This window comes from Streptomyces sp. NPDC033180 (assembly GCF_055577645.1).
The window spans coordinates 134018-249360 of record NZ_JBVIPU010000003.1; the positions used below are offsets into that span (position 1 = coordinate 134018).

Below are 115343 nucleotides of genomic sequence, written 5' to 3' on the forward strand. Positions count from 1 at the left end.
GCTACGAGTGCTTGATTTTCCTTTTGTTTGCCTTCGCTCCCCGGCCTTTCGGCCCGCTCGCGGCGACAGGAAGAACATTACATGACCGCCGCCGCCATGTGAAATCCGTTTGCCACACCGCTTGCGACCTGCGGAAACGCGCTTCACGGCGGTGAAACGCCGAAGCCCCGGTCCAGTGGACCGGGGCTTCGGGATCTTGCAGCGGAGGCGGAGGGATTTGAACCCTCGATGGGATGTAAGTCCCAAACCGCATTAGCAGTGCGGCGCCATAGACCGGACTAGGCGACGCCTCCAGCTTGCACTCCATGCGCGAGCGCGAGGGGTGCGTGCAGATGATGACACAGCCGGGCGGCGTGTCACCAATCGCGGCTTCCACGGTACTAGTCGGGCGGCCCGCAGAGCAAAGCGTCTTTCCACGCCCGCAACGTCACGGCGTCAACGGCGTTAGACGCGGTAGAGCCCGTACGTGTCTCGCGTACCCGGCCGGATCCCGCACCCAGTGGAGCCCGTCATGCTGCGCCGCCTCGTCCTCACCGCCGCCGCGTCCGTCGCCGCGCTGTCCGTCGCGCCCGTCGTCGCCCACGCCGACACGGGTCCCCTTCCCCTGCCGACGCCGCTGACCGAGTCGACCTCCGACCGGCTCACGGTGGAGGTCACCGGCGCCGGGGAAGGCCGGGACGGAACGTTCGAGCTGGAATGTCACCCTGCGGGCGGCACGCACCCGCAGGCAGAAGAAGCGTGTTCGAAGCTCGACCAGGGCACCTGGGGCCGGGACACCTTCGCGCCCACGCTGGCCGACGCGAACTGCACCATGCAGTACGGCGGACCCGCCACCGCGCGCATCACAGGAACCTGGCACGGCCGGCCCGTCGACGCGACGTACAACCGCAGCAACGGCTGCGAGATCTCCCGGTGGAACAAGCTCGTGCCGGTGCTGCCCGAGGCCAGTGCCTGACTCCGGACGATCCGTTCCGGCCACTTCCGAGTGGGTTACCGGCCACGGTCGAAACCGTCCGGCCGCCACCTCCTCGTGACCAGGCGGTACGGAAGCCTCACATCTTCTGCGTGCGACCTCCCTCTCATCCGGCGTCGCGCGCACAACCTCTCCCCGTAGACTCCCTCCCGTGACACGCCGCGGGCCGCGGGGCAAGATGGCCTGGGCGAGTCGGCAAGCAGCAGTAACCAGGGAGGAAGCGTCGTCGTGAGCAGCAGGCCATCCCGAGGCGCTGCTCGCCTCGCAGCCATACTCGACGCGCTCCCGGACGCGCTGGTCCTCGTGAACGCGAACGGGACCGTCGTGAACGCGAACGCGATCGCGCTCGAGGCGTTCGAGACACCGGGCACCGCCCTCGTGGGCCGCGGGCTCCTCGATCTGTTGCCGGAGTTCGACTCCCGGCTCATTCCCGGATCGATGCGCAGGCCCGATTCCATCGACGAGCGCGGGCGGACCAAGCCGACGCGGATGACCGCGCGCCGCACGGACGGCAGCGAGTTCCCCGTCGAGGTCACCAGCTCGAACCTCGAGGACATCCGGGACGCGTACGACAATTACGGTTACACCGGTGACGAGTTGCTCATGCTCGTCGTACGCGACCTTTCGGGCGCGGTGGACACCGAGGCCGAACTCGCGCGCTCCCAGCGGCAGACCGAGATGATCCTGCGTGCCGCGGCCGAGGGCGTCGTCGGGACGGACACCGAGGGGCGGGTCGTCCTCGTCAATCCGGCCGCCGCGCAGATACTGGGCTTCAGGGCCAGCGATCTGGGCGGGCAGGAACTGCACCACCTGGTGCTCCACTCGCGTGCCGACGGCGAGCCCTTCCCCTACGAGGAGTCCCCGCTCGCGGACACGCTCCGGTCCGGGCGCAAGCACCGGGTGCGCGGGCAGGTCCTGTGGTCCAAGAGCGGTGACCGGGTCGCGGTCGACCTGACGACGGCGCCGGTACGGGACGGGGACCAGCTCGTCGGCGCGGTCATGACGTTCACCGACCGGCGGCCCTACGACGCGCTGGCCGAGGAGCACGAAGCCGCGATCGCGGCCCACGCGGAGGAGATGAAGGCCGCGACGGAGCGGCGCACGGAGGAGCTGCGGGCGGCCACCGAGCGGCACGCGGCGGAACTCGCCGCCGCGGCCGAGCAGCGCGCCGAGGAGGTCGCCGCCGAGCAGGAGCGGTACGCGGCGCTCGCCGAGCGCGAGAAGGACCGGTTCGAGGAGCTCACCGAGCGCGAGAAGGAGCGGTACGACGCTCTGGCCGCGCGGCATGAGCAGCTCCTCGCCGTCCTCGGTTCGTCGTTGCGGGGTCCGCTCGACGAGCTGAAGCGTGAGCTGTCGGCTCTCGCGGCGGACGACGCGGGGCAGTTGTGGCCCGAGGCGAATCAGGTCCTTCATCACCTTTCCGCCGGGTACGCGCGGATCACCACGCTCGTCGACAACGTGCTGGGCTTCCAGCTCCTCGACTCGGGTGAGCATCAGCTGTCGTGCGTGAAGGTCATGCTCGATGCCGTCGTCGCGAGCGGTGTCGAGGGTGCGGTCGAGCTGATCGGGCCCGGACGCGCGCAGTTCGCGGTGCACGCGCCGCCGATCGAGGTCGAGGTGGACCCGGGGCGGCTCGCCACGGCGCTCGCCCACCTGGTCGCCGACGTGGCGGGGATCGACGCCACGGGCAACGCGCGTGCCGGTACGGGCCCTTCGGCCATGACCGCCGGTGGGTACGTCGACTCGACCGTGGTCGTGGCCGCGGCGCAGCGCGGCGGGGTCGTCCGTATCGAGGTGCGGGGGCCGTACGCCGGGGGAGACCCGGTGCACGAACCGATCGTCCGGGGCATCGTGCGGGCGCACGGCGGCGTCCTGCAGACGCATGAGGTGCCGGGGATGAGCGGCAGTGCGTACGTTCTTGAAGTGCCGATCGGTGCGGGGGGCGGGGCGGTTTCGCCGGCCCCCGAAACGCCGGCCGGCTCTGTCGGCTCTTCGGTCGTGGTGCCCGCCCAGGCTTCGCCCGCCACGGCCGGCGGCCGGCGGCGGGCCCGGCGTGCTGCCGGGCCTTCGGTGGACTCGTTCCTGGAGAGTGCGGTTCCTGAAGGTGGCCCCTCGTCAGGCGCCGCGCCTGAGGGCGCCGACTCCGCGGGCGGGGCTTCGCCGAGCGGGACCGGGCGACGGCGTGGACGGCGTGCGGCCGAGGCCGACGCGGCGCAGGCCGCGGCGGCTCAGGTTGCCGAGGCCGCGGCATCGGTCGCGTCGGTTGCTCCGGAGGCGGCCGCGCGGGGCGAGGGTGCTTCACAGTCACAGACGTCCGGCGGTACGGGACGACGGCGTGGGCGGCCCAGCGCCGCGGAGAGTTCCGCGGGCGCTGGGGGCTCCGTGGGCTCCGTGGGCTCCGTGGGCTCCGTGGTGACGGCTGCCGAGTATGCGGCCGGGTCCGCGGCTCTGGGGGAGACGGTGCCGCCGCAGGGCGTGCCGGTTCCCGCGGGGGCGGTGGCCCCTGCCGCTTCCGGGCAGCGGGCTCGACGGAACGACGAGCAGTTGGCGTTGCCGCCCGCTCTGCCTTCGGGCGGCGGTGGGCAGGAGGGTGCTGCCGCCGGGGGCTCCGGGGGCAGTGATTCCGGGGGCAGTGGCTCCGGGGTCGGGATGGCTGTGGCTGTCGCCGGTTCGGGTGTCTCCGCCGGTGACGCGGGCGAGGCCTCGCCCCGTCCGACGGGGCGGCGTCGCCGTGCGTTGGCCGCCGCCAAGGAGCGGGCCGCTGCCGAGGAGGCTCCCAGCGGGCGCGTCTTCGCGTTGCCGCCCGCCTCCGCCGACCAGGACGACACGGGGCAGCACGAAGCGGCCCTGCACCACCCGGCCGACGACCACACCCCGCCGCAGCCTCACCCGGCGGAGGCGCCTACGGGCCGCCGCCGTTCGCGTCCGGCGCAGGGGCAGGGCCAGGCGTCGGGTCAGGGGCAGGCATCCGGGCAGGGTCAGGCATCCGGGCAGGGTCAGGGGCAGGTCCCGGGGCAGGCTCCCGCGGCGCCCGCAGCGCCGGGGGCGCCGACCGTTCCCGCTGCTCCCGCCGCTTCTGCTGCTCCCGCTGCTTCTGCGGCATCCGCGGCGCCCGCAGCCGCCGGTCCGGCGGGGGGAGCGCAGGGCACCCCGCCCGCAGGTGTTCCCTCGCAGCCCACCACGTACGCCGAAGGCACTCCCGCGCGGGGCGTCCACACACCCGGCAGGGGCGTCGCCCTCCCGCCCGAGCGCGGGGCCCAGGGGCGGGCCGCGCAGCCGCTGCCCGCCGAGGCCGCGCCCGGTGACCCCAACTCGACGCAGGGGCGCGCGATCAGCGTGCGCACGCTCGGGCAGGGCGTGCCGTTCGGCCGGCAGATCGCCGAGCAGCAGCAGCGTCGGCTCGGGCTGCAGCAAGGCCAGGGCCCGGGGGCCACTCCGGCGCCCCCGGCGTCCTCGGCCACCCCGGCAACGGCACCGCAGCCGCCGCAGAATCCGCAGATCCCGCAGGCCCCGCAGCCTCCGTTGCCCCCGCAGTCTCCCGCGGCCCAGCAGTCTCCCCAGGCTGCTGAGCCACAACACGCCCAGCAGCCCCCGCAGCCCCAGCAGGCATCCGAGGCGGCGGGCCCGGCGCCCGTACCGACTCAGTCCCAGCCCTCCGCGCCCGCCCCGACCCCGGGCGCCCCGCAGCGGCCAACCGCAGGACCGCTGCCTGAGCAGGCACCGGCGCAGCCCGCGGCTCCGGGGCAGTCGCAGTCCCACACCCTCGGAGGCGGCTCCCTCGGCGGTTCCGTCGGCGGCTCGGGGCGTCGCCGCCGGCTGTCCACTCCCCCCGACCCCGCGGGCGACGACCGCCCCGAGGCCGCGGCACGCCCGCACCCTCAGGCGCAGGGTCACCCGCAGTCCCGCATCGGCTCCTCCACGGAGGGCACCGGCCGCTCGTACGCGATAGGCGCACCGGACGAGGACGCCGACGAGGGCCCGGAGCCGCTGGACGGTCCCGGCGGCGCCGTCGAGGTCGCCAACCGGCCCCAGCCGCAGCCCATGGACGACGAACTGCCGCCCGAGCCGCTGGACAATCCGCGCCGCCTCCTGGTCTGGCCCGCGCCCGACGTCACCACGCAGCAGGCGCTGAGCGACCGCGGCTACCGTCCTGTCATCGTGAACTCCCGCGAGGAGGTCGACGCCCAGATCGCCGCGTTCCCGGCCGCGCTCTTCGTGGACCCGCTGACCGGACCGATCACGCGTACGGCCCTGCAGTCGCTGCGCACGGCCGCCGTGGCCGCCGAGGTCCCCGTGCTCGTGACGGCGGGACTCGGCCAGGCGACGCGCGAAGCGGCGTACGGCGCCGACCCCGCCGTACTCCTGAAGGCTCTCGCGCCCCGCGACAGCGAGCAGCACCCGCCGCGCGTCCTGCTCATCGAGGAGCACGAGGAGATCGCGCTCGCCCTGACCGCGACGCTCGAACGGCGCGGCATGCAGGTGGCGCGGGCCGAGAGCGACGCGGACGCGGTGACGCTCGCGGCGCAGATGCGACCGAACCTGGTGGTGATGGACCTGATGCAGGTGCGCCGCCGCCGGGCCGGGATCATCGACTGGCTGCGCGCGAACGGCCAGTTGAACCGCACCCCGCTCGTCGTCTACACCGCCGCCGTCGACCAGACGGAGCTGCCGCGCCTCGCGGCGGGGGAGACGGTGCTGTTCCTCGCGGAGCGGTCGACGAGCAGCGAGGTGCAGGGCCGCATCGTGGATCTGCTGGCGAAGATCGGTACGAACTAGCCTCCAGGGCTCGCAGCGCATTGCGCCGCTCCCACGGGGGAGCGGCGCAACGTAGGCCGCAACGTACGTGCCGTCAGAGCTTCGTGACGTCCAGCTCCCCGTCCGCGTACTGCCTGCGCAGCACCTTCTTGTCGAACTTGCCGACGCTCGTCTTGGGCACGGCCGGCACGATCGCCCAGCGCTCGGGCAGCTGCCACTTGGCGATGGTGCCCGTGAGGAAGTCGCGCAGGGCGGCGTAGTCGAGGTTCGCGCCCTCCTTCAACACGACGGTGGCGAGCGGGCGTTCGCCCCACTTGTCGTCGGGGACGGCGACGACCGCCGCCTCCGCGACGTCCGGGTGGGCCATGATCGCGTTCTCCAGCTCGACGCTGGAGATCCACTCGCCGCCCGACTTGATGACGTCCTTCGCGCGGTCGGTGAGCGTCAGGAAGCCGTCGGAGCTGATCACGCCGACGTCGCCGGTCTTCAGCCAGCCGTCCGCGCTGAACTTGTCCTCGGGCTTGAGTTCCTCGCCGCCCGCGCCCCCGTAGTACGCGCCCGCGATCCACGGCCCGCGCACCTCCAGCTCGCCCGCGGACTCGCCGTCCCACGGCAGGTACTCGCCACCGGGGCCGACCAGGCGGGCCTCGACGCCGGTGGGGAAGCGGCCCTGGGTGAGGCGGTAGGCGAACTCGTCGTCGGTGCCGAGGGACTTGGCCGGCGGACGGGCGACCGTGCCGAGCGGGGAGGTCTCCGTCATGCCCCAGGCGTGGCAGACGCGCATACCCAGCTTGTCGAACGCCTCCATCAGCGAGGGCGGGCAGGCCGAGCCGCCGATGGTGACCTGGCCGAGCGAGCTGACATCACGCGGCTTCGCGGAGAGTTCGGCGAGCAGGCCCTGCCAGATGGTGGGGACGGCGGCCGCGTGCGTGGGCCGCTCCGTCTCGATCATCTCGGCGAGCGGGGCGGGCTGCAGGAAACGGTCCGGCATCAGCATGTTCACGCCCGCCATCAGGGTCGCGTGCGGCAGACCCCAGGCGTTGACGTGGAACTGCGGGACGACGACGAGGGTGGTGTCCGCGTCCGTCAGGCCCATGGACTCGCTCATGTTGACCTGCATGGAGTGCAGGTAGATGGAGCGGTGGGAGTAGACGACGCCCTTGGGGTCGCCGGTGGTGCCGGAGGTGTAGCACATGGCGGCGGCTGTGCGCTCGTCGAGCTCGGGCCATTCGTACGTCGTGGGTTTGGCGGCGATCAGGTCCTCGTACTCGTGCACCCGCGCCTGGATTCCGGCCAGCGGCGAACGGTCGCCGGGGCCCGAGACCACCAGATGCTCGACGGTCGGCAGCTGCGGCAGCAGGGGCGCGAGCAGGGGGATGAGGGAGCCGTTGACGATGATGACGCGGTCGGCCGCATGGTTCACGATCCAGGTCAACTGGTCGGCGGGCAGCCGGAGATTGAGGGTGTGCAGGACGGCGCCCATACAGGGGACCGCGAAGTAGGCCTCGACGTGTTCTGCGTTGTTCCACATGAAGGTGGCAATACGCTCGTCGCCGTCGACCCCGAGGTCCTCGCGCAGCGCGTGCGCCAGCTGGGCCGAGCGTTCACCGATCTCGCGGAAGCTGCGGCGCTGCGGGGCGGCCTCACCGGTCCATGTGGTGACCTGCGACGACCCGTGCACGGTCGTCCCGTGCCGGAGGATGCGGGTGACGGTCAGTGGTACGTCCTGCATCGTGCTCAGCACGGCGTCCTCCCGGTGGGCGCGCGGCATTCATCCGGGGCGGCTCCCGAATGACCTACCTGGCAGTAGGGCTCGCCAGATTCTTGCCGCATACCGCACGGTATGTCACTAGTGCGGGAGAAGAAAGGTCCGGCGGAGGCACGGCAGCGGTCCCCCGAAGTTCCGGCAGAGGCACGGCAACGGTCCCCCGAAGTTCCGGCAGAGCTGCGCCGATCACCAGGTCGTCCGGGCCGTCACCGGACCGGTGTGAGCTCCGGGTCCTCGCGCAGCTTGCCGAGCGCACGCGACACCGCGCTCTTGACGGTGCCGATGGACACCCCGAGCACCTCGGCCGTCTGGGCCTCGCTGAGATCCTCGTAGTACCGCAGGACGACCATCGCTCGCTGCCGCGCGGGCAGCTTCATGATCGCGCGCCACATCGCGTCCCTGAGCACCTGCTGCTCGGCCGGGTCCGCGACCGGCGTCACCTCGGGCTCGGGCAGCTCGTCACACGCGAACTCGTCGACCTTGCGCTTGCGCCACTGCGAGGTCCGGGTGTTCAGCAGGGCCCGGCGCACATAGCCGTCGAGCGCCCGATGGTCCTCGATCCGGTCCCACGCGACATAGGTTTTGGTGAGGGCGGTCTGCAGCAGATCCTCGGCATCGCTGGGATTCGCGGTCAGCGAGCGCGCGGTGCGCAGCAACACGGGCTGGCGTGCCCGGACGTACGACGCGAACGACGGATACGCCGAAGGACTCGCTGTCCGCGTCGCGGCCTTCGATGCGCTGGTGCACATGGGCACCATGGATACGGTCATGGCTCCACGCTAGAAGCGCCCCCTACTTCAGCGGATCGGCCGCAGGTCCCGAAGCAGTGTCCGCCTCAGGTTGTACGCGGGGTGGTAGCCCCACCTCCTGAAGGTGGAGGAGGCGGAGCACACCCCTGAGGGTTCATCCCTGAGAGCACGGCGAGAGCACCGCGCTCCCGGGCTAGCTGATACTGGCCACGGGCGCGTGCACGAGGTTGCGGTCGATCTTGAGCGTGCGCCCGCCGTGCCGCTCCTTCACGTTCCCCGCGTACTGGTGAATGCGCCGCTCGGGGCGCCACGCGTCGCGCCGCAACACCGGCTCGTTGTACAGGTTCGGCTGCTTGTGCCAGCGCGCGAACCACATCACCGACGGCAGATCCCGCGCCCCCGCCCGCCGCGCCGTCTCCATGTGCCGTACGCCGTAGTTCGCACTGCTGTAGAACCCCGGGATGTAACCGAACCTGCGCACCTCACGGTTCCAGGCCCGCACGAAGGCCAGGGTGCCGTGCGCGCACGCCTTCTGCCGGTAGGTGTACGCCTCCATGTCCAGATAGAGCGGGCTGAGGCGCCGCATCCCGAGCGCCTTGGCCTTCCTTACCGCGTCACGTCCCTCCTGTGTTCCCTGCCGCACGGGGTAGCGCCCCATGCGGACGTGCTTCTTGTGCTTCGCGATGACGCAGGGCGACTGCGACCCGACGTACACCGGCAGCACCTTCCACCCCTGGCCCCGCACCGCGCGCATCCACCCGCGGGTCAGCTGCGGCTGGCGCTTGCACGCCCGGCCGCGGCCCGCGTAGTAGATGCCCACGGCTCCGTAGTTGGAGGACTTCCAGCGGCGCATCGTGTCGGCGGACGGAGCGAGGCAGGTGTCGAAGGCCCGGCCGCGGAAGGTCGACACCCCGGCCGGCCACCCGGCCGCACCGCCCTCCGCCCCGGCGGCACGGCCCCCGGCCTCGGCTCTGCTCACGGCGCCCGTCGGCGGGGCGCCCACGGCCAGGGTGGCGAGGGCGACTGCGAGGACAAGTCCCATCATCAGCTTTTGACAGCGCATACGCCGAGTGAAGGGCCCAGGGCCTGATCCGCAGCCGTGACACGCGCCGCGTTCAGCCGTCCGCCGCCAGAATCAACCCTGATGTGGGGACACCGGTGCCCGCGGTGACCAGCGTGCGTGCCGCGTCGGGTATCTGGTTCACGGATGTGCCGCGCACCTGTCGGACCGCCTCCGCTATGCCGTTCATCCCGTGCAGGTACGCCTCCCCGAGCTGCCCTCCGTGCGTGTTCAGCGGCAACATCTCCCCGGCCACGAAGTCCGCCGCCTCACCCGGTCCGCAGAAGCCGAACTCCTCCAGCTGCATCAGCACGAACGGCGTGAAGTGGTCGTAGAGAATGCCCACGTCGATGTCGCCGGGCGCGAGACCGGAGCTGCGCCAGAGCTGCCGGGCCACCACACTCATTTCCGGCAGCCCGCTCAGGTCGTCGCGGTAGAAGCTGGTCATCTGCTCCTGCGCCCGGCCCGACCCCTGGGCCGCCGCCGTGATCACGGCCGGTGGCTTCGGCAGATCCCGGGCCCGCTCCACGCTCGTCACGACGATCGCCTGACCGCCGTCGGTCTCCTGGCAGCAGTCCAGGAGCCGCAGTGGCTCGACGATCCAGCGCGAGGCGGCGTGCTCGGCGAGCGTGATCGGCTTCCCGTGGAAATAGGCCGCCGGGTTGGTCGCCGCGTACTTCCGGTCGGTGACCGCCACATGGCCGAAGGCATCGGGGGTGAGGCGGTAGGTGTGCAGATAGCGCTGGGCCGCCATCGCCACCCAGGAGGCGGGGGTCAGCAACCCGAACGGCAGGGCCCAGCCGAGCGCCGCGCCCTCCGCCGACGGCTCCCGGTGCTGCACGCCCGAACCGAACCGGCGCCCCGAACGCTCGTTGAACGCGCGGTAGCAGACGACGACTTCGGCCACTCCGCTCGCCACCGCGAGCGCCGCCTGCTGGACCGTCGCACAGGCCGCACCTCCCCCGTAGTGAACGCGCGAGAAGAACGACAGCTCCCCGATCCCGGCCGCCTGGGCGACGGTGATCTCCGGGTTCGTGTCCATGGTGAACGTGACCATGCCGTCGACGTCCGCGGGGCTCAACCCGGCGTCATCGAGCGCGAGCCCCACCGCCTCCACGGCGAGTCTGAGCTCACTGCGCCCCGATTCCTTGGAGAACTCGGTGGCCCCGATCCCGACAACAGCGGCCTTCCCGCCGAGGCGGTCGCGTGTGCGTACGCTCATGCCGCGCCCCCTGCCGGAGCCCCGCCGGGGTCCCCTCCGCCCGGGACTCCGCCGCCCGGGACAGTCACCGTGACCGTGCCGGTGACGTGCTTGCCGATGCCGTTGGCCCCCACGACCCTGACCGTGGCCGTATCGCCGTCGACCTGCTCCACGGAACCCGTCAACACCATCGTGTCCCCGGGGTAATTGGGTGCCCCGAGCCGTATCGCCACCTTGCGAAGGGTCGCCCCGGAACCGAAGTGGTCCGTGATGTAGCGACCGACCAGGCCGTTCGTGGTCAGGATGTTCATGAAGATGTCGGGGGAGCCCTTCTCCTTGGCCGCCGCCGTGTCGTGGTGCACGTCCTGGTAGTCCCGCGACGCGATGGCGCCGGAGACGATCAGCGTCCGGGTGACCGGGATGGTGAGCTCCGGCAGCTCGTCACCGACCCTCACACCGTCTCCTCCTGCGCCATACCGTCTCCCCGTCACGCCGTCTCCTCCTACGACGCCCTGTCCCCTCTTCATGCCGCCCCCTCCTGCGTGCTTCGGGCGATCAAGTCGCCCATCTCCTCCAGGGCTTCGCTCCCGCACCCCAGGTACGCGTCCAGCTGCCGTCCCCACAGGAAGTGCCGGTGCACGGGATGGTCGAGGTCGGCACCCATGCCGCCGTGCAGATGCTGGCCCGCGTGCACGACGCGCTTTCCGCCCTCCGATGCCCACCATGCGGCGGTCAGCGCATGCGTGCCGTACGGCAGGCCGGCGTCGCGCCGCCAGGCCGCCTCGTACGCCGTGACCCGTATCGCCTCGGTGTCCATATGGGCGTCGGCTGCCCGGAGTTGGACTCCCTGCTTGGCCGCGAGCGGCCGCCCGAACTGCTCCCGCTCGTTCGTGTGCGCCACCGCGCGGGCCAACGACCCCGCGCATACCCCGGCCTGCAGGCCGGCGAAGGCGGTCCGCGCGCTCGCCAGGACGTCCTCGTACGCCCTCTCCCCTCCGATCCGCTCCCCCGGAGCCCCGTCCAGGACCAAACGCCCCGCCGACCAGGGCGCGGTCAGCTCCACGGGCTCGGTTGCCGCGTCGGCCGCCCGTACTCTCCACAGGCTGTGGCCGCCCCGCGGCCCCGGGTCGCGCACCGCCACCAGGACCTCCGTGGCATCCCGCAGCCACGGCACCCATGGCACGACCCCGGTCAGCTTCGCGGCGAGCGCGCCGCCCGGCGCCCCCTCCACGGAGGCCACCACGCCGCCCCGCGCCGGGAAGGCCCCCGTCGCGATCGCCGTACCGTCCCGCAGCCCCGGCAGCAGCCGTCCCCGCTGCTCCTCCGTGCCGTGCGCCGCCACCGCGAGCAGACCGTAGACACAGCTCGCCGCGAACGGCACCTGCGCCGTCGCCCTCCCCTGCTCCTCCAGCAGCAGCACGAGACCGAGCAACCCGACATCCTCCACCGCACCCGGCAGCCCCGCCGCGCACATCGCCTTCCACAGCTCGGCGTCCGGCCCTGCTCCCGCCGCCGAGAGCCGCTCGGGCGTGGCCAGGTCCCCGAAGATCTCTCCGGCAAGGTCCCGTGCGGCGGCCTGCTCCTCCGTGGGTGTGAAGTCCATGTCAGACCCCGCCCCCCGCCATGCTCTCGACGGCTCGGAAGACCGGGAGCTCCAACTCCGCGTCCACCTGCTGGAATTCGAGCCGCACCGGCTGCCCGATCCGCACCTTGTCGCTGGGCACGCCCACCACATTGCTGACCATGCGCACGCCCTCCGCCAGATCGATGAGCCCGACGGCGTACGGGGGATCGAAGGCGGGGAAGGGCGGGTGGTGCATGACGACATACGAGTACACCGTGCCCTCGCCGCTCGCTTCGACCGTGTCCCATGCGAGCGATCCGCAGGCATTGCAGCCGGGCAGCCAGGGGAAGCGCAGTGCGTGGCACCCGCCGCAGCGCTGGATCAGGAGCTGGTGCCGGGCCACTCCTTCCCAGAACCCTGCGTTGTCCCGATTGACCACCGGTCGGGGCCGCTTGCCCCGGGGTCTGTGCTGCGCGGGTGCGTACTTGAGGATCCGGAAGCGGTGGGTGCCTGCCGGCTCGCCGTCCGCTCTGACGTCCATCCGGGTCGTGACGAAATGGCCCGTGCCCAGCTTGGTCGTCTTGCGCTGCGACACCGCCTCGATGACCGCGTCGAAGGTGATTTCGTCCCCCGGCCGCAGGGCACGCACATACTCCTGCTCGCAGTCCGTGGCCACGACCGAGGTGTACCCCGCGCCGTCCAGGAGCGCGAACAGCTCGTCGTACGCCGCCGAACGTCCTTGGTGTCCGGAGAGCCCGCCCATCGTCCACGCCTGGAGCATGGTCGGCGGCGCGATCGGATCCGCCCCCGCATAGGCCGAGTTCGTGTCACCGATGGCCTCGCACCAGTGCCGGATCATCGGTTCGTTGACCGGGTCCTTGCCCACGCCCGACGTGGCGGCCGCCCGCCCCTCGAATGCCTTCAACGTCTCGTACGAAAGACCGGTCACCGCCGTCCCCTCCGCATCCCGAGGCGCATCGTCGCCACGATCTCCCGCTGCACCTCGCTCACCCCGCCCCCGAACGTATTGATCTGTGCCGCCCTGTTCATCCGCTCCAACTCCCCCTCACCGGCCGTGCCGAGCGTCAGGGACCCGGGTGAACCGGCCCGGACCAGACCCGCATCGCCCGCGACTTCCTGACATATTCGGTACACCTCCACCGCCGATTCGGTTCCCACGAACTTCACGCCGCTCGCGTCTCCCGGCGCCAGCGCGCCCGCCCCGACATCCCCCACCAAACGCCAGTTGAGCAGGCGCGTTGCCGCCAGCCGCGCCTGTGCTTCGGCCAGCCTGGATCGGACCCACGGGGCGTCAATCCGACGTTCGCCCGTCACCGGATCGGGTGTACGGGCGAAGGCGAGGGCCGCGGCGTAGAAATCCTCGGCCTGCATGCCGATCGCGGCGAGTGCCACCCGCTCGTGGTTGAGCTGGTTGGTGATGAGCCCCCAGCCGCCGTTCTCCTCGCCGACAAGGTTCGTGGCGGGCACGCGGATTCCGTCGTAATACGTCGCCGTCGTCGTCAGACCGCCCACCGTCCTGATCGGCGTCCACGAGAACCCGGGCGCGTCGGTCGGCACGAGGATGATCGAGATGCCTTGGTGCTTGGGGGCCTCGGGGTCGGTGCGGCAGGCCAGCCAGATCCAGTCGGCGTTCTGGGCGTTCGACGTGAAGATCTTCTGCCCGTCGATGACCCACGTGCCCTCGGACCCCGCCCGCTCCCCGGTCTCCGCAGGCTCCCCGGTCTCCGCAGGCTGCTCCCCGGTCTCCGCAGGCTCCTCGGACTTCGCAGGCTCCTCGTACCCCTCGTACCCCTCGTACCCCTCGTGCCCCTCCGGCCCCGCAGTCCCACGCACCGCCCGCGTCCGCAGCGAGGCCAGATCCGTCCCTGCCGACGGCTCGCTGTAGCCGATCGCGAAGACCAGGTCACCGCTGAGGATGCGCGGCAGGAAGGCGGCCTTCTGCTCCTCGGTGCCGTACTTCATGAGGGTCGGCCCGACGGTGTTCAGGGTGACCATCGATACGGGTGCGCCCGCGCGGTAGGCCTCGTCGAAGAAGACGAACTGCTCGTCCGGCCCCCGCCCCTGCCCGCCGTATTCGACCGGCCAGCCGAGGCCGAGCATGCCGTCCGCCCCGATACGCCGCAGCAGTCGGCGCTGCGCCTCCAGGTCGTCCCCTCCGGGCGGCCCTCCCGGCATCAGATCGCGGAAGTAGGCGCGCAGTTCGGCGCGTAGCTGCTGTTGGCGTTCGGTGGGGGCGAGGTGCACGGCGGCGGCCTCTCCTTCGCGTAAGGGCGTCGCACCGACAGTGGTTTCTGACTGTCCGTCAGAAACTGTCGCGGTGTCAAGAGATCGCCCCGGATGCGGGTTCCGGTCGCGCCAGCAGCCCCGAACACGCCTGCGCGGCGGTGCAGATGCACCGCCGCGCAGAACGCCACACACCCCATCGAGCAGGCCCCGGGGGAGTGTCCCGGAGGGCCGTCACCTCACCAGAGGTGGGTGAAGTTGACGGCGATGTTCTCGTTCGACTGGTCGATCGCCGTGAACGCCGAGCCGTTCACCTGGGCGGTGTTGTTCTGGTTCGAGGCGCCCGAGCCGACGGCCTGCTGCTGCGACGTGGACGAGTTGCCGCTGTTGTTGCCGCCGACGCCACTGCCGTTGACAGTCGCCACGCCCGCGTTCGATCCGTCGTTCGCGAAGGCGCCGTTGTCAGCCGTCGCGACACCCGAGAAGAGTGCGGCAGCCAGGGGCAGGGCCGCGGCTGCAGCGATGACGCGGGCGGTACGGATGCTTGCCATGTCAATTCCTCCGTTACGGGGATACGCATCGGCGATGTGCCGGGCGTACCTGAAGTTCCGCTTGTTACAAGGTGGTTGGCCGACCGCCTTGTGGGTTCTGCACGACGTCGCGAGTCCAGAGTTGCCCACCGAATCCCCGGCGAACCACCCCGGAAGCCCCGATTCCCCCGCAAGCGTGAGTACAAGTCGATAAACATGCCTCGTCCCCCTTGAGCCCCAGTTCAGCCCCTGTGAACCGCCTCAAACCCAGGCGCCGCACGCGCTGAAGCGTTCCGCCACTTCATGAAGATCGGCGGGCGCACCCGCGTTTCGCCCGCGCGCCGCACCCACCCCCCTTCCCTTCTTCGAACGCTTGTACGAACATGGAGGCATGGCCACCATCGACCGCCATGCCTCCGCACTCGTACTCGCCCACGCCCTGTCCGCCGCCGAGCGCGGCCTCGCCGTCATCCCGCTCTCCCGCACCAAGCTGCCGGCGCTCCGCTCCCCCCATCACGAGCAGCCAGAACCGACCCCCTGCCACGGCGACTGCGGCCGTCCCGGACACGGCGTGTACGACGCGTCGACCGATCCGTGGCGCATCCGCGAGCTCTTCGCCGCCGCCCCCTGGGCCACCGGCTACGGCATCGCGTGCGGGCTGCCGCCGCACCAACTGATCGGCGTCGACCTCGACACCAAGTCCGGTACGGACGCTCCGGCGGCCCTTCGGGAACTGGCGCTGCGCCACCTCTTCACCATCCCGGCCACGGTCGTCGTGGCGACCCCGAGCGGTGGCCGCCACATCTGGCTCGCGGGACCGCCCGACGTCGTCGTCCCCAACTCCGCGGGACGCCTGGCCCCCGGCATCGACATCAGGGGCGCCGGCGGCTACCTCGTCGGCCCCGGCTCGCGCACCGAGCACGGCGTCTACAGCGCCGTGGCCGGCACCGCCCATCTCCCACCGGCGAGCTGCCCGCCCGCTCTCCTGCACCTGCTCACGCCCCCGCCCCGCGCCCACCACCCGACGCTCCCGCAGATGCCCGTTCCGGCCCAACGAGGTCAGGGCCTGGTGCAGTTCGTGCTCGCCGCGCACGAGGGCCAGCGCAACACCCGTCTGTTCTGGGCCGCCTGCCGCGCCTACGAGAACGGCATCGGCGAATCCCTGGCCGATGAACTCGCCGCTGCCGCGCTCCGGCTCGGCCTCACGGAACACGAGGCCCGCTCGACCATCGCCTCGGCGGCGCGGCTGACGGGGCACGCGTGACGGAAAGCCGAAGAGCGCGCGGTAAGGGGCGTCCGCCTAGGGCGGACGCCCCTTACCGCTAACCGTGACGGGCTACCCGAGCATCGAACGGATGGCCGCACGGTCGATGTTCGTCAGGGCGCGGACCAGCTTCGGGGTGAGGAAGACGATGGCGAGGCCGACCAGAGACGCCCCCGCGATCTGCACCGGCGACTCCAGGTAGAACTCGTGGCGCTCCCCGCCGGAGGTGTAGTCGAACACCCGGTAACCGGGCCAGTCGAGGTAGCGCGGGAACACCCAGGAGTACGCCGGAAGGAGCACGACCACCCAGCCGGTGATCAGGAACGTCACGCTGAGGACGAAGGACGCGACCCGCGACGGGAACATCACGACGTGGAAGAGCAGCGCCTTCCAGCCGGCACCGTCCGAGAGGCGTGCCCGCATACTCGCCCAGGCACCCGCTTCCCCCGGCCTCTTCACGGCAGCGGGCCCGGTGACCTCGAGTCCCAGCAGCGCCCGAGCCCGCCCGCGCTCGGCGGCACCGAGCCCCCGCGCCCCGGCCAACGCGGCCGCGAGGACCGGCAGTCCGAGCACGGTGACAAACAGCCCCATGCCGAGCGAGAACATCGTCACGGCGAAGGTGAATCCCACGATGGCGATGGGCAGCGACGCCACCGTGTAGCCGATCTCCCGGTACGTGGAGGCGGCGAACGGCGCACGCCAGAAGCCCGGGGAACCCGCGGAGCGCGCACCCGGCGCACCCGCGGGGCGCTCGGAGGAGGAAGCGGTGGGAGCGGCTGCGTACGACAGTTCGCTGGTGCTCATGAAGGGCCTCGAATCTTCGCGGTGGGGACGTGCTGGGGACGTGCCGTGCTGACGTCCTCCACGTTCGCGAATCCGAGCGGCCCGGGACATACGGTGGCCCGCCCTCTCCGAGGTGTTGCTGGCACCACCCCGGCCGAGCAGTGAGACAGCCCCCACGAGAAAGGGGTGCCTCTCAGCGAGAGGCACCCCTTCGATCCGCGGACTCAGCCGTCGAGGCCGAAGCCGTGGAGGGCGGTTCCGTCCCGGTGCCCGCCGTCCGCCTGGCCGTAGTAGGTGATCCCGTAGGGGCCGCCCATGTTGCCGGCGACCTGGCCCGCGTAGCGGCCCTCGCTGTGCGTGGTGCTGGGGTCGTCGGCGACGGCGGTGCCGGCAGCCAGGAACCCGGCCACGGTGGCCACGGCGAGAGCAGATGCGATGCGCTTCAACACGAGTTTCTCCTTGGAGACGAATCCAGTGATCTTGTAGAACAACACCGCACTCGCCCCGCACCTCCGCCTAGGCTCGCCGGACAGCGTCCACGTGGAGTATCGGGTTCATCCATGGCGCGGCCCAGTCGGGCGCCGCGCCCCTCGCCTGCCGGACGGCCGGGGAACCACGGGCGGCCGAGGGCGGCTCCCGGACCTGAAAACGCGAGAGCCCCCGACCAATCGCGCTGGTCGGAGGCTCTCAATCACTGCGGTGGGTGTGGGATTTGAACCCACGGTGACTCGCGCCACGACGGTTTTCAAGACCGTTCCCTTAGGCCGCTCGGGCAACCCACCCCGCGCCGCCGTTCAGGGCGGTGCGGGGACAAGAGTAGCGGGTCAGCTCTCGCCCTTGCGCTCGCCCAGGACCACGTCGACCGTGTGCTCCTTGCCGTCGCGCTTGTACGTGATCTCGACGGTGTCGCCCGGCTTGTGGGTCCAGATCTGGCCGATCAGGGTCGGACCGCTGTCGATCACCGTGTCGTCCAGCTTCGTGATGACGTCGCCGGGCTTGAGACCCGCCTTGTCCGCCGGGCCGTTCGGGGTGACCGCCTGCGAACCGCTCGCGCCCTCCCGGGAGATCGTGGCGCCGCCCGCCTTCTCCTGCAGGGCGACCGAGGCGCCGATCACGGGGTAGACCGCCTGGCCGTTCTTGATCAGCTGCTGGGCGACGTACTTGGTCTGGTTGACCGGAATCGCGAAGCCCAGGCCGATGGAGCCGGACTGGCCGCCTCCGCCGAGGCCGCCGCCGCTCTCAGCGGGCTTGATCGCCGAGTTGATGCCGATGACCGCGCCGCGCGCGTCGAGCAGGGGGCCGCCGGAGTTGCCGGGGTTGATGGAGGCGTCGGTCTGCAGGGCGCTCATGTACGAGCTCTTGCTGCTCGCGCCGTCGCTGGAGGTCACCGGGCGGTCCTTGGCGCTGACGATGCCGGTGGTGACCGTGTTCGAGAGGCCGAAGGGCGCACCGATGGCGATCGTCGAGTCGCCGACGGCCACCTTGTCGGAGTTGCCGAGGGGGAGCGGCTTCAGGTTCGAGGGCGGGTTCTTGAGCTTGAGGACCGCGACGTCATAGCCCTCGGCGCGGCCGACCACCTCGGCGTCGTACTTCTTGCCGTCGGAGAACGTCGCCGCCAGCTTCCCTCCCTCGGCCGCGGAGGCCACGACGTGGTTGTTCGTGAGGATGTGGCCCTGCGTGTCGTAGACGAACCCGGTGCCCGTGCCGCCCTCGCCGTTGCCACCCTGGGCTTCGATGGTGACGACGCTGGGCAGCGCCTTGTTCGCGATGTCGGCGACCGTGCCGGGGTCGCGCTTGAGGTCGGCCGGGGTGTCCGACGCGGACACGGTCGTCGAGCCCGTGCTGTTGTCGTTCCGGTCGGCCGCCCAGAAGCCGATGCCGCCGCCGACACCGCCCGCGACCAGCGCGGCCACGAGCACCGCGGCGATGAGGCCCCCGCGGCGACCCGCGGGCTTGGGCCCCTCCGGGTGCTGCGCCGCGTATGACGCGCCCCATCCGGAGCCGGAGCCTTGGGCGTACGAGGGAACGGCGGGCGCCGGAGGAGGCGGCCAGGCGCCGGCACCGGCGCCGGCGCCGGAGGCGTGCGGAGCGGCGTGCTGGGGCGTGCCCGCGGTGGCTCCGGCGTGTGCGGGAGCGGCGTGCGCCGCCGGTTCCTGGGCGGCCGGCGCGGAGGACGGCGCCGCGGGATCGGGCGCGGCGGAGGGGGTTGACGGGTCGGTGGAAGCAGCGGGAGATTCCACCGGCACAGGGGGTGCTGACGGGGCCGGGGGTACCTCGTTGCCCTCGTTCTCGGTGTTCACAGCTCTTCTCCTCGGTCCACGCTGTCGTTCTCGGTCACGGCCTGGCTGTGCCCAACTGTGCATGTGTCTGCAGTCAGCTTTTCCCATGGGCTGTCAGGGCACCATAAGCCGATCCTGTGTATCCGGCCTTGTGTGCGACACCTTGGGCAAGCCTTCGAGTACCCCGTGATGGCACCATGACGCGGTGACCCTCGCACGACAGCAACAGATCCAGGTCGTCGCCCACCGCGGAGCCTCCGAAGACGCCCCCGAGCACACGCTGGCCGCGTACAAGAAGGCGGTCGAGGACGGTGCCGACGCTCTCGAATGTGATGTGCGGCTCACGGCGGACGGGCACCTCGTCTGTGTCCACGACCGTCGCGTGAACCGGACGTCGAACGGCCGGGGAGCCGTGTCGGCCCTGGAACTCGCCGATCTCGCCACCCTCGACTTCGGCTCCTGGAAGAACAACCACGGTGAGGCCGACGAGGGCCCCGACTGGGCGGAGACCTCCGTCCTCACCCTGGAGCGGCTCCTCGAGCTGGTCGCCGACAGCAACGCTTCGGGGCGCGACGTCCAGCTGGCCATCGAGACCAAGCACCCCACCCGCTGGGCGGGCCAGGTCGAGGAGAGGCTGCTTCTTCTACTGAAGCGGTTCGGTTTGGATTCCCCACCCGCCGACGGCCCCTCTCCCGTACGCGTCATGAGCTTCTCGGCGCGCTCCCTGCACCGCGTGCGGACCGCGTCACCGACCCTGCCGACGGTCTATCTGATGCAGTTCGTCTCGCCCCGCCACCGCGACGGCCGCCTTCCCGAAGGCGTTCGGATCGCAGGACCCGGCATGCGGATCATCCGCAACCACCCCGCGTACGTCGCCAAACTCAAACGCGCGGGTCACCAGGTGCACGTGTGGACCGTGAACGAACCCGAGGACGTCGAGCTCTGCGCCGAACTCGGCGTCGACGCCATCATCACCAATCGCCCCAAGCAGGTGCTGTCCCAGTTGGGCCGTCGCTAACCCCCATCCCGTCGGTTACGGGGTGTACACCGGCGCGTTCGGTCCGTATTTGATCGTTACGAGTGCGTCACCGCACAAGGGTTGGCCGGTTTCCGGTCCAGTCCATTGGGGCATTCACACCGTGGCGTGGGGCGAAGGAGGTCTCGGGGGTGGCGTTGGTGGTGGCACGGGAGGTGCCCGCGTCGTCGAGTATGGCCGTACCCCATGGCCCGGCGGGCGTGGGAGAAGCAAGGCACCGGATGCGCGATCAACTGCGCGGGAACGGGGTGCCGGAATCGGTCGTCGACGATGCCGTACTGATCCTTTCGGAATTGCTCAGCAATGCCTGCCGGCACGGCAGGCCGCTGGGCCAGGGAATGGTCGGCGACGGTGATGTCCGGGCCGCCTGGCGCGTGGACGCGACAGGCAGGCTGACGGTCGAGGTGACGGACGGCGGTGGCCCGACCCGCCCCGTTCCGGCCACGCCCTCGGTCACCGCGCACGGCGGACGCGGGCTCAACATCATCACGGCCCTCGCCGAGACATGGGGTGTGCGCGACGACACCCACGGCGAGGTCACGGTGTGGGTCGTCGTACACGCCGGGCAGTGCCACGAGGACTTCGCTACGCGCGTCGCGGCCCCCGCGGGCTCCGCGATACCGGACCTCGCGTACGCGGACCCCTTCGACGACCGCGACTGAGACACCGCGACGGAGACGACCACGGCGGGGACGACGGTGCCGGGGACAACGGCGCCGGGGACAACGGCGACTGGCGAGTTCCGCCGACTCAGGCCGAATCCCGACGCCCTCCGGGTGAGCGGCTAGGCTCGCGCCCGTACGCCCAAGACGTACGAAGAGCCACGCTGTAAAGCCGCATCCGGGAGACACCCAAGATGGCCAAGAAGCGCCCTCAGACCAAGGGCAAGCAGCCGCAGCTGACGGACGGGCAGGTCCCTGTCGTCGGTGCCCGCGAACCCTGCCCCTGCGGTTCGGGCCGCCGTTACAAGGCCTGTCACGGCCGGGCCGCCGCGCACGCGGTGACCGAGCTCGTGCAGCGCCCCTTCGAAGGCCTGCCCGGCGAGGGCGACTGGGTTGCCCTGCGCGAGCTCGTCCCGGCGGCGACCGTCGAACTGCCCCTCAAGGACGGGCTGCCCGACGGCGTGCCCTCCGTCTCCCTGGCGACCGTCCTGCCGATGGCCTGGCCCGCCCTGCGCCGCGACGACGGCTCGGTCCTGCTCGGCCTGCAGAACGACACCGCGTCCGGCGACATCAGCCGCGACCTCGCCGACACCCTCCAGCGCGCCCTGACCGCCGAGCCCGGCTCCCCGGTCCAGGCCCGCCGCGCCCCGGCCGACGGGCCGCGGCTGCAGGATCTCCTCGACCCCGACGGCGCATTCGAGCCGATCGTGCACGCTGGTTTCGAGTTCTGGGTTCCGGACTCGGAGAACGCGTCCACGGAGGTCTCCGCGTCCCTGGAGCGGGCGAACGCCGCCGCCATCCCGACCGTGCGGCTCTCCGGCGTCGACTGCGCTTACTGGTGTGAGACCCCGGAGAAGAACCACCTGCGCTGGGTCATGCCGCACCCCGAGGAGCAGCTCCTCGACGCGCTCGCCCGGCTGCACGCGGCCGGCACGTCGAGCCTCGGCGATGGCACCCGTCTGGTCGGCTCCTTCCGTGCGCACGGTCTGACGGTCCCGGTGTGGGACCTGCCGAGCAACATGGGCGCCGAGGACATCGAGAAGCCCGCCGCTGAGTTCGCCGACCGGCTCGCGAAGGTGCTGGGCAGCGATGCCCCGCTCACACCGGAGGAGCGCCGGGCACGCGGCGGTCTCACCAACCGCCAGGTGACTCTTAGCTGACCCACCAGTCAGTCGGACGGAAGGGGTGACTCCCGTCACAACTCCCCGTCGTCGCAGGTAAATCCCTGTCCGGATATCCGAGATCGAATTTGCCCAGAGCAGATCTCTTGTTACCGTTCAGGTAGCCCGGTTGCTGGTGCATCCCCCGTCGCCAGCAACCGGGCGCTTTCATGCCCGGCCCACCGCCCGGCCTGACCTGCTGACTCAACTGGCCTTCGGCCGCGCGGAGTTACTCCCGGAGCGCAGGAGCAGCGGCCCGCCACTCCCGTCCGCGAACTCCGCCACCGCCGCGTACGCGTCGGCATCTCCCGCAGTACGCTCCCGAGGCGTCTCGCACGCCCCCGGTTCGTCCGCCGCGCCGACCTCGCAATGCATCTGGACGCTGCGTCCGCCCGGCCCCATAACGGTCAGTACGGCGCTCAGCTCATCGCCGGTCGTGTTGCGGTAGTACGTGCGCCCCCAGGTGTCGTGCCCCTGGCTCAGGACGCACGTCTGGGCCTCGATGCCCTTGGGGGAGGTGAGTTCGGGTCCGCACTGTGCGGCGCTGTCGAGGCCGAGGGCTGTGAGGAGCGAGGGGTCGTCCGACGCCCGGTTGCCCGAAGAGGCGCCCTCCGTAGAGGGCCGTTTCGAAGTCGGCTTCTCCGTGGAGGGCTGTTTCGCGTCGGAATCCGGCGCCACCGCCGGTGCCGCGTCCGCCGGCCGCTCCGGCGGCCTGGCTTCGGCGTCACCGTCGCCCACAGGCCCCGCGGACGCGCCGGCGAGCGGCAGGAGAACCGTGATGGCCACGACGCCCATGAGCGCGATCAGGCGGGGGTTCATGAGGCCTGACACTAACGAGGTTTGATGGGCGCCCGGCTCGCCGCGCGCCCATTTCCCCTACAACTCGGGGGCGCTCACACCCGTACGAGTGAGCGCGTCGACCACCGCGTCCACCACGGCCTCGACATCGGGTACCCACGGCGCCGCCGAGCCGGGCAGCGGAGCCCGCTCCCAGCGCACCGGTCCCTGTCCCGTCCCGGAGGGCGGCAGCGCGAGATATCCGCCCTCCCCGTGGAAGCGCAGGGAGCCCGGTACGTAGTCCTTGGCGTACAGCAGTTCGCCCAACTGCTCCATGGAGTACGGCGCGACGAGCAGGAAGAGGCGGGCGGGGGTCGCCACGACCGGGCCCAGCCTGATGCCCATCTCGTCGAGCGCGGCCAGGGCGCGCGCTCCCGCGATCGCGGGCAGGCTGACGGCGCACGGAGCGCTGGCGCCGGTGGCGAGCACGATGGGCGCGTCCGGGCGGTTGGTCCACCACCAGCGCACCATGCGCTCATCGGTCGTCGCGGTCAGCAGACCGGGGTCGAGGGGGTGAGCTCCTGGCACCGTGCAGTCGGGGTCGGGGCAGGCGCAGCGGGTGCCGTCTCGCCGGTCGAGTCCGACACCCGGCACCACGGACCACTTCCATGCCGTGGCAAAGGTCAGGGCCGCGCCGATCAGACCAGGACTCTGGTCAGACTTCCTGCCGATGAGCCTGGACAGGAGCCTGCTTCGCCTTCCGAGGATCTCGCGCATGAGCGCTCGTTCCTTTCCGTTTACACGCCGAGGAACACGGCGGGCCACATCACACCATGTGTGGATCACTTCGCTGTGCGTAGAACTGGCGCATCACACCCCAGCCTGCGGCATGGGGAACCCCTAAGGGCCGAGCGTTAGCGTGGCGTGGGGTGGCGGTGCCTGGCGTTTGCTGTCCCGCGTACTTCTTCGCCGCCTCCCCCACGGGAGGATGGGGCACGGTCGTCGTGAGTTAAGACGCCCGGGTCCGTCGCCAGGTTCCGGGCGGATCTCAACTGCCCCTGGTCATCACCGAGTACGTACCCATCACGGCCGCTGTGACGCGCCTCCCGTGCCTGAGGGCCAGGGAGTGCCCCTTGTTGAACAATCCCAGTCGATCGCAATAGGCCGTCGCCTCGGGCACTTTTGAGCCAAGTTACCAAGATCGCGATACGCCACAGAATTCCCACGGACACCAGGAATCCCAGCTGGACAATGCTGGACATCCCCTAACCAGTGCGTGTAGATGTGGAGAACATTGCTAGCGGCGCAGAATGACATGGGGGTTTGCGATGCTATTGAGCAATACGCACCGGCCGGAAAGCCGTCAGCCATGAACGCTCCGCACCTCCCGAAAGTGGCCGGAATCGATTCAACTGTTCCGCCACAAGACCACACTGTCACGCCCACCCCACAGGCCCAGGGCGCACCGACCCTCATGATCCAGGACCGACTCGCGGGCTGGATCTCCGATCTGACCACCCTGCAGGAGCTCACCGAGCGCCTCGCCCGCACGGCCGTCCTCGACGAGGCCCTGCACGAACTGCTGCGCGCCGGAGCCGCCCTCGTCGGCGCGCGCCGCGGCCTGCTCGTCCTGGAGCCCGCCGACGGGCTCGGCCCCGACACCACCGTCGGCCTCGGCCTCACCCGCGCCGACCTCGGCCACATCGAGACGGTCCCCCGCGCCGCCACCGCCTTCGGGCGGCTCCTCGACGCACCGCCCACGCCCCCGGGCGCCGAGACCGAGATCGTCAACGCCGATCTGCTCGCCGACAGCACCCTGGACCCCCGGCACCGCGAGGTGGCCACCCGGCTCGGCTACGCCGCGAGCTATGCCCTGCCCCTGTCCACCGAGACAGCGGGCCGGATCGGCGCCGCCGTCTGGCTGTACGACGAGCCGGCGGAGCCCGGCGAGCGCCAGCGCCACCTCGTCCGTCTCTACGCACGCCAGGCCGCCGAGCACCTGGCGCGGCTGATCGAACTGGACCGTGCCCGCACGACGGAGGCCACCCTGCGCGAAGAGCTGCTGCCCTCACGCCTGCCGCGGGTCGCCGGGGTGCGGCTCGCCGCGCGGCACCGCACCTCCGCGCCGGGAGGCGGCGACTGGTTCGACGCGCTGCCGCTGCCCGATGCCGCGCTCGGCCTCGCCGTCGGGTCCGTCACCGGGTCCGGGCCGAGCGCCGTCGCCGCGATGGGGCGCCTGCGGGCCTCCTTGCGGGCGTACGCGGTGATGGAGGGCGAGGACCCCGTCGCCGTACTGTCCGATCTGGAGCTGCTGCTGCGGCTCACCGAGCCCGCGCGGTCGGCCACGGCCCTCTTCGCCTACTGCGAACCGGCGCTGCGCAAGATCGTCCTGGCGGGAGCGGGACACAGCCCGCCTCTGGTGATCGGGGAGCGGCGCACGGAGTTCGTGGAGACCTCGCTCTCGGCACCGCTGGGGATGCTCGCCTGCTGGGAGGCGCCGAGCGTGGAGTTCCAGACGCAGCCCGGAGAAACGGTGCTTCTCTATACGGACGGCCTGCTGCACCGCACCGGGGACGCCATGGACCGCGCCTTCGCGCGGCTGCACGCTGCGGCGGCGAGCGTGCCGAAGTCGGTGCGCGACGACCCGGACGCGCTCGTCGACCACATCCTGCGGACGGTGCTGCCCGACGGGCTCGACTCCGTCGACAACGACGAGGACGTGGTGCTCCTTGCGGCCCGTTTCGAGTGACCCCCGCTCTTTCGCGTGACCTCCGCAATACGGCATGTAATGGGCCTTCCGGCTCTGGGCCCCCTTCCGTACGCCCGTACGATGGAGGGGCCCAGTGTCGTACATAGGAGGCAGAATCGTGTCGGAGGAGCTCAATCCGGATACCCGGGAGACCCCGGAAGACCTGGAGATCGAGTCCGAGGAAGAGCCGATCAAGCAGCGCAAGAACGGCCTGTACCCGGGAGTCTCCGACGAGCTCGCCGAGAACATGAAGTCCGGTTGGGCCGACACCGAGCTGCACGACCTGCAGCCGATCGCCCAGGCCGCGCACACCGCCGCCCGCCGTGCCGCGCTCTCCGCGCGCTTCCCGGGCGAGCGCCTCGTGATCCCCGCGGGCAATCTCAAGACCCGCTCGAACGACACGGAGTACGCCTTCCGCGCCTCCGTCGAGTACGCGTACCTGAGCGGAAACCAGACCGAGGACGGCGTCCTCGTCCTGGAACCGACGGACTTCGCGGACGGCACGAGCGGCCACGAGGCCACCATCTACCTGCTGCCGCGTTCCAACCGCGAGAACGGCGAGTTCTGGCTCGACGGCCAGGGCGAGCTGTGGGTCGGCCGTCGGCACTCCCTCACCGAGGCCGAGACGCTGTACGGCATCACGGCGTCCGACGTGCGCGAGCTGCCCGCGCAGCTGCGCGAGGCGACCGGCTCCGTCCGGGTCGTCCGCGGCTACGACGCGGGCATCGAGGCCGCGCTGACCGACAAGGTCACCGCCGAGCGCGACGAGGAACTGCGCGTCTTCCTCTCCGAGGCCCGTCTGGTCAAGGACGAGTTCGAGGTCGGCGAACTGCAGAAGGCGTGCGACTCGACCGCCCGCGGCTTCGAGGACGTCGTGCGCGTCCTGGACAAGGCCGAGGCGACCAGCGAGCGCTACATCGAGGGCACGTTCTTCCTGCGCGCCCGTGTCGACGGCAACGACATCGGCTACGGCTCGATCTGCGCCGCGGGCCCGCACGCCACGACGCTGCACTGGGTGCGCAACGACGGCGCCGTGCGCGCCGGGGAGCTGCTGCTGCTCGACGCGGGCGTGGAGACGCACACGTACTACACCGCCGACGTGACGCGGACGCTGCCGATCAACGGCCGCTTCGACGAGCTGCAGCGGAAGATCTACGACGCCGTGTACGAGGCCCAGGAGGCCGGCATCGCGGCGGTCAGGCCGGGTGCCAAGTACCGCGACTTCCACGACGCCGCGCAGCGCGTGCTCGCCGAGAAGCTCGTGGAGTGGGGCCTCGTCGAGGGGCCGGTCGAGCGAGTCCTGGAGCTGGGTCTCCAGCGTCGCTGGACCCTGCACGGCACCGGCCACATGCTCGGCATGGACGTCCACGACTGCGCGGCCGCGCGCCGTGAGACGTACGCCGACGGTGTCCTGGAGCCCGGCATGTGCCTGACCGTCGAGCCCGGCCTGTACTTCCAGGCGGACGACCTGACGGTGCCGAAGGAGTACCGCGGCATCGGCGTGCGGATCGAGGACGACATCCTCGTGACGGCCGACGGCAACAAGAACCTGTCGGCTGCGCTGCCGCGGCGTGCCGGTGACGTCGAGGCGTGGATGGCTGAGCTCAAGGGCTGAGAGCCTTCTCGGGAACCGGGCCTCTTCTTTAAGAAGGTGCCCGGTTTCGCGTTCCCGGGGCCTGCCACTCGTAAGACCTGAGGCTCATGCCTGGCGCTCGTCCTCGCCCGCCACCTTGGCGGTGCTCAGGGCTATGCGGTTCCAGGTGTTGATGGTGAAGATCAAGGCCAGGACGTGGCCCAGTTCCGTCTCGTCGAAGTGCGCCGCCGCGCGGGCGTAGACGTCGTCGGGGACTCCGCCCCGGTCGACGAGCGTGACGGCCTCGGTCAGGTCGAGGGCCGCCTGCTCCTTCTCCGTGAAGAAGTTCCTGGCCTCGCGCCAGACGCCGACCATGTGGAGCCGCGCCTCGTCCTCGCCCGCCTTGCGCGCGTCGGAGGTGTGCATGTGGAGGCAGTACGCGCAGCCGTTGAGCAGCGAGGCACGGATCTGGATCAGCTCGACCAGGGCCGGGTCCAGCCCGTCGCGGGCGGCGGCGTCGAGTCCGATCACGGCCTTGAAGGCCTTGGGGGCGGCCTTGGCGAAGTTGAGGCGGGGAGTGGGGGCGAGGGTCTGCGTGGGGGGCAGGGCGGCGGTCGTGGTGTTCTGCACGGCGGTCTGCGTGGCGTTCTCGTTGTTCGTCATGACCATGAATCTACGGGTGGAATAGACCTCGGATAGGGTGCATTCCCATGGTGGAATCATGGGTCAATCTGGCCGAGCGCATCGGGAGTGACCTGCACCTGGAGCTCTCCGGGGCGGGTGGCCGCCGAGCCGTCCTCATTCGTGCGCTGCGTGACGCCGTGCGCGAGGGGCGGCTCGCTCCGGGAACACGGCTTCCGCCCTACCGCTCGCTCGCCGCCGATCTGGGCATCGCCCGCAACACGGTCGCCGACGCCTACGCCGAGCTGGTCGCCGAGGGCTGGCTGACCGCACGGCAGGGGTCCGGCACCCGGGTGGCAGACCGGGCGGCTCCTCCCGCCCGCTCCCGCGTCCCCAAGCGGGCGCCCACCCGGCCCGCGACGCCCGCCCCGCCCGCGTACGACCTGCGCCAGGGCCAGCCGGACGCGGCCTCCTTCCCGCGCACCGCCTGGCTCGCCGCGGCCCGGCGTGCCCTCAACTCCGCGCCCAACGACGCCTTCGGGCCCGGGGGCCCGCAGGGACGCATAGAGCTGCGCCGGGCGCTCGCCGGCTACCTGGGGCGTGCCCGCGGGGTGCGCGCCGACCCCGAGCGGATCGTGGTGTGCTCCGGGTTCGCCCACGCCCTGCGGCTGCTGTTCGGCAGCGGGGGAGGCGGGGCGCTGCGAGGGCCTTCCCCGAGCTCTCGGCTTCGCTCGAGCAGGGGGTACCCCATCGCCGTGGAGTCGTACGGCCTCGGGTTCCATCGGTCGATCCTCGCGACCGCGGGCGTACGCACTGTCCCGCTCGGCCTCGACGAAAAGGGCGCCCTCATCGAGGAGTTGACGGAAAGTCAGCGAATCCGGGGTGTACTGCTCACGCCCGCACACCAGTTCCCGACCGGCGGCCCCCTGCACCCGACCCGGCGCGCGGCGGTGATCGACTGGGCGCGCGCCCACGGCGGCCTCGTCCTGGAGGACGACTACGACGGCGAGTTCCGCTACGACCGTGAGCCCGTGGGCGCCGTACAGGGTTTGGATTCCGAACGCGTCATCTACATGGGCTCGGTCAGCAAGAGCCTCTCTCCGGGTGTGCGCCTTGGGTGGCTTGTTCTGCCCGAACACCTCATCGACGGGGTGCTCGCGGCCAAGGGCGAACGAGAAGCATGGGCGAGCGTCATCGACCAGCTCACGCTGGCCGATCTGATCGAGTCGGGCCAATACGACCGGCATATCCGCCGTATGCGTCAGCGCTACCGACACCGCCGTGACCAGCTCGTCGCCGCCCTCGCCACGCACGCTCCGCACATCAGCCCGACCGGAGTCGCCGCGGGCCTGCACGCCGTCCTGCGGCTGCCGCCCGGCACCGAGCAGTCCGCGGTCAAGGCGGCCGCCTGGCAGGGCCTCGCAGTGGAGGGGCTCGCCGCTTTCCGCCACCCGGAGGCCACGATGCCCTCGCCCGACGGCTTGGTCGTCGGCTACTCCACTCCGCCCGAGCACGCCTACAAAGCGGCGCTCGAGGCCCTGTGCCGGGCGCTGCCGCCCGACTGAACCTCAGGGGCTCCAGTCGGTCACGGGCACCTTCAGGCCGTCACGAGCGGCGCGTCCTCGCGCCACTTGAGGATCTTGTCGAAGCTGATCACCGCGCCGCCCCTGCCACCCGGGCGCTGCCCGAAATGCACATGGTCGGCGAGCTCCTGGATGAGATACAGCCCGCGTCCGTGCTCGGCCGAGTCGGACGCGGGTGTCGCGGCAGGGACGAATCCCGGGCCGGAATCGGCCACTTCGATGCGGCACTTCTCGCCGTCCAGGTACGCCGTCACCCGATAGGCCCCGGCCGCCCCTTCGGGGGGCACGGCCGCGCCGCCGTGTTCCACCGCGTTGGCACAGGCCTCGCTGAGAGCCACCGACAGGTCGTACGAGACGTCAGGATCCACCCCCGCGGTCTCCATCGTGCCCATCAGCAACCGGCGGGCCAGCGGGACGCTCGCAGCTTCGCGCCGCAAATGGAGTGACCACCACATGCTCATGCTCCAGCCTCCTGGCCGCGGCTCGACATACCGATACGTATTGCCGCAAGCGCCCGTGTATAAGCGCGCAGTTGACGTGATGCCGCCCATACGGCGGACGCGCGGACGGCTCGGGACGGTGTAGACATGCCGCTCACAAGCCACTTTCACGCCTCCCGAAAGGCACCCATTCGGTGCCGATGGGCATCGAACGGCACCCATCGGCATCCATGGGAGCTTGCGGACCTGCCGTATGCGGCGGGTAAGCCCAGTGCAATGATGTTCCGGCCATGACTGCCCCCCACCAGCGCGTAGCGCGCGCCGGAGTCGACCTCCGGCTGCTGAGAGCCGCGGTGTTCGCCGTGCTCTGCGTCGTGCTGTCCGCCGGGGGCCATGTGCTCGCTTCCTGCGCCACCGTCCCGCTGTGGACGCTCGGCGTCGGGTTCCTCGCCGTTTTCGCCGTCGCGGCGCCGCTCGCCGGGCGCGAGCGCTCGCTGCCGGGCATCACAGCCGCGCTCGCTGCCGGGCAGGTGGGCCTGCATGCGCTCTTCGGAGTCGGCCAGCACGGCGGCACATCGGTGGCGTCCGCCGCCCCCTCCCTGGTGGAGCGGGCCGCGCGCCTGGTGTGCGGGGCCGGCGCCGCCAACCTCAGCCCGGCCCAGGCCCACCGGATCCTGACCACGGCCGGCGTGGAGCCGGGCGGCGGGGCCACGAGCCACGCCGTGCACCACAGCGCCCCGGCCACGGCGGCGGACACGGCGATGGACTCGATGTCGCTGCTCCCGTCGCTCCCGATGCTCCTGGGGCACGTTCTCGCCGCCGTCGCCGCCGGATGGCTGCTGCGCCGCGGTGACATCGCGCTGCTCCGACTTGTGCGGCTCTCGGCGCACGGGGCGTATGGAGTCGCCGAGGGGGCGCTCGTCCGTTCTCTGCGCGGCGCGCTCGCTCTCGTACGCGCCCTCCGCGCCGGACTGCCCGGGGCGCCCGGCGTGCGCATGCGCGCACCCCGTACGGCGTTCTTCGGTCCGCCGAAGCCGTACACCACCGCGCTCCAGCACTCGGTGATCAGGCGCGGTCCGCCGGCCGCCGCCGCACTCGCACTCGCTGCCTGACGCGACGCACTCCTACCGCAGCACTACGGAGAGGTGCCTCACGGCCGGCGGCGTCCACGCGCGCGTGCCCGCTCGGTTCGTCGCCGCGCGCCCTCTCCCCTGATCACCGCTGCCGACCCTGTTCGGCACTGCTGATCACCACCGCTGAAAGTGGAGTGTTCCGCCATGTCTGTTCTGTCTGCGTCCGTTCGGTCTGCGCTGTCCACCGTGAAGGCCTCCCGCGTCTCCGTCGTCGGTGGCGTCGCCGCCTCCGCCGTCCTGCTGCTCTCCGTCCCCGCCTTCGCGCACGTCAGCGTCACGGCCGAGGGTGAGGCCGCCAAGGGCGGCTACGCCACGGTCAACTTCAAGGTGCCGAACGAGATGGACGACGCCGCGACCAACAAGCTCGAGGTGTCCTTCCCCGAGGACCACCCGCTCGCCTCGGTCATGACGCAGCCCGTCCCCGGCTGGACCGCCAAGGTCACCAAGACGAAGCTCGACAAGCCGCTCGAGATGCACGGCGAGAAGATCGACGAGGCCGTCTCCAAGGTCACCTGGACCGCTGACGGCAAGGGTGTCCAGCCGGGCTCCTTCCAGAAGTTCCCGCTCTCCGTCGGCGCACTGCCCGAGGACGCCGACGAGCTCGTCTTCAAGGCCGTCCAGACGTACGACAACAAGGAAGTCGTCCGCTGGATCGAGCCGCAGCAGAAGGGCCAGGAGGAGCCGGAGCACCCGGCGCCCGCCCTCGCGCTGACCGCCGCGTCCGAGGACGGCCATGGCGCCGCCGCCTCGCACGACGACGCCAAGGAAGACGCGAAGTCGGGCGACAAGAGCGAGTCCGCCGCCGCCTCCGACAGCAGCGACTCCACCGCCCGCGTCCTCGGCATCGTCGGCATCGTCGTCGGCGCCGCGGGCGTGGCGTTCGGCGTGCTCGCCGGACGTCGACGCGTCAACAGCTGAGCCACCCTTCGGGCCGCACCGGCGGGCGTTTCACCCGCCCCCGGTGCGCCCGGGCCCCCTCACATCTGGGACATTTTCGTATGCGCAAGAAGAAGCTGCTCGCCGCCGCCATGCTGGCCGCGGCCGCCCTCACGCTGTCCGCCTGCGGCGGCGGTGACGAGGGCAAGAAGCCCGTCGCGGACGTCTCCGTGGAGTCCAACGGCGACAAGGCCGCGACCATCCTCGACAAGCCTTTCGAGAAGCCGGACCTCGTCCTCACGGACACGCACGGCAAGAAGTACGACCTGCGCGCGCGGACCAAGGGCAAGCCGACGCTCATCTACTTCGGCTACACCAACTGCCCGGACGTCTGCCCCCTGACGATGAGCAACATCGCCGTCGCCAAGAAGCAGCTGCCCAAGGCCGAACAGGACAAGCTCCAGGTCGTCTTCGTCACCACCGACCCCGAGCGCGACACCCCCGAAGCCCTCGGCAAGTGGCTCAAGGCCCAGGACACCGACTTCATCGGTCTGACCGGTGACTTCGACACCATCCAGGGCAGCGCACGCACCCTCGGCATCAGCATCGAGCCCTCCAAGAAGGAGAAGGGCAAGGTCGTCTCGATGCACGGCACGCAGGTCATCGCGTTCTCGCCGAAGAACGACGAGGGGTACGTCCTGTACGGCGAGGACGCCACCGTGGACGACTACACCAAGGACCTCCCCAAGATCGTCAAGGGAGCGACCCCGTGAACCACCGCATTCTCGTAGCCGGCGCCCTGGCCCTGACCGCAGGGCTCACCCTCGCGGGCTGCTCGGAGGCGTCCGCGGACAAAGCCGGCAAGGCCGCCGACAAGCCCGAACTCAAGGTCGCGGGCGCCTTCATGCCCGAGCCGACCATGGACACCATGGCCTCCGGGTTCTTCACCGTCACGAACAAGGGCGGCGCCGACAAGCTCACCTCGGTGACCAGCTCCCTCGCCAGAAAGGTGACGTTGCACAGCACCAAGGGCAACGCCATGAAGGAGCAGAAGTCGTTCGACGTGCCCGCGAACGGCGAGCTCGACTTCGCACGGGGCGGCAACCACCTCATGTTCGAGGAGCTCAAGCACAAGCCGAAGCAGGGCGACAGGGTCGCGGTGACGCTGCACTTCGAGAAGTCGGACCCCGTCGACATTGAGGTTCCGGTGAAGGCCGCCACGTACAACCCCAAGCCCGGCAAGCACGCGTCGCACTGAGGGACTGATCGCTGATGCAGACCATCGCTCCCCGCTGTGGAGCTCGCTCCGGGGCCGCCGGCCGCTTCGGGATAACCCCCGGCGTCGGACGGCTCCTGCTCGTCGTCGCCGTCTTCCTCGGCGCTCTGCTGGCCACGGCGGCCCCCGCCTCCGCCCATGCCGCGCTGACGGGCAGCGACCCCAAGCAGGGGGCGGTGGTCGACCAGGCGCCCACCAGCGTGTCGCTGACCTTCTCCGAGAAGGTCGCCATGTCCGACGGCTCCGTACGGGTGCTCGATCCGGCCGGCAAGCGCGTCGACACCGGCAAGACCAGTGACCTCGGGTCGAACACGTACGGCGTGAAGCTCCACAAGGGGCTGCCCGACGGCACCTTCACCGTCGCCTACCAAGTCGTCTCCGCCGACAGCCACCCCATCTCCGGGGCCTACACCTTCTCCGTGGGAGCGCCGTCCGACACGAAGGTCGCGCTGCCGGACCAGGATGTGGGCGGCGGATTCGTCGGCGGGCTCTACGGCTTCGCGCGCTACCTCTCGTACGCCGGATTCATCCTCGTCGTCGGCGGGGCGGCCTTCGTGCTCGGCTGCTGGCCGCGTGGCGCCGGCGTACGCCCCGTGCAGCGCCTCGTGGTGTCCGGCTGGGTCACGCTCACCGCGTCCACCCTCGTGATGCTGCTGTTCCGCGCGCCCTACACCGGGTCCGGGAAGATCGCCGACGCCTTCGACATGGCCAAGCTCGGCGACGTGCTCCAGACGAAGACGGGAGCCGCGCTGGTCTCACGGCTGCTGCTGCTCGCCGCCGCCGCGCTCTTCATCGCGGTGCTCTTCGGTGCGTACGAAAAGCGAACCGACCCCAAGGAACGCAAGGACCTCACCTTCGGGCTCGCGATCGGCGGAGGCGTCGTCGCCGTCGGTCTCGGCGCGACCTGGGCCATGGCCGAGCACGCGTCGACCGGTATCCAGGCCGGGCTCGCGATGCCCGTGGACGTCGTGCACCTGCTCGCCGTAGCCGCCTGGCTCGGCGGGCTCGCGGCGCTCGTCGTCGCCCTCTACTTCGCGCCGTCGGTGGAGGCCGGGGCGGTGCGGCGCTTCTCGCGCGTGGCGTTCTGCAGCGTCGTCGCCCTGGCCGCGACCGGGCTCTACCAGACGTGGCGGCAGGTCGGCTCATGGTCGGCGCTCACCGGTACGTGGTACGGACAGCTGCTCCTCATCAAGGTCGGCCTGGTGGCCGTCCTCGTCGGCATCGCCTGGATCTCCCGGCGCTGGACGGCTCGGATCACGGGCCAGGCGGGTGACATGGCTCCGGAGGCCGCGGCGGCTGCCGTCGTCGAGAAGCGTGCGGAGAAGCACGCGGAGAAGCACGCGGCGGCCAAGCGTGTGGAGAAGAAGCCGGTGACGGTACCCGCCGGTGGCACGGGAGACGACTCCAAACGCTCTGCCCAAATCGCCCGCCAGCAGGCCGCCATGACCACCGCCCGCGAGAAGCGGATCCGCGACGCCGACCCGAACCGGTCCGGTCTGCGGCGCTCCGTGCTCGCCGAGGCGGGCGTCGCCGTCGTCCTGCTCGCCGTCACCACGGTCCTCACCTCCACCGAGCCCGGACGCACGGAGGAGGAAGCGGCGGCTTCGCAGACGGCAGCCGCCGCACAGCGGTCAGGACCGCTCACCCTCAAGATCCCCTTCGACACGGGTTCCGACGACGGCAAGGGCACCCTGCAGCTCGACCTGGACCCGGGCCGCACCGGCAGCAACGAGATGCACATCTTCGTGAAGCGTCCGAACGGCAGCGCGTTCGACATCCCCGAGGTGAAGGTCTCCTTCACCCTCAAGTCGAAGGACCTCGGCCCGCTGCCCGTCGCCCCCGACCACATCGCCACCGGACACTGGAGCTCGAACGGGGTCCAGATTCCGATGGCGGGCAAGTGGAAGATCGCGGTGACCGTGCGGACGTCCGACATCGACCAAGTGACCGTGAACAAGAACGTGCAGATCGGCTGAACGGAACCACCATGGCGGACAACGGGATTTCGAGGCGGCGGCTGCTGGGCACCGCAGGCGCCACCGGTCTCGCGCTCGGCGCGGCGGGTGGTGCGGCCGGATATGCCGCGGCGCCCTCGGACACTCCCGAGAAGGCGGCCTCGCTGGCTTCCCTTGGCGCGGACACGGTCATGTTTCACGGGAAACATCAGCCGGGCATCACCACGCCCGTCCAGTCCCGCGGCCATCTGGTCGCCTTCGACCTCGCGGCGGGCGCGAGCCGCAAGGGAGCGGCCGCCCTGCTGCGCCGCTGGTCGGCGACGGCAGAGCGGCTGATGGCGGGCGAGGCCCCGGCGGGCGAGGACACGGATGTCGCCAGGGACGCGGGCCCGTCGTCCCTGACCGTCACCTTCGGCTTCGGCCACAGCTTCTTCGGGCGCACCGGCCTGGAGAAGCAGCGCCCGTCGGCGCTCGACCCGCTGCCGGACTTCTCCTCCGACCACCTCGACAAGGCACGCAGCGACGGCGACCTGTGGGTGCAGATCGGCGCGAACGACCCGCTCGTCGCCTTCCACGCGCTGCGCGCGCTCCAGAAGGAGGCGGGCGACGCGGCACGGGTGCGCTGGCAGATGAACGGCTTCAACCGCTCGCCCGGCGCGACCGCGCAGCCCATGACGACCCGCAATCTGATGGGCCAGATCGACGGCTCGAACAACCCGAAGCCGTCGGAGGAGGACTTCGACCGACGGATCTACGTGCCCGCCACGGGGGACCCGTCGTGGATGGCAGGCGGTTCGTATGTCGTCGTACGCCGCATCCGGATGCTTCTCGACGACTGGGAGAAGCTCGGCGTCAAGGACCAGGAGGCGGTCATCGGCCGCCACAAGGCGGACGGCTCACCACTGACCGGCGGCACGGAGACCACCGAGCCGAAGCTGGAGAAGGCGGGCGCGGACGGCGAGTACGTCATCGCCCTCAACGCCCATGCCCGCATCACCCGGCCCGACCAGAACGGCGGCTCCGCGATGCTGCGCCGCCCGTTCTCGTACCACGACGGCTTCGACAAGGGCGGGGAGCCGGACGCCGGACTGCTCTTCGTGTGCTGGCAGGCGGACCCGCTGCGCGGCTTCGTGCCGGTGCAGCGCAAGCTCGACCGGGGGGACGCACTGTCGGAGTTCATCCGGCACGAGGCGAGCGGACTCTTCGCGGTACCGGGCGGGGCCGCGAAGGGCGAGTACGTGGGGCAGAGGCTGCTGGAGGGGTAGGCCTGGCCTCGGTCTCGTACGTAGGTGGGGGTGCGCCGCTCGTACGTGGGTGGGGCGGGCGCCGCTCGTACGTGGGTGGGGCGGGCGCCACTCGTACGCATGTGGGGCGGGCGCCGCTCGTACGCACGTGGGGCGGGCGCCGCTCGTACGCACGTGGGGCGGGCGCCCCTTGTACGCACGTGGGGCGGACGCCGCTTCGTGAGATGCGTGAGCCGGGTCGCGGACAGGCCATTAGGGTGACGGTATGTCGGCGATGCGCTACACCTATCTCGGCCCCGAGGGCACCTTCACCGAGGCCGCCCTCCGCACGCTCCCGGAAGCGGCCACCAGGGAGCTCGTCCCGATGGTGTCCGTGCCGGCCGCGCTGGACGCGGTCCGTAACGGCGACGCGGCGGCCGCGCTGGTGCCGATCGAGAACTCCGTCGAGGGCGGCGTCACGACCACCGTCGACGAGCTCGCCAAGGGCGAGCCCCTGATGATCTACCGCGAGGTCGTCCTGCCGATCGCCTTCGCGCTGCTCGTGCGGCCCGGCACGCAGCTCACGGACATCAAGACGGTGACCGGCCACCCGGTGGCCCAGCCCCAGGTCCGCAACTGGCTCGCAGCGAACCTGCCGGACGTCCTGTGGGAATCGGCGGCCTCGAACGCGGACGGTGCGCGCCTCGTCCAGGAGGGCCGGTTCGACGCGGCCTTCGCGGGCGAGTTCGCGGCGGCGACGTACGGCCTCGAGCCGCTGGTGAGCGAGATCCACGACGCGGCGACCGCCGAGACCCGCTTCGTGCTGGTCGGCCGCCCCGCCCGGCCCGCGGCGCCGACCGGCGCGGACAAGACCTCGGTGGTCATCTGGCTCGGCGACGACCACCCCGGCGCCCTGCTGGAACTGCTCCAGGAGTTCGCCGTGCGCGGGGTCAACCTGATGCGGATCGAATCGCGGCCCACCGGTCAGCGCATCGGCAACTACTGCTTCTCCGTGGACGCCGAGGGCCACATCACGGACCGCCGCGTGGGCGAGGCCCTGATGGGCCTGAAGCGGATCTCCCCTCAGGTGCGCTTTCTCGGGTCGTACCCGCGGGCGGGAGTGGCGCCCGCTGACGTCCGGCCGCCGCGGCCCGGGACGACCGATGGCGAGTTCCTGGCGGCGTCGGACTGGCTGACCCAGTGCCAGGACGGCCGGTTCTGATCCGGGCGCCTGGTCGGGCGAGCAGCAGGCCGCCGGGTCGGCCGAGCGGTCTTACCTGCTGATTTACGTTGTCCACAAAGTTATCCACAGGGGCCGTTCTCGACCTGGGGACAAGTCGACAACGAAGCGCGACATGGTCGACAAATCGGCCTACACCACACAAGTCCGTCCACAGTCGCGCACGTCACCCCTCGTCCACCCTTTTCCATTGATCAACTCTTTGGAGCGAACCATTTCCACTCGAAAGTGGGTGTGAGGGCGGTTTGGGACGGGAATCCTTCGTCACGCATGCGGCTTTCGGGACGATCCCTTCCGACATCCACAGATCTTTCGCACAGCCTGTGGATAACTTTTCGGCAGGGGGTATTCCTGTGGACAACCGGCTCCAAGTCCCGCTCCCCGCAAGGGGATCGAGTCAAGCGGAAGGGCACCCTCTGCCCCATTTCGGGGAATGGCGCCCTTTTCATTGACCCGGCAGCCGACAGTCCGGAGCGAGGAATTCCCATTCCGGCAAATCGGGCATAACGCTCCAGAGTGGAATATCGAGTCGTGAGCCGGAACCGCTCGACGGTAGCCTGGTGGGGTGATTGACCTTCGCCTGCTCCGTGAGGACCCCGACCGTGTTCGCGCCTCCCAGCGCGCCCGTGGAGAGGACGTCGCGCTCGTCGACGCCCTGCTCTCCGCCGACGAGCGGCGCAGGTCGTCCGGGCTCCGCTTCGACGAGCTCCGTTCCGAGCAGAAGGCGCTCGGCAAGCTCATCCCCAAGGCCTCGGGTGACGAGAAGGCCGAGCTCCTGAAGAAGGCCGGCGAGCTCTCCGCCGCGGTCAAGGCGGCCAACGCCGCGCAGGACGAGGCCGACGAGGAGACCAAGCGCCTCCTTGGCCAGCTGGGCAACCTCGTGCACCCTGACGTCCCGGTCGGCGGCGAGGAGGACTTCGTCGTCCTCGACACGATCGGCACGCCGCGTGACTTCGCGGCCGAGGGTTTCGAGCCCAAGGACCACCTGGAGCTCGGCGAGATGCTGGGCGCCATCGACGTCGAGCGCGGCGCGAAGGTCTCGGGATCGCGCTTCTACTACCTCACGGGTGTCGGCGCGCTGCTCGAACTGGCCCTGGTGAACGCGGCGATCGCGCAGGCGACGGAGGCCGGCTTCATCCCGATGCTGACGCCCGCTCTGGTGCGCCCGCGCGCCATGGAGGGCACGGGCTTCCTCGGCCAGGCCGCCGAGAACGTCTACCACCTGGAGAAGGACGACTACTACCTGGTCGGCACCTCCGAGGTCGCGCTCGCCGGTTACCACATGGACGAGATCATCGACGCCGACAAGCTGCCCCTGCGGTACGCGGGCTTCTCGCCCTGCTTCCGCCGCGAGGCAGGCACGTACGGCAAGGACACCCGCGGCATCTTCCGCGTGCACCAGTTCGACAAGGTCGAGATGTTCTCGTACGTCGACCCGGCGGACGCCGAGAACGAGCACAAACGGCTCCTGGAGTGGGAGAAGCAGTGGCTGACCGGCCTCGGCCTGCCCTTCCAGGTGATCGACGTGGCGACGGGTGACCTGGGCTCCTCGGCGTCGCGGAAGTTCGACTGCGAGGCGTGGATCCCGACGCAGGGCAAGTACCGCGAGCTGACCTCCGCTTCGAACTGCGACACCTTCCAGTCGCGCCGCCTGTCGATCCGGATGCGCGACGAGAGCGACGGCAAGAAGGTGACGCAGCCGCTCGCGACGCTGAACGGCACGCTCTGCGCCGTCCCGCGCACGATCGTCGCCCTCCTGGAGAACCACCAGCAGGCCGACGGCTCCGTGTGGGTGCCCGAGGTGCTGCGTCCGTACCTGGGGGGACGAGAGATCTTGGAGCCCATCAACAAGTGAGCCACCCTGCTCCCGCAACGCCGTCCTTCCCGTACAAGCTCGTCGCCACCGACCTCGACGGAACGCTGCTGCGCTCCGACGACACGGTCTCGGCGCGTACGCGCGACGCGCTCACCGCGGCCACCGCGGCGGGCGCCGCGCACATCATCGTCACCGGCCGTGCCGTGCCCTGGACCCGGCACATCCTCGACGATCTGGGCTATGACGGCCTTGCGGTGTGCGGGCAGGGCGCGCAGGTCTACCACGCGGGCGAGCACCGGCTGCTCACGTCGGTCACGCTCGACCGGCAGCTGGCCGGCATCGCCCTCGCCAAGATAGAGGCGGAGATCGGCCCGCTGGCGCTGGCCGCGAGCCGTGACGGCCTGGACGGCGAGGTCATCGTCGGCCCTGGGTACGTGGTGCAGGACGGCCCGCTGCCCGCCGTCCCGTTCACGGATGTCGCCGAGCTGTGGGCGGCTCCGCTGAACAAGGTGTACGTCCAGCACCCGGGCCTGAGCGACGACGCGCTGGCCGCGGTGGCGCGTGAGGTGGCCGGCGGCCTGGTCGGCGTGACGATGGCCGGCGAAGGCATCGTCGAGCTGCTCCCCCTCGGCCTCTCCAAGGCGACGGGGCTGTCCCTCGCGGCCCGCCGCCTGGGCGCGAAGGCCGCGGACACGATCGCCTTCGGCGACATGCCCAACGACATCCCGATGTTCGGCTGGGCGGCACACGGCGTGGCGATGGCCAACGCCCACGAGGAACTCAAGTCGGTGGCCGACGAGGTGACGACGTCGAACGAGGACGACGGCATCGCGGTGGTGTTGGAAAGGCTTCTCGGCTGACCGTTGTAGGCAGGCCTTCCGCAGGGCGGTTGGGGTCTCCCCTGGCCAACGCACTGATGCCGGGCACCGAAGGATTCGGCCCCGGCCCAGTGCAACGGGTGAGCGGCCCGCGCAGCGAAGTGCGCGCTCGAAGCGGCCGCCCCGGGCAACTCCCCCGCGGGCGGGGCTCTACGGAGTGAGTACCTACTCCGAAGCCTGCCGCGGGCTGCCCTGCTGGGAACTCGACGGACTACTGATGGACACGTCGGCTCCTCTCCCAGTAAGCGGGCGCCAGGGTCGTGGCGCGGTGACATAACTACTGTGCCCGCGCCCCGACTTGGCCGCCACTGAATTAATCACTCCTCGCCGGCCAGCGTCAGCGTCCGCAGCTTCTGCCCGGCATACCAGGTGGCGAGGACGGTGACGGCGACAAGAAGCACCGTGGCGACCGGCAGTCCGACGTCCGAGGTGACCAGGTCGCCGCCCGCGGTCTTCTGGGCGACGGCGAGCGACCACTGCTGGACGCTGAGCGTGCGCGCCCCGGAGACCAGCGAGCCGAAGAGGGCCTCCCACACGAGGGCGTAGACGAGTCCGAAGACCACCGCGTGCCGGGTGATGGTGCCGAGCAGCAGGAAGAGCGCGGCGTACGCGATGGAGGCGACCAGCGCGGCGATCGTGTACGCCACGGCGATCTGCTGGCCGTTGCCGTTCAGGATCATGCCCGCGATGAAGGTCGGGATCGCGGAGAAGGCCATGGTCACGGCGATGGCGACGGTGAGCTTGGTGATGATGATCGTGGGCCGCTTGACCGGCTTGGAGAGGAGATAGACGACGGAGCCGTCGTCGATCTCCGGGCCGATGGCTCCGGTGCCGGCGATGACGCCGATGATCGGCACCATCGTGGCGAGCGCGAAGCCGCCGAGGAGGTCGGAGGCGACCTGGTCGTCGGCGCCGCTGAATCCGCGGACCGCGGCGGAGATGACGATCAGCAGGACGGGTAGGGCGAAGAGGATCAGCGCCCGGCGACGGCCGAGCAGGGCCCGGTAGGTGAGCCGGGCGACAGTGGGGTCGTACACGATGGCTCCCTTCAGGCCGCGACGAGATAGGAGAAGACCGACTCGAGGGACTCGTCCGAGGGCGAGACCGTGAGAAGCCGAATGTCGTGATCGCGGGCGATGCGTGGCAACAGGGCGGTGAAGCGCCCGAAGTCGATGGCTTGGATGCGCAGGGCGCCTTCCTTGAGGTCGACTTCGATTCCTGCCGTCGACGGGTCTGCGATCAGGGCGGCGGCCAGGGCGCGGTCGTCGCTGGAACGCACGAGATAGCGGTGCGGGCGGTCGGTCATCAGGCGGCGGATCTTGCGGAAGTCGCCGCTCGCCGCGTGCCTTCCGGCCACGATCACCTCGATGTGCGAGGCCAGTTGCTCGACCTCTTCGAGGATATGCGAGGAGAACAGGACCGTGCGGCCCTCGTCTCCCATGCGCCGCAGCAGGTCCATCAGCTGCATGCGCTGGCGGGGGTCCATGCCGTTGAACGGCTCGTCGAGCAGGAGAACGGACGGTTCGTGGACGAGGGCGGACGCCATCTTCACGCGCTGGCGCATGCCCTTGCTGTACGTCGAGATCTTGCGGTCCTGCGCGTACTCCATCTCGACCGTGGCGAGGGCCTTGTGCGCCGCCCGCTTGTCCAGGCCGTGCAACTCGGCGTTGGCGACGACGAATTCGCGTCCGGTGAGGAAGTCGTACATCGCCTCGCGCTCGGGCACGATGCCGATGTCCTTGTAGATCTGTTCGTTGCGCCAGATCAGCTTGGCGTCCAGGGTGACGCTGCCGGTGGAGGGGGCGAGGAAGCCGCCCATCATGTTGATGAGGGTGGACTTCCCCGCGCCGTTCGGGCCGAGGAGGCCGGTGACGCCGGGCCCTACGTTCATCGTGATGTCGTTGACCGCCACCACGTTGCCGAACCAGCGTGAGGTGTGGTCGATGTTGATCGTGCTCACAGCCCGACCTTTCGGTAGCGGCGCATCAGGGCGCCGTAGCAGCCCGCGATGAGGGCGAGGACGACGATCACATAGACCACGCCCGTGCCGGACGAGGGACCTTCCCCTCCGGGGAAGGCGGAGGTCGCGCCGAGGAAGGCGGTCTGCACACCGTCGATGAGCGTGATCGGCGAGAAGAGGCCGAGCCAGGCGATGGCGTCGGTGCTGCCCTGTTCGTAGGCGATGGCCTGGACCGTGGACACCGCTCCGTAGCTGATGGTCAGCACGGCGATGACGGCCGCGATCCCGAAGCCGCGGCGGGGCGTGACCGCCGAGACGACAAGGGCGATGCCGGCGAAGAGGAGCGAGAGCAGCGCCACGGAGACGAGCCCCTGGGCGAAGCCCTTGGTCTGGTCCGCGAAGTCGAGCTTGGCGAGCAGCGCCCCTACGTAGAGGACCAGCAGCGGTGCGGCCGTGAGGACGAAGAGGGCCGAGGCCATCGCCGCGAACTTGGCGCGTACGTAGTCACTGCGCTCGATGGGGCGGGAGAAATAGAGAGGGACGGTCTTGAAGCGCAGGTCGCGCGAGACTGTCTGGGGGGCCTGGGCGGCGAGATAGAGACTGATGACGGCCTGCAGCACGATCGCGTAGCGGGTGTAGTCGAGGGGGAGGTCGTTCGCCTTGGTGGTCACGGCGACCGCCACCATGATCGCGGCGGGGACACACATCACCGCGAAGAGGATCATGGGCAGGACCTTGGACTTGGCCGAGCGGCCGAGTCCGTACGCCCCGCGCAGGCTCTGTGAGAAGAGTGAGCGGGTGGCGTAGGCGCGGCCCAGGCGCGGGCCGTCGTAGTTGCGATAGCCGATGTTGTGGATCTGGGTCTGTTCTCCGGCGTGTGCCGGGGGCTGCTCAACCGCCATGGCGGACCGCCTCCTTCCGCGCTTCCGTCAGCTTGTCTTTCTCGGACGGTTCGGTCTGTTCGGTCTGTTCGGTCTGGAAGACCTCGGCGATGTGGTGCCTGCGCTGTTCCATCCGGACCAGGCCGAGGCCGAGGTCCGCGACGAGATCGCGGACCAGGTCGTACGTCTCGTCGCCGACCGCTTCGAGCAGCACGGTGTGCCCCGCGCCGGGCAGCCCGCTTCCCTCGTGGGTGGCGACCCCACGGTCCTGCAGTGCCTCGCGGAACACCTTGGTGCCGTTGGGGTGTGCGTCGGTGTCCGTCACCTCGACGGCCAGCGTCGTGGTGGTCTGGGTGAAGTCGGTGGTGGAGCTGGACCGCAGGAGCTTGCCGCCGTCGATGATGACGACGTGGTCACAGGTGCGCTCCAGCTCGCCGAGCAGGTGCGAGGTGACCAGGACGGAGATGCCGAAGTCCGTGTGGACGCGGCGGATGAGGCCGAGCATCTCGTCACGACCCACGGGGTCGAGGCCGTTGGTCGGCTCGTCCAGGAAGACCAGGTCGGGGTCGTGGACGAGGGCCTGCGCGAGTTTCACGCGCTGCTTCATGCCTGTCGAGTAGCCCCCGATGGGGCGGTAGCGCTCCTCGTACAGGCCGACGTGCCGCAGGGTGTCCGCGGTGCGCTCCCGGGCCGCCGTGGGCGGCAGGCCCGACATGCGCGCCATGTGGACGACGAACTCGGTGGCCGAGACGTCGGGCGGCAGGCAGTCGTGCTCGGGCATATAGCCGACGCGCTCACGGATCTGGCCGCCACTGGTGGCGACGTCGAGGCCGAGCACGGCGGCGGTGCCCTCCGTGGCGGGGGACAGACCCAGCAGGATCTTGATCAGTGTGGACTTGCCGGCTCCGTTGGCTCCGACGAGTCCGGTTACACCGGGCCCGATATCCATGGAGAGCCGGTCAAGCGCGGTCACCCTCGGGAACCGCTTGCTCAGGCTTTCGGTCGCGATCACAGTCACGTTTCGAAGGTAGTGGCGCAGACCACACCGGGCGTCAGACCAGGGTGCTGTCCTCGCATCACTCTCGGGTATTACGGGCCCGTAAGGGTCGTCCTGAGGTCGACCCCTGGGGGATGCCCCGCAGGTTCCCCCGGAGTCGGGTCCGGCTCGTGCACAGCTATTGACGTAGCCGCTGAGCATTGTCACATTCATCAGTGTCAAGTTACGGACGCGTACTGCGATGGGCCGGACACGCGTCATGCGATGACGGACACGGACGGACGGTGGCATGACCTCAGCAGTGGCAGGTGAACTCTCCGCGGAACTGCGGGGGTTCAGGGAAGTGCAGACCCTCGCGTATGAATGCGCGGAGGCGGTCGCGGCGCAGCTCAAGCCGGGCGTGACCGAGCGCGAGGCGGCTCGGATGCAGCGTGAGTGGCTGCGCGAGCGGGGTGTGCGGGACTGGTTCCACCTGCCCTTCGCCTGGTTCGGGGACCGCACGGCGTTCGTGAACTTCCGGATACCGCTGCAGTTCTTCCCCACCAACCGCCGGCTCGAGCCGGGGATGCCCTTCATCCTCGATATGGCCCCGGTCTACAAGGGATACACGGCGGACATCGGTTACTCGGGCTGCCTCGGCCTCAATCCCGTGCACGACAAGCTGCTCGCCGACCTGGAGGCGCACCGCGAGCTGCTCCTGCGCGAGGTGCGTGAGCGCCGCCCGTTGCGCGAGATCTATGAGGACGTGGACCGGCTCATGGTCCGCCAGGGCTATGCCAACCGCCATCGTGCGTACCCCTTCGGCGTCATCGCGCACAAGGTCGACCGGGTCAAGGAGCGCCGGCTTTCGCCGAACGTCTTCGGCTTCGGCACGCAGTCCTTGAAGGGTCTTGCCAGCGACGCCATCCATGGCCACCGGGACGGCTGGTCGCCGCTCTGGTCACCGTACAAATTCTCCGACCACCCGCCTCGGAAGGGGCTCTGGGCGGTCGAACCGCACCTCGGTTTCAGGGGTACGGGCGCGAAGTTCGAGGAGATCCTGGTCGTCACCGACTCCAAGGACCCCGAGCAGAGCGCGTTCTGGCTGGACGACGATCTGCCGCATGTGCGGCGCTGGGCTGAGGAGAGGGCCGCCGCATGACCACGGGAGGAATCACCACGGGGATCAAGGACGCCCGCGAGCGCTGGGTGCGGACGGGCGGGGTGGAGCTGTGCGTCGCCGAGCTGGGCGACCCGACGCAGCCCACGGTGCTGCTCGTGCACGGCTATCCGGACTCCAAGGAGGTCTGGTCCCAGGTCGCCGAGCGGCTCGCCGACCGCTTCCATGTCGTGCTCTACGACGTGCGGGGCCACGGCAGGTCGACGGCTCCGCGGCCCCTGCGCGGCGGCTTCACGCTGGAGAAGCTGACCGATGACTTCGTGGCCGTCGCCGATGCGGTGAGCCCGGACAAGCCGGTGCATCTGGTCGGCCACGACTGGGGTTCGGTGCAGGCCTGGGAGTTCGTCACGGTCAAGCGCACCGAGGGACGCATCGCGTCCTTCACCTCCATGTCGGGCCCCTCGCTCGACCACTTCGGGCACTGGATCAAGAAGCGGATGACCCGGCCCACCCCCCGCAAGGTCGGCCAGCTCCTCGGCCAGGGCGCCAAGTCCTGGTACGTGTACATGCTGCACACGCCGGTGCTCCCCGAGCTCGCCTGGCGCGGTCCGCTCGGCAAGCGGTGGCCGAGGATTCTCGAGCGCATGGAGAAGGTGCCGGCAGGCGGCTATCCGACGTCGTCGCTGCCCTCGGACGCCGCGCACGGAGCATGGCTCTACCGCGACAACGTCCGCGCGCGTCTGCGCAGGCCCCGCGCCGACGCCTACGCTCACGCCCCCGTGCAGCTCATCACGCCGTCCGGTGACCTCTTCCTGTCCGAGCGGCTCTACGACGAACTGGAGCTCTGGGCTCCTGAGTTGGTGCGCCGCAGCATTCCGGCCAAGCACTGGGTGCCCCGCACCCGGCCGGACCAACTCGCCGCGTGGATCACGGACTTCGTCACCACGAACGAGGACGGCGTGCCTGCCAACGACAGTGTGGCCACGGGGAAGCACGCGGAACGCTTCGGCGGTCAGCTGGTCCTGGTCACGGGCGCGGGCAGCGGCATCGGCCGGGCCACCGCCTTCGCGTTCGCCGAGGCGGGCGCACGCGTCGTGGCCGTCGACCGGGACGCGGAGACCGCGGCGCGCACGGCGGAGATGTCCCGTCTGATCGGCGCCCCCGAGGCGTGGGGGGAGACGGTCGACGTCACCGACGAGCAGGCCATGGAGAAACTCGCCGAGAAGGTCTCCAGGGAGTACGGCGTTGTCGACGTCCTGGTGAACAACGCGGGCATCGGCCTCTCCGGATCGTTCCTCGACACGACCTCCGAGGACTGGAAGAAGGTCCTCGACGTCAATCTGTGGGGCGTGATCCACGGCTGCCGGCTCTTCGGCAAGCAGATGGCCGAGCGCGGCCAGGGCGGCCACATCGTCAACACCGCGTCCGCGGCGGCGTATCAGCCCTCCAAGGCCCTGCCCGCCTACAGCACCTCCAAGGCGGCGGTCCTGATGCTCAGCGAGTGCCTGCGCGCGGAGCTTGCGGGCCAGGGCATCGGGGTCTCCGCGATATGCCCGGGTCTCGTGAACACGAACATCACCGCGACCAGCCACTTCGCCGGAGTCGACGCCGAAGAGGAGAAGCGCCGCCAGAAGAAGGCCTCCCGCCTGTACGGCCTGCGGAACTACCCGCCGGAGAAGGTCGCCGACGCGATCCTGCGCGCGATCGTCAGGAACCAGGCGGTGGTCCCGGTCACCCCGGAGGCCCGAGGCGCCCACCTCATGTCCCGCTTCACTCCCAGGGCCCTGCGTGCGATAGCCCGATTGGAGCCGCCGCTGTGAGTACGGAGAAGAGCACCGACACGAACACCGAGGAGCACTACACGATCGTTCCGCGCCGGGTCTCGTTCGACTGGGAGCGGACCCCGCTGCACTGGATACCGGACGAGCCCACCGCCACCCACGTGATCAACGTGCTGCATCTGCTTCTCCCCGCGGGGGAGCGGTGGTTCGTGAAGGTCTTCAAGGAGGGCCTGCCCCTGGTCACCGATCCGGTGCTGCTGGGGGACGTCAAGGGGTTCATGGGCCAGGAGGCCACACACAGCGTGCAGCACGCGCACGTGCTCGATCACCTGGCCGCGCAGCGGCTCGACACCGCCGCGTTCACCAAGTACGTCGACTTCCTCTTCGAGAAACTCCTCGGCGAGAAGCCCCCGTTGGGCGCTCCGATACCGACGCAGGAGTGGCTGCGCTTCCGTCTCGCGGTCGTCGCGGCGATCGAGCAGTTCACGGCGGTTCTGGGGAACTGGGTGCTGCACGCCGAGGGGCTTGACCACGCGGACGCCGACGAGGTCATGCTCGACCTGCTGCGCTGGCACGGTGCGGAGGAGGTCGAGCACCGCTCGGTCGCCTTCGACATGTATCAGCACTGCGGCGGTGACGGCCTGCCACGCTATGCGCGCCGCATCGCGGGCATGACGGTCACGGCGCCCGTGATGCTGTACCTGTGGGTCTGGGGCACCGCCTATCTGATGCGCCGCGACCCCCAGCTCGCGGGCCTCCTTCGCTACTCACTGGTCGAGCACAACAAGGCCGTCCGGAAGGGCCTGCTGCCCCCATGGCGGGAGCTCGGTGCGGCCATACCCCGCTACCTGCGGCGGTCGTACCATCCCTCGCAGGAAGGCTCGCTGCGCAAGGCCGTCGGATATCTGGCGGAGTCACCCGCGGCCCGGGCCGCGGCCGCTGCGGTCGGCCGAGCGGCCATCGCCTAGCACGAGGGTTTACGGAGGCGGGGAGCGTGGACGAGCAGTCGGACACCGGACTGGGTCCGGTGGATCACCACGGCGCCGGACGGGGGCAGGCGGATCACCACGCCGCCGAGCACAGGCCGGCGGAGTACCGCATCGAGGATCTCGCGCATCACAGCGGCGCTACGGTCCGCACGATCCGCGCCTACCAGGACCGCGGTCTGCTGCCCCGGCCCGAGCGGCGCGGCCGGGCCAATGTGTACGGCGACGCGCATCTGGCCCGGTTGAGGCAGATAGCCGATCTGCTCGACAGGGGCTACACCCTGGCCTCGATCAAGGAGCTGCTCGAAGCCTGGGACGCGGGCCGGGGGCTCGGCGGCGTGCTGGGCCTCGCCGCCGAGGTCGGCGGCCCGTGGACGGACGAGAAGGCCGATCGGATGACCCGGGCGGAGCTGGACGCGGCGTTCGGTGGCGAGCCCGACGAGGCAGCGGTGGCCGATGCGATCGCGCTCGGTGTGCTCGAACCCATGCCCGGGCGGGACGACGAATTCCTGGTGCCGAGCCCTCAAGAGCTCTCTGTGGCGGTGGAGTTGCATGCGGCCGGAGTTCCGCTGTCTGCAATCGCCGGCCATCTGCGGGAGTTGAGGGGGCAGGTCGAGCACATAGCGTCCCGTTTCCTGGAGTTCACGACCGAGCATGTCTTTGCTCGCTATCTCGGCCAGCACCCGCCGAGCGAGGCCGATGCTGCGGAAGCGGCCACTCTCGTCCGGCGTCTGAGGCCGCTCGCCCAGCAGTCCGTCGACGCCGAACTGGCCCGGGCCATGCGGCTGTTCGCCACCCGGCACCTTCAGCAGCACCTCGCGTCGGGACAGCCGGCCCAACGTACGGACGAACCGCCTTCCGTGCCGCTTCCGGCGGCGACGATGCGGGCCGTGGAAGGGCTTGTTGGACGCGAACACGCCGCCGCCTTCGTCACCGCCGCCACCGAACGGGAGGTTCAAGCCCGGACATTGGACTCACTTGCGGCAAGTCACCCTAAGGAGGGGACTGTTGGCCAAAAAGCCTAAACCTTCCGCTTGTTGTCCACAGAATCGCCAATTCCCCTGTGGATAACTGGACTTGGCTGTGGATCAAACCTGTGGACGAAAAGTCGTGGATGAAAAGTCGGTGGACGGAAATCAAGTGCCGGAAGAACGCTTCGGCGCGAGGCTGAATGGATGAATAGAGAAGCCCCCTCCGACGACTCGGTGGCGGCTGCGGCGCCCTCGTCGCGCTGACTGAGCAGCGGGTTCCGGTGAAATTCCGACGGGCCCACGGGGCATACGCTCTGATACATGAGTTTGCGTCTGAGCACCGTGATCCTGCCCGTCCGCCGCTGGCACGAAGGCGGCAAGGAGCGCTGGCAGCGGGCCGAGGAACTGGGTTTCCACACCGCGTACACCTATGACCACCTCTCCTGGCGGACCTTCCGGGACGGCCCCTGGTTCGGCGCGGTGCCCACCCTGACCGCCGCCGCGGCCGCCACCGACCGGCTGCGCCTTGGCACTCTGGTCACCTCGCCGAACTTCCGGCACCCTGTGACCCTCGCCAAGGACCTGATCACGCTGGACGACGTGTCCGACGGCCGGATCACTCTGGGCATCGGCGCGGGCGGCAACGGCTTCGACGCCACGGCGCTGCTCAAGGCCGGCGAGGAGCCCTGGACTCCGCGCGAACGGGCCGATCACTTCGGCGAGTTCCTGCCTCTGCTCGACCGTCTTCTCAGCGAGGACGTCGTGTCGTACGAGGGCCAGTACTACTCGGCATCCGAGGTGCGGAACATCCCGGGCTGTGTCCAGCGCCCCCGGCTGCCCTTCGCGGTCGCCGCCACCGGGCCGCGCGGCCTGAAGCTCGCCGCGCGCCACGGGCAGGCGTGGGTGACCACGGGCGACCCGAAGCTCTTCGAGAACGGCACCCCGGAGCAGTCACTTCAAGCCATCCGCGGACAGGCCGAGAAGCTGGCCACGGCGTGTGACGCCATCGGCCGGGACGTCGCCGAGCTCGACAAGATCCTGCTCACCGGGTTCACCCCGGACCGCCCCTTGGACTCCTTCGACGCCTTCGTCGACTTCGCCGGCAACCACGCTGAGCTGGGCTTCAACGAGATCGTGCTGCACTGGCCGCTGCCGGGAACGGGTTTCGCGGCCGATGAGAAGGTCTTCGAACGCATCGCCACGGAGGCCCTGGTCCAGCTGGGAGGCAGCACAGCAGGGGCATAAAGGCACTCAGATGTGCGCCCCAGCGCACGCCCGTGCGCTCATGTGCGGGACAATCGATGGCGTGACCTCAGCTACCCCACGGCCCAGGACCCCGGCCGCATCCGCCCCCCACCGGACCAAGGCCCGGCTGATCGCCACGGACCTGGACGGCACCCTTCTGCGTGACGACAAGTCCGTCTCCGACCGCACCGTCGCCGCGCTCGCCGCCGCCGAGCGGGCCGGGATCGAGGTCTTCTTCGTGACCGGCCGCCCGGCCCGCTGGATGGACGTCGTCAGCGCCCACGTGCACGGCCACGGCCTCGCCATCTGCGGCAACGGCGCCGCCGTGGTCGACCTGCACGACGGATCGGGCGGCCATCGCTTCGTGAAGGTACGGGAGCTGCGGAGCGAGGACGCGCTCGATGTCGTCCGGCTGCTGCGCGCGGCGGCCCCCGGCACGTCCTTCGCGGTCGAGCGGACCGGCGGGCTGCACCACGAACCGACATACCCGCCCCTGCACCTGGAGCCCGGCGAGAGCGTCGCCCCGGCGGAGAAGCTCCTCGCCGAGGACTCCGAGAACGCGACCCAGCCCATCCTGAAGGTCCTCGCCTTCCACCCCGAGATCGCGCCCGACGACTTCCTCGTCGTGGCCCGCGCGGCCGTGCGCGGCCAGGTCGAGATCACCCGCTCGAGCCCGAGCGCCCTGCTCGAGATCAGCGGCCCTGGAGTCTCCAAGGCCAGCACCCTGGAGCTGTGCTGCGCCGAGCGCGGCATCACGCCGGCGGAGGTCGTCGCCTTCGGGGACATGCCGAACGACATCGAGATGCTCACCTGGGCGGGCACGTCGTACGCGATGGGCAACGCGCACCCGGACGTGCTCGCCGCCGCTTCGGGGCGCACGGTCGCCAACAACGAGGACGGCGTCGCGGTCGTCATCGAGCGGATCCTGAGCGAGCAACAGGAGCAGTAGCAGGACCTGTCTCGCGCAAACGGGTCAGCAGCCGATGGTCAGAGCCGAGCATCAGAGCCCCACTCCCCGCTCGTCCAACCACTCGGCGGGGTCCACGCCGGACCCCAGATGCGGCGTGAGCCGCACCTCGAAGTGCAGGTGCGGCCCCGTCGAGTTGCCGGTGGTGCCCGCCTGCCCGACCCACTGCCCGGGGTCCACCCGTTCCCCCTGGTCGACGGTGACGGCGGCCAGGTGCGCGTACTGCGTGTAGTAGCCGCCCTCGTGCTCCACCACGACCTCGATGCCGAACGCGCCACCGCACGACACGGACACCACCCGGCCCGCGCCCACCGAGCGCACCGGAGCCCCGATACCGACCGCGAAGTCCTGCCCGGTGTGCCGGTGCGACCAGCGCCCACCGGCGCTGTCGAAGCCCGCCGACAGCTCGTACGTCTCCACGGGCGTCGTCCACGCGCGCGTGGAGTCCGTTTCCGGCTGATCCAGGCGTACGGCGCCTCTGCACTGTCCGGCGGCGACCGACCGGTCGGCCTCGCTCTGCAGGGTCCACTGCGCCGATTCCAGCTTGCTCTCGATCCCGTGCTTCAGCTCCGCGAGGTGGTCGCCGCGGCGGTCGAGGGTGCGTTTGGCGCGGTCGGCGGTGCGCTTGAGGCCGGCGAGCCCGGCGGCGGCACGCTGGGTCTTGCTGACGGTGTGGGTGACGGCGAGATCCGCCTGCCGCAGCAGCCGCTGACCACGCATCAGGTCTTCGGGGCCGTCGGCGAGCAGGAGTTGGGCGGTCTGGGAGAGGCCACCGCCGCTGCGGTACTGGGCGCGGGCCATCCGGCCGAGGTCCGCGTGCAGCACGTCGACCGCGTGCCGCTTCTTCGTCAGGAGTCGGTCCAGTTTCCGGACCTTCGCGCGCTGCACCTCCGCGGCGAGCTGCCCCTCTTCGTAGCGCGCGGTCGCCGCGGAAGCCTCCTCGTAGAGGCGTGCCACTTCGGCACTCACGCTCGGCCCGTCATCCGGCCCGTCATCCGGCCCATCGGAGGCATCGGCGGGCGTGGGGCACAGGAGTGCGCACAGCAGTACCGTCACAACGACGAGCGGGTGGTGGGTGCCGCGATGGCTCAAGCGCATGTCAGGGATCGTTGCCCTGCCGCCGTCACCGGGTCCTGCCCAACTCGTACACCCGGGGCAGCCGGTGCCCCGAACAGCCCCCTTCCGTACGGCCGAACAGGGCCCCTGTCGGCATGCCGACCAGTACCCAGGCGGGCCAGAACGCAAGGCGCTAGTACGGCGCCTGCCACACCACCGTCGTACCGCCGCCGTCCTCGCCGATGCCCGGCCCGTACCAACTGTCCCCGCCGAGCGACTCCGCACGCCTCTTGAGGTTCTTCAGGCCGCTGCGCCGGCCGCCCTCCGCGATGCCGACCCCGTCGTCCGAAACCGTCAGGCGTACGCCCTGCTGCCCGTCGGGCAGGGTCACCGTCGCGTCGACGACGACGTCGATGCGGTCGGCCCGCGCGTGCCGGAACGCGTTGGACAGCGCCTCGCGCAGGGCCGCGATGAGGTTCTTGCCGCTGAGCTCACCGACCAAGGTGTCGACGGGTCCCACGAAGTGGTGCGAGGGCTTGAATCCGAGGGGCACCGCTGCCATGTTCACCTCGCGAAGGACCCGCGTACGCAGCCCGGAAGGAGCCTCGGCCGGGCCCTGCTGCAAGGCGAAGATCGCCGTCCGGATCTCCTGGATCGTCACGTCCAGCTCGTCGACGGCCTTGCCCACGCCCGTCTGCACTTCGGGCACGACGGACCTGCGCTGGGCGCTCTCCAGCATCATCCCGGTGGCGAACAGGCGCTGGATCACGAGGTCGTGCAGGTCCCGTGCGATCCGGTCCCGGTCCTCGTACACCGCGAGCCGTTCACGGTCGCGCTGCGCCTCGGCCATCATCAGCGCGAGCGCGGCCTGCGAGGCGAACTGGGTGGCGAGGGTCCGCTCGGTCTCGCTGAAGGGCCGTGCGCCACGCGCGCGTGGCGTCACGAGCGTCCCCATGACGCGGCCGTCGCTCTGCAGCGGCAGCATCATGACGGGGCCGTAGCCGCGGGCGAGGTCGGTCATGACGCGCGGGTCGTTGGCCGCGTCGTCGAGGAACACGGAGTCCCCGGCGAGCAGATCGGTGATGATCCGGCTCTCCGGGGGGACGATCACGCCGAGCATTCCGGAGGGTTCGTCCGAGGAGACGGCGACGATCTCCATGCCGCCCTCCTCGTCGGGCAGGAGCACGATCCCGGCGGCCGAGTCGGCGAGATGGCGGGCCTGTTCGGCGACGACGGCGAGCGACTCCTCCGCGTCGCTCCCCGAAAGCAGCGCCGTGGTGACCGCCACGGAGCCGTCGATCCAGCGCTCGCGCTGCATGGCGGCTTCGTAGAGACGGGCGTTGCCGATGGCGATGCCCGCCTCCGTCGCGAGCACGCGAACCATGTGCACGTCGTACTCGTTGAAATCGGCGCCGCCCCGCTTCTCGGTCAGGTAGAGGTTGCCGAAGATCTCGCCCTGGACACGGATAGGGACGCCGAGGAAGGTCCGCATCGGCGGATGGTGGGCCGGAAAGCCGCACGAGCGCGGGTCGGCCGAGAGGTCCGCGAGACGCAGGGTCTCCGGCTGGTGGATGAGAGCGCCGAGCAGCCCCTTGTGCCCGTCGGGCAGGCGCCCGATCCGCTTGGCGGTCTCCTCTCCGATGCCGGTGAAGACGAAGTCGGATAGCCCTTTGCCGTCCTCGGAGACGACCCCGATCGCCGCGTAGTGGGCGTCCGCGAGCTCGGCCGCCGTCTCGCAGATGCGGTCGAGCGTGGTGTGCAGTTCGAGCCCGGCGCCGACGGAGCGCATCGCCTCGAGGAGCTGCGGCACGCGCGCGGTCAGCTCGGGGGAGAGCCCGTGCAGGCTGCGGGTCGCCTGCTTCGCCGCCTCAATGGGGTCCGATGTGCCATCGGGTTGCGGAGAGCCGGCGGAGGCCGAGGGGGCTGACATGCCTTTGAGAGTAGTTAGTCCTATTTGGCGAGGAAAGTCGGGGCCCTGAGCCGACTGCCGCTGGGCCCCGAACGCCTACCCGGCAGCCGTCACCAGCAGGTCCGCCGCCCGCTCCCGTTCCCCCATGCGCCGCAGCGGCCCGTCCACCAGGACGAGATCCGCGTACGTACCGCGCTGCACCACCCGCCCCGCGTCCAGGACGATGACCTCGTCGACCGCGTCGAGCCCGGCGAGCCGGTGCGTGATGAGGACCGTCGTACGGCCTTCGGTGGCGGCGAGGAGGTCGTCGGTGAGCGCGTCCGCTGTCGGCAGATCGAGATGCTCGGCCGGCTCGTCCAGGACGAGGACGGGGAAGTCGGCGAGCAGCGCGCGGGCCAGGGCGATGCGCTGCCGCTGGCCTCCGGAGAGACGGGCCCCGTGCTCGCCGACCAGGGTGTCGAGCCCTTCGGGGAGCGAGTCGGTCCACTCCCGCAGCCGGGCCCGCGCGAGGGCGCCGCGCAGCTCGTCGTCACTGGCGCCCTTGCGCGCGATGAGCAGGTTCTCGCGTACGGAGCTGTCGAAGATGTGCGCGTCCTGCGCGCAGAGCCCGACGAGTTCGCGCACCGTGTCGCCGTCGAGGGTGGCCGCGTCCGTGCCGCCCAGGCTGAACGTCCCCTCGCTCGCCCCAAGGAAGCGCAGCAGTACCTGGGCGAGCGTCGTCTTGCCCGACCCCGAGGCCCCGACCACGGCGATGCGCCGTCCGCGCTCCAGGGTCAGGTCGACGCCCGCGAGCGCGTCCCGGCCCTGCCCCTCGTACCGGGCGTGTAGCCCCTCGACACGGAGCGGGAAGGGCGTCTGCGGACGCTGAGCGGGGACAGCCGGCTCGGGTACGGGCTCGGGAGCGTCGAGGACCTCGTAGACCCGCTCGGCGCTCTTCCTGACCCGCTGGCGGTACTGCACGGCGAGCGGCAGGCCGAGAACCGCCTCGAAGGCGGCGAGCGGGGTGAGGACGACGACGGCGAGCGCGACGCCGCTGAGCCGGCCGTCATGCAGCGCCTGGACGCCGACCAGAGCGGCGGCGGCCACGGTGAGACCGGAGGTGAGCGCACCGAGCCCGTCACCCAGCGCGGTGGCCGTGGCCGTCCTGGACGCGATCCGGGTCAGCTCGGCATCGGCTTCCTTCGCCTTGGCCGTACGCCGGGTCAGCGCGCCCGCGACCGTCAACTCCGCGGTGCCGGTGAGCAGGTCGGCCACGCGGGTGGCCAGCACCCCGCGCGCGGGGGCCAGCTTGCGCTCCGCCCGGCGGGCGAAAGCTCCGGAGAGCAGCGGTACGCCCACTCCGGCGATGAGCAGGCCCACGGCGAGGACCGCGCCTGCCTCGGGCAGCAGCCAGGCGGTGAAGCCGACAGCTCCGGCGCCCACGACAGCGGCGGCCGACGCGGGCAGGAGCCAGCGCAGCCAGTAGTCCTGCAGGGCGTCCACGTCGGTGACCAGACGGGAGAGGAGGTCGCCGCGTCGGGTCTTGCCGAGCCCGGCCGGGGCGAGACGCTCAAGGCGGCGGTAGACGGCCACGCGGGTGTCGGCCAGCATGCGCAGGACGGCGTCGTGCGAGACGAGGCGCTCCGCGTAGCGGAAGACGGCACGGCCCATGCCGAAGGCGCGGGTCGCCGTCACAGCGATCATCAGATACATCACCGGCGGCTGCTCGGACGCCCGGCTGATCAGCCACCCCGAGGTCGCCATCAGCCCTACTGAGCTGCCGATCGCGAGGGCGCCGAGGAGCAGGGCGAGCGCGAGCTTGCCCTTACGCGCCTGCGCCGCACCCCGCACTCGGGCCAGCACATCACCCTTCGGGCCGGGCGGCTCGTCCCCCGCCACGCGGCCACCCGGCACACCGCCACCCGCCGCGCGGCCACCCGGCACGATCGGCCCATCGCGAAAGTCATCGGCAGCGGCACCACGCACCAGCGTCCCCGCGGGCCCCGGCACCTTTGCGCCATGCCCACGAAGCTGGCCCTCATGAACATGGGCATCCAGCCGTACGACGCGATCCGCGACCCCCAGCAACGCCGGCCGGTGCACCACCAACAGCACGGTCCGCCCCACAGCCAGCCGCCGAACCGCCTCGACGACCCCTTCCTCGGTTTCCCCGTCCAGAGCCGCGGTCGGCTCGTCAAGGAGGACCACAGGCCGGTCGGCCAGGAACGCCCGCGCCAGAGCGAGCCGCTGCCGCTGCCCGGCCGAAAGCCCCGCCCCGTCCTCCCCGAGCAGCGTCTGCACACCACCCGGAAGCGCGGAAACGAACTCCCAGGCCCCCGCCGCCTCCAACGCGCCCCGCACGGAAGCATCGTCCGCGTCCGGCCGCGCAAGGCGTACGTTCTCCGCGATGGACCCGGCGTACAAGTGCGGCCGCTGCGGGACCCAGGCGATCCGCTCCCGCCACAGCTCCGGCGCGACCTCGGCCAGGTCGACGCCTCCGACGCACACCCGCCCCTCGGCAGGCTCGACGAACCCGAGAATCACATCGAGCAGCGTCGACTTGCCCACGCCGCTGGGCCCGACCAGAGCCACGGTCTCGCCGGCCTTCACCGCGAACGACACCCCGGAGACCGCGTCCGACGACCGCCCCGGATACCGGACCGTCACGCCCTCCACGCTCAACGCCCCCGAAGGGGCCGCCCCCTCCCCGGCGACCCGCACCGGAGCCTCCAGGACCTCGAAGATCTCCTCGGCGGCCGAGAGCCCCTCCGCCGCCGCGTGGTACTGCGCACCGACCTGGCGCAGCGGCAGATAGGCCTCGGGCGCGAGGATCAGGATCACCAGACCCACGTACAGATCCATGTCGCCGTGGACGAGCCGCATCCCGATCGTCACCGCGACAAGGGCCACGGACAGCGTCGCGAGGAGTTCGAGCGCGAACGACGACAGGAAGGCGATGCGCAGCGTACGCATCGTCGCCTGCCGGTACTCGCCCGTGATCTGCCGGATCGACTCGGCCTGCGCCTTCGCGCGCCCGAACACCTTCAGGGTCGGCAGCCCCGCCACCACGTCCAGGAAGTGCCCCGACAGGCGGGAGAGGAGCCGCCACTGACGGTCCATCCGGTTCTGAGTCGCCATGCCGATCAAGATCATGAAGATCGGGATCAACGGCAGCGTCACGACGATGATCGCCGCCGACACCCAGTCCTCGGTGACGATCCTCGCGAGCACCGCCACCGGGACCACCACCGCGAGCCCCAACTGCGGCAGATAGCGCGAGAAGTAGTCGTCGAGCGCGTCCACGCCCCGCGTGGCCAGCGAGACCAGTGACCCCGTCCGCTGCCCGCTCAGCCAGCCGGGACCCAACTGCCCCGCACGGTCGAGCAGCCGCCCCCGCAGCTCCGACTTCACCGCCGCGCTCGCCCGGTGGGCGGCGAGCTCGGTCAGCCAGGCGACAAGGGCACGCCCCGCCGCGACCACCGCGAGCAGGACGAGCGGCGTCCCCAGGTCGCCGAGGGCGAGCCCCTTCTGGAAGGCCCCGACCACGATCTCGGCGATGAGCATCGCCTGGGCGACGACAAGGCCCGCCCCGGCGACGCCGAGGACCACCACCGCGGCCAGGAAGAACCGGGTGGCACGGGCGTACCGGAGCAGACGCGGGTCGATCGGTTTCACGTGAAACACACCCTCCGAAGAAACCGAGGAACGGGGGAAATCAGCAGCCGAAGAGGTCAGCGGGCGAAGAACTCAGTGCGCCGCATCCGCGATGTGCTGCGTCCCGATCCGCTTGCGGAACACCCAGTAGGTCCACGACTGGTAGAGCAGCACGATCGGCGTCGCGATGCCCGCACACCAGGTCATGATCTTCAGGGTGTAGGGACTCGACGAGGCGTTGGTGACCGTGAGGTTCCACTCGTCGTTCAGCGACGACGGCATGACGTTCGGGAAGAGCGTCAGGAAGAGCATCGCGACGGCGGCCGCGATCGTGATGCCCGACAGTGCGAACGACCAGCCCTCGCGTCCCATCTTGATCGCGCCGATGGCACCGACCAGCGCGACCACGGCCACGCCCATCGCGACCAGGCTCTTGCCGTCGCCGTGGTCCGCCTGCGTCCAGATCATGAACCCGAGCGCGAGCACAGCGGTCACAAGCCCGAGCCCGAGCGCCAGCTTCCGCGCCCGCACCCGGATGTCCCCCACCGTCTTGAGCGAGGCGAAGACCGCGCCGTGGAAGGTGAAGAGCGTCAGCGTGACCAGGCCACCCAGGATCGAGTACGGGTTCAGCAGGTCCCAGAAGGTGCCCACGTACTCCTTGTGGGCGTCGATCTTCACGCCACGCGTGATGTTGGCGAAGGCCACGCCCCACATCACCGCCGGGATCAGCGACGTCCAGAAGATGGCCTGCTCCCAGTTGCGCTGCCACTTCTCCTCGGGTCGCTTCGCCCGGTACTCGAAGGCGACACCGCGCACGATCAGGCAGAGCAGGATGATCAGGAGCGGAAGGTAGAAGCCGGAGAAGAGCGTGGCGTACCACTCGGGGAAGGCGGCGAAGGTCGCGCCGCCCGCCGTGAGCAGCCACACCTCGTTGCCGTCCCAGACGGGACCGATGGTGTTGATGAGCACCCGCTTCTCGGTCCGGTCACGGGCGAGCAGCTTGGTGAGGACACCGATCCCGAAGTCGAAGCCCTCCAGGAAGAAGTAGCCGATCCACAGGACTGCGATCAGCACGAACCAGACGTCGTGAAGTTCCATGTCGATCAACTCCCTCAGTACGAGAAGGCCATGGGCCGGTCGGCATCGTCATCGGAACCCGATCCTGAGCCGGGACCGCCGATCTTGGTGGGTGGGTTGAGGTCGGCCTCGGTGAGCTCGGGCGGGCCCGCCTTGATGTACTTGAGCAGCAGCTTCACCTCGATCACGGCGAGGATCGCGTAGATCGCGGTGAACACGACCAGCGAGGTGATCACCTCGCCCTGCGAGACTCCCGGCGATACCGCGTCCCTGGTCTTCAGGACGCCGTAGACCACCCAGGGCTGTCGCCCGGTCTCGGTGAAGATCCAGCCCCAGGCGGTGCCGATGAGGGGGAAGATCAGCGTCCACTGGGAGAGCCGCCACCACCAGTTGCCGAGCTTCGGCGTCAGCTCCCTGTTCTTGGTGAGCATGAGCTTCGGCACGTCGTCCTCGCCCGTGCGGTGCTCCGGCGCGAGCCAGAACTTCTTCCGCGTGAGGTAGAGCCCGGCGGTGCACAGGGCCATCGAGACTCCGCCGAAGCCGATCATCCAGCGGTAGGACCAGTAGGCGGTGGGGATGTTGGGCCGGTAGTCGCCGGGCCCGAACTTCTCCTGCGCCTCCTTGTTGAGGTCGTTGATGCCGGGGATCTCTGCGCTGAAGTTGTTCTTGGCGAGGAAGGACAGTACTCCGGGGACCTCGATGGCGACCTTGTTGTGGCCCTCGGCGACATCGCCGTACGCGAAGAGCGAGAACGGCGCCGGCTTCTCCGACTCCCACAGGGCCTCGGCGGCCGACATCTTCATCGGCTGCTGCTCGTACATGACCTTGCCGAGGGTGTCGGCGCTGACCACGGTGAGCAGGGTGCCGACGAACGCGGTGACCAGGCCGAGCCGCATCGACATCCGCATCGTGCGGATGTGCTGCTTCTTGCGCAGGTGGAAGATCGCGATGCCGGTCATGAAGGCACCGCCGACCAGGACGGCCGCCGAGATGACGTGGAAGAAGTTGACCAGCGTCGTCTCCTGGAAGAGCACCTTCGAGAAGTCGGTGAGCTCCGCGCGCTTGGTGCCGTCCCGCTCCACGATCTTGTAGCCCACCGGGTGCTGCATAAAGGCGTTGGCGGCGATGATGAAGTACGCCGACGCGATGGTCCCGGCGGAGACGATCCAGATCGTGGCGCAGTGCAGCCTCTTCGGGAGCTTGTCCCACCCGAAGATCCACAAGCCGATGAAGGTCGACTCGAAGAAGAAGGCTATGAGCGCCTCGAAGGCGAGCGGCGCCCCGAAGACGTCACCGACGAAGCGCGAGTAGTCGGACCAGTTCATGCCGAACTGGAACTCCTGGACGATGCCGGTGACGACGCCCATCGCGATGTTGATCAGGAACAGCTTTCCCCAGAACTTGGTCGCCCTGAGGTAGTGCTCCTTGCCCGTGCGGACCCAAGCCGTCTCCAGGATCGCCGTGAGGGCGGCCAGCGAGATCGTCAGAGGGACGAACAGGAAGTGGTAGACGGTGGTGATGCCGAACTGCCATCGCGCCAGTGTCTCGGGCGCCAGAGCCAGGTCCACGTCGACTTCTCCTTACGGCCGTGCTCACATCGGCGGTTTGCCCCTTTAATCCCGCTGATCTCGGGAGCAACCGGGATACGCTTGTGAACGCGTTCACATTCACAAGCAATTATGACGTACAGCTTGTCGGCCCGGGAAGGGGGGTCCCCCTTACTCGGAGAAACGCGAGAAGGCCCCGGGGAGCAAACGCCCCGGGGCCTTCTCGTTCACAGCGCGCGGAGGCTACAGCTCCTTGCGGAACGCCGCCGCCGCCTGCAGGAAGATGTCGTTGGCCTCGGTCTCCCCGATCGTGGCCCGCATCCCCTCGCCCGCGAACGGCCGTACGACCACGCCGGCCTTCTCGCACGCCGCCGCGAAGTCGGTCGTACGCTCCCCGAGCCGCAGCCAGACGAAGTTCGCCTGCGTCTCCGGCACCGTCCAGCCCTGCGCGCGCAGCGTCTCGACCACCCGCGTGCGCTCGCCGACCAGCGACCCGACCCGGCCCATCAGCTCGTCCTCGGCCCGCAGCGAGGCCACCGCCGCGTCCTGCGCGAGCTGGCTCACCCCGAAGGGCACCGCCGTCTTGCGCAGCGCGGCGGCCACCGGCTCGTGGGCGATCGCGAAGCCGACGCGGAGGCCCGCGAGGCCGTACGCCTTGGAGAACGTGCGCAGTACGGCGACGTTCGGACGGTCGCGGTAGATCTCCACGCCGTCCGGCACCTCGGCGTCGCGGATGAACTCGCGGTAGGCCTCGTCGAGCACCACAAGGACATCGCTCGGCACGCGGTCGAGGAACCGCTCGAGCTCGGCCCTGCGCACCACAGTGCCGGTCGGGTTGTTCGGGTTGCAGACGAAGATCAGCCGCGTCCGGTCGGTGATGGCGTCGGCCATCGCGTCCAGGTCGTGGACATCCCCCGGCGTCAGCGGCACCTTCACCGACGTGGCCCCGCTCACCTGCGCGATGATCGGGTACGCCTCGAAGGACCGCCAGGCGTAGATGACCTCGTCCCCCGGGCCCGACGTCGCCTGGATCAGCTGCTGCGCGACGCCGACGGAGCCGGTGCCCGTGGCCACGTGCGACACCGGCACACCGAAGCGCTCGGCGAGTTCACTCATCAGGCCCGTGCAGGCCATGTCGGGGTAGCGGTTGAACGCGCCCGCGGCGGCGATCGCGCTCTCCATGACGCCCGGCAGGGGCGGGTAGGGGTTCTCGTTCGAGGACAGCTTGTAGGCCACCGGGCCATCGGCCGCGGCGGGCTTCCCCGGCTTGTAGGTGGGGATACCCTCCAGCTCGGCACGCAGCCTCGGGCTCGTCTCGCTCACCGCAGTCCTCCTCTTGAACACCTGAACACCTGAACACCCTGACTTCAATACTCCTCACCTTATGAGGATTCAGCTCTGCTGCGAATGGGTCAGAGGTATCCGCTCCGCTGGGCGCGCACCGAGGGGGGAGCGCTCCCCCCTCCAGCGCGCGCCGGTGGCTCACTCCGTGGCGCGCATCACCCGTGAAGGTGAGTTGAGACCTCTTCGAAACATCGCTCATTTGGCAGGCCGGTGTGCGGCGACAAGGGACCGTCCACCCCAGAACTCATCAACTCCCTTGCAATCCAAGGCTGTTGCCCCGTTCCGACCATGCAGAAACGTGCCTGTCAACGAGTGAATATGCGTCCGCACTACCCACCCTCATGAGCCCTACTATCGGCTCGCCATGACAGCAGCAGGGAACCACCAGGTGAGCCGAGCAGAGACCGCCCGCCGGGGCAACCGGCAGAGCCGAGCGGGCATCAGAGACGTCGCCGCCGCCGCCGGTGTCTCCATCACGACTGTCTCCGATGCTCTAAACGGCAAGGGCCGGCTCCCGGACGCCACCCGACGCCATGTCCGCGAGGTCGCCGAACGGCTGGGCTATCGCCCTTCCGCGGCGGCCCGAACGCTCCGTACCGGCAAGTCGGGCCTGATCGGCCTGACCGTGACGACCTACGGGGATGAACCTTTCACCTTCACCGAATTCGCGTACTTCGCGGAGATGGCCAGAGCCGCGACCTCGGCCGCGCTGGCCCGCGGCTACGCCCTAGTCATCCTGCCCGCCACCTCCCGGCGCAGCCCGGTCGACGTGTGGTCGAACGTCGCGCTCGACGGCACCGTCGTCGTCGATCCGTCCGACCACGACCCCGTCGTCAGCGAACTCGTGCGCCAGGGCCTACCCGTCGTGTCCGACGGTCGTCCGGCCGGGTCCCTCCCGGTCACCGCCTGGGTCGACAACGACCACGAGGCGGCGGTCCTCGAAATCCTCGACCACCTCGCGGCGGCTGGAGCCCGCCGGATCGGGCTGCTCACCGGGACCACCACGGACACGTACACGCATCTGTCCACGACCGCCTATCTGCGCTGGTGCGAGCGCGTCGGACAGGACCCGGTGTACGAGTCCTACCCGGCCCACGACCCGTGTGCCGGCGCGGTCGCGGCCGACCGGCTGCTCGCGAGGCCCGACCGGCCCGACGCCGTCTACGGCCTCTTCGACCCGAACGGCACCGATCTCCTCGCGGCCGCCCGCCGGTACGGACTGCGCGTCCCGGACGACCTGCTGCTCGTGTGCTGCAGCGAGTCCACGGTCTACGCCGCCACCGAACCGCCCATCACCACGCTCTCGCTCAAACCCCGGCGCATCGGCACGGCCGTCGTCCAGCTCCTCATCGACGCCATCGAAGGCCTGGATTCGGGCCGGCCCGTCGAGCAGGTGATACCGACGGAGCTGATCGTGCGCACCTCGTCCGAGCGACGTCCACCGCGTACGACGGTCAGCCCACCGCGCTCACCCGGAACCGGTTGAGGAGGCCGGTCGGCGGGGAGAACCCCCGTCGACCGGTCGTCAAGCGGCCGTCAACCAGCACTGCCTGGCGCATCCCGGCCGTGGCGTGGGGGGAAACCCCTACCCAATTCGGGAGAAAACCTCGGTGAACTGGGGTTCAGCACTGATTCACCACCCCTGGTGCACCACACAGCGCGAGCCGCATTCCTATGATGGGCGGACGACACCGCGGGCCGCTGCGACCAGGCAGTCCGATCTCGGTGCAGATGCGGCGCAATGGTGGTGGAGGGGTCGATGACTCAGGGGGCCGGTCAGGGACCCGATGTGCGGACGGCGACGTTGCGCGACTTCCGCGTTCCGGCGTACGTCCATGAGACCGGTCCGGTCCAGGGGGACCCGGCGGGCGTGGCGGTTCCGGGCGCCCCGGTGGAGGCCCCAGGGGTGGCGGACGACGGTTACACCCCCACCCAGCGCGACCTGCCCGTCATCAACCGCGGCGACACCGTGCAAGTGGAGGTGCAGGCCATGCCCGAGCCTCCGCAGGCGCCGGCGTCCGACGAACACGGCCCGCTGTTCGTGGTGGGCGATGTGCACGGCTATCTGGACGAGCTGCTCGCGGCGCTCCAGGAGCAGGGCCTCATCGACGCCGATGGCGACTGGTCCGCGGGCAACGCGCGCCTGTGGTTCCTCGGCGACTTCACCGACCGCGGCCCGGACGGCATCGGCGTCATCGACCTCGTGATGCGCCTGTCCGCGCAGGCCGCGGCCGCCGGCGGCTACTGCAAGGCGCTGATGGGCAACCACGAGCTGCTCCTGCTCGGCGCGAAGCGGTTCGGCGACACCCCGGTCAACTCGGGGGCCGGCACGGCCACCTTCCAGGCCGCCTGGCTCCTGAACGGCGGCCAGAAGACCGACATGGAACGCCTCGAGGACCACCATCTGCAGTGGATGGCCCGTCTCGACGCGATCGAGGCGGAGGACGGGCATCTCCTGATGCACTCCGACACAACCGCCTATCTGGATTACGGCGACTCGATCGAAGCCGTGAACGACACGGTCCGCGAGACCCTCACGCGCAACGACGCCGACGAGTGCTGGGACCTCTTCAGGAAGTTCACCAAGCGCTTCGCCTTCCGCGACGAGTCGGGCCCCTCCGCCGTACGCGAACTCCTCGACATGTACGGCGGCCACCGCATCGTGCATGGCCACAGCCCCATCCCGTATCTGCTCGGCGACGTCGGCTCCGAGGATGACTCGGACGGGGGCGGTCCGGTCATCGAGGGACCGCACATCTACGCAGGCGGCCTGGCCATCGCCATGGACGGCGGCGTGACCATGGCCGGAAAGCTGCTGGTCTGCCAACTGCCCCTGGATAACTGAGCGTTCACTGGGCAGGTGCACCCCTACACGATCACGCTGGCCAAGGGGCCTATTTCCGGAAACCCCCTGTCACCGCGTGCCGTCACGGCTCTACCATCGGCTTATCCGTAGCAGGCTCCCCTCCGTTTCTGCCCGACGGCTCGTAGCCATGCGAGCCCCAAGCCCTACGGAGCATCGGGGGATGCACATGAACAGCGCTCCACACCTGCTCAATGAGGACCGCCCCGAGTACGAGCGGATCCTCGATGAGGCGCTGCGCACGGCACCGAATCGTCCTGATCTCGCCGCAGTGGGCGAACGGCTCAATCCCGAGCAGCTGCGCACGATGGCCCTGAACGCCACCGCGCTGATCACTGCCGCTGCCACGACCGAGTACACGCACTATGTGAAGGTCCGCGAAGAACTGCGCGACAGCGGATCTGCCGCACCAACGATCCGGGAGCGGAGCAGCGAGGGTCCGGCCGAAGCCGGCTCCGGCGGCCTCGGTCTCGCCACCACGATGGGGGAGGTCACCACCCAGGCTTCCGGGGCGGGGGCCATCGCCGTCGTCGCGGTGCTCGCACCGGTCCTCGCCGGGGCGGCCGCCGCGATCTTCCTGCTCGTCGGCTACATCCTGAAGATGCTCAACCCCGAGCCCGCCTTCGCGGACACCCTGCTCACCGCGGGGTGGCTGTTCGGCGCGCTCACCGCAGGGGGCATCCTGGTCGCCGCGATCGGCCTGCTCCTGACCGCCCTGCGCAACGGCGCCACGTCGCTCCAGGCCGGTTCGCACGGAGAACGGAACGAGGAGGTGGTTCGCGCCAGGGAAGCCTGGGGCGAGGCACTCATGGAGCGCGGCGTCCTGCCGTTCCTGCGGGAGGCGCTCGCGGATCCGGGGGCGGCGCACGCGGCTCGTGCACCGTCGGCGGACCCGAGCAGCCGCATGCCCCAACTCGGCTACAACAGGCCGGGGTTCAGCAGCCCAGGCGGCGGCCCGGCGGCGGGACCGCGCCCGAGCTACTCGAGCCCGGACTTCTCCAGCCCGGACTTCGGCGGCCCCGATCACAAGCCGGAGTAGGACGCGATGCTGCTTCGGGCGGGCGCGATGCCCGCCCGAAGCGCGGCGCGTACAACTGCTCAGTGCTGCTCAGTGCTGCTCAGTCGCTGCTCAGTCGGCGATGGGCAGGTACACGCGGTTTCCTGCTGCCGCGAACTCCTTGGACTTCTGGTCCATGCCCGCCGCGATCTCTTCCTGCGTGCCGCCGTGCTCACGCCGGATGTCGTGCGAGATCTTCATGCTGCAGAACTTCGGCCCGCACATCGAGCAGAAGTGCGCCGTCTTCGCGGGCTCCGCCGGCAGGGTCTCGTCGTGGAACTCCCGTGCCGTGACCGGGTCGAGGGCCAGGTTGAACTGGTCTTCCCAGCGGAACTCGAAGCGGGCGTCCGAGAGCGCGTCGTCCCAGTCCTGCGCGCCCGGGTGCCCCTTGGCGAGGTCCGCCGCGTGGGCCGCGATCTTGTACGTGATGACGCCGGTCTTCACGTCGTCGCGGTTGGGCAGGCCCAGGTGCTCCTTGGGCGTGACATAGCAGAGCATCGCCGTGCCCCACCAGCCGATCATCGCGGCGCCGATGCCGGAGGTGATGTGGTCGTACGCGGGTGCGATGTCCGTGGTCAGCGGGCCCAGCGTGTAGAACGGCGCCTCCTCGCAGATCTCCTGCTGAAGGTCGATGTTCTCCTTGATCTTGTGCATCGGGACGTGTCCCGGGCCCTCGATCATCGTCTGTACGTTGTGACGCTTGGCGATCGTGTTGAGTTCCCCGAGGGTGCGCAACTCGGCGAACTGCGCCTCGTCGTTGGCGTCCGCGATCGAACCGGGGCGCAGGCCGTCACCGAGCGAGTACGTCACGTCGTACGACGCGAGGATCTCGCAGAGCTCCTCGAAGTTCTCGTAGAGGAAGCTCTCCTTGTGGTGCGCGAGACACCAGGCCGCCATGATCGAGCCGCCGCGCGAGACGATGCCGGTCTTGCGGTTGGCGGTCAGCGGGACGTACGGAAGGCGCACGCCCGCGTGCACCGTCATGTAGTCCACGCCCTGCTCGGCCTGCTCGATGACCGTGTCCTTGTAGATCTCCCAGGTCAGCGCCTCGGCCTGGCCGTCGACCTTCTCCAGGGCCTGGTAGAGCGGCACGGTGCCGATGGGCACGGGGGAGTTGCGCAGGACCCACTCACGGGTGGTGTGGATGTTGCGTCCTGTGGACAGGTCCATGACCGTGTCGGCGCCCCACTTGGTCGCCCAGGTCATCTTGTCCACCTCCTCCTCGATGGAGGAGGTGACCGCGGAGTTGCCGATGTTGGCGTTGACCTTCACCAGGAACTTCTTGCCGATGATCATCGGCTCGATCTCCGGGTGGTTGACGTTGGCGGGGATCACCGCGCGGCCCGCGGCGACCTCCGCGCGCACGACCTCGGGGTCGAGGTTCTCGCGGATCCCGATGAACTCCATCTCGGGCGTGACCTCACCACGACGGGCGTACGCGAGCTGCGTCACCGCCTGGCCGCCGCGACCCCGGCGCGGCTGGCGCGGGCGGCCGGGGAAGACCGCGTCGAGGTTCTTCAGGCCTCCGCGCGGCGAGGTGTGCTTGATGCCGTCGTCCTCGGGGCGGGGCGGTCGGCCCACGTACTCCTCGGTGTCGCCGCGGGCGATGATCCAGTTCTCCCGGAGCGGCGCGAGGCCCCTGCGGACGTCGGTGTCGATGGACTCGTCGGTGTAAGGACCCGAAGTGTCGTACAGGGTCACGGCCTTGCCGTTGGTGAGGTGCACCTGTCGGACCGGCACCCGCAGATCGGGGCGTGAACCCTCGACATACGCCTTGTGCCAGCCGATGGACTTCCCGGCCTCGTCGCTCTCGTTCTGCGTCGAGGCAGGCGTGCGTGCGTCCGCTGTGGTCATGAGACCTACTCCCTACGCCGGCATTACCCGGTAACAGGTTCGGCGGTCGACGCAGCGGATTCCGTACTGTTCGTGCACTCTTGTGCCGATTCGTACGGAGGTCAGCGCCCTCTCAGCCCGGTGCTCCGAGCTCCCGCGATTGCAAAGGTGGCTCCACGCTAGCGTCATGTCGGGCGCGCTGAACAGAGGGCCCTCTCCGTTCTTGCGATGATCGGGCAGTGACCACCACACAGCCGCCGTCCCAGCCGCCCGTCCCGAACGTGCCTCCGGACCCGCATGGCCACTCCCACAGCCACGGTCCAGCCGCCCCCGTCTCCAAGCATCTGCGCAAGGTCATCGCCGCCGTGCTGATTCCTTTCGCCACGGCGGTGGTCGTGGGGCTCGCGGTGTTCTGGCCCGGTGGCGCTCCGGGCCACGAGCGCACCGGAGTCGGCTTCGACCGGCAGACCCAGTCGGCCGACGTGACGAAGGTGCAGGAGCTTCCCTGCAAGGACGTGAACGCCTCACAGACCCCGCCCAACGGCGACACCTCGACCGCCGAGGGACAGTCCGCGCAGTCCCGCGCGGAGGGCATCTGCAAGAAGGCCACGATCGAGGTGACCAGCGGCAAGGACAAGGGCCGCACCTTCACCGAGATCGTCCAGCCGGACTCACCGCGGCAGTTGCGCCAGGGCCAGCAGGTGGTGGTCGCCTATGAGCCCACGGCTCCCGAGGCGCTGCAGTACTCGGTCACCGACGTGAACCGGAAGTTCCCCATGGCGCTGCTCGCCGGGATCTTCGCGCTCGCCGTGGTCGTGGTGGGACGGCTGCGCGGTCTCATGGCCCTGATCGCCCTGGCGTTGAGCTTCCTGGTCCTGACGTTCTTCATCCTGCCCGCGATCCTCCAGGGCTCGAACCCGCTGGTCGTGGCGGTGATCGGGGCCAGCGCCATCATGCTGATCGCGCTCTATCTGTGCCACGGCCTTACGGCGCGTACGTCGGTCGCGGTCCTCGGCACGCTGATCTCGCTGCTCCTCATCGGCCTCCTCGGCTCGCTGTTCATCGGCTGGGCCTCCCTGACCGGCAACACGGACGACAACACCGGCTTGATCCACGGCCTGTATCCGTCCATCGACATGAGCGGTCTGCTGCTGGCCGGCGTCATCATCGGCTCGCTCGGCGTGCTCGACGACGTGACGGTGACGCAGACGTCCGCGGTCTGGGAACTGCATCAGGCCAACCCCACGATGGGCTGGCGCGGTCTGTACGGCGCCGCCATCCGCATCGGCCGCGATCACATCGCCTCGGTCGTCAACACCCTGGTCCTGGCCTACGCGGGCGCCGCGCTGCCCCTCCTTCTGCTCTTCTCGATCGCCCAGAGCAGCGTGGGCACGGTGGCCAACAGCGAGCTGGTCGCCGAGGAGATCGTGCGCACCCTGGTCGGCTCGATCGGCCTGGTCGCCTCCGTACCGGTGACGACCGCGCTCGCGGCCCTGGTGGTCTCGGCCGACCGCTCGACCCCCGCGGGCCGGACAGTGGCCGCGGGCGGGACGGCGAGCACGGGCGGACCCGGGAGCGGCGCCACCCCCGCCGCCAAGCAGAGCCGCGGCGGAAAGGGCCGCCGCCGCAAGGCCTAGGCAGGCCCTGGGCGCGGCCTTTGCCTGAGAGGCCGACGCGGACGGCGGCCCCGCACGGCCCGCACGGCCCGAGCGGCCGATGCCACGAAATGCACCAATCTGCCGTACTGGTGTGCCTCTTGGCTCGCGTGGGTCAGCCCGCGCTCTGCTCCTCGGCGAGGATCCGGTCCAGCGCTTCGTCCAGGTGCGTCTCGAAGTCGGCGAGCGCCCGCTCCTGCCCCAGCGGGACCAGCTTGTCCGTACGGTCGAGGAAGGCGAGCAGCGGCAAAATCCCCACCCGGAACAGCGCATGGTCCGGGCCGACCTGAAGCCGGATGAGCACCTCGTCAAGCAGCTCGGGATCGGTGGGGGCGATGTGCACATCCCCGTCACCGCATGCCCCGCCCACCCCGTCGACCAGCAGCTCACGCCCGAAGGCCCAGGTCACAGGGGCGTCTCCGGGGAGGTGGAAGGTCAGCCGTACGGCATAGGGATCGCCGGTTTCATAACGCAGCTCCACCGGGATGCGAAACGACAACTCCTCGGAAACTAGGAAGCTCATCATGACCTCTGCCTGGACCGACTCGTGCATCGCCGCCTACCCCGTCGCTAAAGCTCGACTGGCCAGGAACCAACTCCCTGACACTCATGGCATCTTGCTTAACGTACACATCAGATCACAAGGAGTGAGTTTTCAGATGCTGATAGAGAAGGCGAGTGTCCCCAACAGCTTTCCGATCTCATGCTGCAACTGCTCCGCGGCGGGCAGTAGCCGGTCCGCCTGATAGGCCGGAACGGAAATCGCTATTGTGGCCGCCGTGTTGCCCGCGGTGATCGGAATCGCGGCGCAGACCGTTCCCAACGCGTACTCCTGCCGCTCCACCACGGGCTTCATCCGGCCCATCGCGTCCAGGCGGCGGATGAAACTCCGGTCGTCACGGACCGAGTAGCGAGTGATCGACTGGACCGGATAGCGGGAGATGTGGTCCTGCCGCTGTTCGTCGTCGAGTTGGGCGAGCAGACATTGCCCGATCGCATGGGCGTGTCCGGTCTCGCGGAAGTCCGCCCACTCCTCAACCGCCGGATTCCCGGGCGTGTCCGCGACGCCCACGACCTCGATCTCACCCTCGCGGTAGACGGCGAAGTACACCGGTGCGCCGATGGCGTCGCGCCAGTGCTCCAGGGCCTCGTCGATCAAGCCACGACGATTCTGCTGCGCCCCGCTCGCACTCAGCCTCTCGGCCGCCTCGCCGAGCACGAACACGCCCTTCTCCCGCCGCAGATAGCCCTCGTGCGTCAGGGTGCGCAGCAGGTGATACGCCGTGGGCAGTGCGAGCCCGGCCTCCCGAGCCAACTGCTTGGCGGGCGCCCCCTCCTGATGGTCAGCGGCGGCCTCCAGCAGGCGCATCGCCCGCTGGACCGAGCCAATGAGAGTCGGCGCGGCAACACTTGACACCGAACCGGTCGGCGACGCCGCGTACGGAGGGTCGTTGGACGAGATGTCGGCGGGTGCGGCGTCAACCGTGGCCAAGGTTCACTCCCGAAACGCGTGGGGGCTCCGCCCGTGCCCGGGGATACACGGGTGGGAGCGCAGTGCGCCCGTACGCGGGGCTCACCCCGCGTCGGTTTTCGGACTCTAACCGTTGGCTGCCGGCCTAAGGCGCCGCACCAGGAAACTTCCCCCGCCCGAGCGAACTGTTGTGAGAAGTCACCAATCGCTGCGCGAAGAGGTCGAGCCGGATATGAACTTCCGTACGACGTAGATGAGTCCACCCACCAAGGCGACGAAAATCAGTGCCTTGAACAGGAGGCCGACCACGAATCCCACAACACTCGCTATCAAGCCGCCGAACACGACCAAGGCGATGACCGGCACCGCGATCCACTTCACCCACCACGGCAATCCCGAGAAGATCTCCTGCGCTGCCATCGTCCTTACCTCTCTCCGCATCCGTCCTACTTCTTGCATTCGATGCTAGGGCGGCGGAGGGCCCGACGGGGGCCTCGCACCCCTTGTCCTCCCCTGATCCGCCCCCTAGGGAACCCCGAGGTCGCAGCCCCGAGAAGTCAGCCCTGGGGCGTAGCGGATCAGCCCTGCAAGGGTCGGCAGCGCGGGACTCAGCCCTCCGGGGGCGAGAAGACGACGAGCACCCGCAGGTCCTCGCTGATGTGGTGGAACTTGTGGGCCACCCCGGCCGGCACGTACACCACGCTGCCGCGCGCGACTTGGGTGGTTTCCATGCCGACCGTGATCGCCGCCCGGCCGCTGACGATCATGTACACCTCGTCCTGCTGGTGAGGCTGCTGCGGATCGGACTCCCCGGCGTCGAGCGCGTACAGCCCGACCGACATGTTCCGCTCGCGCAGAAACTGCAGATACGCGCCGTCGTTCGCGGCACGCTCCGTCTCCAGTTCATCCAGCCGGAATGCCTTCATCGTCCTCGTACGCCCCTTGCCCCAGCCAGCGGTCCGACCGCTCTGGCCGTCCGTCTGCAACGATCAGACACATGAAGAATTTCGTAGTCAAGACGATCGCCAACGCGGCGGCCCTGGCCGTCGCCGTGTGGCTCCTCGACAAGATCACGCTGACCGGCGACAGCACGGGCAAGAAGACGCTCACGCTGATCGTCGTCGCACTGCTTTTCGGCCTGGTGAACTTCCTGGTCAAGCCGGTCGTGAAGGTGCTCACCTTCCCGCTGTTCATCCTGACCCTCGGCCTGATCACGCTGGTGGTCAACGCCCTGATGCTGCTGCTCACGTCGTGGCTGGCGGACAAGCTCGATGTGAGCTTCCACGTCGAGGGGTTCTGGACCGCCGTCCTGGGCGGCCTGATCATCTCGATCGTGTCCTGGGCGATGAACGTCGTCCTGCCCGACGACAAGGACTGAGCCCGCCCCGTGGCCTTCTCCGTGTGCTTCGTCTGCACCGGCAACATCTGCCGGTCCCCCATGGCCGCATCCGTCTTCCGCGCCCGGGTCGACGAGGCCGGGCTCGGCGGCCTCGTCGACGTGGACAGTGCGGGCACCGACGGCTGGCATGACGGGGACGGCGCCGATCCGCGCACCGTCTCTGTCCTGGAGGCAGCCGGTTACGAGAGCGATCACGTAGCGCGCCGTTTCCAGGTCTCCTGGTTCTCCCGGCTCGACCTGGTGATCGCCCTGGACTCCGGGCACCACAGGACCCTGCGCCGCCTCGCGCCCACACCGGCCGACGCGGACAAGGTGCGGCTGCTGCGCTCGTACGACCCCGTGGCCGCCGGGCTCGGCGACCTGGAAGTCCCCGACCCGTACTACGGCGACGACGAGGGGTTCGACATGTGCCTGAGAATGGTTCAGGCGGCGAGCGATGGCCTGCTCGACGCAGTACGCGAAGCAAGGGAAGGGCGGGCGGCATGACGGACTCCGCATCGATAGCCGCAGGCGCGGGAACGGGCACCGGGATGGGCGACGGCACGAGAGCGGTGCGGGCCGGTCTCCCCGAGCCGGTGAAGCACGAGCCGACCCTCCCGGGGCCGGTGTTCGCCGCACACTTCCACCTGCCGGGCGATCCCACCGGCCCGTACACCTACGGGCGGGACGACAACCCGACCTGGACGCTTCTCGAGCAGGCCATCGGCGAACTCGAGGCGCCGGGTGAGGGTGAGGGTGAGGGCACGGGCCGTGACGGAACCGCAGGCGCGGACGTCGAGACCCTGGTCTTCGCCTCCGGGATGGCCGCCATCTCGGCGGTGCTCTTCTCGCAGCTGCGCGCCGGTGACGCGGTGGTCCTGCCGGACGACGGCTATCAGGCGCTGCCCCTGGTCAGGGAGCAGCTCACCGCGTACGGCATCGAGGTGCGCACCGCTCCGACCGGCGGCGACGCCCAGCTCGACGTTCTGGACGGCGCCAAGCTGCTGTGGATCGAGACGCCGTCGAACCCGGGCCTCGACGTGTGCGACGTGCGGCGCCTCGCCGACGCGGCACACGCGCGTGGAGCCCTCGTGGCGGTCGACAACACCCTGGCCACCCCGCTCGGCCAGCGCCCCCTCGAACTCGGCGCGGACTTCTCCGTGGCCAGCGGCACCAAGATGCTCACCGGCCACGGCGACATCCTCCTGGGGTACGTCGCGTGCCGCGACGCGGAGTTGACCGCCTCCGTGCGGCGTTGGCGCAAGATCGTCGGGGCCATCCCGGGGCCGATGGAGGCCTGGCTCGCGCACCGCTCGCTCGCCACGCTCCAGCTGCGCGCCGAGCGCCAGAACGCCAACGCCCTGGCCCTGGCCGAGGCGCTGCGCGTCCGCGGCGAGGTGACCGGGCTCCGCTACCCGGGGCTGCCCGACGACCCGTCGCACAAGATCGCCTCGCAGCAGATGCGGCGCTTCGGGTGCGTGGTCTCCTTCACGCTGCCCTCACGCGCGCGCGCCGACCGTTTCCTCGACGCCCTGCGTCTGGTGGACGACGCGACGAGCTTCGGCGGGGTGCGTTCCACCGCGGAGCGGCGTGGACGCTGGGGCGGGGACGCCGTCGCGGAGGGCTTCATCCGCCTCTCCGCCGGGTCCGAGGACCGCAATGACCTGGTCGCGGACGTGCTGCGCGCGCTGGACGAGTCGGCGGACTGACGGCCCCTGCGTGCGTGCGGACCGCTCCCGACTAGTACCGGGCTACGCACAACGAACGGTCCGAGCCTCCCCCCTCGTGGCTCGGACCGTCCCGGTTCTGCGCGCTAAGAACCGCGCGAACCAGGCTAGTTGACTCTGTGTCAGTGTCCAATCACAGTAGCGACAGAGACCTATCGACATATTTATAGTTGGGCGCGGCCCGAGGGCCGGGAGGGGAGGGCATCGCCGTGGATCTGGCCCTGCTGCGCACGTTTGTGACCGTGCACCGGGCCGGGTCCTTCACGCGTGCGGCAGCCCTGCTCGGCCTGTCCCAGCCCGCCGTCACCTCGCAGATACGGACCCTTGAGCGGCAGCTGGGCCGCCCCTTGTTCCTGCGCCAGGCGCGCGGAGTGACCCCCACCACCATCGGGGACGAGCTCGCCCACAAAGCCGCCCCACATCTCGACGCCCTGGTGGAGATCGCCGAGACGGGGCTCGAAGAGGACTCTTCGGTACGCACCCTCCACCTCGCGGGGCCACCGGAGTTCACCGCGGCACGCGCGATGCCCGCCCTCACCACGCTGACCGGGCAGGACGGGCAACGCTTCGCGCTACGGGCTTCGTTCGGCAATGCCGAGGAGGTTCTAGAAGGGCTCTCGGCCGGGCATCACGACCTGGCCATCACCACCATCAGGCCGCGCGGCGCACTGCTCACCGCGACGCCGCTCTGCGACGAGGAGCACGTTCTGGTCGCGGGCCCGCGCTGGGCGTCCCACATCGGCCCCGGCAAGCTGCGTCGCAAGGGCGCGTCGGTGCTGGAGAACCTGCCCGTGGTGGAGGTGCACGAGTCGCTGCCGCTGGTCGCCCGCTACTGGGCCGCCGTCTTCGACACCCGTCCGGCCGCATCCGGCGCCGTCATTGTGCCGGACCTGCGGGCGGTGCTCGCCTGCGTCGCCGCCGGCGCGGGGCTCGCCGTGCTGCCGCGCTATCTCTGTGCGTCCGCTTTGAAGAGTGGCGAGGTCGTGGCCCTGCTGGACCCGGCGGTGCCCCCTCTGCGCACGTATTTCCTCGTCGTACGCACCGGCACGCTCGCGATGCCGCACATCGCGCGGGCGCACGAGTGGCTGCTGCATGCTGCCGTCGACTGGGCTTGAGCGGGACTCCGGCTGATTCACGATGTTTCACGTGGAACAGTCCGGGCCACATTCCTCCCATGACCGTCCGACCCGTGGTCAAGCGCACCGCACGCGCCGTCCTGCTCGATGGCGACGACCTGATCCTGATCAAGCGGACCAAGCCCGGCGTCGATCCTTACTGGCTCACCCCCGGTGGCGGTGTGGAGCCGGAGGACACGACTGTCGTCGACGCGCTCCATCGTGAGGTGCACGAGGAGCTCGGCGCCAAGATCTCCGACGTGGTGCCCTGCTTCGTGGACACCGTCGAGCACATCGGCGAGGACGGTGGCGCCACCGGCGTCAAAGTCCAGCACTTCTTCGTCTGCCGCCTGGAGTCCATGGACGCCTCGCTGCGGCACGGTCCGGAGATCGACGAGCCGTGCGGCGAGTACGAGATCGTCCACGTGCCCTTCACCCGGGTCGGGATCGCCTCCGTCCACCTCGTACCGCTGTCGCTGCGGCACTACCTGGACGGCAACATCGAGGGCGTACGCGCGATGCACGCCCCTGATCTGGGCTAGCCGGACGTACACCCCAGCACTGGACTAACCGGAGGTACGTCCCAGAGCCGGGCTAGTCGCCCGCGGCGACCAGTTCCTCCACGGAGTCGTGGCGGATGCGTCCTGCCGGGATGCCGACGTCCCGCAGCGCGTCCACCCCGCTGCGGATCATGCCGGGCGGGCCCGAGAGATAGGCGTCGTACTCGTTCCAGGGGCCGTACTCGCGCACGGCGTCCGGGAGTTGGGCGTGGCCGTCGACGACCGGGCGGACCGAGAGCCAGGGATGGGTCTGCTGGAGCCGCAGCATCGTGTCGATGTCGTACAGGTCGTGGTCGGTGCGGGCGCCGTAGAACACCTCGACCGGTCGCCGCTCACCGTGCTCGGCGACGTCCTCGACGAGCGCCTTGATGGGGGCGATGCCGGTGCCGCCGCCCAGACAGAGCAAGCCGCTGTCGGTGGTGTGGTCGACGGTCATCGAACCGGCGGGCGCCCCGAGGCGCAGCACATCGCCGGGGCGTGCGTGGTGCACCAGGGCGTTGGAGACCCAGCCGGCGGGGACGGCCTTCACATGGAACGAGAGCAGCCCGTCGGAACGCGGCGCCGACGCGAACGAGTAGTGCCGCCAGATCCGCGGCCACCAAGGCGTCTCCAGGCTCGTGTACTGGCCTGCCAGGAAGGGATAGGGCTGGTCGGGGCGGACGGTGACGACAGCGATGTCGGGCGTCCTGAGGTCGTGCGAGACGACCTCGGCGAACCACCAGGCAGGGGCACGCAGTTCATCCGCGGCGGCCGCGTCGATCATGATCTGGGAGATCGTCGTGTACGTCCGCACCCAGGCGGCCTCGGTCTCCTCGTCCCAGATCGCGCTCGCGTAGCGGCTGAGCGAGCCGATCAGGCACTCGCCGACGGCCGGATAGTGCTCGGGCCGGGTGCCGTATTTGCGGTGACCACGCCCGAGGTTCTTCAGATACGCGGTGAGTACGTCGGCGTGGTCGATGTGCTCGGCCGCGGTCAGCAGCGCCTTGAGCAGCCGGTCGCGCTGGGTGTCCATCGCGGCGGGGAACAGGGGGCGCAGGTCGGGGTGCCGGGTGAAGAGCAGCGCGTAGAAGTACGAGGTCACCTTGTCGGCGACGGGGCCTATTTCAGCCATCGTGCGCTGGACGCGCATCGCGTCGGGGGAACCCGTGGGGGAGGGCTTCCGCGGTTCCGGTACGCGCTCGGAGCGCGGCTCGGGGTGGGGTGCGGGGGCGGCCTGAGGGGCGCTGGGGGTCGGGGACTGGGGGGCGCTGCGGGGCGGGGCCTGAGGGGCGCTCTGCTGTACGGCCCGAGGCGCGCTCTGGGCTGCGGCCTGAGCGGGGGCCTGCGCTGCGGCCTGAGCGGGGGCCTGCGCTGCGGCCTGAGCGGGGGCCTGCGCTGCGGCTTCCCGGGCTGCCGGTATTCGTTCCTGGGCGGCGCGTTCGGGTTCGGGCGCGGGCCGGGCCTCCTGTTCGGGCGCAGCCGCGCCGGGCCTGCCCACCGGGCGTATCGCGGATACCCGACGTCCCTCGGTCGCCTCCGGCTCACCGGCCTCGGGCGGTGTCGGCTGCTCGCCGCCCTCCGACGGCTTCGGTGCCTTCCGTGGGGTGAACCACCCGCCTCCACCGCCGCTGTCGCCGGAAGTACCGTTGCCCGCCGACGTGGTGGTCGGAGCGTCCATGCTGTGCCTCGCCTCGAACATCTCTCAGTCGGTCCGTGCACTTCCCTGTAGGAAGCCGCTTACTTTCCCCGCTCTGCCTCGGCAGCCAATGTGGCCACATTGAACCTCGGATTACCGGACCCTACGGACAAGTAGGTAATAAATGTGACATTGCCCGCAGTCATCTCACCGCAGCGTCCCACCCCTTCGCGTCACACCGGTCGCATAACGGAAAGTTCAGGTCTTCGATCTCTTCGCCCCGTTAGGCTGCGTTGACCTCCGTCTGTGCCCCCAGGGATGCGCTGAGACGCACCCGGCGCGAACCGGACTCGACCATACCGGCAGCCGTCCGGCGCACAAGTCCCGCCGCCCTTCACCGGGAATTCAGCGACCGGCGCCCGCCAATTGCCCCAATTACCGGGCGCCGCGGACCAATTCATACGCCTTACGCAGATCACGCCCGACATAAGAGTGGGTGGCGAGCCCGACCAGCCGCTGATCCGCATTGACAGCGACCGAGACAGGCACCGCTCCGAACAGCTCCAGGTCCGAGAGCGAGTCGCCATAAGCGATGCAATCGGACCACCCCACCCCGAACTCTTCACAGAGCCGGTCCGCGATCTTCACCTTGGCCGCGGCATTGAGAATGCCCGTCGGATTCACCGGCTCCGTGAACGGCACGGAGGGGAAACGCGACCCGTGCGCCGCATGCGCACCCCAGCCCAGCAGCCGCTCCACGAAGAACGACGGCGACAGCGAGATCACCGCGCAGTAGTCGCCGCCCTCCCGGATCTCGGCCCAGGTTTCCCGGATTCCCCTCAGCCACGGCGCCCCGTCGAAGGCGGCGGTGACCTGTATGTCCGTGAGATCCGCCCACAGGGCGTGCACACGGGCCGCGTACTGCGGCGAGTCGATCCGCTGTGCCACGAAGTCCCGTTCCAGCTCGGCGATCTCCGCATCGAGGCCGAGCTGGCGCGAGATCTCCACGGGGGCCGCCGTGCCGTGCAGCAGCGTTCCGTCCAGGTCGAAGAGGTGAAGACGTGCCATGTACGCCGAGGCTAGTACCCGCGGTTACTCCCGCTGTAAGACGCCTTCCGTCGCCGCTCCCGGCAGCGTGTTTCACGTGAAACTAAGCCGCCCCGCTCGCCGGGCCACCCTCGTCGTCCATGTCATCGCCGCCGCAGGCTGGCTCGGGCTCACGCTCGGCCTGCTCGCGCTTGCTTTCGCGGCCATCACCACCGATTCCGCCTCGGTGACCGAGGCCGCCGCCCGCTCCATGAAACTCTTCGCGGACTGGCTGGTGCTCCCGCTCGCGCTGCTCACCCTGCTGAGCGGTCTGCTGCTGTCCCTCGGTACTCCCTGGGGACTCGCCAAGCACCGCTGGGTCTACACGAAGTTCTGGCTGACCCTGGCCACCACCGCCGCTTCGGCGTTCGCGCTGCGTCCGGGCATCAACGACACGGTCGCCACCGTGTCCGCCGGCGACCCGGTGACGGACCCGACCGGGCTGATCGCCGGCCCCATCGTCTCCCTGAGCGCCTATCTCTTCATGACGGTCGTCTCGGTGCTCAAGCCCTGGGGCCTGACCCGCCGTGGCCGGAAGCAGCGCGGCCAAAACAAACGTGCTTCTGCCCACAAACCGGTGGACGCCAAGGTCATGCGTCAGACAGCCTGAGCCGAGTGTCGACACCTACCCTCTCCGCTCTGCCCATCCGCCGGCTGACCCTCCGTGATCTCACCGCCTGCGCCGACCTGTCGCAGGATCGAGGCTGGCCACGCGAGGACCACAAATGGGGGCTACTGCTCTCGGCCGGTACGGGTTACGGCATCGACGACCCCGACGGCACCGGCCTCATCGCCGCCTGCGTGGTGACCGAGTACGGACCATATGAGCGCCCCGCCCTCGGAGCGATCGGCATGGTCCTCGTCGCCGAGCGACACGCCCGCAAGGGCCTCGGCCGCCGTCTGATGCGGTTCGTCCTCGAGGGGGCGGGCACCACCCCGCTCACCCTTCATGCGACGCCGGACGGCCGCGCCCTCTACGAGCAGCTCGGTTTCAAGACCACCGGCCGCGCCGAGATGGTCCGCGGCCGGTTCACACCCGGCGGCCCGCTGCCCGGGGTCGCCACCCGGCCGGCGACCGCGGAGGACCTGCCCGCGATCGTCCGGCTCGACACCGAGGTCTTCGGCCTCGATCGCACGCACGTACTCACCCGGCTTCCCGCCTTCGTCGACCAGCTGCGGGTCGCGGAGGCGGACGGCACGATCACGGGCTACGCGGGTGCCTGGCCGAACATGGAGACCCATGTCATCGGTCCTCTGATCGCCCCGGACACGGCGACGGCTCAGGCCTTGATCGCCTCGCTCGCCGCCGGCTCGGACCGGCCGCTGCGCACCGACATCGACGTACGCCACGAAGAGCTGCTCGGCTGGGTGAAGGAGCGCGGCCTCGCGCCGACCGCCTTCAATGCCGTGATGACGTACGGCACCCCCGAGCTGCCCGGCGACTGGACCCGTCGCTTCGCGCCGCTGACAGTCGCGGCCGGCTGACCGCTCGCAGAGGTCCGCCGCCGAACACGAGGCCCGCCCCCAAACACCGGATGGTTCTCGGTACTTGGGGGCGGGCCTTCGTCCTGTTCTCTCGCGCGGTGCCGTACTACTCACGCGGTGTCGTACTAGGCGAGGGCCTCCACCGCCGCCGTCGCGAACCCGTGGTCCTGCTCGGGCGCTCCGCCGCCGACACCGATGGAGCCGATCAGCCGGCCGTCACGGTGGACCGGAACGCCACCGGCGATGAAGAGCAGCGGCCGGTCGAGGGCGGTGGGCAGGGTGTGGAAGGGGCCCTCGGGCTTGACCAGGTCGACGAGGTCGGCGGTCGGGGCGTTGAGCTGGAGCGCCGTGTACGCCTTACGGGTGCTGGTCTCGCCGGAGATCAGTACGGCCCGGTCGTCGCGCCGGAAGGCGAGCAGATGGCCGCCCGCGTCAAGAACGGTGACGCTGACCGTGACATCGGATGCTTCGGCCGCGCGGCGGGCCGCGCTGACGAGCGCCTCGGCGTCCTGCGTGGTCAAGGGGGCGACGGCGGGGGTGGTGGTGCTCATGGGGTTTCTCCTTGTGCGGTGGTGCTGATGAGGGGGTCAGAGAAGGCAGTTGCCGGGAGGGCTGGAGGGATCAGTGGTGGACGGGCGTCGCCTGCTCGACGGGGGCCACGCCCGCGACGACCCGGCTCGGAGCGGTCGCGCGGCGCTCGAGCGTGGCCGAGACGACGGCCAGGAGGAGCGCGGAACCCGCGAGGACCGCTCCCACCCAGTTCGGGGCGGTGTAGCCGAGGCCCGCGGAGATCACGAGGCCGCCGAGCCAGGCCGAGAGCGCGTTGCCGAGGTTGAAGGCGCCGATGTTCATGGCCGAGGCGAGCGTGGGTGCGCCCGAGGCCTGGTCGAGCACCCTCTTCTGCAGCGGCGGCACGGTGGCGAAGCCCAGGGCGCCGATCAGGGTGATGGTCACAGCTGCCGCGATCTTGTTGTGCGCGGTGAGGGTGAAGAGGGCGAGCACGACGGCCAGCGCGCTCAGCGAGATGTAGAGCAGCGGCATCAGGGCGCGGTCCGCGAACTTGCCGCCGATCAGGTTGCCGGCGACCATGCCGAGCCCGAAGAGGACGAGAAGCCAGGTCACGGAGGAGTCCGCGTAACCGGCGACGTCCGTCATCATCGGAGCGAGGTAGGTGACGGCCGCGAAGACTCCGCCGAAGCCGAGGATCGTCATCGCCATGGCGAGCAGCACCTGCACGTTGCGGAACGCGGCCAGCTCGTGGCGCAGCCGTACGCCTTCGGGCTTGGGCAGGTCAGGAACGAGCTTGGCGATACCGGCCAGGCCGATGACGCCGAGCCCCGCGACGATGGCGAAGGTGGTGCGCCAGCCGAGGGTCTGCCCGACGAGCGTGCCGAGCGGCACACCGACCACGTTGGCCACGGTCAGGCCCGTGAACATCATGGCGATGGCCCCGGCCTTCTTCTCCGGCGCGACCAGTTCGGCCGCGACGACCGAGCCGATGCCGAAGAAGGCACCGTGGGCGAGCGAGGCGACGACACGGCCCGCCAGCATGACGCCGAAGACCGGGGCCACGGCGGAGAGCAGATTGCCCGCGATGAACAGGCCCATGAGCAGCATCAGCATCCGCTTGCGCGAGATACGGGTGCCAAGGACCGTCATCAGGGGAGCGCCGAGCACGACGCCGAGTGCGTAGCCGGTCACGAGCAGACCGGCCGTGGGGATGGAGACGCCGAAGTCACCCGCGACCTCAGGGAGCAGTCCCATGATCACGAACTCTGTGGTCCCGATTCCGAAGGCCCCGATCGCGAGGGCCAGTAGCGCGAGAGGCATGGTTCTACCTTCCAAAGGCGGTTGCAGGTGCGCTTAGCTTGCATTCACAATAGTTGCATACGCGGGTTACTTGCAACCGCTGGATATTGCATCGGTGGACTATCCTGGTCTGCAGCAGCTCCGGGACGGAGGAACAAGAGCCATGACAGCGACGGACCCCGCACTGACCGCCCTTGCGCAGGGCTGGTGCGCGCTCTCCCTGCTCCACGGGAAGATCGAGGCCCACATCGAGCGCGCCCTGCAGGCCAAGCACGGCCTGAGCGTCCGCGAGTACTCCCTGCTGGATGTCCTCAGCCGCCAGCACGACGGTGAGGGCGGCCATCTGCAGATGAAGCAGGTCGCCGACGCCGTCGTACTCAGCCAGAGCGCCACCACGCGTCTGGTCACCCGGCTCGAGGACCGCGAGTTGTTGTCCCGCTATCTGTGCCCGACCGACCGCCGCGGCATTTACACAGACGTCAGCGAGTTGGGCGCCGCACTCCTCGCCGAGGCACGCCCCACCAATGACGCCGCGCTGCGCGAGGCACTCGACGAGGCGGCGCTGAACCCCGAGATTGCCCCGCTGGTCAGGGCCGTGGAAGCGGTGCGGGTCCCGGCGTAGGTCCCCTGTGGCTTCGGAGTCGGCCCGCCCCGCCCGACAGGCGGTTGCCTGCATAGGCTGCGTGCATGGGAGATCTTGAGATACGCCCGGCTGTCGCCGACGACATCCCCGCCATCGTGGAGATGCTCGCCGACGACCCCCTGGGCAGTACGCGCGAGTCACCGGACGACCTCACTCCGTACCTCACCGCGTTCGAACGCCTCGCCGCGGACCCGAACCAGCACCAGGTCGTCGCCGTGCGCGAGGGACGCGTCGTCGGCACACTGCAGCTCACGATTGTTCCGGGCCTGTCCCGGAAGGGGGCGCTTCGGTCGATCATCGAGGGCGTACGCGTCCACGCCGACGAGCGAGGCGGCGGTCTCGGCACCCGCTTCATCGAGTGGGCCGTCGATGAATCGCGGCGACAGGGCTGCCAGTTGGTGCAACTGACCTCCGATGCCTCCCGCACCGACGCCCGCCGCTTCTACGAGCGGCTCGGGTTCACGGCATCACATGTGGGCTTCAAACTGCAGCTCTGAAGCTGCCGTTGACGGGCCGTACGCGCCGCTGGGCGTCGTGTTTCACGTGAAACACGACGCCCAGCGGCCTATAAACAGAGCCCTACTTGGGGAGCCCGCGCCACCCCTCCGGGTCCACCCCACCCGGCACGGGTGCCCCCGCGTCGTACGGCTCCCGGGTGAAGAAGAACGACCCCAGGTCGAGATGGCTCACCGACCCGTCAGGCCGCCGCACCGCCCGCAGCTGCTCCCCGGCGAAATAGCCGTCGAGCCCGGTCCAGGCGCCGTCGCCGTTCGGCGCGAATCGCGAGCCGCGGCCCCCGCTCGCGAGGGGCGACAGATCGAGTGCTCCCCCGGCCTGCGGACGCAGCACGAAGGTACTCGTCCCCCAGTACCAGGGTCCCGCCAGCTCCAGCAGCCCCTCGTCCAGCTCGGGCAGGGGGCGCCACGCCTCGGGGATACGCGGCTCGGCCTCCGTCACGATCTTCAGCAGGTCGAAAGCCAAGGCCGTCACGGCAGGACCGGAGGTGCAGTTGGTCAGCGTGACCGCCACCAGGCCGTCCTCCGCGCTCGCCCACAGCCCGGCCATGAAGCCCGGCAGGGAGCCCCCGTGGCCGACATAGGTGCACCCGTCCCCACGGATCAGCTGCGTCCCCAGGCCGTACGTCACGTCCCAGTTCCCCGGAGGCAGAGGTGACGTCGGCGCCCGCATCTCCCGTACCGAATCGGCGGACAGGACCCGGTCGTCGCCCTCCAGAAGGAAGGCGGCGAGGCGCCCCAGATCCGCCGTGGTGGACCACAGCTGCCCGGCCGGAGCCATGAGGCCCAGGTCCTCGGCCGGTTCGGGCATCATCACGTCCGCCCATGGATGGACGGCCCAGCCACCGGCGTGCGGGGCCTGCGGTTGCGCGCTCGTACGGTCCAGGCCCAGCGGCTCCAGAACCTCGCGGCGCAGGACGGCTTCCCAGGAGTCGCCCCGCAGCGCCTCGACCAGCGAACCGAGCAGCGTGTAGCCGGGGTTGGAGTAGTGGAACCGACGTCCGGTGGGGTGCTTGAAGGGCTGCTCGCCAAGGACGTCCCCGAGCGCGGGGCGCTGCGACGCGGGCGTACGCTCCCACCATTCACCGGGGGTCTCGGCCGCCAACCCGCTGGTGTGCGCGAGGAGTTCCGCGATGGTGACATCCCCCGCGGCCGTTCCCGGAAGGTGCTTCTCCAGGGCGTCGGAGAGGTCGAGGGCACCCTCGTCGCGCAGCCGCATCACCAGTACGGCGGTGAAGGTCTTGGTGATCGAGCCGATGCGGTACTGGACGTTCTCATCCGGTGCGTGCCCCTCGACACAGGTGCGCCCCGCGGTCCACACCAACTCGCCGTCCCTGAGAACCGAGGCGACGAGCGAAGGCGCCCTCCCCTCCGCCTGAGCGGTGGCGACGCGGTGCAGCAGGGCTCGGCGGGTGGTGGGCAGCAACTCTTCATGCGGTGATGTCATGGCCCCAGTCCACCTTCACAGAGGCCGTGCGTCGAGCGAATTCGGCGCGACCGCGCTACGCGGGACGCGTACCCGTGGCCTTGAAGAACGTGTAGTGGAAGGTCCCGCCGTCGTCCGCGGTCCTGCGCAGATCGGCGATCCCGCGGTCCCAGTCGGCCTCGGTGATGAGGGACGAGGCCAGCGCGTCACCCCTGACGGATTCGATCATGGCGATGAACGTGCTGCGGGTGAAGCCTTCGACCAGCTCGGGCCGAGTCCGGTCCGCGTAGACGGTGCGAGGCCGCACCCGGACGCCGTCGAAGCCGGCCTGTGTGAGGAGCGGTTGCAGCTGCCGCCCGAGCAGAGCGTTTCCCCCGCCGTCGGCCTGGAGCTGAACCAGGCAGTCGATCGCCGCACGGGCGTAGGCGCTGTCGGGATGGAAGAGCGCCGACCCGTGGTCCCCTTCGATCACGGTGATGGTCCCGCCGGGCCGTAGTAGCCGCCGCAGTCCCGCGAGCGCCCGCTGGGCCGCTGCCAGATGCTCCAGGACGAAGCAGACGAAGATGTGGTCGAACTCGGCGTCTGGAAACGGGAGAGCGAAGAGGTCGGCACGGCGCCATCGCACGTGCGCGACGGGCGCGTGTGCCGTCACGCGGGCGATGGCCTTCGCCAGTGAGTCCGCCGACCGGTCGACGGCCATGAAGTGGGCCCCGGGGCTGGAGTCGATCAGATGGACGGTCTGGGCTCCGACCCCGCATCCGACCTCAAGGACCCGGCTCCCCGCCGGGTACGCCGTGCCGTCGTGCAGCAGCGCGGCCAGGGTGTCCGCCTGGTCCCCCAGCCGTCGGGCCTCCTGGTGCGAGTATCCATGGACGTAGTCAACTCCCGGTCGGGCGGCGGGATCCGATGTCGTTGTGGTGGTGTCGGCGGCTGCGGTTGCTGCTGTCTGCATGACTTCACCCTGCTGTCACTATGGCCCGGTGAACAGGTCCAATGACAGCGCCGCTGACCGGTCCATACCGCACGGGGCGGAGGTCCCCAGCCCGCACGGGGCGGGGTTCCCTGCCCAAGAGCCCGCAACATACGAGTCGGCGGTCGGCGCGGACTTCCTCCAGCTGAACATCGACGAGGCCCCGACGGGTGGCCGCGCGGACTGGCTGGCCCGGCACCTGCGCCTCGCGATAGCGGACGGACGCCTGCCGGTCGGCAGCAGCCTCCCGGCCACCCGCGTCCTTGCGGGTGAACTCCGCGTCTCCCGCGGCCTGATCACCGAGGCCTACCAGCGCCTGAGCGAGGACGGACACGTCGCCGGGCGCGGCCGGAACGGCACCGTGGTGGTCGCCGCACCGGCGAAAACCAGGCCCCACGCGCCCGTGGGCCCGCTCGTGCCGACCACGGCCGCCCCATTCGCCACCCCGCCGGGCACGGACATCTTCGACGCGCTGCGAGCCACCCCGGCCCGGATCGATCTCTCGCCTGGGACACCCGACCTCGCCGCGTTCCCCCGCGCCGCCTGGCTTCGCGCCGAACGCACCGTACTCAAGGACCTTTCGGCGTCCGCCTTCGGTTACGGAGACCCTCGCGGGGCCGAGGCGCTGCGCATAGCCGTCGCCGACTGGCTGGCCCGCAACCGGGGCATCCGCGCCGACCCGGGTGATGTCCTCATCGCCGCCGGCACCGCCCAGACCCTCACCCTGCTCGGCCAGGTGCTGCACGGCGACGGTCTCCGCGCGGTGGCCGTGGAGGACCCCGGGTCGCTCGGTGCCCGCCAGCATCTGCGCAACGGCGGCCTCGCCACCCCGCCGGTGCCGGTCGACGCCGAGGGCATTCGCGTCGACGAACTGCGGGCCACGGACGCTTCTGCGGTGCTGCTGACTCCGGCACACCAGTTCCCGACGGGCGTAGTGCTCGGGGGTGAGCGGCGGCGTGACCTGATGCGCTGGGCCACCGAGCGCGACGGCCTGATCATCGAGGACGACTACGACGCCGAGCACCGCTACGACCGCGCTCCGGTGCCCGCCCTGCGCTCCCTGCTCGCCGAGCACGTCTGCTACGCCGGGAGCGTGTCCAAGCTGCTGGCTCCGGCACTGCGCATCGGATGGGTCCTCGCGCCGCCGCGGTACCGGGACGCGCTGGTCGGCGCGAAGCGTTTCGCCGACCTCGGCAACGCCGTACTGCCCCAGCTCGTCCTTGCGCACCTGATGGAATCGGGCGCCCTGGAACGCCAGTTGCGCCTCCTGCGCGGCCGCCACCGCCACCGCAGGGACGCGATGATCGCCGCGGTGAGAACGCATCTGCCGCAGGCCGTCGTGCACGGCGCCGCGGCGGGCCTGCACCTGACGATCACCTTTGACGCCGGCTTCCGCGACACCGACCTCGCGGCGGCTGCCCTGACCCGCGGTGTGAAGGTCCAGCCCCTGTCCTGGCACAGCCAACGGCCGCACCGCCCCGGCCTGGTGCTCGGCTACGCCGCTCCCACCGCCACTGACATCGCCGAAGGCATGGCAACCCTCGGCGAGACCTTGCGGCACCTGGCGTGACGTACCGCCGGAAACGCCGCCTGCTAGGTCTGCGCCATGTCCACGAAGCGCGAGTAGTGCCCCTGGAAGGCGACCGTGATCGTCGCCGTCGGGCCGTTACGGTGCTTGCCCACGATGATGTCCGCCTCGCCCGCGCGCGGTGACTCCTTCTCGTACGCGTCCTCGCGGTGCAGCAGGATCACCATGTCCGCGTCCTGCTCGATCGAGCCGGATTCACGCAGGTCGGAGACCTGGGGCTTCTTGTCCGTGCGCTGCTCGGGACCACGGTTCAGCTGCGAGAGCGCGATGACCGGGACCTCGAGCTCCTTGGCCAGGAGCTTCAGGTTTCGCGACATGTCCGAGACCTCTTGCTGGCGGCTCTCGGCGCGCTTGGAACCACCGGACTGCATCAGCTGCAGATAGTCGATGATCACCATCTTGATGTCGCTGCGCTGCTTGAGACGGCGGCACTTGGCGCGGATCTCCATCATCGACAGGTTCGGGGAGTCGTCGATGTAGAGCGGCGCCGCCGAGACCTCGGGCATCCGGCGCGCGAGCCGCGTCCAGTCCTCGTCCGTCATCGTGCCGGAGCGCATGTGGTGCAGCGCCACCCGTGCCTCCGCGGACAGCAGACGCATCGCGATCTCGTTGCGCCCCATTTCCAGGGAGAAGATGACGCTGGGCAGGTTGTGCTTGATGGACGCGGCGCGCGCGAAGTCGAGCGCCAGCGTGGACTTACCCATGGCGGGGCGGGCCGCGATGACGATCATCTGGCCCGGGTGCAGGCCGTTCGTCAGCGAGTCGAAGTCGGTGAAGCCCGTCGGCACACCGGTCATCTCCCCGCTGCGCGAACCGATCGCCTCGATCTCGTCGAGCGCGCCCTCCATGATGTCGCCGAGCGGCAGATAGTCCTCGCTGGTGCGCTGCTCGGTGACGGCGTAGATCTCGGCCTGGGCGCTGTTGACGATCTCGTCCACGTCGCCGTCGGCCGCGTATCCCATCTGTGTGATGCGTGTTCCCGCCTCGACGAGGCGACGCAGGACCGCCCGCTCGTGGACGATCTCCGCGTAGTACTCGGCGTTGGCCGCCGTCGGCACCGTCTGCACCAGCGTGTGCAGATACGATGCTCCGCCGACCTTGGTGATCTCGCCGCGCTTGGTGAGCTCGGCCGCCGCGGTGATCGGGTCGGCCGGCTCCCCCTTGGCGTACAGGTCGAGGATCGCCGTGTAGATCGTCTCGTGCGCGGGCCGGTAGAAGTCGTGGCCCTTGAGCACTTCGACGACATCGGCGATGGCGTCCTTGGACAGCAACATGCCGCCGAGAACCGACTGCTCGGCATCGAGGTCCTGCGGCGGTACGCGCTCGAAGGCGGTGCCACCGCCGTCCCAGCCACCGCCTTCTCGGCCGCGCTCGTGCTGCTCGTCGCGGCCTCTGCCTCCATCGCGGCGCTGTCGGGAGGCGGGCAGACGGTCACTGGGACCGCTGTCGGCCCAGGGGTCGTCCAAGGGCTCGGAAATACTCACCGGGCCACCTCCCTCACGTCCGCCGCGCGGACCTCGCCGTGCCCCTCTTTCTTACGGCACGACACTGACAAATAAGCGGCCCAACTCCGGTTCTGGCGCGTCGGATTTACGGGCTTTCCGAGGCAGGATCACGAGGGGGGCGCCGCCCCACGGTAGGCCCGTGGCCACCGTCAGCCAATCTGGTTATCCACAGGCGGTGTGGATGACGGGCGCGTTGCTGTGGAGAACCCCGCCAAACCTGTGCACGGCCCGGTGGACAGGCCTGTGAACAAGCACTCAACCTTCTCGACAAACACACTCTGACCTGCGAGTTTCGCATCCACCGGCTGTGCAGAAGAAAAACTTCCCCAGTCAGCCCAAGTTCCTGCCGAACAGCGCCCCGAAGAGTGTCCGACTTGAGACCAGGTAAGGGTCTTAGAGGCATTGCATCGCTTACCTGTGGAAGATTAGATTGGTGTCCATGACACAGGCTCCCGCGGCGACCAAGGCCGCTCGGCGACAGCATGACCGAGAGATCATCGCCCTCGCCGTTCCCGCCTTCGGCGCACTCGTCGCCGAGCCTCTCTTCGTGATGGCCGACAGCGCCATCGTGGGCCACCTCGGCACCGCACAACTGGCCGGACTCGGCGTCGCCTCGGCGCTCCTCACCACCGCCGTGAGTATCTTCGTCTTCCTCGCCTACGCGACCACGGCCGCCGTGGCCCGCCGGGTGGGCGCCGGAGATCTCCAGGCCGCCATCCGTCAGGGCATGGACGGCATCTGGCTGGCCCTCCTGCTCGGCGCCGCCGTCATCGCCGTCGTCCTTCCCACCGCACCCGCGCTCGTGGAGCTCTTCGGCGCATCGGACACCGCGGCCCCGTACGCGATCACATACCTCCGCCTCTCCTCGCTCGGCATCCCCGCCATGCTCGTCGTGCTCGCCTCCACCGGTGTCCTGCGCGGACTGCAGGACACCAAGACCCCGCTGTACGTGGCGATCGGCGGCTTCGTCGCCAACGGCGTCCTCAACGTGGCCCTCGTCTACGGCGCCGGCCTCGGCATCGCAGGCTCCGCCTGGGGCACCGTCATCGCCCAGTGGGCGATGGCCGCCGTGTACCTCTTCGTCGTCGTCCGCGGAGCCAGACGCCACGGCGCCTCCCTGCGTCCCGACGCCGCCGGCATCAGAGCCTGCGCCCAAGCCGGCGCACCGCTCCTCGTCCGTACGCTCTCGCTGCGGGCGATCCTGATGATCGCGACCGCGGTGGCGGCCCGTCTCGGCGACGCGGATGTGGCCGCCCACCAGATCATCCTGTCCCTGTGGAGCCTGCTGGCCTTCGCGCTCGACGCCATCGCCATCGCCGGCCAGGCGATCATCGGCCGCTACTTGGGTGCGAACGATTCCCAGGGCGCACGCGATGTCTGTCGCCGCATGGTGCAGTGGGGCATCGCATCGGGAGTCGTGCTCGGCGTGCTGGTCGTCCTCGCCCGGCCACTGTTCGTCCCGCTTTTCTCCAGCGACTCCGTGGTCCAGGACGCAGCCCTGCCCGCCCTTGTGGTGGTGGCCATCTCCCAGCCGGTCTGCGGCATCGTCTACGTCCTCGACGGCGTACTGATGGGTGCGGGAGACGGCCCGTATCTGGCCTGGGCGATGCTTGCCACGCTGGCGGTCTTCGCTCCGGTGGCCCTTCTCGTGCCGACCCTCGGCGGTGGGCTGACCGCTGTGTGGGCAGCGATGACCCTGATGATGGCGGTCCGCATGGTGACCCTCTGGCTGCGCACACGCTCCGGCCACTGGATCGTCACCGGCGCCACCCGCTGAGCCTGACCGGCTGATTCCCCCGCCTCTGTTTCACGTGAAACCGCGTCCGTGAAACAACGTCCGTGAAACACGTTGGGCCGCACCCTGAGGGTGCGGCCCAACGTGTGCTTCAGCCCTGCCAAGCGCAGTGCTTAGGCGGAGACGACCTCGATGTTGACCTGAGCGGCAACCTCGGGGTGCAGACGCACGGACGTCGCGTGGGCGCCCAGCGTCTTGATCGGCGAGCCCAGCTCGACGCGGCGCTTGTCGATCTTCGGACCACCGGCGGCCTCGATCGCCGAAGCGACGTCAGCCGGGGTGACGGAACCGAAGAGACGACCGGCGTCGCCGGAGCGGACGGCCAGACGGACCTTGACGCCCTCGAGCTTGGCCTTGACCTCGTTGGCCTGCTCGATGGTCGCGATCTCGTGGATCTTGCGAGCACGACGGATCTGCTCGACGTCCTTTTCGCCACCCTTGGTCCAGCGGATCGCAAAGTTCCGCGGGATCAGGTAGTTGCGGGCGTAGCCGTCCTTGACGTCTACGACCTCGCCGGCGGCACCGAGGCCGGAGACCTCGTGGGTGAGGATGATCTTCATTAGTCGGTCACCCTTCCCTTATCGCGCGGTGGACGTGTAGGGCAGCAGCGCCATCTCACGGCTGTTCTTCACGGCCGTGGCGACGTCACGCTGGTGCTGCGTGCAGTTGCCGGTCACGCGGCGGGCACGGATCTTGCCGCGGTCGGAAATGAACTTCCGCAGCATGTTCGTGTCCTTGTAGTCCACGTACGTGACCTTGTCCTTGCAGAATGCGCAGACCTTCTTCTTAGGCTTGCGCACAGGCGGCTTCGCCATGGTGTTTCTCCTGTGTGATCAAGAAGTGTGGGATCGGCCCACCCTTGGCCCTGAGGCCTAGAAGGGGGGCTCGTCCGAGTAGCCGCCGCCAGAGCCGCCGGAGCCGCCGGAGCTTCCGCCCCAGCCACCGCCGCCGCCCTGCTGACCGCCGCCGGCCGGCGCACCGGTCGCCCAGGGGTCGTCGGCGGGAGCACCGCCGCCGCCCTGCTGCTGACCGCCACCGGAGCCGCCGCCCCAGTTGCCGCCGCCCTGCTGGCCGCCGCCGCCACCGCCGCCGAATCCGCCGCCCTGGCCGCCTCGGCCGGTGGTCTTGGTGACCTTGGCCGTGGCGTTCTTCAAGCTGGCGCCGACTTCCTCGACGTCCAGCTCGTAGACCGTGCGCTTGATGCCCTCACGGTCTTCGTAGGACCGCTGCTTCAGCCGGCCCTGCACGACGACGCGCATGCCTCGCTGAAGCGACTCCGCGACGTTCTCCGCCGCCTGACGCCAGACCGAGCAGGTGAGGAAGAGGCTCTCGCCGTCCTTCCACTCATTGGTCTGACGGTCGAAGGTGCGGGGAGTGGACGCGACACGGAACTTCGCGACCGCCGCACCGGACGGGGTGAAGCGCAGCTCGGGGTCGTCGACAAGATTGCCGACAACCGTGATGACGGTCTCGCCTGCCATGGGGGAACCTCTCGGCGGGTTTGCTGCTGGCTGCTTTTGCTGCTGCTACTCGGATCCCGAGTGCCGCTGAGCGGGGAAGCTCAGTGGGTCTCGGGACGGAGGACCTTGGTCCGGAGGACCGACTCGTTCAGGTTCATCTGGCGGTCGAGCTCCTTGACGACCGCAGGCTCGGCCTGCAGGTCGATGACCGAGTAGATGCCCTCGGGCTTCTTCTTGATCTCGTACGAGAGACGACGACGGCCCCAGGTGTCGACCTTTTCGACCTTTCCGTTGCCCTCACGGACGACGGAGAGGAAGTTCTCGATCAACGGGGAGACAGCGCGCTCCTCGAGATCGGGGTCGAGGATGACCATCACTTCGTAGTGACGCATGTGGAACCCACCTCCTTTGGACTCAGCGGCCACGGTCGTTCCGTGGCAGGAGGGTCGTGATGCGTACGCAACGGTATCGGCAGCCACTGACAATCGGGCTCCCCGATCAGTAGACCGATCGGGAGTCCCTGCCATGGCCTGGGCAGACACCGGTGCAGACGGTACAGAGTACCCGCACCTGGGCTTCCGGTTGAAATCCGGCCGGGGAAGGGCAGAATCTGTACACATCGGGTGTGTATGGCGCTACAGTGCGCCGCCTTCCGCAGGAGGTGCCTTATGGCACAGACATTGCGACCGAACACCGCCGGCTCTCTCTTCGCCACGGACGGCAAGGCCCATCCCATGCAGGACACGCTGCTCGGCGTGACCCTGATCCTGGGTGCGATCGCCTTCGTCACGGCGATGTTCCACAACCTCCACCTGCTCAGTTCCTGGGCCGGCCTGGTGGGGATCGCCACGGGTGCGTGGGGACAGTTCATCTCCGAGACGACCCGCGAGCGCTTCGGCCTGATCCTCGGCCTCGGAGCATCAGCGGTCGGATTCTTCCTGGGTATGGCCCACGGCGGACTCTTCGGCGGGCTTTGGTAGCCATCCCTCGACGCCCCCGCCGCGCATAGGGCGGGGGTCAAGGTTCCGTACGCCCAGACGGGGCGCTCTCGGGGCACAGTAGGCTTCGGCGCGAGAGCCGGAGCCCCTGTACCCATGGGGACACACCAGCCCGAGGAGCGCCCCGAATGAGTCTGACCCTGAGGACCATCAGTCGCGAGCAGCATCTGGCGTATATCCAGAGCCTGCCGTCGGCAAGTCATTGCCAGGTCCCGGCATGGGCGGATGTGAAGAGTGAATGGCGTTCGGAGAACCTGGGCTGGTTCGACGACCGGACCGGCGAACTCGTCGGCGCGGGCCTGGTGCTCTACCGGCAGCTGCCCAAGGTCAAGCGCTACCTCGCCTACCTCCCCGAGGGTCCGGTCATCAACTGGTACGCGCCGAACCTGGACGACTGGCTGCAGCCGATGCTCGCGCATCTGAAGCGGCAGGGCGCCTTCTCCGTGAAGATGGGCCCGCCGGTCGTCATCCGGCGCTGGGACGCTCCCGCGATCAAGTCCGGCATCCAGAACCCGGACGTGAAGCGGCTGCGGGACGTCGAGGCCACGCACATCGAGCCGCGTGCCTTCGAAGTCTCCGACCGCCTGCGGAAGATGGGCTGGCAGCAGGGCGAGGACGGCGGCGCCGGCTTCGGTGACGTGCAGCCGCGTTATGTGTTCCAAGTGCCGCTGGCCAACCGCTCCTTGGACGAGGTTCTCAAGGGCTTCAACCAGCTGTGGCGACGCAATATCAAGAAGGCCGAGAAGGCCGGCGTCGAGGTCGTCCAGGGCGGCTACGAGGACCTCGCCGAATGGCAGCGTCTGTACGAGATCACCGCGGTCCGCGACAAGTTCCGTCCGCGGCCGCTCGGTTACTTCCAGCAGATGTGGCGGACCCTCAACTCCGAGGACCCCAACCGCATGCGGCTGTACTTCGCGCGGCACAACGGCGTGAACCTGTCCGCGGCGACGATGCTCGTCGTCGGCGGGCACGTCTGGTACTCCTACGGCGCCTCCGACAACATCGGCCGCGAGGTCAGGCCCTCGAACGCGATGCAGTGGCGGATGCTCCGGGACGCCTACGCGCTCGGCGCCACCGTCTATGACTTGCGGGGCATCTCCGACTCTCTGGACGAGACGGACCATCTCTTCGGACTGATTCAGTTCAAGGTGGGCACGGGTGGAGAGGCTGTCGAGTACATCGGCGAGTGGGACTTCCCGCTGAACAAGCTGCTCCACAAGGCGCTCGACATCTACATGTCGCGACGCTGACCGCACCGCCCCGGCACAATTCGCACTGCCCCAAATAGTCTTCATACCTCTGATACACCGCAGCCACGAGAAAGGTTCCGGGATCCGGCCATGGCGCTCACGCTCTATGTCGACACCGCGCGCTGGCGGGGACACCACAAGCACGTGCTGGAGCAGTTCCCGGGAATCGTCCCGGTCTGCAAGGGCAACGGCTACGGCTTCGGTCATGAGCGCCTCGCGGAAGAAGCGACCCGCTTCGGCTCCGACGTCCTCGCCGTCGGCACCACGTACGAAGCCGCCCGGATCAAGGACTGGTTCAGCGGTGATCTGCTGGTCCTGACCCCGTTCCGGCGGGGCGAGGAGCCCGTGCCGCTGCCCGACCGCGTCATCCGCTCCGTGTCGTCCCTGGACGGCGTACACGGCCTCGTGGGCGCCCGCGTCGTCATCGAGGTCATGTCCTCGATGAAGCGGCACGGCGTGAGCGAGCAGGAGCTCTCACAGCTGCACGCGGCCATCGAGGACGTACGACTCGAGGGCTTCGCGATCCACCTGCCGCTGGACCGCACCGACGGCTCGGACGCCGTCGAGGAGGTCATCGGCTGGATGGACCGGCTGCGTGCCGCCCGTCTTCCGCTGCACACGATGTTCGTCAGCCACCTCAAGGCCAACGAACTCGCCCGCCTGCAGCAGCAGTTCCCGCAGACACGCTTCCGCGCGCGCATCGGTACGCATCTGTGGCTGGGTGACCACGACGCCACCGAGTACCGCGGCGCCGTCCTGGACGTCACGCAGGTGACCAAGGGCGACCGCTTCGGCTACCGCCAGCAGAAGGTGGCGTCCGACGGCTGGCTTGTCGTCGTCGCGGGCGGCACGTCGCACGGCGTCGGCCTGGAGGCCCCGAAGGCGCTGCACGGCATGGTGCCGCGTGCGAAGGGCGTGGCCCGCGCGGGCCTCGCGACCGTCAACCGCAACCTCTCGCCGTTCGTCTGGGGCGGCAAGCAGCGCTGGTTCGCGGAGCCCCCGCATATGCAGGTCTCCATCCTTTTCGTTCCCTCGGACGCTCCCGAGCCGAAGGTGGGCGAGGAGCTGGTGGCCCATCTGCGGCACACCACCACGCAGTTCGACCGCATCGTCGATCGCTGAGCACAGCGGGACCGACCACAGACTGAAGGGCCGGGAGCGACAGTTGTCGCTCCCGGCCCTTCAGTCGTTCCTGGCCCTCAGTCGTTTCCGACCGCCTCGACGCCTTGTTCGCTCAGGGCGAAACGTCGGTCGACGCCGATCCCCACCGCACCTGAGGGCCTTCGGTCGAGTGCACCGCGTGCCGCGGCGGATGGGCCGCCTGACCGAGGACGAAGACGTCCTGTGCGCCGTCCAGGACGCCCCCTGAGGGGTCATCGTCACCGGATCGCCGCACAGGGTCCCGCTCCGGCATCAGGATGTCGCGCACGACCACGGCGCACAGGTACAACGTCCCCAGCAGGTGGACCACGATGGCGAGTTGATAACCCTCGGTCGGCAGGCCCTTGTGGGCGTCTCCGCTTGTCGTGTACGCGAGGTACAGCCAGATCCCCAGGAAGTACGCGACCTCGCAGGCCTGCCAGATCAGGAAGTCACGCCAGCGCGGCCGCGCCAGCGCCGCGAGGGGGATCAGCCACAGTACGTACTGCGGCGAGTAGACCTTGTTGGTGAGGATGAACGCGGCGACCACCAGGAAGGCGAGCTGCGCGAAGCGCGGGCGGCGCGGCGCGGTCAGGCCCAGCGCGCCGACCCCGAGGCAGGCAAGCAGCATCAGCGCCGTCGCCAGGGTGTTGACCGTGTCCGTGGACAGCGGGTCGTCCATGCGCTGCGAGAGGATCAGCCAGAACGAGCCGAAGTCGACGCCTCGCTCCTGGCTGAAGGTGTAGAACTTCGCCCAGCCCTCGCGGATGTGGAAGCCCGTCGCGTCGTGCGTGATCATCACGGGCAGGTTCACCACGAGCCAGGCCCCTACCGCGGCCCCGGCCGTCATGAGGAACGGCCGCCAGCGCCCTGCCCGCCAGCACAGGATGAGCAGCGGTCCCAGCAGCAGCGCCGGGTAGAGCTTCGCGGCGGTCGCAAGGCCCAGCAGGATGCCCGCCGAGAACGTCCCCCCGCGTGCCCACATCAGCATCGCGGCGGCCGTGAGGGCGACGGCGAACAGGTCCCAGTTGATGGTGGCCGTCAGCGCGAAGGCGGGGGCCAGGGCGACCATCAGACCGTCCCAGGGGCGGCGCCTCTGGGTGCGGGCGACACAGACGGCGATGACCGCCGTGCAGGCCATCAGCATCCCGGCGTTGACCATCCAGTAGAACTTCTCCTGGTGCTGGATGCTGCCGCTGCCCGGGGTCAGCCAGGAGGCCACCTCCATGAAGACACCGGTCAGCACCGGGTACTCGAGGTACTCCATGTCGCCGGGCAGCTTGTCGAAGTAGGGCACGAGCCCGTCGGCGAAACCGCGCCCCTGGTAAAGGTGCGGAATGTCGGAGTAGCAGGCGTGCGTGTACTGCGAGCTCGCGCCCTGGAACCATGCACCGTCGTAGCACGGCATCTTCTGCACCATGCCGAGTGCGAACATCCCAATGGCCATGAGCGCGATGACGCGTACGGGGGTCCACCACGTCGCCGCGTACAGCACTCTGCGGCCGATGGGCCCACCGATCAGCTCGCTGCCGGCCGCGGCGACCTCGTCCTCCTTGGTCGGCCGTACGGGCTCCGGCGGTTGTGCACTGGTGGTCTTGTGCACGCTCGTGCGCGTCGTCTCTGCACTGGGCATGCCGCACATCCTGCCGTACGCACCTGAGAACACGGAGAGGGCCGCCACACCGGTGCGGTGTGGCGGCCCTCGTCAGCGCTCAGCGACGCATGTTTCACGTGAAACAGTGCGTTTCACGTGAAACACACTCACGGGGATCGGTCAGCCTGCCGGGCCCCCGAGCCAGCCCCCGTTGCCGTTGCCGTTGCTGTCTCCGCCGCCCGTCGGTTCATCCGTGGCCGGTGGTGACTCCCCGCCGGTACTGCCGTCGGTAGTGCCACCGTCCGCCTGGCCACCGTTGTTGTTGCACTGCCAGTCCCAGTCGGCACAGGACTCTCCGGGATCAGGGCTTCCCGAGGGGCTCGGGGACGGGCCGGTGTCCGACGGGCTCGGTGAAGGAGACTTCTCCGGCTCCTCGGTCTTGGACGGAGTCGGGCTCGGGGCGGGCGGCGGAGTCTCACCGACGACCGAACCGATCGGCTGCGGGACCGGGAAGTTCCTCACGGTTTGACCCTTGAGGGCCTGCTCCATGTAGTCCTTCCAGATCTGCGCGGGGAACGAGGCGCCGTGGATCTTCTCCTCGCCACCCGTGCCGAACATCTCCAGGAACTCGCGCTTCTTGTTCCCTTCGTTGTCGTCGAGGCGGTACATGCTGATCGCGGTCGACAGCTGCGGGGTGTACCCGACGAACCAGGCGGACTTGTTGCCGTCGGTGGTACCGGTCTTGCCCGCCACCTGGCGACCGCTCAGCTGGGCCGAGGTACCCGTGCCCTTCTCGACGACGGTCCTGAGCACGTCGGTGACGTTATCGGCGACGTCTTGGTCGAAGGCCCGCTTGGTCTGCGACTCGTGCTGGTACACGGTGTTGCCCTTGTGCTCGACCTTCTTGACCGAGTACGGATCGTTCTGCTTGCCGCGGGACGCGAAGGTGGAGTACGCGCCGGCCATGCGGATCGCACTCGGAGAGGACGTACCGAGCGAGAAGGACGGGTAATTGGCGCTGGCCAGGCTGTTCTCCTTGATGCCGGAGGCGATGGCCGCCTCCTTCACCTTGTCCAGGCCGACGTCCATGCCGAGCTGCACATAGGCCGAGTTGACGGACTCCCGCATCGCTTCACGGAGGTCGATCTGGTAGGTCGGCGCGTTGTACGACTGGTCACCGTCGTTGGTCTGCAGCCATTCCTTGCCTTCTCGGTCCGTCCAGATACTGCCGTCGTAGTTCTCGATCTTGAGCTTGTTCTTGCCGCTGTAGAGGCTCTTCGGGTTGACGATCGTGCGCTGGTCCTCGCCCTGGATTTCCGTCCCGCCCTTGGCGCGAGTTCCGTCCTTGAACGCCGCCGCCAGCACGAACGGCTTGAACGTCGAGCCGACCTGCGCACCGGTCTGGTCCGCGTTGTTGGTGAAGTGCTTGGTCGCGTCCACACCGCCGTAGATGGCCTCGATCGCGCCGTCCTCCGGATTCACGGAGGCGCCACCGAACTGGACGTGCGTGTCCTTGTCCGGACGCTGCTTGGGTTTGATCTTCGCCTTGCGGACCTTCTCCACGGACTTCTCGAGCTTGTCGACCTTGGACTTGCTGAAGGTCGTGTGGATCTCGTAGCCGCCCCGCTGGAGGTCGTTGGCCGTGATCTCACCCTCGCTGTTGTTGATCACGTACGCCTTGGCCAGGTCGACGAGATAACCCACCTGACCGCCCAGCTGAGCGTTGGAGCGGGGGTTCTCCAGCCGCGGGAACGTCTCGTACTTTTTCCGGACCTCGGCGGTCAGATGCCCGTCCTTGACCTCTTCGTCGAGGATCCACTTCCACCGCTTGTGGGCACGCGCGCGGTTGGCCTGCGGCGAGGCCGCAGGGTCGACCTCGGGGTAGCCCGCGGGGTCGTAGTAGGTGGCGCCCTTGAGCACTGTCGCCAGGAGGGCGCACTGGCTGGGGTCCAGTTCGGCGGCGTCCTTGCCGAAGTAGGCGCGAGCGGCGGCCTGGATGCCATAGGCCCCACGGCCGTAGTAGGCGGTGTTCAGATACCCCGCCATGATCTTTTCTTTGGACTCGGTCCGGCCGACCTTTATGGAGATGAAGAGCTCTTTGAACTTACGTGTGAACGTCTGCGACTGGTCACCCAGGCGCGCGTTCTTCACGTACTGCTGGGTGATGGTCGAGCCACCCTGGGTCTCCCCGCCCTTGGCCATGTTGACCAGGGCACGCGTGATGCCCATGGGGTCGATGCCCTTGTCGTCCTCGAACGACTTGTTCTCGGCCGAGATGACGGCGGTCCGCATCTCCTTGGGGATCTTGTCGTAGTCGATGATCTGGCGGTTCGTCTCACCGCCGGTCGCGACCATCTGCTTGCCGTTGGCCCAGTAGTAGACGTTGTTCTGCGCCTTGGCCGCTTCGTCGACCTTCGGCACCTCCACCAAGGCGTACGCGATCCCGGTGATCGCCATCAGGCTGCCGAGGAATCCGACGAACAGGCCGGTGACAAGGCGCCACGACGGCACCCAGCGCCGCAGACCGTCCTTGTCCGCGCGCGGGTAGTCGATGAACCTCTTCTTGCGCGGCTCGTGGCCGCCACGGCCTCGGCCGCGGCCCGGCCCGTTCGGGCCGCCGCCTCCACGCCGACCGCCGCCGCCGGCGCCTCCGCGCCCGGCACCGGCCCCGTCGGCCGCTCTGCGTCGGCCTCCGCCCGCGCCGACAGCGCCACTGCGCTGCGCGGCACGACGAGCCTCGGCACGGCCGCCGTAGGAGCGGTCCCCGTCGTCAGGGGCCCCTGCTCCGTGCGAGCCGGTTGAGGAAGTGGGCGATCCAGTGGCGCCACGCGGTGCCGCGCGGCGACCCGACGACGCGCCTGGGACGCCGCGTCTGGCCGCGGCGCGTCCGCCGCCCTGCGGCTGCGGCGGTTTGCGACGGTGCTCGCTCATCGAACGATTACTCCTCGGGCAGGCGCAGGTATCCGCGCCTGGAAACGGCGGCTGGTTTCCGGTCCCCCCGAAGTACGGATGCGCCCTTCTCAGCGCTCACCCGCACTACACCAGGGACAACGACGCCCTCACGCGTCACTTGGTTCCCGGCGGTCTGCATGGCGCACAGACTACGCACCGTCAAAACCCTCTTAGGGCAGAAGTTCACCCCAAATCAGGCAAGTTACTTCCTACGAATCGGTGATGTGACGCCGTTCACCGTTTCCCCTCTTGTCTCAACAGGCGGGCCGTTCTATCGTCTCGATGTATCGAGTCGATACATCAGCTCGGCATAAAGACCGTGTCGACAGACGCTGGCAGACGGGAGGCGAAGATGAGCAGACGCTCCGGCATCCTCGAGTTCGCCGTGCTCGGCCTGCTGCGCGAGTCCCCGATGCACGGCTATGAGCTGCGTAAACGGCTCAATACTTCGCTGGGAGTGTTCCGCGCCTTCAGCTACGGGACGCTCTACCCCTGCCTCAAGACGCTGGTCGCCAACGGCTGGTTGATCGAGGAATCGGGCGGCACCCCCGAGGAGGCCCTCGCGGCCCCCCTCTCCGGGCGCCGCGCCAAGATCGTCTATCGGCTGACGGCGGAAGGTAAGGAGCACTTCGAGGAGCTGCTCTCCCAGACCGGCCCCGACGCGTACGAGGACGAACACTTCGCCGCCCGCTTCGCCTTCTTCGGGCAGACATCGCGGGACGTACGCATGCGGGTCCTCGAGGGGCGTCGCAGCCGCCTCGAGGAGCGTCTGGAGAAGATGAGCGCCTCCCTGGCCCGTACCCGGGAGCGCCTGGACGACTACACGCTTGAGCTGCAGCGGCACGGAATGGAGTCCGTGGAGCGCGAAGTGCGCTGGCTGAACGAGCTCATCGAGAGCGAGCGCGCGGGGCGGGACCAGCAACGATCCGCCCCGGACGGCTCCGCTCAGCACGACAGCACATCTGGGGAGTCGGGCGGCCTGCCCCGGCGGCGGGACACGAACCCGCCGCCGGATCCGTCCGATGACACCGCCAAGTGAGGCCCCGCGGTCCGCGGGGTCTCATCCGGAATACACAGATCACACAGGGAGCAACCGGAATGGGTTCGGTTCGCGTAGCCATCGTCGGCGTGGGCAACTGCGCCGCCTCGCTGGTCCAGGGCGTCGAGTACTACAAGGACGCAGACCCGGACGCCAAGGTCCCGGGCCTGATGCACGTCCAGTTCGGCGAGTACCACGTCGGTGATGTCGAGTTCGTCGCCGCCTTTGACGTGGACGCCAAGAAGGTCGGCCTCGACCTCACGGACGCCATCGGCGCCAGCGAGAACAACACCATCAAGATCTGCGACGTGCCGAACAAGGGTGTCACCGTCCAGCGGGGCCACACCCTCGACGGCCTGGGCAAGTACTACCGCCAGACCATCGAGGAGTCCGACGAGACCCCGGTCGACGTCGTCCAGGTCCTCAAGGACAAGCAGGTCGACGTCCTCGTCTGCTACCTGCCCGTCGGTTCCGAGGACGCCGCGAAGTTCTACGCGCAGTGCGCCATCGACGCCAAGGTCGCCTTCGTCAACGCCCTGCCGGTCTTCATCGCCGGCACCAAGGAGTGGGCCGACAAGTTCACCGAGGCGGGCGTCCCGATCGTCGGCGACGACATCAAGTCCCAGGTCGGCGCCACCATCACGCACCGCGTGATGGCCAAGCTGTTCGAGGACCGCGGTGTCCGTCTTGAGCGCACCATGCAGCTCAACGTCGGCGGCAACATGGACTTCAAGAACATGTTGGAGCGCGACCGCCTCGAGTCCAAGAAGATCTCGAAGACGCAGTCCGTCACCTCGCAGATCCGTGACCGTGACATGGGCGCCGACAACGTCCACATCGGTCCGTCCGACTACGTCGCGTGGCTCGACGACCGCAAGTGGGCGTACGTCCGCCTCGAGGGCCGCGCCTTCGGTGACGTCCCGCTGAACCTGGAGTACAAGCTCGAGGTCTGGGACTCCCCGAACTCGGCCGGTGTCATCATCGACGCCCTGCGCGCCGCGAAGATCGCCAAGGACCGCGGCATCGGCGGCCCGATCCTCTCCGCGTCCTCGTACTTCATGAAGTCCCCGCCGGTGCAGTACTTCGACGACGAGGCGTACGAGAACGTCGAGAAGTTCATCAAGGGCGAGGTCGAGCGCTAAAGCCCGCCGCTTGAACAGCTGTTGAGGGTCCTCGGGCAATCCGCCCGGGGACCCTCCGCGTATGTGAGGCTGTGCCCCATGGCTGTCGTCGGTGACCTGCGCGTACTGCTGCGTCTGCGGGACTTCCGGCGCTTGCTCGCCGTGCGGCTGCTGTCCCAGGGCGCGGACGGCGTCTATCAGGTGGCCCTCGCCACGTACGTCGTCTTCTCGCCGGAGAAGCAGACCTCACCGGGTGCGATCGCCTCCGCGATGGCGGTGCTGCTCCTGCCGTATTCCCTGATCGGCCCGTTCGCCGGCGTGCTCCTCGACCGCTGGCCACGCCGTCAGGTTTTTCTGTACGGCAACGTGCTGCGGGCCGCTCTCGCCTCGGTGACCGCGGTGCTGATGCTGAGCGGCGTGCCGGACTGGCTCTTCTACGCCTCCGCGCTCTGCGTCACGGCCGTCAACCGTTTCGTCCTTGCCGGACTCTCGGCGGCGCTGCCGCGCGTGGTCGACGACGAACGTCTGGTGATGGCCAACTCCCTCTCACCGACCGCGGGGACGCTGGCTGCCACCGTGGGCGGCGGCCTCGCGTTCGTCGTACGGCTGGCGGGTTCCGACTCGGACGCGGTGGTCGTCCTGCTCGGAGCCGTCCTGTATCTCTGCGCGGCGCTCGCCTCACTGCGGATGGCGCGTGAACTCCTCGGCCCGGACCCTGAGCTGGTGCGGCCACGGCTCGGCGCGGCGCTCTCCGGTACGGCACGGGACCTGATGGCCGGGGTGCGGCACCTGGCGCAGCGGCGCCCGGCCGCCCGCGCGCTCCTCGCGATGACACTCATGCGGTTCTGCTACGGCGCCCTGACGGTCATGGTCCTGATGCTCTGCCGATACGCCTGGTCGTCCTCGGAGTCCGACGGGCTCGCCCTGCTCGGACTCGCCGTGGGGGTCTCGGGGGCGGGCTTCTTCGCGGCGGCCGTGGTGACTCCCTGGGCGGTGAACCAGCTGACGGCCGGCGGCTGGATCGTCACCTGCGCCGGCGCCGCGGCGGTCCTGGAACCGGCACTCGCTCTCCCCTTCACCCCGGCGCCGCTGCTCATCGCCGCGTTCCTGCTGGGCCTGACGACGCAGGGAGCGAAGATCGCCACGGACACAGTGGTGCAGTCGACGGTGGACGACAGCTTCCGTGGCCGGATCTTCTCCATCTACGACGTTCTGTTCAACGTCGCTTTCGTCGGTGCGGCAGGAGTAGCCGCACTGATGCTGCCGCCTGACGGGCGATCGGTTCCGCTGGTGGTCACAGTGGCCGTTATCTACGCGGCAATTGCAGCCGCTATGGCCAGATTTGACGCGCAGTAAGTGTCACATCAGTGACACAGAGCACCTCTGGGCTTCAGAGATGTCACCGCACCCCTATAACTTACGGACGTCGTATCCGCGCCATAGCGCTTCCGTTCGAGGGGGACCCCCAAGTGACTACTCCGCCCCAGGGCCAGAATCCGTACCCGCCCCAGGCTCAGAACCCCTACGGCCAGCAGGCGCCGGGCACTCCGTACCCCCCGCAACAGGGGCAGCCCGGCGCGTATCCGGGCTTCAACCAGGGCGCCCCCCTCCCTCCGCCTCAGCCGCAGCGCCGCCCGATCAAGGCTTACCTGCGGGGTGCGGCCGTGGTGATTGGCCTCATCGTGATAGCGGGCGGCTGGTGGGCGAGCCGGGACGACGCGGACACCGCAGCGGTCGGCGACTGTCTGAAGGTCGCCTCGTCGTCCTCGGATCGTATGGAGGTAGTGGACTGCTCCTCCTCTGAGGCGGAGTCCAAGGTCATCAAGAAGATCGACGGTCACTTCACCCAGATCAGCGCGGAGACCGAGTGCCGCAAGGTCAAGGGCGCCACCGGCTTCTACGCCGAGACGGGTGACGGCGCCGAGTTCCTGTTCTGCACGAAGGGCGCGTAGACCTACGCGAAGGGGCACTGTTTCACGTGAAACAGTGCCCCTTCGCATGTCCGGATCCGGAGCGTTGTTTCACGTGAAACATCGCGCCGTGCCTCATCTCACTCCTGAGCGGCCCACCACTCCTTGAGCGCCGCGATCGCCGCGTCCCGCTCCATCGGGCCGTTCTCCAGCCGCAGCTCCAGCAGGAACTTGTAGGCCTGACCGATCACCGGTCCCGGCCGTACATCCAGGATCTCCATGATCTCGTTGCCGTCCAGGTCGGGGCGGATCGAGTCCAGTTCCTCCTGCTCCTGAAGCCGCGCGATGCGCTCCTCCAGGCCGTCGTACGCACGCGACAGCGCATTGGCCTTCCGCTTGTTGCGCGTCGTGCAGTCGGACCGGGTCAGCTTGTGCAGCCGGTCGAGGAGGGGCCCCGCGTCGCGTACGTAGCGGCGTACGGCCGAGTCCGTCCACTCGCCCGTTCCGTAGCCGTGGAAGCGCAGGTGCAGCTCCACCAGGCGTGAGACGTCCTTCACGAGCTCGTTCGAGTACTTGAGCTCCGTCATCCGCTTCTTGGTCATCTTGGCGCCCACCACCTCGTGATGGTGGAAGGAGACCCGGCCGTCCTCCTCGAAGCGCCGCGTCCGCGGCTTCCCGATGTCGTGCAGCAGCGCGGCGAGCCGCAGCGTCAGATCCGGGCCGTCCTCCTCCAGCGCCATCGCCTGCTCGAGAACGATCAGCGTGTGGTCGTAGACGTCCTTGTGCCGGTGGTGCTCGTCACGCTCCAGACGCAGCGCCGGAAGCTCAGGGAGCACGCGCTCGGCGATGCCTGTGTCGACAAGTAGAGCCAGCCCCTTCGCCGGGTACGGCGAGAGGATCAGCTTGTTCAGTTCGTCACGGACACGCTCCGCGGAGACGATGTCGATGCGCTCGGCCATCGCCTTCATCGCGGCGACGACCTCCGGAGCCACCTCGAAGTCGAGCTGCGCGGCGAACCGCGCGGCCCGCATCATCCGCAGCGGGTCGTCGGAGAACGAGCCCTCCGGGGTGCCAGGGGTACACAGAACACGCTCTGCCAGGTCATCCAGGCCACCGTGCGGGTCGACGAACTCCTTCTCGGGGAGCGCGACAGCCATCGCGTTGACGGTGAAATCACGGCGCACGAGGTCTTCCTCGATGGAGTCGCCGTACGAGACCTCGGGCTTGCGCGAGGTCCTGTCGTAGGCCTCGGAGCGGTAGGTCGTGACCTCGATCTGAAAGCTCTGATCAGCGTCTCCGACGCGGGCATTCTTCTGGCTGCCCACCGTGCCGAAGGCGATCCCGACGTCCCACACCGAGTCCGCCCACGGCCTGACGATCTTCAGCACATCCTCGGGGCGGGCATCGGTCGTGAAGTCCAGGTCGTTGCCGAGCCGGCCAAGGAGCGCGTCCCTGACCGACCCACCGACCAGGGCGAGGGAGAACCCGGCCTCCTGGAATCGGCGGGCAAGATCGTCCGCGACAGGGGACACACGCAGCAGTTCACTGACCGCGCGGCGCTGCACCTGGCTCAGTGCGCTGGGATTTTCTTCATTGGCGTTCGGCACAACAGAAAAGGGTACGTGCCCCGGACGCCCCCAGCCGCCCCGTTTTCAGCGGGGCCTCCCGGGCCGCGCGCCCCTCCCCGGCCAGGTCTTCAGATCATGTGGAGCAGTCCGCGGCACTTCGCCACAGCGCACCTCGTTACCATGCGTGGACGCACAACCGACGACCACTGACGACGACGAGGACGGGCAACGCGTGGCCGAGGCGGCAGACTTCCCGGGGACCAGTCCCTCACCTGCCCGCCGGTGGCTGCGGCGTACGGCAGCGTTGCTGGCTGGCGCCCCATTGCTGGCCGGCATGCTGCAGCTGTCGGCCGAGCCGACCGCGCACGCCGCGACGCCGAGCGTGCCGGCAGACGCCGCCGGTTCGAACACCGTCGACGTCTCGCTCAACAAACTCACACCCACCGCCCCGTCGGACGGAGACACGCTCACCGTCTCCGGCACCGTCACCAACGAGGGCAAGCAGGCGGTCACAGGGGCCGAGGTGGGGCTGCGCCTTGGACCGGCCCTGAGCGGCCGCAGCCAGATCGACTCCGCCGCCAAGCGCACCGGCTACCAGCCGGGAGCCGACGGCACGGAGGTCGGCGGCAAGTACGTCAAGAAGTTCTCCAAGCTCGCCCCCGGCATCCGCACGGACTTCAGCATCTCCGTCCCGGTCAAGGCGCTGGACCTCGGATCCGACGGCGTCTACCAGCTCGGTGTCTCGCTCACGGGCCGGACCGTCGCCCAGCCGTGGTCCCAGGTGCTCGGCTTCGAGCGGACCTTCCTGCCCTGGCAGTCGGACGCCGCGGGCACGAAGACCAGGACGACCTATCTGTGGCCGCTCATCTCCACCTCGCACCTCACGGCGGAGACCGGCTCGGACGAGCAGCAGACGCCCGTCTTCACGGACGACGACCTGGCCAAGGAGCTAGCGCCGGGCGGTCGCCTGGAGCAGATGCTGTCCCTGGGCCGCCAGCTCGATGTCACGTGGGTCATCGATCCCGACCTGCTTGCCTCGGTCGACGCGATGACACGGAACTACCGGGTGCAGACCGCCGACGGCAAGAGCACCACGGCGGGCAAGAACCAGGCGGTCGCCAAGGAGTGGCTGAACAAGCTCGAGGAGACGGTGAAGGACGAGAAGGTCGTCGCGCTGCCCTTCGCCGATCCCGACCTGGCCTCGCTCGCCCACAACGGCAGGACCGTCACCGGCTCCCTGGGCCAGCTCCAGGACGCCACCGATGTGGGGGAGAAGGCCGTGGAGGTCATCCTCCACGTCAAGCCGCAGTCGGACTTCGCGTGGCCCGTGGACGGCGCCCTCGATCCATCGATCGTCGATGTCTCCACTTCAGCGGGCGCCCACTCGGTGATCGCCCGGAGCGACAACCTGCGTGAGGGCGGCGCCCTGCCGTACACGCCCAACGCCGCCCGGCCCATCGGCGGCGGCACGACGGCCGTGGTGGCCGACGCACGCCTCTCCACGGCCTTCCAGGGCGACATGACGGGGGCCGAGAACTCCACGCTCGCCGTGCAGGAGTTCCTCGCCCAGAGCCTGATGGTCACGCTGCAGGACCCGGACAATCAGCGCAGCATCGTCGTCGCGCCGCAGCGCATGCCATCCGCCAGCCAGGCCCAGTCGATGGCGAAGGCGCTGACCGCCCTCTCCGACGAGCGCTGGTCGGAACCTCAGGACCTGTCGACGGCGGCGAAGGCCAAGCCGGACCCGTCCGCCACGACCCAGGTGCCGTCGGCCAGGTCCTATCCGGCGGCGCTGCGCAGGCAGGAGCTGCCGAAGTCGGCCTTCACGTCCATTCAGAACACCCAGAATAAGCTCAACCGCTTCCAGACGATCCTCAGCGAGCCCGACCGCGTCATCACGCCCTTCGGGCGGGCCATAGACCGCGAGATGTCGACGTCCTGGCGGGGCAGGGGCGCCGAGGCGGCAACCTACCGCCAGGGCGTGGACAACTACCTGACGACGCTCATCGACCAGGTGTCGCTGATCAAGAAGTCCGACGCGAAGCTCTCGGGGCGCAGCGCGACGATCCCGGTGACGGTGCAGAACAACCTGGTCCAGGGCGTCGACCACATGGTTCTGCGCCTGACCTCGGAAAACCCCACGCGTCTCAAGATCGACGACAAGGCCTACTCGGAACAGCGGGTCAAGGTCGCGGGCGGACACGCGCAGTCGGTGAAGTTCACCACCACGGCCAATGCCAACGGCCCGGTCCCGGTCTACGCCCAGCTCTACACCGAGGACGGCCAGCCATACGGCAAGGCGGTCCGCTTCGACGTGAACGTCACCGAGATCACCCTCACGGTGATGCTGGTCATCGCCGGCGGTGTGCTGCTCCTCGTGCTCGCCGGATTCCGGATGTACACCCAGCGCAAGCGGGCCGCCCGGCAGCGGGCCGAGGAGGGCCCGGAGGACGGACCCGACGGCGAGTCCGGCACGGAGCCGGGGGAGGACGACCCCGAGCAGCCGAGTGACCCGACACCGGACACCGCCCCGGAAAGCACCGACCCGTCGGACACGGGTGAGAGAGTGGACCGTTGAGCGATGTCGTGGCCGGTGGGCCCGGGGACGATGAGGTGGGGTAATCCATGAACGCGCCGTACGACGGTGACCGTGGCCAGGGCGCGGGCGGTGCCGGTCCCCCCGAGGACGGGCAGGTGCCACCCCAGCCTGCCCCGGATGTGTACCTCCAGGACGCCTACGACCAGGACCCCTACCGGGCGCAGGATCTCGCCGCCCAGGACCCGGTGACCGAGGCCCTGTACGACCGCGCTTCGCACCCTCCGCCGCCCCCCGGCTACTACCAGGACCCTCAGCCGCTCTACGCCCAGCCGCCCGCCCCTCCGCACGCCCCCGACCCCCGCGTATGGGCGCAGACCCCGGCCCCCGAACCCGAAGGCCCGACCCGGCATCTCCCGTACGGCGACGACGCGCGTACGACGCAGTTCGTGGGCGTCGACGACCTGGTCACCCATTCCGGCGAGGAGCGCCACGAGCCGGACGCCTTCGCTCACCTCTTCCGGGACCAGCAGCCCAGCGGCTACCGCGAACAGTCCGGCGGCTACCAGCAGGACGGCTACCCCCAGGGCAACGGCTATCCCCAGGGCAGCGGCTACCAGCAGCCGGGCGGCTACCAGCCCCCCGAGCCCCCGATGGTCCCAGCCCCGGCGACTCCCCCGACCCCCGCGCCGGCCCCCAAGTCGGGCGGTGCCGGACGGGCAGCGAGCCTGCTGAAGTCGAGCGCGGTGATGGCCGCGGGCACGATGGTCTCCCGGCTCACCGGTTTCGTACGCACCATGGTGATCACCGCGGCCCTCGGCGCCGCGACGCTCGGTGACGCCTGGACCGTCGCGTACACGTTGCCGACGATGATCTACATCCTGTCCGTAGGCGGTGGCCTGAACTCGGTCTTCGTGCCGCAGCTGGTGCGCGCCATGAAAAATGACAAGGACGGCGGCGAGGCCTACGCCAACCGCCTGCTGACCCTCGTCATGGTCGCGCTCGGCCTCATCGTGGCACTGGCCGTCTTCGCGGCGCCGCTGCTGGTCAAGCTGATGTCCACCCCCATCGCGAACAACCCGCCGGCAAACAACGTCGCGGTCACGTTCGCCCGCTACTGCCTGCCCACCATCTTCTTCATGGGCGTGCACGTGGTGATGGGCCAGATCCTCAATGCCCGCGGGAAGTTCGGCGCGATGATGTGGACCCCGGTCCTCAACAACATCGTCATGATCTTCACGTTCGGCCTGTTCATCTGGGTCTACGGAACGTCCGGCGACTCGGGGATGCGGGTCGAGAACATCCCGGCGGACGGTGTCCGTCTCCTGGGCATCGGCACCCTGCTCGGTCTGATCGTCCAGGCCCTGGCGATGATCCCGTATCTGCGCGAGACGGGCTTCCGGTTCCGGCCACGCTTCGACTGGAAGGGCCACGGTCTCGGCAAGGCGGTCAAGCTGGCCAAGTGGACGGTGCTCTTCGTCCTCGCGAACCAGGCCGGTGTGCTCGTCGTCACACAGCTTGCCACCGCTGCCGGAAAAGCCTCCGGCAAGGACGGCACGGGCATCATGGCCTACTCCAACGCCCAGCTGATCTGGGGCATGCCGCAGGCCATCATCACCGTCTCCGTCATGGCGGCCATGCTGCCCCGCATCTCGCGGGCGGCCCACGACAACGACCCCGGCGCGGTCCGCGACGACATCTCCCAGGGGTTGCGCACCTCGGCCGTGGCGATCGTCCCGGTCGCCTTCGCTTTCGTCGCCCTCGGCGTCCCGATGTGCACCCTGCTGTTCGCCTCCAGCGGCAGCCAGGCCGCCCAGTCCATGGGCTTCGTCCTGATGGCGTTCGGCCTGGGACTGATCCCGTTCTCGGTGCAGTACGTCGTTCTGCGCGGCTTCTACGCCTACGAGGACACCCGGACGCCCTTCTACAACACGGTCATCGTGGCCGCCGTCAACGCGGCGGCGAGTGCCATCGCCTACGTCCTCCTGCCCGCCCAGTGGGCTGTGGTCGGCATGGCCGCCTCGTACGGCCTCGCCTACGCGGTCGGTGTCGGTGTCGCCTGGCGCAGGCTGCGCAACCGCCTCGGCGGCGATCTGGACGGCACCCACGTCCTGCGTACGTACGCCCGTCTCGCCATGGCGTGCATCCCGGCGGCGATCCTCGGCGGCGCCGCCGGTTACGGGATCCTCAAAACACTGGGCGACGGCGCAGGCGGTTCGCTGATCGCCTTGGTGGCCGGTGGAATCATCCTCGGTGGCGTCTTCTTCGTAGCCGCCCGAAAGATGCGGATTGCGGAGCTCAATTCCATGGTCGGGATGGTTCGCGGCCGTCTCGGACGGTGAGATCCGGGGGTTCGCACAACCATCACCGGCCACCGCGTGTCGTGCATAGCGCCGGACTGTGGGCACAATTGGCTTTGGCGTCTGACGAAGCGCAACGGATGGGGAGGCAGGAACGACGGTGGCGGAACGGAGCACGGCTGCCGTCGACGTGGCAGACAACAGCGGCGATGAGCCGCTGACCGCGAAGGCGGACGAGGCCACGGCCGACGGGGTGGCCCAGACCCGGGAGCGGGAAACGGCAGAAGAAGGCACAGCGGAGACCGGTGAGCCCGCGGCCCCGGGGGCGACATCACCCCCCGAGCTGCACAGCGGTCACAAGCTCGCCAGACGCTATCGACTCGAAGAGTGCGTCACCCGTCTGGACGGTTTCAGCAGCTGGCGTGCGGTGGACGAGAAGCTCCGCCGGGCCGTCGGCGTGCATCTGCTGCCCGCCGACCACCCGCGGGCACGATCGGTACTCGCCGCGGCCCGCTCGTCGGCGCTGCTCGGCGACCCCCGCTTCGTCCACGTCCTGGACGCGGTCGAGGAGAACGACCTCGTTTACGTGGTGCACGAGTGGCTGCCCGACGCCACGGAACTGACCGCCCTGCTCGCCGCGGGCCCTCTTGAGGCGCATGACGCGTACCAGCTCGTCAGCCAGGTCGCCCAGGCCATGGCGGCAGCTCACCGTGAGGGCCTCGCCCACCTGCGGCTGACCCCGAGCGCGGTGCTGCGAACGTCCTCCGGCCAGTACCGCATCCGCGGCCTCGCCGTGAACGCGGCGCTGCGCGGCATCAACTCCGAGACCCCGCAGCGCACGGACACCGAAGCGGTCGGCGCGCTCCTGTACGCCTCGCTCACCCAGCGCTGGCCGTACGAGGACGACGCGTACGGCCTCTCCGGGCTACCCAAGGGCGTCGGCCTGATCGCCCCCGACCAGGTGCGCGCAGGCGTACACAGGGGCCTTTCCGAGCTCGCCATGCGCGCGCTCGTGAACGAGGGTGCGACGGCTTCCCGCCAGGAGCCGCCATGCACGACGCCGGAGGAGCTGGTGAAGGCGATCGGTGAGATGCCGCGCATCCGCCCGCCGGAGCCCGCGTTCACCGCACCGCCCGAGTACCAGCGGACGACCTATCAGCAGGGCACGTACGGCCGCACCTCGCCCCGTCCGGGCGCCACTCAGCCGGTACCGACCCCGCCGCCCCCGCTACAGAGCCGTACGGGCAAGGCCCTCAAGTGGGCCGTGTCCGCATTGCTCATCGCGGCCCTGGGGCTCGGCAGCTGGCAGCTGGCGGACGCGCTGATGGACCGGGGGAACTCCGATGACCCCGGCAACTCGGACACCTCCGACGAGGGCGACAAGAGCGCGCCGAAGACCACGCGTCCGATCAAGATCGCGAACGCCGAGGAGTACGTCCTCGAGGGCGGTCCGCAGGACCTGCAGGGCGTCTCCAACACATACGACGGCGACGACTCGACGTACTGGCGGTCCAAGAGCTTCATAGAGGGCCCGGCGTTGGCCCCCTATAAGCCGGGCGTCGGGATCGTCTACGACCTCGGCAAGGAGGAGGACGTGTCGACCGCGTCGCTCGGCCTGCGCTACCCCGGCGACCACACGACGGTCGAGCTCTACGCCGCGGACTCGATGTCTTCGTCGACGCCTCCCAGTGCGATGAAGAAGATCGGAACCGTCACGACCACAGGTCAGAGCGCGAAGATCAAGGCGAAGAAGCCGGTCGCGACGCGGTACGTACTGGTCTGGCTCACTGATGTACCGCAGTCACCGCGTGATGAGTACAGCAGTGCCGGGTACAAGCAGGCCATCACGGATGTGAAGTTCACCGGCTGAGGCCGAGACTCACCGGGGGAGGGGGTTCGACGGTGGACGACACCAAGCACGGCGAGATGAGCGACAAGGACCTCCTGGCCCGGCATGTGTCAGGAGACAAGGACGCCTTCAGCGAGCTCGTCCGACGCCACCGTGACCGACTGTGGGCTGTGGCCCTGCGCACGCTGGGCGACCGCGAGGAAGCCGCTGACGCCGTCCAGGACGCTCTGGTCTCCGCCTACCGCGCCGCTCACACCTTCCGCGGCCAGTCGGCCGTCACGACGTGGCTGCACCGGATCACTGTGAACGCCTGCCTCGACCGGGCACGCAAGGCGGCGTCCCGGAAGACCTCCCCCATCGACGACACTGAACGCCTCGAGCAGCTCCTCGAACCGCATGAGTCAGCCGCCGCCCCCGTCGAGCGCGGCGATCTGCACCGCGAAGTCGTCGAGGCGCTGGGCACCCTGCCGCACGACCAGCGCGCCGCCCTCGTCCTGGTGGACATGCAGGGCTATCCGGTGGCCGAGGCGGCCCTCGTACTCGAAGTGCCCACCGGCACCGTGAAGAGCCGCTGCGCACGTGGCAGAGCCAGACTGCTGCCGCTGCTCACCCACCTGCGTACAGGACCCCGTACGCGGCGCGGAGACGGCGGCGACGACGCAGAAGGCAAGAAGTCGGACCCGGGAAGGAACCGGACGCAGGGGACATCCGTCCCACCTGCAGCGGGACCACGGGATGCGGGACCAAGCGATTCAGCTGCTGTGAAGGGCGGAGGTGGGCGAGCGTGACAACCACGACCGACTCGGCATGGCACCCGGAAGTCACTGAGATCTCCGACCTCACGGAGGGACTGCTCGCTCCGTCCCGGACAGTCGATGTGCGGCGACATCTGGATGACTGCGCGCTCTGTGCCGATGTCTACGACTCCCTGGAGGAGATCCGCGGCATGCTCGGCACCCTGCCGGGACCGCCACGGATGCCGGCCGAAATCGCTGGGCGCATCGACGCGGCACTGGCGGCGGAAGCCCTGCTGGACTCCATCGCACCCGGCTCCCTCGAGATCGTGCCCGGTTCTGCCGAGTCGAGCGATCCGGATCCAGCACCGGAGCCGACGGCCGCCGCACGTGTTTCACGTGAAACAACGCCCGCCTCCGTGGAACGCCCTGAGCCGGTGGACCGCCCCGCAGGGCATCCTCGTGCCTCCACGGGCCCCGGACTCAGGAGCGGTCGCCGGCGCAACGTCGTGCTTGGTGCCTTCTTCACAGCGGCCGCCCTCGGTCTCGGTTCCCTGCTGATACAGAACATGGGCAGCGACACGGGTGGTACGGGCGACACAGCTTCGGGCCACACCGAGTCCGCGCACGCCTTCTCCGAAGGCGCGCTCAAGGGCCAGGTGACGGACCTGCTCGCCAAGGCGCCCACCACGAAGCCGGATTCCTCCGGCAGCGACGAGCCGTCCTTCGGTGTGCGCTCCAGCCCGGATTCCCCGAAGGATCAGAAGCTCCGCGAGGCCACGGTCTCCGTCCCGGAGTGCATCCAACTCGGCATGGGCGACAGGACCCCGCTCGCCGCCGAAGAGGGCACCTATAAGGGGAAGGACGCCTACCTCGTCGTGACGTCCCACGACTCCGACTCCACGAAGGTCTCCGCGTACGTCATCGACGCGACGTGCGTGGACAAGGCGTCGTCGGCCACCGCCGCGGGCAAGGTACTGCTGACCAACTCCTACACGCGGCCCTGACCCTCTCACCGCTGCGGCGGGAGAGGCGGCTCAGCGTGGCATCCTGACGTCCCTGACATGCTTCCGTGCGCTCGGACACGTCGGGAATGCATGCCCCGTAGGATCCGTTGGGTGGTGTGAGACCTGAGACAGGCACCCACCAGCAGTACGCAGCAGTCTCCAGAGACGAGGAATCAAGCCGTGACCGACGTCCGTAACGTGATCATCATCGGCTCCGGGCCCGCCGGCTACACGGCGGCGCTCTACACCGCGCGAGCGTCGCTGAAGCCCCTGGTGTTCGAGGGCGCCGTCACCGCAGGCGGTGCGCTGATGAACACCACCGAGGTGGAGAACTTCCCCGGCTTCCAGGACGGCGTCATGGGCCCCGAGCTCATGGACAACATGCGGGCCCAGGCCGAGCGCTTCGGCGCCGAGCTGGTGCCGGACGATGTGATCGCCGTCGACCTCAGTGGCGAGATCAAGTCCGTGACGGACACCGCGGGCACCGTGCACCGTGCGAAGACCGTCATCGTGACGACGGGCTCCCAGCACCGCAAGCTCGGCCTGCCGAACGAGGACGCGCTCTCCGGCCGCGGTGTCTCCTGGTGCGCGACGTGCGACGGCTTCTTCTTCAAGGACCAGGACATCGCCGTGATCGGCGGCGGCGACACGGCGATGGAGGAGGCCACCTTCCTCTCCCGCTTCGCCAAGTCCGTGACGATCGTGCACCGCCGCGACAGCCTGCGTGCGTCCAAGGCGATGCAGGAGCGTGCCTTCGCCGACCCGAAGATCAGCTTCGTCTGGGACAGCGAGATCGCCGAGATCAAGGGCGAGCAGAAGCTCTCCGGCCTGACGCTGCGCAACCTGAAGACGGGCGAGACCTCCGAGCTGCCCGTGACCGGCCTGTTCATCGCGATCGGCCACGACCCGCGCACAGAGCTCTTCAAGGGCCAGCTCCACCTGGACGACGAGGGCTACCTCAAGGTGGACGCCCCGTCGACCCGGACGAACGTGCCCGGCGTCTTCGCCGCCGGTGACGTCGTCGACCACACGTACCGCCAGGCGATCACGGCGGCCGGCACCGGCTGCTCCGCCGCCCTCGACTCCGAGCGGTTCCTCGCTTCCCTCGTGGACAGCGTGACGGCCGCCGCCACCGTCTGACTTCCTCCCATCCTCCCCACCGCACCACCGAGTTAAGGAGCCCGCCGTGGCCGGCACTCTGAAGAACGTGACCGACGCCTCCTTCGAGGAAGACGTCCTGAAGAACGACAAGCCCGTCCTGGTGGACTTCTGGGCCGCTTGGTGCGGCCCGTGCCGCCAGATCGCGCCGTCCCTCGAGGCGATCGCGGCCGAGCACGGCGACAAGATCGAGATCGTCAAGCTCAACATCGACGAGAACCCGGGCATCGCGGCCAGGTACGGCGTCATGTCCATCCCGACCCTGAACGTGTACCAGGGCGGCGAGGTGGCCAAGACGATCGTCGGCGCCAAGCCGAAGGCTGCGCTGGAGCGCGACCTCGCGGACTTCATCGCCGAGTAGCGAGCGGCGCAGCGACAAGCGGGCGCGTTGTTTCACGTGAAACAACGAATGGGCCGGCCCTCCGGGGCCGGCCCATTCGCATATCCAGGGTGAGGCTGTGCGGCACAGGCGTGTCAGAGCGGCCGGAGTACAGGTTCCTTCTGCACCACCCCGAGCAGTCGGTCGAGCGCCAACTCGACGTCCTCCTTCCAGGAGAGCGTCGTACGCAGCTCAAGCCTCAGCCGTGGATACGAGGGGTGCGGGCGGACCGTCTTGAAGCCGACCGCCAACAGATGATCGGCGGGCAGCACACAGGCGGGCTTCTCCCATCGGGCATCCCCGAAGGCTTCGATGGCCTTGAACCCTCGGCGCAGCAGATCCTTCGCGACCGTCTGGACAATGACGCGACCGATCCCCTGTCCCTGATAACCCGGCATGATCCAGGCGGTCATCAGCTGCACGGCATCAGGGGACACAGGGCTAGTCGGGAAGGCGGTGGCCCGAGGCACATAGGCCGGCGGGGCGTACAGCACGAAGCCCACCGGAACATCATCGACGTAGACGACTCGACCGCAGGAGCCCCACTCCAGCAGGACGGCGGAGATCCACGCCTCCTTCTCGAGCTCCGGCGTACCGGCCTTTACCGCGGCCTGGCCGCTGACCGGGTCCA

The 115343-nt window shown here is 69.6% G+C and carries 99 protein-coding genes and 3 tRNA genes (2 of these 102 running past the window's edge); 53 read left to right on the forward strand and 49 right to left on the reverse strand.

The window, feature by feature from the left end; genetic code table 11:
• Nucleotides 1-11: transfer RNA gene (locus ACZ5WE_RS11355), tRNA-Arg, on the reverse strand; it reaches 62 nt to the left of the window's first position.
• A gap of 191 nt (nt 12-202) precedes the next feature.
• Nucleotides 203-293 (reverse strand) — tRNA-Ser (locus ACZ5WE_RS11360).
• 173 nt (nt 294-466) lie between these two features.
• Here ACZ5WE_RS11360 and ACZ5WE_RS11365 point away from each other — a divergent pair.
• Nucleotides 467-955, forward strand: a complete 489-nt coding sequence (locus ACZ5WE_RS11365) for an SSI family serine proteinase inhibitor (RefSeq protein ID WP_467685410.1) — start codon at nt 467-469, stop codon at nt 953-955.
• A gap of 246 nt (nt 956-1201) precedes the next feature.
• The gene (locus tag ACZ5WE_RS11370) at nt 1202-5749 is read left to right on the forward strand and encodes a hybrid sensor histidine kinase/response regulator (RefSeq protein WP_467685412.1); all 4548 of its coding nucleotides are present in this window, start codon (nt 1202-1204) and stop codon (nt 5747-5749) included.
• A gap of 73 nt (nt 5750-5822) precedes the next feature.
• Here the strand turns inward: ACZ5WE_RS11370 and ACZ5WE_RS11375 are convergent, their stop codons facing one another.
• The 9 genes from ACZ5WE_RS11375 to ACZ5WE_RS11415 form a co-directional block, all read right to left on the reverse strand.
• Entirely contained in the window at nt 5823-7472 is a 1650-nt protein-coding gene (locus ACZ5WE_RS11375) for a long-chain fatty acid--CoA ligase (RefSeq protein WP_467685414.1), read from the reverse strand.
• A gap of 230 nt (nt 7473-7702) precedes the next feature.
• A complete protein-coding gene (locus ACZ5WE_RS11380; protein ID WP_249588982.1) occupies nt 7703-8266 on the reverse strand; it encodes a SigE family RNA polymerase sigma factor in 564 nt (187 codons plus the stop codon).
• Nucleotides 8267-8438: 172 nt separating this feature from the next.
• Nucleotides 8439-9308: a DUF1906 domain-containing protein gene (locus ACZ5WE_RS11385; protein ID WP_467685416.1), complete on the reverse strand. Its 870-nt coding sequence runs from the start codon at nt 9306-9308 to the stop codon at nt 8439-8441.
• Between the two features lie 52 nt (nt 9309-9360).
• The gene (locus tag ACZ5WE_RS11390; RefSeq protein ID WP_467685418.1) at nt 9361-10527 is read right to left on the reverse strand and encodes a lipid-transfer protein; all 1167 of its coding nucleotides are present in this window, start codon (nt 10525-10527) and stop codon (nt 9361-9363) included.
• Nucleotides 10524-10961, reverse strand: coding sequence for a MaoC family dehydratase (locus ACZ5WE_RS11395; RefSeq protein ID WP_467685420.1), 438 nt, complete (start codon nt 10959-10961; stop codon nt 10524-10526). The genes ACZ5WE_RS11390 and ACZ5WE_RS11395 overlap by 4 nt, the downstream gene beginning before the upstream one ends.
• Nucleotides 10962-11029: 68 nt before the next feature.
• Nucleotides 11030-12109 (reverse strand): acyl-CoA dehydrogenase family protein, encoded by a 1080-nt coding sequence (locus tag ACZ5WE_RS11400; protein ID WP_467685422.1) that lies wholly within the window; start codon nt 12107-12109, stop codon nt 11030-11032.
• A gap of 1 nt (nt 12110) precedes the next feature.
• Nucleotides 12111-13019, reverse strand: a complete 909-nt coding sequence (locus ACZ5WE_RS11405; RefSeq protein ID WP_467685424.1) for a bifunctional MaoC family dehydratase N-terminal/OB-fold nucleic acid binding domain-containing protein — start codon at nt 13017-13019, stop codon at nt 12111-12113.
• On the reverse strand, nt 13016-14335 hold the full coding sequence (locus ACZ5WE_RS11410) for an acyl-CoA dehydrogenase family protein (protein ID WP_467685426.1): 1320 nt from the start codon (nt 14333-14335) through the stop codon (nt 13016-13018). The genes ACZ5WE_RS11405 and ACZ5WE_RS11410 overlap by 4 nt, the downstream gene beginning before the upstream one ends.
• Nucleotides 14336-14553: 218 nt before the next feature.
• Nucleotides 14554-14865, reverse strand: a complete 312-nt coding sequence (locus ACZ5WE_RS11415; protein WP_160506015.1) for a hypothetical protein — start codon at nt 14863-14865, stop codon at nt 14554-14556.
• A 370-nt stretch (nt 14866-15235) separates the two neighbouring features.
• Here ACZ5WE_RS11415 and ACZ5WE_RS11420 point away from each other — a divergent pair, with 370 nt between their 5' ends.
• Nucleotides 15236-16108, forward strand: a complete 873-nt coding sequence (locus ACZ5WE_RS11420; protein WP_467685428.1) for a bifunctional DNA primase/polymerase — start codon at nt 15236-15238, stop codon at nt 16106-16108.
• Nucleotides 16109-16180: 72 nt separating this feature from the next.
• Here ACZ5WE_RS11420 and ACZ5WE_RS11425 read toward each other — a convergent pair whose 3' ends face one another.
• The 4 genes from ACZ5WE_RS11425 to ACZ5WE_RS11440 form a co-directional block, all read right to left on the reverse strand.
• Nucleotides 16181-16912, reverse strand: a complete 732-nt coding sequence (locus ACZ5WE_RS11425; RefSeq protein WP_467685430.1) for a sensor domain-containing protein — start codon at nt 16910-16912, stop codon at nt 16181-16183.
• 203 nt (nt 16913-17115) lie between these two features.
• Nucleotides 17116-17340: a hypothetical protein gene (locus tag ACZ5WE_RS11430; RefSeq protein ID WP_467685432.1), complete on the reverse strand. Its 225-nt coding sequence runs from the start codon at nt 17338-17340 to the stop codon at nt 17116-17118.
• A gap of 248 nt (nt 17341-17588) precedes the next feature.
• Nucleotides 17589-17673: transfer RNA gene (locus ACZ5WE_RS11435), tRNA-Ser, on the reverse strand.
• Nucleotides 17674-17715: 42 nt separating this feature from the next.
• Nucleotides 17716-19191: a S1C family serine protease gene (locus ACZ5WE_RS11440; RefSeq protein ID WP_467685434.1), complete on the reverse strand. Its 1476-nt coding sequence runs from the start codon at nt 19189-19191 to the stop codon at nt 17716-17718.
• Nucleotides 19192-19375: 184 nt separating this feature from the next.
• Here ACZ5WE_RS11440 and ACZ5WE_RS11445 point away from each other — a divergent pair, with 184 nt between their 5' ends.
• The 3 genes from ACZ5WE_RS11445 to ACZ5WE_RS11455 all read left to right on the forward strand — a co-directional run bounded on the left by ACZ5WE_RS11445 (nt 19376) and on the right by ACZ5WE_RS11455 (nt 22028).
• Nucleotides 19376-20188 (forward strand): glycerophosphodiester phosphodiesterase, encoded by an 813-nt coding sequence (locus tag ACZ5WE_RS11445; protein ID WP_467685436.1) that lies wholly within the window; start codon nt 19376-19378, stop codon nt 20186-20188.
• Nucleotides 20189-20250: 62 nt separating this feature from the next.
• The gene (locus ACZ5WE_RS11450) at nt 20251-20868 is read left to right on the forward strand and encodes an ATP-binding protein (RefSeq protein WP_467685438.1); all 618 of its coding nucleotides are present in this window, start codon (nt 20251-20253) and stop codon (nt 20866-20868) included.
• 194 nt (nt 20869-21062) lie between these two features.
• Nucleotides 21063-22028 carry a DUF5926 family protein gene (locus ACZ5WE_RS11455; protein ID WP_467685440.1) on the forward strand — a complete coding sequence of 322 codons (966 nt, stop codon included), beginning with the start codon at nt 21063-21065 and terminating at the stop codon, nt 22026-22028.
• A 204-nt stretch (nt 22029-22232) separates the two neighbouring features.
• Here the strand turns inward: ACZ5WE_RS11455 and ACZ5WE_RS11460 are convergent, their stop codons facing one another.
• Together ACZ5WE_RS11460 and ACZ5WE_RS11465 are read right to left on the reverse strand one after the other, a co-directional pair.
• A complete protein-coding gene (locus ACZ5WE_RS11460; RefSeq protein ID WP_467685442.1) occupies nt 22233-22847 on the reverse strand; it encodes a hypothetical protein in 615 nt (204 codons plus the stop codon).
• 57 nt (nt 22848-22904) lie between these two features.
• Nucleotides 22905-23582: a bifunctional DNA primase/polymerase gene (locus ACZ5WE_RS11465; RefSeq protein WP_467685444.1), complete on the reverse strand. Its 678-nt coding sequence runs from the start codon at nt 23580-23582 to the stop codon at nt 22905-22907.
• 538 nt (nt 23583-24120) lie between these two features.
• Here ACZ5WE_RS11465 and ACZ5WE_RS11470 point away from each other — a divergent pair.
• Together ACZ5WE_RS11470 and ACZ5WE_RS11475 are read left to right on the forward strand one after the other, a co-directional pair.
• Complete coding sequence (locus tag ACZ5WE_RS11470; RefSeq protein WP_467685446.1) at nt 24121-25554, forward strand: PP2C family protein-serine/threonine phosphatase; 1434 nt, start codon at nt 24121-24123, stop codon at nt 25552-25554.
• Between the two features lie 118 nt (nt 25555-25672).
• Nucleotides 25673-27169 carry an aminopeptidase P family protein gene (locus ACZ5WE_RS11475; protein ID WP_467685448.1) on the forward strand — a complete coding sequence of 499 codons (1497 nt, stop codon included), beginning with the start codon at nt 25673-25675 and terminating at the stop codon, nt 27167-27169.
• Nucleotides 27170-27253: 84 nt separating this feature from the next.
• On the opposite strand, the gene ACZ5WE_RS11480 is transcribed toward ACZ5WE_RS11475, so the two are convergent.
• Nucleotides 27254-27796 carry a carboxymuconolactone decarboxylase family protein gene (locus ACZ5WE_RS11480; protein ID WP_467685450.1) on the reverse strand — a complete coding sequence of 181 codons (543 nt, stop codon included), beginning with the start codon at nt 27794-27796 and terminating at the stop codon, nt 27254-27256.
• A 41-nt stretch (nt 27797-27837) separates the two neighbouring features.
• Between ACZ5WE_RS11480 and pdxR (ACZ5WE_RS11485) the strand changes: the two genes are divergently transcribed.
• Nucleotides 27838-29313, forward strand: coding sequence for a MocR-like pyridoxine biosynthesis transcription factor PdxR (gene pdxR, locus ACZ5WE_RS11485; protein WP_467685452.1), 1476 nt, complete (start codon nt 27838-27840; stop codon nt 29311-29313).
• 32 nt (nt 29314-29345) lie between these two features.
• On the opposite strand, the gene ACZ5WE_RS11490 is transcribed toward pdxR (ACZ5WE_RS11485), so the two are convergent.
• Nucleotides 29346-29792 (reverse strand): ATP-binding protein, encoded by a 447-nt coding sequence (locus ACZ5WE_RS11490; RefSeq protein WP_467685454.1) that lies wholly within the window; start codon nt 29790-29792, stop codon nt 29346-29348.
• 269 nt (nt 29793-30061) lie between these two features.
• Between ACZ5WE_RS11490 and ACZ5WE_RS11495 the strand changes: the two genes are divergently transcribed.
• From ACZ5WE_RS11495 to ACZ5WE_RS11535, 9 genes are all read left to right on the forward strand, one after another.
• Entirely contained in the window at nt 30062-30883 is an 822-nt protein-coding gene (locus ACZ5WE_RS11495) for a hypothetical protein (RefSeq protein WP_467685456.1), read from the forward strand.
• Between the two features lie 207 nt (nt 30884-31090).
• Nucleotides 31091-31822 (forward strand): YcnI family copper-binding membrane protein, encoded by a 732-nt coding sequence (locus ACZ5WE_RS11500; RefSeq protein WP_467686226.1) that lies wholly within the window; start codon nt 31091-31093, stop codon nt 31820-31822.
• An 80-nt stretch (nt 31823-31902) separates the two neighbouring features.
• Complete coding sequence (locus ACZ5WE_RS11505; RefSeq protein WP_467685458.1) at nt 31903-32553, forward strand: SCO family protein; 651 nt, start codon at nt 31903-31905, stop codon at nt 32551-32553.
• Nucleotides 32550-33038, forward strand: a complete 489-nt coding sequence (locus tag ACZ5WE_RS11510) for a copper chaperone PCu(A)C (protein WP_467685460.1) — start codon at nt 32550-32552, stop codon at nt 33036-33038. The genes ACZ5WE_RS11505 and ACZ5WE_RS11510 overlap by 4 nt, the downstream gene beginning before the upstream one ends.
• Nucleotides 33039-33052: 14 nt before the next feature.
• Nucleotides 33053-35032: a copper resistance CopC/CopD family protein gene (locus tag ACZ5WE_RS11515; RefSeq protein ID WP_467685462.1), complete on the forward strand. Its 1980-nt coding sequence runs from the start codon at nt 33053-33055 to the stop codon at nt 35030-35032.
• An 11-nt stretch (nt 35033-35043) separates the two neighbouring features.
• A complete protein-coding gene (gene efeB, locus ACZ5WE_RS11520) occupies nt 35044-36276 on the forward strand; it encodes an iron uptake transporter deferrochelatase/peroxidase subunit (protein WP_467685464.1) in 1233 nt (410 codons plus the stop codon).
• Between the two features lie 244 nt (nt 36277-36520).
• On the forward strand, nt 36521-37456 hold the full coding sequence (gene pheA / locus ACZ5WE_RS11525) for a prephenate dehydratase (protein ID WP_467685466.1): 936 nt from the start codon (nt 36521-36523) through the stop codon (nt 37454-37456).
• A gap of 583 nt (nt 37457-38039) precedes the next feature.
• A complete protein-coding gene (serS, locus tag ACZ5WE_RS11530; RefSeq protein ID WP_344525121.1) occupies nt 38040-39329 on the forward strand; it encodes a serine--tRNA ligase in 1290 nt (429 codons plus the stop codon).
• Entirely contained in the window at nt 39326-40150 is an 825-nt protein-coding gene (locus tag ACZ5WE_RS11535; RefSeq protein ID WP_467685468.1) for an HAD family hydrolase, read from the forward strand. The genes serS and ACZ5WE_RS11535 overlap by 4 nt, the downstream gene beginning before the upstream one ends.
• Nucleotides 40151-40485: 335 nt before the next feature.
• Here the strand turns inward: ACZ5WE_RS11535 and ACZ5WE_RS11540 are convergent, their stop codons facing one another.
• Genes ACZ5WE_RS11540 through ACZ5WE_RS11555 form a run of 4 tightly spaced genes read right to left on the reverse strand, consistent with a single transcriptional unit; the run spans nt 40486 to nt 44021 of the window.
• On the reverse strand, nt 40486-41205 hold the full coding sequence (locus ACZ5WE_RS11540) for an ABC transporter permease (RefSeq protein WP_467685470.1): 720 nt from the start codon (nt 41203-41205) through the stop codon (nt 40486-40488).
• An 11-nt stretch (nt 41206-41216) separates the two neighbouring features.
• Entirely contained in the window at nt 41217-42128 is a 912-nt protein-coding gene (locus ACZ5WE_RS11545; RefSeq protein WP_467685472.1) for an ABC transporter ATP-binding protein, read from the reverse strand.
• Nucleotides 42125-43030: an ABC transporter permease gene (locus ACZ5WE_RS11550; protein ID WP_467685474.1), complete on the reverse strand. Its 906-nt coding sequence runs from the start codon at nt 43028-43030 to the stop codon at nt 42125-42127. Before ACZ5WE_RS11550 ends, ACZ5WE_RS11545 begins: the two co-directional genes overlap by 4 nt.
• Nucleotides 43020-44021, reverse strand: a complete 1002-nt coding sequence (locus ACZ5WE_RS11555; protein WP_467686228.1) for an ABC transporter ATP-binding protein — start codon at nt 44019-44021, stop codon at nt 43020-43022. The genes ACZ5WE_RS11550 and ACZ5WE_RS11555 overlap by 11 nt, the downstream gene beginning before the upstream one ends.
• A gap of 274 nt (nt 44022-44295) precedes the next feature.
• On the opposite strand from ACZ5WE_RS11555, the gene ACZ5WE_RS11560 reads away from it, so the two are divergent.
• From ACZ5WE_RS11560 to ACZ5WE_RS11585, 6 genes are all read left to right on the forward strand, one after another.
• Nucleotides 44296-45147, forward strand: a complete 852-nt coding sequence (locus tag ACZ5WE_RS11560) for a M24 family metallopeptidase (RefSeq protein ID WP_453396686.1) — start codon at nt 44296-44298, stop codon at nt 45145-45147.
• Nucleotides 45144-46925: an SDR family oxidoreductase gene (locus tag ACZ5WE_RS11565; RefSeq protein WP_467685476.1), complete on the forward strand. Its 1782-nt coding sequence runs from the start codon at nt 45144-45146 to the stop codon at nt 46923-46925. The genes ACZ5WE_RS11560 and ACZ5WE_RS11565 overlap by 4 nt, the downstream gene beginning before the upstream one ends.
• Nucleotides 46922-47854 (forward strand): metal-dependent hydrolase, encoded by a 933-nt coding sequence (locus ACZ5WE_RS11570; protein ID WP_467685478.1) that lies wholly within the window; start codon nt 46922-46924, stop codon nt 47852-47854. Before ACZ5WE_RS11565 ends, ACZ5WE_RS11570 begins: the two co-directional genes overlap by 4 nt.
• A gap of 131 nt (nt 47855-47985) precedes the next feature.
• The gene (locus ACZ5WE_RS11575; protein WP_467686229.1) at nt 47986-48897 is read left to right on the forward strand and encodes a MerR family transcriptional regulator; all 912 of its coding nucleotides are present in this window, start codon (nt 47986-47988) and stop codon (nt 48895-48897) included.
• Nucleotides 48898-49164: 267 nt separating this feature from the next.
• Nucleotides 49165-50088 carry an LLM class flavin-dependent oxidoreductase gene (locus ACZ5WE_RS11580; protein WP_467685479.1) on the forward strand — a complete coding sequence of 308 codons (924 nt, stop codon included), beginning with the start codon at nt 49165-49167 and terminating at the stop codon, nt 50086-50088.
• A 61-nt stretch (nt 50089-50149) separates the two neighbouring features.
• Nucleotides 50150-51037 (forward strand): Cof-type HAD-IIB family hydrolase, encoded by an 888-nt coding sequence (locus ACZ5WE_RS11585; protein WP_467685481.1) that lies wholly within the window; start codon nt 50150-50152, stop codon nt 51035-51037.
• A 51-nt stretch (nt 51038-51088) separates the two neighbouring features.
• Here ACZ5WE_RS11585 and ACZ5WE_RS11590 read toward each other — a convergent pair whose 3' ends face one another.
• From ACZ5WE_RS11590 to hisC, 6 genes are all read right to left on the reverse strand, one after another.
• Nucleotides 51089-52153: a murein hydrolase activator EnvC family protein gene (locus tag ACZ5WE_RS11590; RefSeq protein WP_467685482.1), complete on the reverse strand. Its 1065-nt coding sequence runs from the start codon at nt 52151-52153 to the stop codon at nt 51089-51091.
• 151 nt (nt 52154-52304) lie between these two features.
• Nucleotides 52305-54041 carry a GAF domain-containing sensor histidine kinase gene (locus ACZ5WE_RS11595; protein WP_467685484.1) on the reverse strand — a complete coding sequence of 579 codons (1737 nt, stop codon included), beginning with the start codon at nt 54039-54041 and terminating at the stop codon, nt 52305-52307.
• A gap of 75 nt (nt 54042-54116) precedes the next feature.
• Nucleotides 54117-57674 (reverse strand): thiol reductant ABC exporter subunit CydD, encoded by a 3558-nt coding sequence (gene cydD, locus ACZ5WE_RS11600; RefSeq protein ID WP_467685486.1) that lies wholly within the window; start codon nt 57672-57674, stop codon nt 54117-54119.
• A 72-nt stretch (nt 57675-57746) separates the two neighbouring features.
• Nucleotides 57747-58751 carry a cytochrome d ubiquinol oxidase subunit II gene (gene cydB, locus ACZ5WE_RS11605; RefSeq protein ID WP_467685488.1) on the reverse strand — a complete coding sequence of 335 codons (1005 nt, stop codon included), beginning with the start codon at nt 58749-58751 and terminating at the stop codon, nt 57747-57749.
• A 14-nt stretch (nt 58752-58765) separates the two neighbouring features.
• On the reverse strand, nt 58766-60298 hold the full coding sequence (locus tag ACZ5WE_RS11610) for a cytochrome ubiquinol oxidase subunit I (protein ID WP_467685490.1): 1533 nt from the start codon (nt 60296-60298) through the stop codon (nt 58766-58768).
• A gap of 222 nt (nt 60299-60520) precedes the next feature.
• Nucleotides 60521-61600, reverse strand: a complete 1080-nt coding sequence (gene hisC / locus ACZ5WE_RS11615; protein ID WP_467685492.1) for a histidinol-phosphate transaminase — start codon at nt 61598-61600, stop codon at nt 60521-60523.
• A 385-nt stretch (nt 61601-61985) separates the two neighbouring features.
• On the opposite strand from hisC, the gene ACZ5WE_RS11620 reads away from it, so the two are divergent.
• The 3 genes from ACZ5WE_RS11620 to ACZ5WE_RS11630 all read left to right on the forward strand — a co-directional run bounded on the left by ACZ5WE_RS11620 (nt 61986) and on the right by ACZ5WE_RS11630 (nt 65523).
• The gene (locus ACZ5WE_RS11620; protein WP_467685494.1) at nt 61986-63107 is read left to right on the forward strand and encodes a LacI family DNA-binding transcriptional regulator; all 1122 of its coding nucleotides are present in this window, start codon (nt 61986-61988) and stop codon (nt 63105-63107) included.
• Between the two features lie 258 nt (nt 63108-63365).
• Complete coding sequence (locus tag ACZ5WE_RS11625; protein ID WP_467686231.1) at nt 63366-64466, forward strand: metallophosphoesterase; 1101 nt, start codon at nt 63366-63368, stop codon at nt 64464-64466.
• 181 nt (nt 64467-64647) lie between these two features.
• A complete protein-coding gene (locus ACZ5WE_RS11630; protein WP_467685496.1) occupies nt 64648-65523 on the forward strand; it encodes a hypothetical protein in 876 nt (291 codons plus the stop codon).
• Nucleotides 65524-65613: 90 nt separating this feature from the next.
• Here ACZ5WE_RS11630 and thiC read toward each other — a convergent pair whose 3' ends face one another.
• Entirely contained in the window at nt 65614-67395 is a 1782-nt protein-coding gene (thiC, locus tag ACZ5WE_RS11635) for a phosphomethylpyrimidine synthase ThiC (protein WP_467685498.1), read from the reverse strand.
• A gap of 218 nt (nt 67396-67613) precedes the next feature.
• Here thiC and ACZ5WE_RS11640 point away from each other — a divergent pair, with 218 nt between their 5' ends.
• The gene (locus ACZ5WE_RS11640; RefSeq protein WP_467685500.1) at nt 67614-69011 is read left to right on the forward strand and encodes a YibE/F family protein; all 1398 of its coding nucleotides are present in this window, start codon (nt 67614-67616) and stop codon (nt 69009-69011) included.
• Nucleotides 69012-69144: 133 nt separating this feature from the next.
• Here the strand turns inward: ACZ5WE_RS11640 and ACZ5WE_RS11645 are convergent, their stop codons facing one another.
• From ACZ5WE_RS11645 to ACZ5WE_RS11660, 4 genes are all read right to left on the reverse strand, one after another.
• Nucleotides 69145-69582, reverse strand: a complete 438-nt coding sequence (locus tag ACZ5WE_RS11645; RefSeq protein WP_467685502.1) for an SsgA family sporulation/cell division regulator — start codon at nt 69580-69582, stop codon at nt 69145-69147.
• A 102-nt stretch (nt 69583-69684) separates the two neighbouring features.
• Nucleotides 69685-70446, reverse strand: a complete 762-nt coding sequence (locus ACZ5WE_RS11650) for an IclR family transcriptional regulator (RefSeq protein ID WP_467686233.1) — start codon at nt 70444-70446, stop codon at nt 69685-69687.
• Nucleotides 70447-70698: 252 nt separating this feature from the next.
• Complete coding sequence (locus ACZ5WE_RS11655) at nt 70699-70920, reverse strand: DUF5326 family protein (RefSeq protein WP_249588932.1); 222 nt, start codon at nt 70918-70920, stop codon at nt 70699-70701.
• Nucleotides 70921-71108: 188 nt separating this feature from the next.
• Nucleotides 71109-71426 (reverse strand): cupin domain-containing protein, encoded by a 318-nt coding sequence (locus ACZ5WE_RS11660; RefSeq protein WP_467685504.1) that lies wholly within the window; start codon nt 71424-71426, stop codon nt 71109-71111.
• Nucleotides 71427-71497: 71 nt separating this feature from the next.
• Here ACZ5WE_RS11660 and ACZ5WE_RS11665 point away from each other — a divergent pair, with 71 nt between their 5' ends.
• From ACZ5WE_RS11665 to ACZ5WE_RS11685, 5 genes are all read left to right on the forward strand, one after another.
• A complete protein-coding gene (locus tag ACZ5WE_RS11665) occupies nt 71498-71878 on the forward strand; it encodes a phage holin family protein (protein WP_453691806.1) in 381 nt (126 codons plus the stop codon).
• A gap of 9 nt (nt 71879-71887) precedes the next feature.
• On the forward strand, nt 71888-72385 hold the full coding sequence (locus ACZ5WE_RS11670; RefSeq protein WP_467685506.1) for a low molecular weight protein-tyrosine-phosphatase: 498 nt from the start codon (nt 71888-71890) through the stop codon (nt 72383-72385).
• Nucleotides 72382-73587, forward strand: coding sequence for a cystathionine gamma-lyase (locus tag ACZ5WE_RS11675; RefSeq protein WP_467685508.1), 1206 nt, complete (start codon nt 72382-72384; stop codon nt 73585-73587). The genes ACZ5WE_RS11670 and ACZ5WE_RS11675 overlap by 4 nt, the downstream gene beginning before the upstream one ends.
• A gap of 227 nt (nt 73588-73814) precedes the next feature.
• Complete coding sequence (locus ACZ5WE_RS11680; RefSeq protein ID WP_467685510.1) at nt 73815-74720, forward strand: LysR family transcriptional regulator; 906 nt, start codon at nt 73815-73817, stop codon at nt 74718-74720.
• Nucleotides 74721-74779: 59 nt separating this feature from the next.
• On the forward strand, nt 74780-75262 hold the full coding sequence (locus ACZ5WE_RS11685; protein WP_467685512.1) for an NUDIX domain-containing protein: 483 nt from the start codon (nt 74780-74782) through the stop codon (nt 75260-75262).
• A gap of 52 nt (nt 75263-75314) precedes the next feature.
• Here the strand turns inward: ACZ5WE_RS11685 and ACZ5WE_RS11690 are convergent, their stop codons facing one another.
• Nucleotides 75315-76937: a globin domain-containing protein gene (locus ACZ5WE_RS11690; protein ID WP_467685514.1), complete on the reverse strand. Its 1623-nt coding sequence runs from the start codon at nt 76935-76937 to the stop codon at nt 75315-75317.
• 393 nt (nt 76938-77330) lie between these two features.
• A complete protein-coding gene (locus ACZ5WE_RS11695) occupies nt 77331-77963 on the reverse strand; it encodes an HAD family hydrolase (RefSeq protein ID WP_467685516.1) in 633 nt (210 codons plus the stop codon).
• Nucleotides 77964-78039: 76 nt separating this feature from the next.
• Between ACZ5WE_RS11695 and ACZ5WE_RS11700 the strand changes: the two genes are divergently transcribed.
• On the forward strand, nt 78040-78591 hold the full coding sequence (locus ACZ5WE_RS11700) for a DUF2269 domain-containing protein (protein ID WP_467685518.1): 552 nt from the start codon (nt 78040-78042) through the stop codon (nt 78589-78591).
• A 5-nt stretch (nt 78592-78596) separates the two neighbouring features.
• Complete coding sequence (locus tag ACZ5WE_RS11705; protein ID WP_467685520.1) at nt 78597-79466, forward strand: GNAT family N-acetyltransferase; 870 nt, start codon at nt 78597-78599, stop codon at nt 79464-79466.
• Nucleotides 79467-79591: 125 nt separating this feature from the next.
• Here ACZ5WE_RS11705 and ACZ5WE_RS11710 read toward each other — a convergent pair whose 3' ends face one another.
• Both ACZ5WE_RS11710 and ACZ5WE_RS11715 read right to left on the reverse strand, forming a co-directional pair.
• Complete coding sequence (locus ACZ5WE_RS11710) at nt 79592-80017, reverse strand: GlcG/HbpS family heme-binding protein (protein WP_467685521.1); 426 nt, start codon at nt 80015-80017, stop codon at nt 79592-79594.
• A gap of 70 nt (nt 80018-80087) precedes the next feature.
• Nucleotides 80088-81296, reverse strand: a complete 1209-nt coding sequence (locus ACZ5WE_RS11715) for an MFS transporter (protein WP_467685523.1) — start codon at nt 81294-81296, stop codon at nt 80088-80090.
• A 142-nt stretch (nt 81297-81438) separates the two neighbouring features.
• On the opposite strand from ACZ5WE_RS11715, the gene ACZ5WE_RS11720 reads away from it, so the two are divergent.
• Both ACZ5WE_RS11720 and ACZ5WE_RS11725 read left to right on the forward strand, forming a co-directional pair.
• On the forward strand, nt 81439-81897 hold the full coding sequence (locus tag ACZ5WE_RS11720; protein ID WP_467685525.1) for a MarR family winged helix-turn-helix transcriptional regulator: 459 nt from the start codon (nt 81439-81441) through the stop codon (nt 81895-81897).
• A 65-nt stretch (nt 81898-81962) separates the two neighbouring features.
• The gene (locus tag ACZ5WE_RS11725) at nt 81963-82415 is read left to right on the forward strand and encodes a GNAT family N-acetyltransferase (protein ID WP_467685527.1); all 453 of its coding nucleotides are present in this window, start codon (nt 81963-81965) and stop codon (nt 82413-82415) included.
• Nucleotides 82416-82497: 82 nt separating this feature from the next.
• Here ACZ5WE_RS11725 and ACZ5WE_RS11730 read toward each other — a convergent pair whose 3' ends face one another.
• Together ACZ5WE_RS11730 and ACZ5WE_RS11735 are read right to left on the reverse strand one after the other, a co-directional pair.
• Nucleotides 82498-83880, reverse strand: coding sequence for a serine hydrolase domain-containing protein (locus ACZ5WE_RS11730; protein WP_467685529.1), 1383 nt, complete (start codon nt 83878-83880; stop codon nt 82498-82500).
• Nucleotides 83881-83935: 55 nt separating this feature from the next.
• The gene (locus tag ACZ5WE_RS11735; RefSeq protein WP_467685531.1) at nt 83936-84811 is read right to left on the reverse strand and encodes a methyltransferase domain-containing protein; all 876 of its coding nucleotides are present in this window, start codon (nt 84809-84811) and stop codon (nt 83936-83938) included.
• 28 nt (nt 84812-84839) lie between these two features.
• On the opposite strand from ACZ5WE_RS11735, the gene pdxR (ACZ5WE_RS11740) reads away from it, so the two are divergent.
• Nucleotides 84840-86399: a MocR-like pyridoxine biosynthesis transcription factor PdxR gene (gene pdxR, locus ACZ5WE_RS11740; protein ID WP_467685533.1), complete on the forward strand. Its 1560-nt coding sequence runs from the start codon at nt 84840-84842 to the stop codon at nt 86397-86399.
• Nucleotides 86400-86422: 23 nt separating this feature from the next.
• Here the strand turns inward: pdxR (ACZ5WE_RS11740) and dnaB are convergent, their stop codons facing one another.
• A complete protein-coding gene (gene dnaB / locus ACZ5WE_RS11745; RefSeq protein ID WP_409058649.1) occupies nt 86423-87901 on the reverse strand; it encodes a replicative DNA helicase in 1479 nt (492 codons plus the stop codon).
• A gap of 460 nt (nt 87902-88361) precedes the next feature.
• Here dnaB and ACZ5WE_RS11750 point away from each other — a divergent pair, with 460 nt between their 5' ends.
• Nucleotides 88362-89699, forward strand: coding sequence for an MATE family efflux transporter (locus ACZ5WE_RS11750; RefSeq protein WP_467685535.1), 1338 nt, complete (start codon nt 88362-88364; stop codon nt 89697-89699).
• A 131-nt stretch (nt 89700-89830) separates the two neighbouring features.
• Here ACZ5WE_RS11750 and rplI read toward each other — a convergent pair whose 3' ends face one another.
• The 4 genes from rplI to rpsF form a co-directional block, all read right to left on the reverse strand.
• Nucleotides 89831-90277, reverse strand: a complete 447-nt coding sequence (gene rplI, locus ACZ5WE_RS11755; RefSeq protein WP_190082966.1) for a 50S ribosomal protein L9 — start codon at nt 90275-90277, stop codon at nt 89831-89833.
• A gap of 18 nt (nt 90278-90295) precedes the next feature.
• Nucleotides 90296-90532 carry a 30S ribosomal protein S18 gene (rpsR, locus tag ACZ5WE_RS11760; RefSeq protein WP_003949403.1) on the reverse strand — a complete coding sequence of 79 codons (237 nt, stop codon included), beginning with the start codon at nt 90530-90532 and terminating at the stop codon, nt 90296-90298.
• A gap of 57 nt (nt 90533-90589) precedes the next feature.
• The gene (locus ACZ5WE_RS11765; protein WP_467685537.1) at nt 90590-91198 is read right to left on the reverse strand and encodes a single-stranded DNA-binding protein; all 609 of its coding nucleotides are present in this window, start codon (nt 91196-91198) and stop codon (nt 90590-90592) included.
• A gap of 80 nt (nt 91199-91278) precedes the next feature.
• Entirely contained in the window at nt 91279-91569 is a 291-nt protein-coding gene (gene rpsF, locus ACZ5WE_RS11770) for a 30S ribosomal protein S6 (RefSeq protein ID WP_006604399.1), read from the reverse strand.
• Between the two features lie 276 nt (nt 91570-91845).
• On the opposite strand from rpsF, the gene ACZ5WE_RS11775 reads away from it, so the two are divergent.
• From ACZ5WE_RS11775 to ACZ5WE_RS11785, 3 genes are all read left to right on the forward strand, one after another.
• Complete coding sequence (locus tag ACZ5WE_RS11775) at nt 91846-92157, forward strand: hypothetical protein (protein ID WP_399395643.1); 312 nt, start codon at nt 91846-91848, stop codon at nt 92155-92157.
• A 146-nt stretch (nt 92158-92303) separates the two neighbouring features.
• On the forward strand, nt 92304-93425 hold the full coding sequence (locus ACZ5WE_RS11780; RefSeq protein WP_467685539.1) for a lipid II:glycine glycyltransferase FemX: 1122 nt from the start codon (nt 92304-92306) through the stop codon (nt 93423-93425).
• Between the two features lie 90 nt (nt 93426-93515).
• Nucleotides 93516-94547: an alanine racemase gene (locus ACZ5WE_RS11785; protein ID WP_467685541.1), complete on the forward strand. Its 1032-nt coding sequence runs from the start codon at nt 93516-93518 to the stop codon at nt 94545-94547.
• A gap of 112 nt (nt 94548-94659) precedes the next feature.
• On the opposite strand, the gene ACZ5WE_RS11790 is transcribed toward ACZ5WE_RS11785, so the two are convergent.
• Together ACZ5WE_RS11790 and ACZ5WE_RS11795 are read right to left on the reverse strand one after the other, a co-directional pair.
• On the reverse strand, nt 94660-96207 hold the full coding sequence (locus tag ACZ5WE_RS11790) for a glycosyltransferase family 87 protein (protein WP_467686235.1): 1548 nt from the start codon (nt 96205-96207) through the stop codon (nt 94660-94662).
• Between the two features lie 132 nt (nt 96208-96339).
• Complete coding sequence (locus ACZ5WE_RS11795; RefSeq protein ID WP_467685543.1) at nt 96340-99090, reverse strand: transglycosylase domain-containing protein; 2751 nt, start codon at nt 99088-99090, stop codon at nt 96340-96342.
• A gap of 373 nt (nt 99091-99463) precedes the next feature.
• On the opposite strand from ACZ5WE_RS11795, the gene ACZ5WE_RS11800 reads away from it, so the two are divergent.
• The 4 genes from ACZ5WE_RS11800 (at nt 99464) to ACZ5WE_RS11815 (ending at nt 103223) form a co-directional block, all read left to right on the forward strand.
• Nucleotides 99464-100150 carry a PadR family transcriptional regulator gene (locus tag ACZ5WE_RS11800; protein WP_367043696.1) on the forward strand — a complete coding sequence of 229 codons (687 nt, stop codon included), beginning with the start codon at nt 99464-99466 and terminating at the stop codon, nt 100148-100150.
• A gap of 59 nt (nt 100151-100209) precedes the next feature.
• Nucleotides 100210-101292 (forward strand): inositol-3-phosphate synthase, encoded by a 1083-nt coding sequence (locus tag ACZ5WE_RS11805; protein ID WP_467685546.1) that lies wholly within the window; start codon nt 100210-100212, stop codon nt 101290-101292.
• A 78-nt stretch (nt 101293-101370) separates the two neighbouring features.
• The gene (locus ACZ5WE_RS11810; RefSeq protein ID WP_467685548.1) at nt 101371-102627 is read left to right on the forward strand and encodes an MFS transporter; all 1257 of its coding nucleotides are present in this window, start codon (nt 101371-101373) and stop codon (nt 102625-102627) included.
• 113 nt (nt 102628-102740) lie between these two features.
• On the forward strand, nt 102741-103223 hold the full coding sequence (locus ACZ5WE_RS11815) for an LppU/SCO3897 family protein (protein ID WP_467685550.1): 483 nt from the start codon (nt 102741-102743) through the stop codon (nt 103221-103223).
• Between the two features lie 98 nt (nt 103224-103321).
• On the opposite strand, the gene ACZ5WE_RS11820 is transcribed toward ACZ5WE_RS11815, so the two are convergent.
• Nucleotides 103322-104788: a CCA tRNA nucleotidyltransferase gene (locus tag ACZ5WE_RS11820; protein ID WP_467685551.1), complete on the reverse strand. Its 1467-nt coding sequence runs from the start codon at nt 104786-104788 to the stop codon at nt 103322-103324.
• Between the two features lie 193 nt (nt 104789-104981).
• Here ACZ5WE_RS11820 and ACZ5WE_RS11825 point away from each other — a divergent pair, with 193 nt between their 5' ends.
• From ACZ5WE_RS11825 to trxA, 7 genes are all read left to right on the forward strand, one after another.
• Nucleotides 104982-107327: a DUF6049 family protein gene (locus ACZ5WE_RS11825; RefSeq protein WP_467686237.1), complete on the forward strand. Its 2346-nt coding sequence runs from the start codon at nt 104982-104984 to the stop codon at nt 107325-107327.
• A 47-nt stretch (nt 107328-107374) separates the two neighbouring features.
• Nucleotides 107375-109627: a murein biosynthesis integral membrane protein MurJ gene (gene murJ, locus ACZ5WE_RS11830; RefSeq protein ID WP_467685553.1), complete on the forward strand. Its 2253-nt coding sequence runs from the start codon at nt 107375-107377 to the stop codon at nt 109625-109627.
• Between the two features lie 118 nt (nt 109628-109745).
• On the forward strand, nt 109746-111455 hold the full coding sequence (locus tag ACZ5WE_RS11835) for a protein kinase family protein (protein ID WP_467685555.1): 1710 nt from the start codon (nt 109746-109748) through the stop codon (nt 111453-111455).
• 32 nt (nt 111456-111487) lie between these two features.
• Nucleotides 111488-112222 carry an RNA polymerase sigma factor SigM gene (sigM, locus tag ACZ5WE_RS11840; RefSeq protein WP_467685557.1) on the forward strand — a complete coding sequence of 245 codons (735 nt, stop codon included), beginning with the start codon at nt 111488-111490 and terminating at the stop codon, nt 112220-112222.
• Nucleotides 112219-113175, forward strand: a complete 957-nt coding sequence (locus tag ACZ5WE_RS11845) for a hypothetical protein (RefSeq protein ID WP_467685559.1) — start codon at nt 112219-112221, stop codon at nt 113173-113175. The genes sigM and ACZ5WE_RS11845 overlap by 4 nt, the downstream gene beginning before the upstream one ends.
• A gap of 180 nt (nt 113176-113355) precedes the next feature.
• A complete protein-coding gene (gene trxB / locus ACZ5WE_RS11850; RefSeq protein WP_467685560.1) occupies nt 113356-114315 on the forward strand; it encodes a thioredoxin-disulfide reductase in 960 nt (319 codons plus the stop codon).
• 46 nt (nt 114316-114361) lie between these two features.
• On the forward strand, nt 114362-114694 hold the full coding sequence (trxA, locus tag ACZ5WE_RS11855; RefSeq protein WP_363210328.1) for a thioredoxin: 333 nt from the start codon (nt 114362-114364) through the stop codon (nt 114692-114694).
• Between the two features lie 113 nt (nt 114695-114807).
• Here trxA and ACZ5WE_RS11860 read toward each other — a convergent pair whose 3' ends face one another.
• Nucleotides 114808-115343, reverse strand: the 3' portion of a protein-coding gene (locus ACZ5WE_RS11860; RefSeq protein WP_467685562.1) for a GNAT family N-acetyltransferase. It continues 82 nt past the right edge of the window; the window shows 536 of its 618 coding nt (coding positions 83-618); its start codon lies off the right edge, out of view; the stop codon is at nt 114808-114810.

Coding starts and splice junctions, on each gene's coding strand:
- ACZ5WE_RS11380 (WP_249588982.1), bottom strand. CDS start 8,266: ATGACCGTATCCATGGTGCCCATGTGCACCAGCGCATCGAAGGCCGCG.
- ACZ5WE_RS11385 (WP_467685416.1), bottom strand. CDS start 9,308: ATGCGCTGTCAAAAGCTGATGATGGGACTTGTCCTCGCAGTCGCCCTC.
- ACZ5WE_RS11390 (WP_467685418.1), bottom strand. CDS start 10,527: ATGAGCGTACGCACACGCGACCGCCTCGGCGGGAAGGCCGCTGTTGTC.
- ACZ5WE_RS11400 (WP_467685422.1), bottom strand. CDS start 12,109: ATGGACTTCACACCCACGGAGGAGCAGGCCGCCGCACGGGACCTTGCC.
- ACZ5WE_RS11415 (WP_160506015.1), bottom strand. CDS start 14,865: ATGGCAAGCATCCGTACCGCCCGCGTCATCGCTGCAGCCGCGGCCCTG.
- ACZ5WE_RS11420 (WP_467685428.1), top strand. CDS start 15,236: ATGGCCACCATCGACCGCCATGCCTCCGCACTCGTACTCGCCCACGCC.
- ACZ5WE_RS11425 (WP_467685430.1), bottom strand. CDS start 16,912: ATGAGCACCAGCGAACTGTCGTACGCAGCCGCTCCCACCGCTTCCTCC.
- ACZ5WE_RS11455 (WP_467685440.1), top strand. CDS start 21,063: ATGGCCAAGAAGCGCCCTCAGACCAAGGGCAAGCAGCCGCAGCTGACG.
- ACZ5WE_RS11460 (WP_467685442.1), bottom strand. CDS start 22,847: ATGAACCCCCGCCTGATCGCGCTCATGGGCGTCGTGGCCATCACGGTT.
- ACZ5WE_RS11465 (WP_467685444.1), bottom strand. CDS start 23,582: ATGCGCGAGATCCTCGGAAGGCGAAGCAGGCTCCTGTCCAGGCTCATC.
- ACZ5WE_RS11470 (WP_467685446.1), top strand. CDS start 24,121: ATGGGGGTTTGCGATGCTATTGAGCAATACGCACCGGCCGGAAAGCCG.
- ACZ5WE_RS11480 (WP_467685450.1), bottom strand. CDS start 27,796: ATGGTCATGACGAACAACGAGAACGCCACGCAGACCGCCGTGCAGAAC.
- pdxR (WP_467685452.1), top strand. CDS start 27,838: ATGGTGGAATCATGGGTCAATCTGGCCGAGCGCATCGGGAGTGACCTG.
- ACZ5WE_RS11490 (WP_467685454.1), bottom strand. CDS start 29,792: ATGAGCATGTGGTGGTCACTCCATTTGCGGCGCGAAGCTGCGAGCGTC.
- ACZ5WE_RS11495 (WP_467685456.1), top strand. CDS start 30,062: ATGACTGCCCCCCACCAGCGCGTAGCGCGCGCCGGAGTCGACCTCCGG.
- ACZ5WE_RS11505 (WP_467685458.1), top strand. CDS start 31,903: ATGCGCAAGAAGAAGCTGCTCGCCGCCGCCATGCTGGCCGCGGCCGCC.
- ACZ5WE_RS11515 (WP_467685462.1), top strand. CDS start 33,053: ATGCAGACCATCGCTCCCCGCTGTGGAGCTCGCTCCGGGGCCGCCGGC.
- efeB (WP_467685464.1), top strand. CDS start 35,044: ATGGCGGACAACGGGATTTCGAGGCGGCGGCTGCTGGGCACCGCAGGC.
- pheA (WP_467685466.1), top strand. CDS start 36,521: ATGTCGGCGATGCGCTACACCTATCTCGGCCCCGAGGGCACCTTCACC.
- ACZ5WE_RS11550 (WP_467685474.1), bottom strand. CDS start 43,030: ATGGCGGTTGAGCAGCCCCCGGCACACGCCGGAGAACAGACCCAGATC.
- ACZ5WE_RS11560 (WP_453396686.1), top strand. CDS start 44,296: ATGACCTCAGCAGTGGCAGGTGAACTCTCCGCGGAACTGCGGGGGTTC.
- ACZ5WE_RS11565 (WP_467685476.1), top strand. CDS start 45,144: ATGACCACGGGAGGAATCACCACGGGGATCAAGGACGCCCGCGAGCGC.
- ACZ5WE_RS11580 (WP_467685479.1), top strand. CDS start 49,165: ATGAGTTTGCGTCTGAGCACCGTGATCCTGCCCGTCCGCCGCTGGCAC.
- ACZ5WE_RS11590 (WP_467685482.1), bottom strand. CDS start 52,153: ATGCGCTTGAGCCATCGCGGCACCCACCACCCGCTCGTCGTTGTGACG.
- ACZ5WE_RS11595 (WP_467685484.1), bottom strand. CDS start 54,041: ATGTCAGCCCCCTCGGCCTCCGCCGGCTCTCCGCAACCCGATGGCACA.
- cydB (WP_467685488.1), bottom strand. CDS start 58,751: ATGGAACTTCACGACGTCTGGTTCGTGCTGATCGCAGTCCTGTGGATC.
- ACZ5WE_RS11620 (WP_467685494.1), top strand. CDS start 61,986: ATGACAGCAGCAGGGAACCACCAGGTGAGCCGAGCAGAGACCGCCCGC.
- ACZ5WE_RS11630 (WP_467685496.1), top strand. CDS start 64,648: ATGCACATGAACAGCGCTCCACACCTGCTCAATGAGGACCGCCCCGAG.
- thiC (WP_467685498.1), bottom strand. CDS start 67,395: ATGACCACAGCGGACGCACGCACGCCTGCCTCGACGCAGAACGAGAGC.
- ACZ5WE_RS11645 (WP_467685502.1), bottom strand. CDS start 69,582: ATGCACGAGTCGGTCCAGGCAGAGGTCATGATGAGCTTCCTAGTTTCC.
- ACZ5WE_RS11655 (WP_249588932.1), bottom strand. CDS start 70,920: ATGGCAGCGCAGGAGATCTTCTCGGGATTGCCGTGGTGGGTGAAGTGG.
- ACZ5WE_RS11660 (WP_467685504.1), bottom strand. CDS start 71,426: ATGAAGGCATTCCGGCTGGATGAACTGGAGACGGAGCGTGCCGCGAAC.
- ACZ5WE_RS11665 (WP_453691806.1), top strand. CDS start 71,498: ATGAAGAATTTCGTAGTCAAGACGATCGCCAACGCGGCGGCCCTGGCC.
- ACZ5WE_RS11675 (WP_467685508.1), top strand. CDS start 72,382: ATGACGGACTCCGCATCGATAGCCGCAGGCGCGGGAACGGGCACCGGG.
- ACZ5WE_RS11685 (WP_467685512.1), top strand. CDS start 74,780: ATGACCGTCCGACCCGTGGTCAAGCGCACCGCACGCGCCGTCCTGCTC.
- ACZ5WE_RS11690 (WP_467685514.1), bottom strand. CDS start 76,937: ATGGACGCTCCGACCACCACGTCGGCGGGCAACGGTACTTCCGGCGAC.
- ACZ5WE_RS11695 (WP_467685516.1), bottom strand. CDS start 77,963: ATGGCACGTCTTCACCTCTTCGACCTGGACGGAACGCTGCTGCACGGC.
- ACZ5WE_RS11710 (WP_467685521.1), bottom strand. CDS start 80,017: ATGAGCACCACCACCCCCGCCGTCGCCCCCTTGACCACGCAGGACGCC.
- ACZ5WE_RS11715 (WP_467685523.1), bottom strand. CDS start 81,296: ATGCCTCTCGCGCTACTGGCCCTCGCGATCGGGGCCTTCGGAATCGGG.
- ACZ5WE_RS11720 (WP_467685525.1), top strand. CDS start 81,439: ATGACAGCGACGGACCCCGCACTGACCGCCCTTGCGCAGGGCTGGTGC.
- ACZ5WE_RS11725 (WP_467685527.1), top strand. CDS start 81,963: ATGGGAGATCTTGAGATACGCCCGGCTGTCGCCGACGACATCCCCGCC.
- ACZ5WE_RS11730 (WP_467685529.1), bottom strand. CDS start 83,880: ATGACATCACCGCATGAAGAGTTGCTGCCCACCACCCGCCGAGCCCTG.
- ACZ5WE_RS11735 (WP_467685531.1), bottom strand. CDS start 84,811: ATGCAGACAGCAGCAACCGCAGCCGCCGACACCACCACAACGACATCG.
- ACZ5WE_RS11750 (WP_467685535.1), top strand. CDS start 88,362: ATGACACAGGCTCCCGCGGCGACCAAGGCCGCTCGGCGACAGCATGAC.
- rplI (WP_190082966.1), bottom strand. CDS start 90,277: ATGAAGATCATCCTCACCCACGAGGTCTCCGGCCTCGGTGCCGCCGGC.
- rpsR (WP_003949403.1), bottom strand. CDS start 90,532: ATGGCGAAGCCGCCTGTGCGCAAGCCTAAGAAGAAGGTCTGCGCATTC.
- ACZ5WE_RS11765 (WP_467685537.1), bottom strand. CDS start 91,198: ATGGCAGGCGAGACCGTCATCACGGTTGTCGGCAATCTTGTCGACGAC.
- rpsF (WP_006604399.1), bottom strand. CDS start 91,569: ATGCGTCACTACGAAGTGATGGTCATCCTCGACCCCGATCTCGAGGAG.
- ACZ5WE_RS11775 (WP_399395643.1), top strand. CDS start 91,846: ATGGCACAGACATTGCGACCGAACACCGCCGGCTCTCTCTTCGCCACG.
- ACZ5WE_RS11780 (WP_467685539.1), top strand. CDS start 92,304: ATGAGTCTGACCCTGAGGACCATCAGTCGCGAGCAGCATCTGGCGTAT.
- ACZ5WE_RS11785 (WP_467685541.1), top strand. CDS start 93,516: ATGGCGCTCACGCTCTATGTCGACACCGCGCGCTGGCGGGGACACCAC.
- ACZ5WE_RS11790 (WP_467686235.1), bottom strand. CDS start 96,207: ATGTGCGGCATGCCCAGTGCAGAGACGACGCGCACGAGCGTGCACAAG.
- ACZ5WE_RS11795 (WP_467685543.1), bottom strand. CDS start 99,090: ATGAGCGAGCACCGTCGCAAACCGCCGCAGCCGCAGGGCGGCGGACGC.
- ACZ5WE_RS11800 (WP_367043696.1), top strand. CDS start 99,464: ATGAGCAGACGCTCCGGCATCCTCGAGTTCGCCGTGCTCGGCCTGCTG.
- ACZ5WE_RS11805 (WP_467685546.1), top strand. CDS start 100,210: ATGGGTTCGGTTCGCGTAGCCATCGTCGGCGTGGGCAACTGCGCCGCC.
- ACZ5WE_RS11810 (WP_467685548.1), top strand. CDS start 101,371: ATGGCTGTCGTCGGTGACCTGCGCGTACTGCTGCGTCTGCGGGACTTC.
- murJ (WP_467685553.1), top strand. CDS start 107,375: ATGAACGCGCCGTACGACGGTGACCGTGGCCAGGGCGCGGGCGGTGCC.